Raw genomic sequence first — 115,343 nt, 5'->3', positions numbered from 1 at the left:
GTTTGCTTACAGGACGATATTGTTCCAGGTACTGGGGTGTGCGCCTTAGTCGAGGGGAGACAGATTGCGCTGTTTCGATGTCGCCAAACCAATCAATTTTATGGTATCGATAATTATGACCCAGTGGGGGGCGCAAATGTTTTGTCGCGGGGGATCATTGGTTCAATTGAAGGGGCGCCCGTAGTGGCCTCTCCACTGTATAAGCATCACTTCGATCTCAATACTGGCAGCTGTTTACAAGCACCTGAGCACAAGCTAACCACCTATTTAGTGCGGACGCAGGGGGCAGAGGTTCAGCTCTGTATAAATACGCTAGGGTAATAGATTAACCCTCTACATTTTAATAAGTTTTATTAACTTTAAAAAATGCTACGTCTCAGTAGCAGGGCGGCTTGCAGCTTTAAAAAAGCTTAGACCACCCAAAAGGAGAGTGAACATGAGTACTGATAATCGCTTTAACCTATTTTGCTTCAGCGGAAAGATGAAGATTTTACATCTGAGTTGGATGGCCTTTTTCATTACCTTTATGGTGTGGTTTAACTTTGCACCATTACTGCAATCAGTGAAAGCCTCGCTGGGGCTGACGACCGCAGAGATAAAGACGTTACTGATTCTCAATGTGGCTTTTACTATTCCGGCGCGGGTGGTGATAGGTATGTTGACTGACAGATTCGGCCCTCGCATCGTCTACTCCGCCTTATTGGCTATCTGTGCGCTGCCTTGTTTCGCCTTTGCTATGGCCGACAGTTTCATTCAAGCGGCCATCGCCCGCTTTATGTTGGGTTTCATCGGTGCAGGATTTGTGGTGGGTATTCGTTTAGTGTCTGAATGGTTTCCCCATAATGAACTGGGAACTGCCGAAGGGATTTATGGTGGTTGGGGTAACTTTGGCTCAGCCGCTGCGGCGTTTACCTTGCCGACGATAGCACTCATGTTTGGTGGGGAGGATGGCTGGCGCTATGCCATGGGGATCACCGGTTTTATGAGCCTACTGTTTGCGGTCGTGTTTTACCGAAGCGTAGAAGATACGCCTAAGGGCGCGACCTATTTTAAGCCTAAGAATATGACCGCAATGGAAGTGACATCCAAAGGTGACTTCTTCTTGTTACTCCTGATGAAGCTACCTATGTATGGGGCATTAGCGTTATTAGCATGGAAACTATCACCATCGGGTGTGGGCATGTTGAGTGCTAACAGTGTGTTGGGGATCTATGCAGGCTTGGTATTGCTCTATCTCTATGAGGTATCACAGGTGTGGAAGGTGAATAAACTCGTTTTTGATGGGCCAGTGCCTGCGATCCACCAATACAAGTTTAAGCAAGTGGCGGTATTGAACATTCTATACTTCGCGACGTTTGGTTCTGAGTTAGCTGTGGTTTCTATGTTGCCACTGTTTTTTGCTGAAACCTTTGAGCTGACCCCTGTGATGGCGGGAATGGTGGCATCGGCTTACGCCTTTATGAATTTAATGTCGCGCCCTGGTGGTGGTTGGATTTCGGACAAATTTGGGCGTAAGCCAACTTTGTTGATATTGACCGCGGGTTTAGCGGCGGGCTACTTCCTTATGGGTCAGGTCAATAGTGAATGGCCAGTGTGGGTTGCGGTTGCCGCTGCGATGGCGTGCTCCTTTTTTGTGCAATCGGGTGAGGGGGCTGTGTTCGCCACTGTACCGTTAATTAAACGCCGTATGACAGGTCAAATTGCTGGCATGACAGGGGCTTACGGTAATGTTGGGGCGGTGTGTTATTTAACCGTACTCTCGTTTGTCGATTACAGCACTTTCTTTTATGTGATTGCTGCCACTGCCGTCGTGGGCTTTGCTGCCTTGATGCTGATGGAAGAGCCTAAGGGGCAGATGGCCGAAGTGAATCAAGATGGTAGTGTTACCTTGATCGATGTGTCTAGCCGATGATGGGAGAGCCCGATGACCGCAAACGTTTATCCTCAGTTAGAGTCAAACATGGCTAAGCAGCTAAAACTTAGTTTTGGTGGCGCGTCTAGTGCTGGTGTTCGACAACATAATCAAGATGCGTTTGCGGTGCATCATAGTGATAAGGCATCGCAGTTACTGCATAAGGGCGTGATAGCTTGTGTTGCCGATGGTGTGAGTTGTAGTCAAAACGGCCAGCAAGCGAGCCAGTTATGTGTAACCCAATTTATTGAAGATTATTTGAGTACGCCTGATAGCTTGGGGGTAAAACAGGCCGCCAACCGAGTATTAAGTGCCCTTAATGCTTGGTTGCACCATTACAGCCTACAGTCTGAGCTTCGTCATAACGGCTATGTAAGCACTTTTAGTGCGCTGATTTTTAAGTCTAATAGTGTCCATCTGTTTCATGTGGGCGACAGTCGTATATACAGGCTTAGGCAAGGAAGTTTAGTGCAGTTGAGTCGAGACCATTGTCATCAGGGGTTCGGTGATAAGGGATTATTGACTCGCGCTTTAGGTATGGATAGCCATCTTGAGATCGATTATCAATGTCATGAAGTGAACCCTGGCGATCTGTATTTACTGACTACAGATGGGGTACATGATTGGTTAACGCTAGCGGAGTTACAACGAGAGCTTGGGGAAGAGGGGGAATTGACATCGCGGGCCAATAGGTTGCTCGAACAGGCACTGGCTAAAGGCTGTCAAGATAATCTCAGTAGCCTATTGTTACGGGTAGACAGTCTGCCCTATGTTGATGTGCAATCTTTGTCGCAAACCTTATCGTATAGAGTGATACCTCCCGCCATGACAGTGGGGAATCGCTTAGATCATTTTGAGGTGATAAGCGTGCTATATGGCGGGAGTCGCAGCCACGTTTATTTAGTCAAAGATCTGCACGATGACGCTCGCTATGCTCTTAAGGCACCGTCGCTGAACTACAGTGAAGATGGTGACTATCTCAGTAGCTTTATTCGTGAACAATGGGTGGGTCAAAGGGTTCAGCATCCGAGTTTAATGAAGGTCTATCCGACTCAAAGTACATTCTTATATCATCTATGTGAGTTGATCCCAGGGCAAACTCTCAGACAGTGGATGGATGACAATCCAGAGCCTCAATTGACTCAAGTAAGGCGCTTGCTGACCGAGATCATCATCGGGGTAAGGGCATTGCAGCGTATGGGAATAGTACACAGAGACTTAAAGCCTGAAAACATCATGATCACTCCCCAAGGCAAAGCAGTGCTTATCGATTATGGTGCCGCTCAAGCTCAGGGATTAGTAGAGTTATTCTCAACATCTGCCGAAGGGGGACGAAATGAACCGCCTTTAGGGGCGTTAGATTATATCGCGCCAGAATATTTGACCACTGGGGTTGCAACCCATGAGTCGGATATTTTCTCTTTGGGGGTTATAGTCTATGAGATGTTGACGACTAAGTTGCCCTATAAACAGCAGCGCGGTAGCTGGCGGGGAAATATCGCTCATTTGAATTATGTCTCGCTGTTGCATTATCGCGCCGAATTGCCATTATGGTTAGATCTTACCCTAAAACGGGCTTGCCACCCTAAGCCGAGTCAGCGATATCTCTCTATGTCGGAATTCTTAGCCGATTTTACCCGTCCCAATAAGGCTATGCTTTCCAGAGTAAAGCTGGCGCCCTTGATCGAACGTGAACCTGTGATGTTTTGGAAAGGTTTGAGTTGTCTACTCCTGCTTCTGCTGATGCTGCAAACTTGGCTGATGGTGTAGAGATCCTGCCAAGCTAGGCTGATGTTGGTATATATTACTTGGAGCTGAGGTAAAAATTACCTCATTGCGAGAGGTGTCATTAAAGCCGTGTGGGGTGGAAAGTATCAAATAATAGATTAATCAACATCTTGAGTTACTTTTTTGGGGTTGGCACGAAGCTGGCAATGACTTTAAGTTGATGTGTTATTTCATAGCTCAAGGAGGTTGTCATGTTAGGTTGGACCCTTATGTTTCTGGTCATTGCTCTTATTGCTGGTGTCCTTGGTTTTACTGGTATCGCTGGCGCCGCCGCTGGGATTGCTAAGATTATTTTCTTTGTCTTTGTTGTTCTTTTGCTCATTACGTTAGTTTCTAAAGCATTGACGGGGAAAGCGCCACGCCTCTAATATCTTAATTATGAGAGATAAATATGAAATTATTAAAGCGAATAGCAAGCACGAGTCTTATGCTATTACTTAGTACGGGTTTAATGGCTTGTTCTGATAATAAGGCTGAAAATGCCGGTGAGAAAGTCGATGAGCTACTTCAAGATACGGGAAATGCCGTTGAAGATGTCTGTGAGGATGTGAAAGAAAGCGTCGAAGCAAAAAATCCAGATTGCTAATGGGTCTGCGAGCTAGTCCAGTTAATTAAGCTAGCTTGTTCTTATTTAGAGGGCACGATGTTAACTAAGATCAACATTAAATATTACTATAGCTTTGGTGCCTTGTTGGCGCTTTTGTTGTTATTTACATTTGAGCACCTTTTACTAAAGCTTATGTTTGCCTGGGTGGCTCTGTCTCTGATTTTAGTCAGTTCGGCTTATTGGTTAAATTGTGCGGGTATTTTTAGAAAGTCCATTGACGGCACCATACCTTGGTATGTTCGTTGGGGCTTTATTCCATTTCTCTTGTCTAATCAGCTCTATAACACTTGGGCTAGAGCGAGAGATACGGTTCCAGTCATTCAGCAAATCGATAAGCAGTTGTATCTAGCCGCTCGATTATTACCCTCTGATATTCAAACCCTTAAAGATAAAAATATCTCTTCTATCTTGGATGTTACCGCCGAGTTTGATGCTTTAGACTGGTCGTTAATCGGCGAAGATGTGGATTATTTGAACATCCCTATCTTAGATCATAATGTTCCTACGCCTGAGCAGCTTAATCAGGCGATTAATTGGTTGCATCGGCAGATTAAAGCTGGAAAGGCCGTGGTCATTCATTGCGCCTTGGGCCGAGGCCGCTCAGTGCTTGTGCTAGCGGCTTATCTTGTTTGCCGCCAGAGAGATATCACCTTCTCCGAAGTCTTAGCTAATATCAGTAATATTCGTAAAACGGCAGGATTAAATTCTAGACAATTAGCCGCAGTTGAGAAGATCTATGCCGCAGGCAAAATTAGAATAAATAAAAGGGCTTATATTATTGCTAACCCTGTCTCCGGTGGTGGGAAGTGGGCCGAATACGCCCAACAGATTGAGCAGGAATTATCTGGGTATTTTGCTCTTGAGATCATGCTTACCGAAGAAGATGTGAGCGCAACGGTATTGGCGCAAAAAGCTCGAGATTCTGGGGCTGATGTTTTAATTGCGTGTGGCGGGGATGGCACCGTCAATCAGGTGGCTTGCGTGCTGGCATCTACCGACATCATATTGGGCATTATACCGCTAGGAACAACGAATGCTTTGAGTCACACCCTGTTTGGAATAAGCAGCAAGTTAATTCCCGTGCGTAAGGCATTGGATATTATTATTCAGGGAAACCTACAAACCATAGATACGGCTAAGTGTAACGACGACTTAATGTTATTGCTGGTGGGACTCGGTTTTCAGCAACAGATGATAAAAAATGCAGATCGTGAGCAGAAAAATGAGCTAGGGCAGTGGGCTTATATTGACAGCTTACATCGTGCGATCAATATGAATCAAACCTTGAATATCACCATGACACTTGATGATAACGCGGCTGTTGAGCTTACTACCCATAGTTTAGTCATCGCGAATGCTTCGCCTGTTACCAGCATGTTGGCTCAGGGGAATGGTGAGCCAGATATCACAGATGGTTTATTGGACATTACCTGGCTTGAAGAGAGCGAGCAGCCCGAGGAGCACATACTCAGCTTTGCCGAGCTGATCATGGCTGGGGTCGGATCGATAAAAATCGATACTAGAGTGCATCATATACAGGCTCAAAAAATACATTTGAGGTCTCAGACGCCAATTGAATATGCTATCGACGGGGAACTCTTCACTGCCGACAGCCTTAATATCTGTATCAAACCTAAGTCATTAACACTCTTCATGCCCCCAGTTGAAGCTTGAGGTTCATGATTTTTTCTTGGGCTCGTGTTCTCCTATCTCATCTTCATATTTTGTGAGTTTGTTATAGAGGGTCTTTACGCTAATACCTAACTGTTTAGCTGTGTCTGTTTTATTACCATTTGAGGTGTCTAATGCTTGATAAATAGCGATTTTCTCTAATTCATCTAAACGGATCCCTGTGGGGATAGCCATATCATCACTGCCTTTTGCCGAAGGTCGCTGAGCATCATGGCCAAAGTTGAAATGTTCAGGATTAATATCGTTATCCGCAAGAATATAGGCTCTTTCAACGGCGTGTTTAAGTTCACGGACATTACCAGACCAAGTTTGCTTGGCGATGAGATCGATACATTCTGGATTAAAGGTCTTACATTGGTTTTCCTTTACGTTACGATAAGCCAGAAAATGTTGTGCCAGTGCGGCTATATCCTCTCCCCTATCTCGTAAAGGTGGAACTGTGATGGGAAAATGAGCGAGTCGGAAGTATAAATCCTCACGGAAACGACCTTTGCTAATCGCATCGAAGGGATCGCGATTGGTCGCTGATAGTATACGTACATTAGATTGCTTTACATTGGAACTACCGACAGGGCGGTATTCGTTATTCTCTATGACTCTGAGAAGTTTAACTTGATGATCAATCGACATCTCTGTGATTTCATCGAGGAACAGGGTTCCTCCCTGAGCCTGTTCGAATACCCCTTGATGATCTTTGTGTGCCCCTGTAAAAGCGCCTTTCACGTGACCGAATAACTCGCTGTCTACCAACTCTGGGCTTAAGGCCCCACAGTTGATAGCGATAAAGGGTTCATATAATCGATTGCTGGCTAAGTGTATGGTATTGGCGACTAACTCTTTACCTGCACCACTTTCACCAACGATCAGCACATTGCTCTCACTGGCCGCCACCTTACGGATAGTGCGGTAAAGTTTATGCATGGCTCTCGATGAACCAACGAGTAGGCCATATTGATCTAGCCCACTATAAAAAGGAGCGGTTAACGTGAGATTTAGTGTTGATCAGGTTCTGCGCGAAATCTTCTAGGGTATCGTTTATGAGCGCCAGATCGTGGGGTTGGCGGAAATGATATCCGGCGCCTTTTGACATTAACTTATCCAAATAAGGATTAGGTTGGCCATCGGTGAAAAAAATAAATTCTCTGTCTGACATAATGGCGCTATTTACTAATTTCAAATAATCCTCATTGCTTAATTGAGGGTTTGAAATCAGTGCCACATCTACCTGTATGTTTTCTAGTTGGTTCAACCATGGTTCTGTGGTGATGCTGGGGATTTTATCAAAATGAGCTGCTCCAGATGACCGCATGAGTGCTCGTTCGGCTTTGGGGTCTGGCAGGTGATAAAAAAGTGTAGGACGGACCATGCCGATAAAACTCCCTGTATCTATGTACCCCAATGTAAGTCACGGACCTCTGCTTAGCAATGATAATAGGCCACTAATTCAGCCCAAGATCCTGAGTGATTCAAATAGCACTGATAAGTCATGGACTTATGTTTTTAAATGAGCATGGTTTATGCATGGTTTATGTTTAAGGGCAACCTAGACAAACGATAAGTTAGAACAATTAGCCCAAATAAAGTGCTTTACACTCTCATGGCGAGTATCTGAGTTGGTCGAAAAACGGGAGTTGTGATGTTAGTTGATACTTTTGGCAATGATTATTCATGCCATCGCTCCGATGCGTGGTTACTAAATGACATCATCGATCTGTGTCTGGAGGGGCAGGTGTTTTACTGTCAGGCTAAGGAAAGTGTCACCGATTACAATCTTAAACGTATCCTCTCCCGAATGGCAGCAATCCACACCCGTATGCTGACCGAGCTTGTTCCACTGTTTTGTCAAGAAAAACAGGTTCCTATCATCTGTAGCCAATCTTGCAATGATATCAAACCAACCTATGTCACTGGATACTATGCGGTAACACATCAACGAACTGCGCAAGCCATACCCGTGATCTTAGCCACGGAGTTACAGGCTTTGACACATTTTAAGCTTGCGGTTAAGCAAGCCAATAGTCTGCAGGTCGCCCGCCAGTTAGCCGAAGGTACCGCTTGGTTGCAGATAACATGTGATCAGTTGACGGTACTGAAGGCCCAGTATCAATAGAAAGCTTATGGTGAGGTTTATGTGTCAGTTTTGCTCGCCTGCAATAATTACCGATACTAAGTAAAAAGAACAGACTTGTACTCAACATAGTGGATAGCAACATGATGTTATTTAAATAACTATATGATTTTATTTTTTTTAATTTGTTGGCATAGTTTAAGCCACTACCTTAATGTGAGACACACAAAACAAGGATATTTTTATGAAAACGACAACTACAGGTCTATTAACAAGTTTAGTGTTGGCCACTGCATCATTTAGTGCTAATGCGGCACAAGATTGGCAGGGTGAGACTAAGGATGCGTGGATTGACGGTAAGGCTGAAACAACATTATTGCTAAATACTAACCTTAACTCTTTCAATATTAATACAGATGTGAAAACGGCCTGGTTACTCTGACTGGTAAGGTAGAGAGCAGTGTCGATAAAGCCTTGGCCGCTGAGTTGATCAAGAGTTTGGACGGTGTCAAAGACGTTGATAATCAATTAACTGTGATTAATAAGAAAGAAAGCTCTAGCGATATAGTAAAAACGCTTATCGATTCAAAGGTGGCGACAGTAGTGAAGACGCGTTTACTGTTCTCAACTGAAGTATCAGGTACTGATATTGATGTTGAAGTGAAATCCGGCGTTGTGACGCTTATGGGAACCGTAGCGAGTGATGCCGAGCGTCAGCTCGCATTAAAAATTGCTGAAAATACAGATGATGTGAACAAGGTCGTCGACAAGATCAAAGTTGCCGGGTAGTGATGCTGACATCTCTATTATGGAGCCGCCGCTTGGCGGTTTTCTTTCTTATGCTCATCATTATTCCAAGCCTTATCATGGCAATAAAACACTAAGGTGTTCACTGCAGATTCAACTAAGGCAAGGGTACCACTTATGATGATGCTAGCTGTCAGTCGGTAAGTGATGCTAAATGCGACACTAAAATGCAATCTCGCCAACGCGAGAGTTTTAATGATGTGTTCGGCCTCGCCTTAACTAATCATCGTTATTATTTTAAGGCGAGGGTTACAGTTCGGTGGCTTGCTTGTTAAGTAAAAAAGCCACTAGCACTCAGCGGGCTAATGGCTTATATCGATCATTAATATTGATGCTTAATGATCAGATATTAATAGTGCCAAGGAAACTTAGAAAAATCTTGGTCTCGTTTTTCTAAAAAGGCATCGCGGCCCTCAACAGCTTCATCTGTGCCATAAGCTAAGCGAGTGGCCTCACCGGCAAACAGTTGTTGACCCACTAGTCCATCATCGGGCAGGTTAAAGCCGTATTTAAGCATGCGCATGGCTGTTGGCGATTTAGAGTTGATCTCTTTGGCCCAACTCAATGCTTCGGTTTCAAGTTCAGCGTGAGGAATTGAGCGATTAACCATGCCCATATCAAACGCTTCATCGGCGCTGTAGTTAAAACCTAAAAAGAATATTTCCCGAGCGCGTTTCTGACCAACCATTTTTGCAAGGTAAGCACTGCCGTAACCTGAATCGAAACTGCCGACATCGGGATCGGTCTGCTTGAATATAGCGTGTTCCTTTGATGCTAAGGTTAAATCGCATACGACGTGCAAGCTATGACCGCCACCGACAGCCCAGCCAGGGACAACGGCGATGACGACTTTAGGCATAAAACGGATAAGACGTTGCACCTCTAATATATGTAAGCGTCCCATACGGGCAACGTCTGGTTTGCCTTGCTCATTCCCTTCATATTTATAGCCATCTTTACCGCGAATACGCTGGTCTCCACCGGCACAAAACGAATATTGTCCTTTAGCCGAGGGCCCATTTCCGGTTATTAATACACAACCGACATCAGACCATTGCCGTGCATGATCTAATGCTATATAAAGTTCATCGACGGTTTTGGGACGAAATGAATTAAGGCAATCGGGTCTATTGATGGCAATACGCACCGTGCCTTGATCTTTTGCTCTATGATAGGTGATATCTTCAAATTCAAATCCGCTGACTCGATCCCAAAGATTAGGATCGAAAATATCAGAAACGTTATCTGTCATGTTCATTACTCTATGTCTGCATTTTCAATTAAGACGAATTGGTCAAGGCTAGGCTTCTAAGTGGTATAGGTCAATCTTGGAGATGAAAACCGTGCTCAGTGCGAAGTTTTCATATTCCAAATGATGGGATTATCTCAATTTATCACAGATAAATATTTGGTTATCTTTACTCAACAGAGTAAAGCGGGTGGAATTATCACCACAATACTCATCCTTAAATTCTAATACTGTGTGTTTTGATTCTAAGATACCATCTAAAGCCGCTAGTTCTGCTTTAGTCATTCGCTTGGCTATCTCTGTTTTTAATTGAGAGATATGGTTATCGGCTTTGATGAGCTTAGTCCCTGTCATCGAGTCGAGTTTTCGCTCAATTTTGGTCATTAATGCATCTGTTTGAGCCATAGGCTCGTCGAGCTTATCTGTTTCGGTCGCGAGGTAATAGAGTAACCCTACACCTGCTCCTAAAATAATCCAGCCTCTCATTATTTATCCAACCATGGTGAACAATTTGTAATAGAAAATGTATAATAAGCCAGTTTTCATGGAATATTAAAGCTGTAAGGCTGTTAAATATGAACACAGAATCAAATAAAAAGGACTATTCGAAGGCCGAACGGATCAAAATTCACCAGCCTGATGTGAATAAGTCTGACCGCTTTAACCCCCGCAATCGTATTTATGTAAGAGCTATAGAAGGATTTTGGACTCAGATCCGTCGCCGCTTAGGCTGGATAGCAATGCTATTTTTCCTTCTTTTGCCTTGGATTCCTTGGGGAAATAGGCAGGCGGTATGGTTTAACCTCGGTGAACAGAAATTTCATATCTTTGGTTTAACTATTTGGCCACAGGATTTGACCCTACTTGCTGCGCTATTAATGATAGCTGCGTTTGGGTTGTTTTTCGTTACTACCTATCTTGGTCGTGTTTGGTGTGGTTATACCTGTCCGCAAACCGTATGGACTTTTATCTTTATTTGGTTTGAGGAAAAGTTTGAAGGTGCTCGCAACAAGCGAATCAAACTCGATCAGATGCCATGGAGTTTTAATAAATTTTGGAGAAAGGCGGCAAAGCATCTCTGCTGGTTATTGGTGTCATTATTAACCGCAATGACATTTGTCTCCTATTTCGTCCCCACAAGTGAAGTCTATATAGAAGTATTTAGTGGTAACGCCTCTGGTGGCATCTATTTTTGGGTGGCTCTATTCACAATAGCAACATACGGTAATGCTGGGTGGATGCGTGAAATAATGTGTCTTCATATGTGTCCCTATGCTCGTTTCCAATCAGCCATGTTTGATAAGAACACCTTTATCGTTGGTTATGACGCTAAGCGCGGTGAAGTTCGCGGACCGCGTTCGCGTAAAGCCGATCCTAAAGAGATGGGATTAGGCGATTGCATTGATTGTGATCTGTGTGTTCAGGTGTGTCCTACAGGAATAGATATTCGTAATGGTTTGCAATATGAGTGTATTAACTGTGGTTCATGCATCGATGCTTGTGATAACACGATGGAGCGTATGGGTTATCAAAAGGGATTAATTTCCTATACAACCGAGAATAAGCTCGAAGGTATAAAGGAAAAAGTTCTTAGACCTAAACTCGTAGGTTACGGTGCGGTACTAGCGGTAATGATTATTATCTTTGTATACGCGAGTGCCACCATTGCGCCAGTGCGGGTTGATATCATACGAGATCGAAACCAACTCTTTAGAGAAAATGATCAAGGGATGATAGAGAATACCTTTACCTTAAAGATCCTAAATAAGACTGAAGCTAAACATGAATACCAACTTAGTGTTGAAGGACTACCTAATTACACATGGTATGGGCTTCAAAAGGTCACAATTGATGGGGGTGAAGTATTAACTCTACCTATTAGTGTTGCGGTCGATCCTGTTGAGTTGTCGCGTCCAATGACTAAAGTCGATTTTAAAGTGAGGACGATAGTCGATGGTACAGAGTTAGAAGCAAGGCAAGAGTCACGTTTCTTTAGCCGATAACAAACAATATTGCTGTATATCAGTAGTAAAAGGGGCTGTTTAGCCCCTTTTTTATACGTATCGTTTGATAAATGCACTGTTAAACAGAAATGTGTCACTTTCTTTTAAAAAGCGCTTGCGCCCATCCGAGAACTCCCTATAATGCGCATCCACTGACACGGCACAGCAGGCCAACGAGTTAGCGACAAGCTAGATTGTATGGGACTTGCAGCGATGTTAGGGATTCAAAAAGCGTAAGCGATTTGAATTCGGTGATAGCGCTTTTAAGGGCTTCAAATGATGATGACTGTTTAACAAATCATCGCTTGGAAAACTTCTTAAAATTAGCACTTGACGCCAACAACGGGAAGTGTAGAATACGCATCCCTAAGCCAACGACCTAGCGTCAACGGCGGCTAAATGAACGCGTTAAAACGTCATATTAGCCACGCTCTTTAACAAGATGAAACAAGAAATCTGTGTGGACACTCACAGGTGTTGAGTTATTCGAAATTGCTTTTCTGTCTTCGGATGTAAAGCAATCAAAAATTTTACTCAATGTAAGATGAGTGTTCATAGCAATATGTACAACATGTTAGAGATTCTTCCGAGTCTTTAATGTGGAATCAGAATTCATTGAGCCGAAGCTTATGCTTCAACAAAACTTTAATTGAAGAGTTTGATCATGGCTCAGATTGAACGCTGGCGGCAGGCCTAACACATGCAAGTCGAGCGGTAACAGGAATTAGCTTGCTAATTTGCTGACGAGCGGCGGACGGGTGAGTAATGCCTAGGGAACTGCCCAGTCGAGGGGGATAACAGTTGGAAACGACTGCTAATACCGCATACGCCCTACGGGGGAAAAGAGGGGACCTTCGGGCCTTCTGCGATTGGATGTACCTAGGTGGGATTAGCTAGTTGGTGAGGTAATGGCTCACCAAGGCGACGATCCCTAGCTGTTCTGAGAGGATGATCAGCCACACTGGGACTGAGACACGGCCCAGACTCCTACGGGAGGCAGCAGTGGGGAATATTGCACAATGGGCGCAAGCCTGATGCAGCCATGCCGCGTGTGTGAAGAAGGCCTTCGGGTTGTAAAGCACTTTCAGCGAGGAGGAAAGCTTAAGCGTTAATAGCGTTTAGGTGTGACGTTACTCGCAGAAGAAGGACCGGCTAACTTCGTGCCAGCAGCCGCGGTAATACGAGGGGTCCAAGCGTTAATCGGAATTACTGGGCGTAAAGCGTACGCAGGCGGTTTGTTAAGCGAGATGTGAAAGCCCCGGGCTCAACCTGGGAACTGCATTTCGAACTGGCAGACTAGAGTCTTGTAGAGGGGGGTAGAATTTCAGGTGTAGCGGTGAAATGCGTAGAGATCTGAAGGAATACCGGTGGCGAAGGCGGCCCCCTGGACAAAGACTGACGCTCATGTACGAAAGCGTGGGGAGCAAACAGGATTAGATACCCTGGTAGTCCACGCCGTAAACGATGTCTACTCGGAATTTGGTGTCTTGAACACTGGGTTCTCAAGCTAACGCATTAAGTAGACCGCCTGGGGAGTACGGCCGCAAGGTTAAAACTCAAATGAATTGACGGGGGCCCGCACAAGCGGTGGAGCATGTGGTTTAATTCGATGCAACGCGAAGAACCTTACCTACTCTTGACATCCACAGAATTTGGTAGAGATACCTTAGTGCCTTCGGGAACTGTGAGACAGGTGCTGCATGGCTGTCGTCAGCTCGTGTTGTGAAATGTTGGGTTAAGTCCCGCAACGAGCGCAACCCTTATCCTTATTTGCCAGCACGTAATGGTGGGAACTTTAGGGAGACTGCCGGTGATAAACCGGAGGAAGGTGGGGACGACGTCAAGTCATCATGGCCCTTACGAGTAGGGCTACACACGTGCTACAATGGCAAGTACAGAGGGTTGCAAAGCCGCGAGGTGGAGCTAATCTCACAAAGCTTGTCGTAGTCCGGATTGGAGTCTGCAACTCGACTCCATGAAGTCGGAATCGCTAGTAATCGTGGATCAGAATGCCACGGTGAATACGTTCCCGGGCCTTGTACACACCGCCCGTCACACCATGGGAGTGGGCTGCACCAGAAGTAGATAGCTTAACCTTCGGGAGGGCGTTTACCACGGTGTGGTTCATGACTGGGGTGAAGTCGTAACAAGGTAGCCCTAGGGGAACCTGGGGCTGGATCACCTCCTTACCTATACGACTAACTTAATGTTTGTTGAGTGTTCACACAGATAACTTGTTCTTGTTAGAGCAGGTGGCACGTCTTAACGGCGATGCTTGTTCTTTAAAAATTTGGAAAGCTGATAGTGTTGATGTGAAAGGGACTGTAATTACTTACATTGTAGGTGGTTATGGTTTGTAGCATTGACGCGAAAATTAAAATTGAGTTCTCAAACACTTAAATCAAGTGCCGAATCATTACCTTTAATTAGGATGATGATTCATGAGTATTCTTTTGGCGAAAGTAAACACCATTAGTTACGATACAACGTCCGAGCTTACCCGCTTGGATAGGATGTGATTTGTAGACATTAGTTTATGAAACTCATTTGGGTTGTATGGTTAAGTGACTAAGCGTATACGGTGGATGCCTTGGCAGTCAGAGGCGATGAAGGACGTAGTAACTTGCGAAAAGCGTTGGCGAGCTAGTAACAAGCATTTGAGCTAACGATGTCCGAATGGGGAAACCCGGCAGCATAAGCTGTCATCATTAAGTGAATACATAGCTTAATGAGGCGAACGAGGGGAACTGAAACATCTAAGTACCCTCAGGAAAAGAAATCAACCGAGATTCCCCTAGTAGCGGCGAGCGAACGGGGATTAGCCCTTAAGCGTAGAGGGTGTTAGTGGAATGTGTTGGAAAGCACAGCGGCACAGGGTGATAGCCCCGTACATGAAAACTAACTTTACGTGAAAACGAGTAGGACGGGACACGTGACATCTTGTCTGAACATGGGGGGACCATCCTCCAAGGCTAAATACTCCTGACTGACCGATAGTGAACCAGTACCGTGAGGGAAAGGCGAAAAGAACCCCTGTGAGGGGAGTGAAATAGAACCTGAAACCGTATACGTACAAGCAGTGGGAGCGGTTCTTGAGACCGTGACTGCGTACCTTTTGTATAATGGGTCAGCGACTTACATTTTGTAGCGAGGTTAAGCGAATAGCGGAGCCGTAGGGAAACCGAGTGTTAACTGCGCGTTTAGTTGCAAGGTGTAGACCCGAAACCCGGTGATCTAGCCATGGGCAGGTTGAAGGTTGAGTAACATCAACTGGAGGACCGAACACACGTATGTTGAAAAATGCGGTGATGACTTGTGGCTGGGGGTGAAAGGCCAATCAAACCGGGAGATATCTGGTTCTCCTCGAAAGCTATTTAGGTAGCGCCTCGAGCGAATACCATTGGGGGTAGAGCACTGTTAAGGCTAGGGGGTCATCCCGACTTACCAACCCTTTGCAAACTCCGAATACCAATGAGTACTACTCGGGAGACACACGGCGGGTGCTAACGTCCGTCGTGAAAAGGGAAACAACCCAGACCATCAGCTAAGGTCCCAAAGTTATTGCTAAGTGGGAAACGATGTGGGAAGGCTTAGACAGCTAGGATGTTGGCTTAGAAGCAGCCATCATTTAAAGAAAGCGTAATAGCTCACTAGTCGAGTCGGCCTGCGCGGAAGATTTAACGGGGCTAAGCAATACACCGAAGCTATGGGTACTAGCGCTTGCGCTAGTGCGGTAGAGGAGCGTTCTGTAAGCCGTTGAAGGTGAAGGGGTAACCCACGCTGGAGGTATCAGAAGTGCGAATGCTGACATGAGTAACGATAATGGGGGTGAAAAACCCCCACGCCGAAAGACCAAGGGTTCCTGTCCAATGTTAATCAGGGCAGGGTGAGTCGACCCCTAAGGCGAGGCCGAAAGGCGTAGTCGATGGGAAACAGGTTAATATTCCTGTACTTCTGCTAACTGCGATGGAGAGACGGAGAAGGCTAGGCTAGCGCGGCGTTGGTTGTCCGCGTTTAAGGCAGTAGGTGGTGCACTTAGGCAAATCCGGGTGCACATACACTGAGAGTTGATGACGAGGTTCTACGGAACTGAAGTAGTTGATGCCATGCTTCCAGGAAAATCTTCTAAGCTTCAGGTTAGCAGGAATCGTACCCCAAACCGACACAGGTGGTTGGGTAGAGAATACCAAGGCGCTTGAGAGAACTCGGCTGAAGGAACTAGGCAAAATGGTACCGTAACTTCGGGAGAAGGTACGCTCCTGTTGGTGATGAGACTTGCTCTCTAAGCTGACGGGAGTCGCAGATACCAGGTGGCTGCAACTGTTTATCAAAAACACAGCACTGTGCAAACTCGCAAGAGGAAGTATACGGTGTGACGCCTGCCCGGTGCCGGAAGGTTAATTGATTGGGTTATCTTCGGAGAAGCTCATGATCGAAGCCCCGGTAAACGGCGGCCGTAACTATAACGGTCCTAAGGTAGCGAAATTCCTTGTCGGGTAAGTTCCGACCTGCACGAATGGCGTAATGATGGCCACGCTGTCTCCAGCCGAGACTCAGTGAAGTTGAAATTGCGGTGAAGATGCCGTATACCCGCGGCTAGACGGAAAGACCCCGTGAACCTTTACTATAGCTTGGCACTGAACATTGACCCTACATGTGTAGGATAGGTGGGAGACTTAGAAGCAGGAACGCCAGTTCTTGTGGAGTCAACCTTGAAATACCACCCTTGTAGTGTTGATGTTCTAACTCTGGCCCCTGAATCGGGGTTGAGGACAGTGCCTGGTGGGTAGTTTGACTGGGGCGGTCTCCTCCCAAAGAGTAACGGAGGAGCACGAAGGTTGGCTAAGTACGGTCGGACATCGTACGGTTAGTGCAATGGCATAAGCCAGCTTAACTGCGAGACATACACGTCGAGCAGGTACGAAAGTAGGTCATAGTGATCCGGTGGTTCTGAATGGAAGGGCCATCGCTCAACGGATAAAAGGTACTCCGGGGATAACAGGCTGATACCGCCCAAGAGTTCATATCGACGGCGGTGTTTGGCACCTCGATGTCGGCTCATCACATCCTGGGGCTGAAGTCGGTCCCAAGGGTATGGCTGTTCGCCATTTAAAGTGGTACGCGAGCTGGGTTCAGAACGTCGTGAGACAGTTCGGTCCCTATCTGCCGTGGGCGTTGGATGATTGAAGGGAGCTGCTCCTAGTACGAGAGGACCGGAGTGGACGAACCGCTGGTGTTCGGGTTGTCATGCCAATGGCATTGCCCGGTAGCTACGTTCGGAATCGATAACCGCTGAAAGCATCTAAGCGGGAAGCGAGCCCTAAGATGAGTCATCCCTAGAGCTTTAAGCTCTCTAAAGGGCCGTAGGAGACTACTACGTTGATAGGCAAGGTGTGTAAGCGTTGTGAGGCGTTGAGCTAACTTGTACTAATGACCCGTGAGGCTTAACCATACAACCCAAAAGGGTTTCTAACTAAGTGAATACTTAGCGAAAGAATACCGCACTTGATTTAGTGTGACTCAATTTTAAACAGCTTTTCAAATTTCCAATTTTGTCTGGAAACCATAGCATTGTGGCACCACCTGATCCCATCCCGAACTCAGAAGTGAAACGCAATCGCGCCGATGGTAGTGTGGGGTCTCCCCATGTGAGAGTAGGTCATTTCCAGGCGCCTAATACGAGAGAGCCCGCTACGATGTAGCGGGCTTTTTTGCATTTATACCAATTAGTAATGATGTGTGATCTAATATACGCACCAACCTTAACCCGTATTCCAATTTGAAAACTTATAGTGCCGAAGAGCTTTTAGCTTTATCTAGAGCAGAAAAAGAACCTCGTAAACGTATGCGATTACTTGCCGTCGCTCTCTTCCTCGAGGGAAATAATCGTACTGATGTCGCCTTGAGGCTCAAAGTTGCCCGCGCTAGCGTCAACGCTTGGGTAGCTAAGTATCTTGCCAACGGTATCAAAGGGTTGGATGCTAAGAAAAATAAGGGACGTGATAGCTACTTAACCTCAAGTCAAAAGCAGCAACTCAGTGCCTACATAGAGGAACAATGCTCGAGTGATTCAGGTGGAAGACTGACAGGTGATGCGATCCTAAAATATGTCAAATATCACTTTAATGTTGATTACCATCCAAACGCGATTTACAAATTACTGGAACAATTAGGTTTTAGTTGGATAACGAGTCGTTCAAAACATCCTAAGCAATCAATAGAAGTCCAAGAGGCTTTTAAAAAAGTTCCAACTGGAAACGATCCTTAACATCCCTGGTAGTGTGGCGCTTGAGCGAGTTGATATCTGGTTTCAAGATGAGGCCCGCTTCGGGCAGCAAAACACGACCACACGTTTATGGGCAAGAAAAGGCACTCGTCCTCGCGCTATACGCCAGCAACAGTTCGAATATGCGCATTTCTTTGGCGCTGTTTGTCCGCAAACAGGCGATACTGAAGCGATGATCGTTCCTTACCTAAGCAAAGACGTCATGCGTCAGCATCTATCACTGATAGCACAAAGGACAAAACCAGGTAGGCATGCCGTTGTTGTCATGGATGGTGCAGGTTGGCATACAGCAGATCTCGCAGATGAGTTTAACAACCTTAGCATCATCAAATTACCGCCATACTCCCCTGAACTAAATCCGATAGAGCAAGTATGGAGTTGGTTACGGCAGCATCATTTAGCTAATCGCAGCTTTCAAGGATACGATGATATCGTTGCAACCTGCTCTGATGCTTGGAACAACTTCATTAGCGATACGAAAAGAGTGATGTCTTTATGTCGTAGAGAGTGGGCAATAATGACTAAGTATTAAGATGGAATGGTATGACGCCTCCTATATGTCGCTGAGCCTGGATACGGTACATTTGTGTGCCTTGCACCATAGCTCGCAGCAACAGCCATCTATTTGAGGACTGAATAAGGGGCTTAAGCAACTGGGGTGGTGAGACTCTTTGTTTATCTTGCGATATAAAGAAATCTCGGTTTTTATCTCTTTTACTATTAGGTGGGCCTAAGCTTTATGAGATCTCGGATTGAGGCTGTGATCTTAATGGGTAACATGCTACGTAAATAGAGGTATAATGTTGGCTATGAACTGTCGTCTTGGATGTGGTGCCTGTTGTATTGCGCCTTCGATCACTAGCCCTATACCTGGTATGCCTAATGGTAAACCGGCTGGTGTTCGTTGTATTCAATTAGATGATAATAATCTCTGTAAAATTTTTGGTCAGCCGGAGAGGCCTGATCTATGTGGTCGCTTTGTCGCTACAGAAGATGTGTGTGGTAGCACCAATGAAGAAGCTCTTTGGCTTATCACTTCGTTAGAAGCAGCGACAAAATCTTAGAAGGTAAAATATGCAGTTAACTCGTTATACAGATTTTGGCATCCGTACTTTAATGTATTTAGCCCTATCGCCAGAAAGAGAAACACTGTTTAGAATCGCTGAAATTACAGAGGTATTTGATCTTTCGCCTAATCATGTATCGAAAATTGTTCATCATTTAGGAAAAGAGGGATATCTGCGGACTGTTCGTGGAAAGAGTGGTGGTTTTAGATTGGGCAAACCTGCTGAACAAATAAATATTGGTCAGCTAGTTCGAACCTTGGAAAACTCCTTGGCGCCTATCGATTGTACTAAGCCTTATTGCCGTTTTACACCGTCATGCCAATTGAAAGGGATGCTAGCAGAAGCGGTAGATGCATACCTTGCTGTTTTAGATCGCTACACTTTGGCTGATGTGGTAAGTAACCGTGAGCAACTAAAGGCTTTGCTACCTGATCTATCTATTCCTGTTTTGGAGATCTAACAAAGCCATTAGTTTATTGTCGATGCGTTTTACTGCCCGCTATCTTTGGGTCCTTTTGGGCTAATCGGTATGGCAGTAATTGAGATGTTTTGACTAATGTGAGGCCCTGCTGTTGTAATCGCCCCAAATTCTTTTGTAAGAAATGAATGGTTTCTGGATAGGGATGTGCTATCACAACTACCTGCCCTTCATTATTTGCCTGTTGAATGACTTGTTGAAATTGGCGCTCAAGTGCAGCTTCACTGACATCATTATCAAGAAATATTTGTCGTTTTAGCTTTGGGATGCCAAGTTTATTGGCCATCTCTCCAGCCTTTGTGTATCGAGTTGTCACGCTATCGACGAAGTAGCTATCTCGCTGTTTTAGACTTTCCATCAACCACATCATCTGTTCGCCCATCTGTGTAAGCAAGCTTCCCATGTGATTATTAACGCCTTTTACATTGGGTATGCTTTCGAGCGCGTTGGCGACTGTTTGTTTAAACTCTTGCTCATCCATTTGATTGGTTAATCCGCCAGGGCCTTGTTTCTTACCGTTTAGCGCCTGCATCGGCAGGTGTAACATGATCTCATAGCCACTGTCGTTTGCTAATTGAGCAATCTCTTTTCCTAGAGGTGTATGTGGCAATACTGATAATGTGATGGCGCTGGGCAACGACAAGACTGCCGTGTCGGTTTGACGATAGCCGATATCATCGATGATGATGGCGACTTGGGCCGCTTTTGTTGGGTTAACAATACAGATTAATGCTAGTAAAAGTAATAAGCGCACTATATTCTAATTTTAATTAAGTTTTTGTTTTTATCCATGTAATAGCCGATTTTACGAACTTATCTTGAGCTAAATTATCACGGGGCGACAGTTCGTCGATTATAGGCATACTTTGGTTATTGTTAATAGCGTCTGTTGTGATATTTATATCTGGTTCTATTCCTACTGAGTGAATATCTCTTCCTTTTGGAGTGGTGTAATGTGCAATTGTGAGTTTGATTGCATTCCCATCTATTAGCGTTGGAATGATGCTTTGCACCGTGCCTTTTCCGAAGCTCTTTTCACCAATCAATATTGCACGTTTATTTTCTTGCAACGCTGCGGCAAGTACTTCGGACGCAGAAGCGGAGCCTTTGTTGATCAACACGATAATGGGGAGTTTTGAAAACATATTTTGTGGTGATGCAAAGTAGTCGGAGTTAGCATCGAAAAAACGACCGCGTGTGGAAACTATTCGCCCTTTGGCGAGGAATAGATCGGCTATTTTGACGGCTTGGTCTAGCAATCCACCTGGATTGTTACGAAGATCGAGGATAATTCCTGTGAGTGGCTTATTTTGCCACTGGTTAAGTTGTTTTATGAGGTCTTCTGTGGAGTCGTCTTGAAAACTTGATAGCTTCACATAACCAATACCATCACTTAGTAGTTCAGTTGTCAGCGAATGTACATTGATCACTGTGGGTTTTAATGTGACATCAAAAATGGCGTCAGAATTACTTCTGCTGAGGGATAAGTTGATAGCAAGATTATGTTGGCTGTGGAACCTAATCTGTTTTAAAACGTTATCTAAGTGCTTGGCGCTCACGTTCTCATTATTAACTTTAATTATTCTGTCACCTGGTAATATACCTGCGACGGCAGCTGGTGAGTGTGGGAACGGACTGATTATAGTGACCTTGTCATCAAGCGTTGCTATCTCTATACCAAAGCCAAAGTACTCCCCACTATTGGCATTTCGTAGATCGGAAAAGGCATCTTTATCGAGAAAGTTTGAATAGGGGTCTAGCTTACTGAATATCCCTTCAATTGCAGCTTCGATTAACTCTTGTTGCGAGATTTTATCGACATAGTAGGTTTCTACAGTGCTTATTATATCGATTAATAGCGGATAGTTTGGCTTTGAGGATGATTGCTGTGCATTTTCTTGTCCGGATAAGGTTATCGACAAACCTAGGGTTAAACCAAATGCTACGCAAACGATATAACGGATGAATTTAGCCATGTACAACCCCTTATTTAAAGGGGTTGCGTTGGTTTTATCGCCTACAGTACCTCGCAGGATCGACCGCTTGCCCCTTATGCCTTACTTCAAAGTATAGGCCAGGTTCTATTTGTCCACCTGAGCGTCCGACCAGTGCGACGGTTTCACCTTTGAGCACTGCGTCACCTGCGTTTTTCAGTAATGTTTGTGCGTGGCCATATAGGCTCATGTAACCCTTGCCATGGTCTACGACCATCACCATACCGAATCCTCGAAGCCAATCGGCATAAATGACTTTACCATCGGCGATAGCATTAACTGATTGCCCTTCTGGCGCCGAAAGGATCACTCCCTTCCATTTCACTTCACCAGATCGCTTGCTGCCAAAACCTGAACGAATACGGCCTTTTGTCGGCCAGTTTAGTTTTTGTTTACTCGACAACCCCTCCATTGCAGGGTTATCTTTCATGGCATTGAGGGCTTGTTCGACGACGCGCTTTAAGCTGGCTTCTTCTATTTGCAGCTGTTCAAGTTTTGCACCGTGTGAGTTCAGAGTCCGTTGTAATTGGGCTAGGGTTTGTTGCCGTTGTGCTTGTTCTTGGGTTAGTGATTTCGCTTGTTGTTCTTGATCAAGTACCAGCTTGTTGAGTCTGTTTCTTTGCTCTTTTTGGGCAGTCTCAATGCTATTTAATTCGGTAATGGTTTGCTGTAGCTCTTTGATAGAGGCCATGCGGGCATCGTTAAGATACTGATAATAAGCGAGTAAACGCTCAATGGTTGCCGGACTCTGCTGGTTGAGTAACATCTTGGTATAATCATGATTTCCAGCCAAATAGGCACTTGCAAGCTGGTTTGCTAAGGTTTTTTGCTGGTTTTTCTTCAGTTTGTCGAGCTGCGTTTTGCGAGACTCAAGTTCAGCTAGTTTTTTATCTGTTTGATTAAGCGCAGCCTTAGTGTCATTGACTTTTTTAGCCGCTGCAGCAATCGCTTGTTCATCCTTTTTCAGTAACTTGATTAGCTTTTCATGTTGCTGACTGGTGTCTTTAAGGGTCGATTGCTGGTTACTGATCTGCTTTTGTATTGCTTCGAGTTCGGATTGGCGCTGCTTCAGATCTGAAGCCTGAGCAGTAAGGGAAAGCATGATAAAGCCAGCAAAAATGCTGGCTTTATAAAAACCGAATCGTTTAAGCAATGAATCGTTACTCGCTTAGTTTAATGATTGAACGCCCTGTCATTTCTGCAGGAACGCTTTGCTCCATCAAGGTTAACATGGTTGGCGCCAAATCACTTAATCTTCCGTTGTCGGCGATTTCGCCTTTACGACCAACATAGATTAACGGTACTAATTCACTGGTGTGAGCGGTATGAGCCTGACCTGTTTGCTCGTCAGTCATCTGCTCGGCGTTACCATGGTCAGCGGTGATTAAACATTCACCATCAACCTTAGCAAGCGCCTCTACAACTCGACCGATACAGGCATCAACGGCTTCACAGGCTTTAACTGCCGCGTCGAAGTTACCAGTATGACCAACCATATCGCCGTTAGGGTAGTTACAGATGATGACGTCATACTTAGTTGACTCAATGGCTTCGACGAGTTTGTCGGTTAATTCTGCAGAGCTCATTTCTGGTTGCAGGTCATAAGTAGCCACTTTAGGTGATTGGATAAGAATCCTATCTTCACCCTCAAATGGCTCCTCTTTGCCGCCATTAAAGAAGAATGTCACGTGAGCGTATTTCTCTGTTTCAGAGATCCGCAGCTGTGTCTTGCCTGCATTTTGCAGTACTTCACCTAAGGTATTAACCAAGTCTACCGATGGGTAAGCGATAGCAGCATTAATATCACCTGCATATTCTGTCAGCATGACAAAGTTAATCTTAGGCGTTACCGCACGCTCAAAACCATCGAAGTCAGGGTTTACAAAGCTACGAGTGATCTGACGGGCGCGATCGGCACGGAAATTCATGAAGATCAGGCTGTCGTTATCATTAAGCGTAGCGACTTGGCCTGCCGCGTCAGTGATCGCCGAACTCGCAACGAATTCATCGTTTTCGTCACGCTCGTAAGCCGCTTCAAGTGCTTCAACTGCATCAGTGTATTGATGCTGTGATTTACCTTCGGTGATCAGTTCATAGGTTTGTGAAACGCGATCCCAGCGGTTATCCCTATCCATCGCATAGTAGCGACCGATAAGTGAGGCAACGCGTCCGGTACCTAACTCTTTAAATAGCTCACTGAAGTGAGCTAAGCTAGATTTTGCACTGCGTGGTGGCGTATCGCGGCCATCGAGGAAGGCATGCAGGTACACGTTTTTAGCACCGCGCTTCACTGCCATCTTACACATAGCTTCGATGTGATCTTCATGGCTATGTACTCCACCAGGGGAAAGTAGCCCCATGATGTGTACAGCACCATTAGCCGCAATGGCTTTGTCTACGGCTTCGGTGAGTGCTGGGTTAGTATCAAACTCGCCGTCATCGATAGCCTTACCTATGCGAGTGAGCTCCTGATAAACCACACGGCCTGAGCCGATATTGATATGACCTACTTCTGAATTACCCATTTGGCCATCGGGTAAACCTACATCAAGGCCTGAGCCTGAAATAAGACTGTTTGGATATTCTTGGTTGAGTCGATCCAGTACTGGGGTGTTGGCGTGATATACCGCATTGTTGTGGGTATTTTCACGGTAACCCCAGCCATCGAGGATCAGCAGAGCCAAAGGGCGTTTGCGTGTCGTCATGGTGGTACCTTTAAGTTTAATAGAAAGATTAGAATCTGAAATTGGTTAAATATTACTACGGACCACCTAGATCAAAAAGCGATTTACATAGATAGCGGTCATCGATTCGGTCACAAATTGGAATTTCGGGCTAACGATAGAGGTCAAGCTTCACCAACAACTTGCTGCAATATGCCGCGACGATAGGGTATACTCTCTGCCCTGACAGTATCTCAAGCTACAGAAGTAGGCCGTAAATAATGCAAGAATATATCGAATTTTTAAAAGCCAACCCAATGCTTAGCCTTGCTTGGATTGGTTTACTTGTCGCTCTTTTAGTGAGTGTATTTAAGTCGAGTATCTCAAAAGTCAAAACCGTGGATCATCAACAAGCGACGTTGTTAATTAACAAGCAAGACGCCAAAGTTGTTGATGTTCGCTCAAAAGAAGAGTTTAAAAAAGGGCATATTGTTGACGCGCTTAACATTCCGTTATCAGAAATTAAAAATAATCAGACATCTGCCCTTGAAAACTTTAAAGCGAGTCCCATTATAATGGTATGCAATGCTGGAATGACGTCGGCGCAGGCAGCTCAGTTGATGGTTAAGGCGGGTTTTGAATCTGTTCACAATCTCAAGGGTGGGATGAGCGAATGGCAACAAAGTAATTTACCTGTTGCTAAGAATAAGCGATAAACCCCACGCAATGTTTGCTTTTAATAAGCAACTTTGATTAGAGTGTCATCTCTTTAAAAAATGACTTAAGGAGCTACCTGGTAGTTCTTTAGGAAAAACTAAAGCTGGGATGGTGGCTGAGGTCTTGTTTAGGACTCGAGTAACAAAAGCCCTAAAGATTATTCCTCTATTTTGGGGAATCAAACAAAATTGATTAGGTAGGATATTATGGCTGAAGTAGCAAACAACGAACAACAGGGTCCACAGTTCAACATTCAACGTGTTTATACTAAAGACATCTCTTTCGAAACACCAAACAGCCCAGCTGTGTTCCAAAAAGAGTGGAACCCAGAAGTTAAGCTAGATCTAGATACTCGTAGCGCTAAATTGGCTGACGACGTATTTGAAGTTGTGCTTTCTCTTACTGTTACAGCTAAAAACGGTGAAGAAACTGCATTCCTATGTGAAGTTCAACAAGCTGGTATCTTCGCTATCAGCGGTCTAACTGAGCAGCAACTTGCTCACTCTTTAGGTGCATATTGCCCTAACGTGCTTTTCCCATATGCTCGTGAAGCCGTTGGTAGCTTAGTTGCTCGTGGTACTTTCCCACAGCTAAACCTAGCACCAGTTAATTTTGACGCGCTATTTGCACAGTATGTTCAACAGCGCCAAGCTGCCGCTGAAGCAGCACCAGAAACTGCTGAAGAAGCGAACGCTTAATTACGCATGAACAACACTGCCGATATCACGGTACTGGGGGCGGGCTCTTATGGCACCGCCCTTGCTATTTCTTTAGCCAGTAACGGTCATAAAACATTGCTTTGGGGCCACGAGCCTGAACATATCGAAAACCTCAAGCGGGATCGATGTAACCAAGCATTTTTGCCCGGTATTGCACTACCTGACTTACTTATTCCTGAAGCTGATTTGGCAACCGCATTAGCCGCATCTAACAATGTGTTAGTTGTCGTGCCAAGCCATGTTTTTGGACTTGTTCTCGAGCAAGCTAAGCCATTGCTCCGCAAAGATGCTCGTATTGTTTGGGCAACTAAAGGGTTAGAACCTGAAACCGGGCGTTTACTACAAGAGGTAGCACGCGAAGTTTTAGGTGACCAATACCCTCTGGCGGTTCTGTCTGGGCCTACTTTTGCTAAAGAACTCGCTGCGGGTATGCCAACAGCTATTTCGGTAGCGGGTACCGATGAGACTTTTACCAAAGAATTAGTCGAGTTACTTCACAGTCCTAGTCGTTTACGTGTCTATGCAAATGATGATTTTACTGGCTTACAGCTTGGTGGTGCGGTTAAAAATGTTATCGCTATTAGCGCTGGTATGTCTGATGGTATTGGTTTTGGGTCCAATGCGCGTACCGCATTGATCACTCGTGGACTGGTTGAGTTAACTCGTCTTGGTGAGGCTATCGGAGCACAAGCCTCAACCTTTATGGGGATGGCAGGTCTTGGCGACTTGGTACTGACTTGTACCGATAACCAATCTCGAAACCGTCGCTTTGGTTTAGCGTTAGGTCAAGGTAAAGATGTTGATACTGCTCAAGCTGAAATTGGTCAGGTGGTCGAAGGCTACCGTAATACCAAAGAGGTTTATACCTTAGCTAAGCGTTTAGGTGTTGAAATGCCTATCACAGAGCAAGTTTATCGCGTGCTATATCAAGGTGGAAACCCCCATGACGCCGCTAAAGCACTGTTAGCTAGAGAGAAAAAGTCAGAGACTTCCGATAGCGACTCATAGCTTGATCGGTTTATGTGAATCATAAAAAGGGTGCTAAAATAGCGCCCTTTTTGTATGTAAGAAGAAGGCGATTTCAGTGGAACATCATGACGTGATCATTATCGGAGCCGGCGCAGCGGGTCTAATGTGTGCAGCAACCGCAGGATATCGAGGTCGTGATGTGTTGGTGTTAGATAACGCTAAGCAAGCAGGGCGTAAAATCCTTATCAGCGGTGGTGGGCGATGTAACTTTACCAATCAAAAAGTAGAGCCCAGTAATTTTATCTGCCGTAATCCTCATTTTGTTAAATCGGCGCTCGCGCGCTACTCCTCTCTCGACTTTATCGAGTTGGTCGAGCGCCATGGCATTGAATATCATCAGCGTGATCACGGCCAGTTGTTTTGCAATGACTCAGCCAAAGAGATAGTCACCATGCTACTGACAGAATGTGAGTGGGCTGGCGCTAAAATTCAGCTCAGAACGGAAATCACCTCTGTCGCTAAGGATGATTCCGGCTTATTTGTATTGGAAACATCTAAAGGACAATACCGTTGCCAATCTTTGGTTGTGGCTACAGGTGGCTTATCTATGCCCAAATTGGGTGCGACACCGTTTGGCTATCAACTCGCCGAACAATTTGGGTTAAGTCTATTACCTACCTACGCCGGTCTGGTGCCTTTTACTTGGCATAGTGAACAAAAACAAAAGTTTGAGTCATTATCAGGTATTGCCGTTCCCAGTACGATTACGGCGAAAGATGGTACCCAATTCAGCGAAGCCTTACTGTTTACACATAGAGGTCTCTCTGGCCCCGCAGTTCTGCAAATCTCTAACTATTGGCAAGCGGGTGAGACTATTTCGATAAACCTATTACCCAATATGGACGCAGAACAAGCACTAGCACAGGCGCTCGAGCAGCATCCTAAACAAAGTTTACGTAATACCTTAAGCCAGTGGCTGCCAAAGCGCTTAGTCGAAGTGTTATTCGAGGAGTCTTTACTTAACATGGCGCTAAATCAATTGGTGCATGCTCAGCTAGATCAAATAGTGAAGGATCTTCATCACTGGCAGTTATTGATGAATGGTACTGAAGGTTATCGCACCGCAGAAGTGACGTTAGGTGGCGTCGATACTGATGAATTATCGTCTAAAGATATGCAAAGCAAGAAGGTGCCAGGGTTGTTTTTTGCGGGTGAAGTAATGGATGTCAGCGGTTGGCTCGGTGGATTCAATTTCCAGTGGGCTTGGGCATCTGGCGTAGCTGTGGGGCAGGCGGTTTAGTGTTTTGGCACAATAAAGTTTGTACATAAGAAATAAAGTTTGTACACAAGGCGATATTGGAGCAATAAAGTTTGTACACTAAGCTATAATTCACTTAACCAAATACTATGGAGTGAATTAACTTGGGACGGTTTAGGAAGCTAGTTACGCTGAAAGATTATCAGCGAGCACTGAAGAATAAGTTTGGCTTAGGTGAAGCTGATGATTACACGCCTTGGTTGCGTGTACAAGATGTTAATTCTGCAGGAAATAGCGGTAAGATTGATGGACTTAAATCTAACCGAGTTCACCACACATTATCAGAGCAAGAATCATGCTTTTTCTATTTAGCAGAATTTTGTGATCTGGTAAGCCCCTAGAACAATAGACACTTCATAGAGTTATAATGAACCAAAAATATGAGGTGTTACATGCGCGGAAAACGTTATCCTGATGAGTTCAAAATTGAAGCCGTCAAACAAGTCACTGAACGTGGTTATAAAATCGCTGATGTGGCAGAAAGGTTAGGTATCACAACTAAAAGCTTGCATAACTGGATTAACAAGTTCGATAAACCAGAGAAGCAACACATCACCATTGATAATCAGCAAGACGAAATTCGTAAACTGAAAGCAGAGCTTCGGCGAGTCACGGAAGAGCGAAATATACTAAAGGAGGCCGCCGTGTACTTTGCAAGCGAGTCAAAGAAAAGTACACGTTCATAAAGTCTCGACTCGACCAATATCCCATAGCCGTACTGTGCCGAGTGCTCAATGTTCATCGTAGTGGTTTTTATGCTTGGCTAAAGCAGCCCTGTAGTAAGCGTACCATTGAAGATAAGCGACTTCTGGGCAAAATTAAGCAATTTTGGCTAGAGAGCGGTTGTGTCTACGGTTATCGAAACCTGACTTTAGATTTAAAAGACGATGGCGAAAGCGTCGGGAAAAATCGTGTTTATCGAATAATGAAGGAAGCCCAAATAAAGGCCATTCGAGGTTACAAACGCAATCCAAGCTTTGGAGGTGGGAATATTAGCCACACGGCACCAAATACGTTAAATCGTGGCTTTGATGTCGCAGAACCCAACAAGGTTTGGGTGACCGACTTTACCTATATCCGTACGCATGAGGGCTGGCTATATTTAACAGTTGTTATTGACCTTTTTTCTCGTCAAGTCGTGGGTTGGACGATGAAGAATACACCTAAAGCTGACTTGGTAATTGATGCACTATTAATGGCCATTTGGCGACGTTCACCGAAATGTAAGGTTTTGATACATTCTGACCAAGGAGTGCAATATACCTGTTCTGATTGGCGTAGCTTCTTAAAAGAGCACAATTTAGAAGCCAGTATGAGTCGACGAGGAAACTGTCATGATAATGCTGTCGCGGAAAGCTTTTTCTCGTTGCTGAAGAAAGATAGAGTTAAGAGAAAAATCTATAAAAACAGAGATGAAGCTCGCTCAGAAATATTTAACTATATCGAATATTTCTATAATCCTGTGCGTCGTCATGGTAGTAATAATGGACTGTCTCCTGTGCAGTTCGAAAAACAGTACTTTGAGAAACAGTTAAGTGTCTAAGAAATTAGGGGCTTACCACTGGTTATAGCGGAAAATAAGTAAACATTCTTTTTTCGAACAACTATTCACACTCTAAATGATAAAGTTTTAGCTTACGATATAGAGTCGCTGTACTTATTTTTAATAGCTTTGCCGCGGCAGTTTTATTATGACCTACGTTATGAAGCACTGCTGCAATATGAGATCGCTCCACATCTTCTAGACTCCCCATCTTGCTATTCTCTTGCGCATGCTCAGCACTCTTTTGAATCGCAGTAGGTAAATCGGCAGGAGTGATTTGTGATTCTTTACCTAATACCACCGCATGCTCTATAGCATTAACAAGCTCCCTGACATTACCTGGCCAAGAATAATTAAGTAATAGATCTACCGTTTCAATACTAAGGCCTACAATTTCTCGGCCAAATAAATGACTAAAATGAGCCAGATAATGCCGACAAATAGGTAGAATGTCCTCAGTTCGATGACGCAAAGGGGGAAGGTTAATTTCAATAATGTTCAAGCGATAATAAAGATCTTGCCGAAACTTTCCCTTTTTAACAGCTTCGATAAGATCGACGTTTGTCGCAGATATGATGCGTAAATCTACAGGGCACGTTTTTGTGTCACCTATTCTTCTGACCTCCCTCTCTTGAATAACCCGTAGCAGTTTCACCTGGGTTGTTAGAGGTAATTCTCCTACTTCATCAAGAAAAAGAGTGCCTCCATTTGCACTTTCTATCAAGCCAACCTTATCGACATCTGCGCCAGTAAAGGCGCCTTTAACGTAACCGAATAGCTCGCCCTCGATAACAGAATCAGTTAAAGCACCACAGTTAATCGCAACAAAAGGCTGTTCTTTTCGGGGCGATAAATTATGAATGTAGCGCACCAAAACTTCCTTCCCAGAGCCACTTTCACCAGAAACAAGCACAGATGTCGCCACTGAACTCACACGCTGCGCAAGTCCTATAACCTCTAACATCAAATCACTTGAAGATATCGGTTGCTCACCCACTCGAGTATAAGTGCAGGGACTTTCAAATCGAGGGATTAAACCAGGAAAGTCATTAGTGGCTCCACTTGTGTTTGCATCAACATCTTTACCACTAATTCCGCGAAAATATGACAGGTAGGAAGAGAATTCTTCACTCCACTCCTCTACGTAGCGACCGATAAAATGACAATATGGATGCCCTTGTGCCTGACACTCATGTTCAATAAAATACACCGTTCTTCCTTGAACATAAGAGACAAAGCCACTGGCTACCCCTGACTTTTCCCAACACGCTTCTTCAACAGAAACCCCACGAAACCGTAACTGCAATTCAGCTTCAAAAGTCCCTACAAAATGACAGTCAACCAAAGGTTTACCATTTAGCCCATCGGTTCTAACTGAGCTTATTATTTCCCCGTACCCTAACATTGCACTGATACGAGGGCCTAGGCGTCCTTCTTTTGCTTCAGACCACGCTTCTGGGCAGTGTTGTTTTAGTTGTTTGGCCAGTAACCAACCTCTAGCAAAACCAGTCCGAGTTAAAATAGCCCGAGCGGTATCGCTACCTAAACTATCGATTAATTCTGAGCGATAAACTCCATGTGACAGCTGATCTGAAAATTGTACTCGCATCCCCAGAAAGGACATCATCCCCCCTTTGGGTTTAAACGCTAGTAGTTCTCTGAGATCGAGCTGAGAGGTATTCATAAAAGCTATGTTTCTCACAATGAGATAATTACAATATATAAGATAATTGTAACATTCTGTTGATTTTAAAGATGGGAAACGCTTCACATAACAGCTTTTGCTACATCAGCATAGAGAAAGCATAAACTTTATAGCAAAAACAATTTCTTAGGTGGTGTTGTGGGTCAGGTGCTTTAAAAAATAAACATATAAAAAAAGACACCTAGGTGTCTTTTTTATGTGTAGAGCTCATTATTGCAAAGTTGATATAGCCAATTAATCATTCAATTAAAGCATAACGTATGTTTAGACCTTGTAGAAAAACATCAATATGTTCTTCCTCTTGCAGGGATTAGGTCATAACGCCAAGATTAATCAAATGAGTTAACCATTAACTCAAATGTTTAAAAGGCCATATCAACAATACAAAACTTCGTTTAGTTAGAAGCTATAACGTATGTAACTTTGGAAGCGTGTCATATCACCTTCTCTGCCATCCATGACTTCAACATCGCCCATAGTGACACCCACCGCGTATTGTAAATCTTTGGTGAGGTTCCAATAGAGGTTAGTGTGCCAAGAGAAAGCTTCTTTATTGGCTCTACCAGTAAGAACGCCATTCTCAAAGCCTTCATCATCTTGCTCAGAATAACCCGCTCCGATTGTCCAATCGATCTTCTTCGTTAGCGCAAAAGAGAAACCGCCTGTGATACTCTTGAATTTCAAAGTGTCGATTTGACCGTTCATATCGAGGCCTGCGCCAGCATTAAATCCTAGCGCAGCGTAACGTCCAATACCATCACCATACATCACGCCAAGTACAGCCTTATGACCATCACCAAACTTCGCGCTACCACTGGCAGCTAATGCGTAACCAAATGCAGATTGCCCATCGATTTCAAAGCGACGCAGTAATACTCTAGGTGCAAATGTCACAGTTTGGTTTGCGTAAAAGTATTTTACGACCATATCTGGCACTTTATCTTGAGTTTCAGAACCACAATCGGTCAAATGAGCAACAGGGCCTGCAGAACACATACCTAAAGTTGGATTTTCTAAGCTGACAGAAATGTTATGTCCTGGACGAAAATCATGTTGGTATTTTACTTGTGCTTGACGAACGAAACTATTTCCTGGATCAGAGCCGAAATCCATTGGTGGTAGTGAGCTGGCAAAGTCCATGAAGTTTGTCCATGTTTGACCAGCTAGCATGGTATTTTTACCATTTTGTAGTTTCATGTAAGCATGACGAATGCGGAATCCATGGCTGTTAGACCAAGTTGGACTATCTGAGTCGATATCTGCAAAGAAGTCACCTTCAATGTGAGAAGACAAAGTACCGTATTCTGTTTCTGTGCTTGTTTTAACAAATAAGCGACTTTCTCTCGCAGTCATATCGAGATCAGTACTATCCGCATATTTACTGCCATCAAGAGGCGTACCGTAAGCATTATAAAGATCACCGTTATATGGTGCGTTAATCGTACCATCTGTGTCATACGTCAACATAAGTTTAGCGTAGCCGCCAATGGACACTTTGGTTCCCTCAACATCAAAATCAAAAGCGCTAGCATTATTTGCCGCAAATAGCATTGGTAAAGCGCAAACGCAGGCAATTTTTGTCATGTGAGTTTTTAACTTGTTCATCATCTTATCCTTTAAGCCCTACTTTTAATGTAGGAAGAGTTATTATTCAAAAAAATCAATGCTTTATTTATTTTAAGGAACGATAAAGTCGAAACGTAAGTGGCAGCTACCACAGTAGTTTTGTGATTTCTCATGAACGTTGTGGCATGAAGCACAATCTAACTCAGTATCAAAGTGACGGTTTTTGTGTGGGTTAGTCGGTAGAACGTTTTTAGTTTTTTTCGCTAACTTTGTCGTGTTGTGGCACTGAACACACTTGTTCATTGTCACAGCCTCACGAACTTCAGCTTTACCGTGACAGCTAGCGCATTTGATGCCAGCTTTAGCATGTGTTTCGTCAAGTAAAGGACTGCTTTTGGCTGCTAGCGCATTACCTGCGAAGACGCTTAGCACAAGAGATAGTACGATGGTTAACTTCTTCATTGTCTTATTTCCATTATTAAATTCGTTTTATTGAATGCCTGCTTGGGCTGGCACCCAGCATTGATGACCTTATGGCCTACAATTTCGCAACGTATTTACCTGCCAGGTAACCGAAGGTGTAGCAACGACCTAGTGATAGACCGTATACAGTAAGTGGGTAATCAACCCCACCGTAGAATCCACCGCCCATGTTACCGACGATGAATAGGCCGCCGATTGGCTTGCCATCTGCGTCAAGTGCTTGGTGATTTGCATCAACCAGTACACCAGAAGTGATAGCTGAAATACGCATGCGACGGTGAATACCGTAGAAAGGTGCTTTCAGTACAGGAGCCATTTTGCTTGGCGCTTTACCGAAGTCGTCATCTTTACCTGCTTTGCATAGCTCGTTGTAACGCTTAACGTTTTTAACGAAAGTCTTAGGATCACAACCTAGTTTCTCTGCCAGCTCTTCCAGAGTGTCAGCGACAAAAGTATTCACTTGAGATGGGTAAACGCCTTTCTTCTCGCCTTTGACTTCTGGCATGTAGTTCTTTAACTGTTCAGGCGTGTAAGCGCGTCCTGGCCAGCCTTTTGACTGTTCCATGTAGTTAGAGTCGAAGATTTGGTTGTAGCGACCTTGGTTAACTTCATCACGTAGGTAGTTGTTCATTAATGACATTTCTACCTGTTCGTTAACGAAGCGCTCACCTTTACCGTTAACCGCAAGGAATGGCATATCACACATTGCTGCTGGACCTGCGTCGAAGTCGTGAAGCATCTTAGTGTGACCAGCAGGCTCGATAACACCGCCAGCCCAGTACGCCATAGCGAAACCGTCACCAGTACGATCCATTTGCTTGCGTTCGAAGTTCTTTAAGTCAGGGATAAAGAAGTCACACATCGCTTTGTTGTTTTGGTAGTCACCAGCTGAAAGGATCACGCCTTTTTTCGCCATGAACTTGTGGTACTTACCATCACGGTTTTTCGCGATAACACCGATAACTTTGCCAGTTTCATCTTGGATCAACTGTTGAGCTGGGGTGTTGAAGAAGAACTTAACACCGGCTTTTTCAGCGGTTTTCGCTAGAGAACGCATAGCGTCACCAGCGGTGTATGGCTTAGGCCCGAAAAATGAAGTGACGAAGTTTAGTGGGTACTCTGTAATACCGTGGATGCCATGTTGTGCTTTCGTACCTTGGTCAACGCCTTTGGCACCGCCTTTGTTAGCACGGTCAAGTACCCAAGATACCGCTTCACCTGAGTTATAAGCCCAGCTTCTGATCAATTCTGGGTGGCTACGGTGAGCATTATCCGCCATTAAGCGGTGAACTAGCGCTTCAATACCCGCTTTATCACTCTTTTTAACGTCAATACCAGAGCCGGTGTTACCTTGAGAAACCACGATAGCTTGTTTTTGCAGTACAGCAACGCTAGCACCATTTTCTCTGGCCGACAGTGCAGCAGGAACACCTGAAGCACCCGCACCAACGACAACTACATCGAAGGTTTGTGTTGAAGCGATTTCTGCATCAGAAATAGGCTTAGGCTTAGGCATAAACTCTAAAGAGGCGTTACCAATGTGAGCGTACTCTTGAGCAGAAGCAGGGGCAGCGCTAGCAGAACCTGTCAAACCCGCAAGGGCTAAACCACCAGTACCCATAGCGGCACGGGTTAAAAAGCTTCTTCGAGAGATACCATTTTTAAGAACATTACTTGTATACGGATCTAACTCTTTAATTTCTTTACTCATTATTATTACTCCTATTTGCACACACAATGATAAGGAGGGTTAACAGCACTTGAAAATTTAGCGGTATGAGAGCTCGATACTTAGCTTTAACTAACAGCTCTAAATTTCGTTTATCCCAGACACTGACCTTTAGTTACCTGTGATCAATGTCATTATTTTCAAGCGGAGTAACCCATAACCTTTATCATGAGCAACTTGCTCATTTGATTTGCCTAAGTGCAGGAGGTATGCCAAAAGTGGTACAAAATATAAGGTATTGTTTATAAAAGGTATTGATGTTTGTGGTTGTTTGTTGCGTTGTTTAAAAATGAGAATTAGTGTTTCAACTCGAAACAGGTGGGTAACCTCAATACAATGCATGGATCACATTTTGCGTGTGTATGTCGGCTAAAGGTAATTGGGAGGGTGATTAGTTAACAAATGTATAGGAGTTAAGCCTATTTGGTGAATTTAGTGGTTTAGTACGACCAAGCTATTGCTAATTGCTGAACGGAGATTGATGAAATTGGGGTGACTTGGCTTGTCTTCAAAGAGACGGTAAAACAGGATCGCTTGCCTGGTCTGCTTATGCCATTGCAACTGTATTGCCATAGCGGTTGGCATTAGGCGTTTTTTGCTCCCTTATTAAGATGTTCAATCTACAGATATAGATCATGAGTTTTCAGGATGAAAACATCCTATCTGCTACACTGTTAATAATAAGCCCTATCCATTTGAATCATCACATCTAAGCTGTTGGTGTTTGCTAGGGGAAAGCATGGAAGAACCTGCCGTTGTACTGGTTGTGGATGATGTAAAAACTAACCTACTCATCATGACGAAGTGCCTTAAAGACCAATACCAAGTTTGGACTGCTGACAATGGTGAGTCTTGTCTTTCTGCTGCCAAGCGAAGGCCAGATCTGATATTGCTGAACGTCGTTATGCAGAATATGGATGGTTATCAAGTCTGCCGCCAACTCAAGGCTGACACGCAAACTACAGATATTCCAGTTATTTTTGTTATAGATAAAGATCTTGGTGATGAGCATAAAGGCTTAGAGCTTGGTGCCGTTGATTACATCACCAAACCACTTCATCCCGCGATTGTGCAGGCTAGGGTGTCGACTCATATTCAGCTGAAGCAACATCGCGACAAACTCAAGTTTATGGCGCTGCACGATCAACTTACAGGACTTTATAATCGTCATTTTTTCGCAGAAAGAGCCTTGCAGAGCTTATCTAGCATGATGCGTCACGATACCGAATTGTCGATGGTGATGCTCGATCTTGATGGTTTTAAAAAACTTAATGATTTCAATGGGCATCATGTTGGGGATCTCGTTTTACAAGCTGTTGCCAAGTTATTGCAAGACAGTTTTCGTAAAGAAGATTTAGTGGCGCGAATGGGAGGCGAAGAGTTTGTTATCCTGATGGAGCTCGGATTAGAAGAGGCCTGTGATAAGGTCGAGCAGGTTCGGAGCAAATTGCAGCAGTTAAAACCCATAGGGATTGAGGTTACTGCAAGTTTTGGATTAGTCGGTGTCAGCGTTGATAATGCTGAGTTTTCTCATCTATTGGTGTTAGCCGATGAGGCCGTTTATAAGGCGAAAGCTGATGGGCGTAACTGTATTGTCTGTTATCAAGGTGGCAATTATGTCACGTTAGATAACTCGTGATACAAGCAATAGGGAGGTAGCATGCTTAGGGCATTTTTAGGGATAACAATAGCTTTTTTTCTTATTGCCTGCGATCAGATAAAGGCACCAAGCAAGGTCTCAATAGCACTGAACCCTTGGCCTGGTAACGTATTACTGTATCTGGCAGATAAGAAACAGTTCTTCTCTCAAGTTGGGATCAATGTTGAACTCGTTAGAGTGTCTACTTTGGCCGATGTTCAGCGTGCGTATCTGGCTGGAGAAGTCGATGGTTTTGCGAGTACCTTGGTCGAGGTGGTGCAGGTCGGTGTCGTTGGCGGAACACCCAGTAAAGTTGTGTTGATTGCTGACTATTCCCATGGCAGCGATGTCATCATTAGTGCTTCTCAAATCAATAGCGTCAAGGAACTCAAAGGAAAGACTGTTGGCTGCGAAGTGAGTTCTTTAGGCACTTATATTTTAGGGAAAGCGCTTGCCGAACATCAAATGACCTTGGCGGACATCAATATTGTTAATATCGAGCAAGAGTCGGCAGGCGAGGCTTTAGCGTTGCGTAAAGTTGTCGCTGTAGTCACCTATCCCCCTTATTCAATAGCGTTACAATCTACGGGGGATTATAGGCAAATATTTACCACTAAAGAGATCCCTGAAGATATTTTAGATGTCCTTTCTATCTCTGAAAAAGTGTTGCAACAACAACCCCTGTTCGTCGATAAACTGAGGCAAGCTTGGAAGCTAGCCTTTGATTATTTGCAGCAACACCCACAAGAGGCGATAGCGATGATGGCTGCGCAGGAAGGGTTAACGGTGGCGGAATATACCAAGGCTTTAGATGGCTTAAATCTGTTGAGCATAGAACAGCAGCGTCAGCTATTTCAACAACCGAAAAAGCTACAGCAGATGGGGGCAGAGGTGTGCGAGACCTTGGTAAAAATGGGGGCGATAGAATCAAATTGCCTACATGCCAGTTCGCTGTTTTATTTAGATCCTTAATTCATTGTGGTTTTTGCTGTTAACTTGAGCCGTTGCTCTTACTATTTTGCGCCTCATATCTTCAAAATATGCTATTTTAGACATCATTTTATCTCTGTTGTTGAAGGAAAAGTTGAATGGCTAAGGCAAAAATAGGCATTGTGACCGTTAGTGATCGTGCTAGTGCGGGTGTGTATGAAGATATCTCAGGCAAGGCTATTATTGATGTGCTAAACCAATACCTTACTTCCGAGTGGGAACCTATCTATGAGGTTATCCCTGATGAACAAGATATGATTGAGGCGACGTTAATCAAGATGGCCGATGAACAAGGTTGTTGCTTGATCGTGACAACAGGTGGTACTGGACCCGCTAAGCGAGACGTTACGCCGGAAGCTACAGAGGCTGTATGCGACCGTATGATGCCAGGCTTTGGTGAGTTGATGCGTTCCGAATCATTAAAGTTTGTCCCTACGGCTATCTTGTCTCGTCAAACCGCGGGATTACGCGCAGATAGTTTGATTGTTAATCTGCCTGGTAAGCCTAAGTCAATTAGAGAGTGTCTCGACGCTGTGTTCCCTGCGATTCCTTACTGTATCGATTTAATGGAAGGTCCTTTCTTAGAGTGTGATGAGTCGGTTATTAAGCCATTTAGACCGAAAGCGAAATAGTCTTACGCTCTGATCTCGTTATTTTTGAGCAATAAAAAGGCTCTGCTTAAGCTGAGCCTTTTTTATTGGCTATCGGTAGCGCTTTACTCGTTGCAAACAACAAGGTCTTGCATGTTCCCGACATACTAAAGACATTCCTTTCCATCTCTGGAGGGAATGTCTTTAATGCACGACGATATGGATATTGAAGGTCGGGTAATGCACGGAGCAGTTACCCAGGATGTTAGAGCCGAGGAGCAATTAAGACCTTGCCTCATCAGCGCTAACCTTTAGTGCTAAATCGTCGCTGAGCGATCACATCTTTATACTCATTGGTATTATTTCAACTTCTGGTTGGTGTAAACCTTTGTTTGCCAAATGAGGCGGATTTAGGATCACAGCCCGAAGACGATTTTTTCACTTTTCAGCGAGCGTTCCATCCCAAATGCTAGGGCGACAGCAATCGCTATGGTGGTCGTACTCGAGAGTACCAATTGCATTAGCGGGATCTCTTTACCTTTAATGAATGCGATCAATGCTTGCATCTGGCCCGATACCGGTAACCATTGCAGGGTATCTGGCGCGATGTTGTAGCTGGCCGCCATCGATAGCATCATAGGCACGACTAATACTATTGTCAGATAGGATTGGGCCTCTTTAAATGATTTAGCCATAAAAGATACAAACAGCTGTAACGACGCTGCCATTAGCGCTATTGGGAGGCCGATAATAAGCATTAGACCAATAAAGTCTGCGGTGATATTGACGCTGAACCCAAGCTCTTGCCAAGGGACAAAACCATAGGCGATTTTTGAGATCGCTAAGGTCAATATTAGCCCTAGCATCGCAAAGATGGTGACCGCGACGACCTTGGCGATAACAATGTCACGAGTCGAAACTGGGTGGCTTAACAATAGCGCAAGTGAATTACGTTCCCGTTCGCCAGCACTGGTATCGATAGCGAGATTCATGCCGGAAATAAACACTGCATAGACCATCATAAAGATCGCCACACCGAGGATCATCCCGCCCTTCGAGTCAGAGGTGGCTTGATCTTCAACCTTTACCTTTAACGGCTGCACGACCTTAGGGTCGATTCCGCGAGCGATGAGGCGTAGGCTCCCCATTTCGGCACTATAGCGTTGGAGACTTTTCTCTAAACGTCGAATCGATGATTGCAGCTTTTCATTCGAGTTATCAGCGATTAAGATTATTTCCGCAGGATGACTTTTAGCCATATTGGCGGCGTAGTCTTTGCTGATGATCAACTCTATCTCTTTACGTTCGGCTTCATCTCCTTGGCTTATCTCGTTACTTGCTAGAAACTTAACTAGATCGGGGGCTCGCTCACCGTGAGTGATAGTAATGTTGAGTGCTTCTGGGCTAGTAATTTGGCCTATCAATAATAGAAACATGCCGCACATCATCAGTGGCGCGCCTATTGCGTAATAAAGTCCTGCCATTACCGAGCGCTTATCGCGGGCGGCATCGATGAGCTCTTTACGGACCATGGCTATAATGGTGTTGATCATGCTGCTATTCCCTCATCTGTGCCGATAAGCTCAATAAAGGCATCTTCTAATGATGCCTTGCCCGTTTGCTGACAAAGTTCGTCTGGGCTGCCAATGGCGACCACTTTTCCTTCAGCCATCACAATGACGCGATCACACAACGCCGCCACTTCTTGCATCACGTGGCTAGAAAACAACACACAATGCCCTGCGGCCTTTAGATCTTTTAATAGTTCACGTAGTACACGCGTACTCATGACATCGAGTCCCCGTGTTGGCTCGTCGAGAATAATGTTGGTCGGCTCATGCACTATCGCTTGTGCTAACGCCGTTTTCATTCGTTGCCCTTGAGAGAAGCCTTTGCACCTTCTATCGGCAATATCATTCATGTGCAATTTGCCTAACACGCTCGCTGCCGCTGCTTTAGCGTCATTGCGGCTTAAGCCATTCAGTTCGGCAAAGTAGCTAATATATTCTCTTGGTGTGAGCCTTTCGTACAGGCCAAAGGGATCGGGAAATAGCCCTAACTGTTGCTTGGCTGCCACGGGATCTTTGGCGACATCAATACCGTCTATTTCGGCAATACCATTATCGGGTTTGAGTAAGCCAAATATGGTACGTAAACAAGTGGTTTTACCTGCACCATTTGGGCCCAGTAGACCTGTGATCTGACCATCTAACGCTTCGAAGCTGAGGTCGTTGAGCGCTTGTACTTCACCGATTTTTTTCGAAAGATGGGATACTTTAATCATGGCTCGCTCCTTGGGCGTCAGTGTCCTTGATAGCGGTATTATCGCTAACGATGAGCTCTACGGTATTGGCGTTGAGATAAAAATTACGGCTCACATCCTTGCTAAGACATTCATCAGATAGCGTCTCGACGCTGCCAGTGCTTACCAGTTGTGCCACCAAATCATTAGCACAAGATTGGTAGGCAACACCATGAGTCGCATAGGGGGCGATAAAGTGTTTCGCATTGGTGAGTTTTTCCATTGCCATTTCGCCCCAGCTTGGTGGTGTGGCTGGATCGATTTGGCCAGATAACACGAGTGTCGGAATATCGCTGTTGATGGCCGCAGAGAAGTCATCATCAACAGCTGGTATGTTCCATATCGGGCAGGTTTTATCGAATCCATCGAGCATCTCTTTGGCAAAATAACTCTGTTGCGCTCGTTGGCGTGCATCTTCGCCAAAGCGCTGCCAATCTTCACCACATACAACTGACGCATGCATGCCAGCGGCAATTCCAGTGCTATTTACCGTCAGCGCGTACAGACCCATAACAGATTGATAGTTACCTTGTGCCGCTTGGTGAATCGCATGGGGAAGTAGGGCTCTGACGTTGGCCGAATACAATGCCATGCGTATGGCACCCATAAACTTAGCCCGAGTCATGGTCAGTTGTGTTAGCTCGTTAGTGAGCGGATCGCGGGTTTGACTGATAATAGGCTCTTGTTCCAGCAAAGTGTTGACTTGGCTGAGTTCTTGTTCGAGCTTGTTAAATTGGTGATGGCATAGCTCGTTATTACTGCAGTCATCTAACAGTAGGCTAATGGCTCTGTCTATCGCATCACCAATATGCAGCACACTTTGCTGCATCGGTACCACGCCATCTAAGGTTACTGTAGTCAGTACTTGTGGGTAGTGACGCATGTATAGTTGCGCCATACGTGTGCCGTATGAAATACCGTAGATATGGAGTTTTTCGTAACCTAAGTGGGTTCTCACTGCTTCGAAATCTTTTAGTGCGGTTTCACTGCCATATTGGGTCACGTCGGCATCTATTTCGTTGAAGCACTTTTGGGTTTCTGCGGTGATATCAAGATCATTTTCATTAAGGGCGAGCGCCCCTTCAAACCCGTCACCCAAACATTGCAGTAGGTTTGATTGACCCGTTCCACGTTGATCTATTAGTAAAATATCTCTTTGCTGACGAACTTTAGTAAAAATATGGTCAAAACTCGCGGCGTTTTCTATGGCCGATTGGCCCGGGCCGCCAGCGATGGCGAGCAAGGCTTCTTTGTTAAAGCTAGGCTTTATTGCTGGCAGCACCACATAGTGCACTTGAATTTGTTTGCCGTTTGGATCGTTATAGTTTTCTGGCACGCGGACAAATCCGCAGCGTAAGCGATCAGATAGACCATCGACATAACAGGAGTCGTCAGCCGATGAACCCTCGTTTGCCCATGTGGGCAAGGCAAAGAGCAATAAAGCCGCTACGATAGGCAATAGTGTATATGTTGCCAGCCTTAATCTGTTATATCGCCCTGGATTGCTGCGAGTTTGAATGACCTTTCCTTGAAGCATGATACCGATTCCTTAGTTGAAATTTACTGTATCTATGTTAATTTAGCACTGTATAGGTGTATCAATGTATTAATACAGTGGCCAAAGGCTAATGCTAGAATTACTTAATGTCAACCCCAGTAGTGGTGATCCAATTTACAGACAACTGAGCGAGCAAATTGTTCGTTTAATTGTCGGCGGTCAGCTACAACCTCAACAAGTGTTGCCTTCGGTAAGGCAAATCGCAGAGCATCTGACAGTTAATCCTATGACTGTTTCACGAGCGATCCAGCAACTGGTGGAACAAGGATGGTTAGAGCGTCGTCGAGGTCAGGCGACTCGGGTTGCTGAGCGAGAAACATCTGAAAATACCTCTCGCACCGAATTGATCGCTACGGAGGCTAAAGACTTGATTGCGCAAGCAAAGCAGTTGGGTGTCAGTTTAGATGAACTCCAAGCGATTATCGCCGCAGTTTGGAACCAATAGCAAGATAGGATAGCAGCAGATGGATAATAGCATACAGTCGATCTTAGCCTTTAAGCAGATCAGTAAACGGTTTGAAGATCATCTCGCCATAGACAATTTAACCCTGGCGTTGGCACCAGGAATGGTGGTGGGGTTACTCGGTCAAAATGGGGCAGGTAAGTCGACCTTGATGCGCTGTGCATTGGGAATTGTTGAGGTCAGCCAAGGTTGTGTAGAGGTATTGGGCCATTCGACGAAAAATATCAGCTCTGCCCAAAAAGAGCAGATTGGTTACGTACCGCAACAGCCCTTTGGATATGAAGGTTTTAGTGTTGAAAAGGCGTTAGAGTTACATCGCAGCTTTTATCCTAATTGGGATATGGCATTAGAGCGCGACTGGTTAGCGCGTTTTGAACTCGATGGTAGTAAGCAGGTTCAGCGTTTATCGGTAGGTCAAAGACAATCTCTGGCTTTGATCATGGCGATGGCTTATCGACCCAAACTGCTCATTTTAGACGAACCTGTGGCCAGTTTAGATCCGATTGTAAGGCGAGCGTTTATGGCTGATCTATTTGACTTAGCATTAGATTCTGGCTCTGCCGTGCTGTTTTCATCGCATATCACTTCGGACTTAGAGCGGGTTGCGAGTCATTTGGCGTTAATGAAGCGGGGCAAACTTATCCTGTTTAAAGAGATCGACAAGTTGCGTGAAGAGGTACAGCTAGTCACTCTCAAAGAAGGGGCTGATTTACCCGAGGGGCTTGTCGTATTAAGCCGTCAGCAAGACAAATTGCTGGTGGATAACTACCATGCTGATTTCGTTAGCCATTTTTCTTCAGTTACGCCCGTTAATTTAGAGCAACTGTTTATGGAGCTACATCGATGAGAACGCCCAATGCATTACGCGGCATGGTGCGTTTTTGGCTTTTTGATCTGGGGAGCGCGAGTTTTTTAGGGACGGCTCTGTTGGCGCTGATCATGATGTTAGCGCTAATTACTGGCTCGAAACAGGCCGCGATACCGATAGCCCTGGGCATGATTCAGATCTCGATTTCTGCCGCCATAGCTTGGCAATTTAACCGATTAGCCGCGACCGAGTGGGCCAGTTTAGTGCCCAACTATAGTAATAATATTGCGCTGCAATCCTTAATGCTTGGAGCTATAGCAACCAGCATCTCTTTGGCTGCTTGCCTATTGTTGGAGCTTGAAGGTGGCCTTGATCAGGTGATGCTGGCAACCCTAGCGGGCGTTGGCTTTATCTACTATTGCCGCCGTCATATTAATGGTTTCTATCTGTCGTTTTTCCTGTTTTTACTCTTGCCATTTATTGCTGAAATCACTGATTTTTTGCCTGATTGGGTTATTGGTTTAGTGCCCTTTTTGACTGTGATTTTGGCTTATCTGACTTGGCGAGAGATAAGGGGGTTGCGTTGGCATAGCGATGCACGAACCGTGTATCTAAATGGGCTTGAGATGGGCTGGTTTTGGTTACCGAGTTTAGGTTCATCTAGATTGATGTCTTATTTCGATAAGCTTCTGCATCCGGTGAACTTTTTTCTTGGTCCCATGTTGTCGACGATCCTGATCGCAATGCCTGTATTGGCGTTACTCGTGACTATCAGCAACTCTTTTTCTGGCATGGAATTTCCTGTGCTGTTTGTTGTGAGTCAGTTTTGCGCTGTGACTTGTACCATGGTGCATTGGAGCCGAATTCAGCGTTGGCGGTCCGTTGAAACACTTTACATTTTGCCTGGCTTTGATGGTAAGCAGGGGCTAATTGAGGCGTTTGCGAATGCGCAGTACCGATTATTGGCGCTGATCACCTTAATTATGGCGGTATTAGCGGCACTGGTATGTTGGCTTAATCCAGAATTTACCATCGTATTGTGGAGCCACATAGTGCTGAGTACTTTTTGTGCTTGTTGTATGTTGTTAGGTTTTGGCTGCGCGGCGAAAGGGGCTATGCACATTACCTTGAGCATGCTGGTGGTCGTGTTTCATTCTGCTTGGTTATCGAGTTCTTTAGTGGCTTTACGCGATGGAGAGCAAATAATTTCTTGGTTAGTGGTAGACATCGGACTAGTTGCTATTTCAGTGCTAACACTCTGGTGGGGAAAGAAAAAACTTTGGAATGGTGATCTTTGTTGAGCGCTCAAATAATATAATTTTGTGCTGTAACTAACATTGTTGGAGCAAAAGCTCTTATTTTTTGTGCGAGGTTAAAGTAAAATACACAAAACAGGTACAAGTGTACGCTAAAAGGGTCAAGAAATATGTCGCTCGAGCAATATCATCCAATACGTCTGATTCAGGAGCAGAGTCAAAAACTAGGCGAAGCCATTGCGCTTGAAGGATACGGTATGCCTGCACCTTGGAATAAGGTTAGTTGGGAGGCATTTGACCAGATCAGTGGCGATATTGCTAAGGCGCTTATTGGTTTCGATTTAGCGGTGCAGGACACAGTTGTTATCTTGTCACAAAACTGCCCCCAGTGGACCTGCGCTGATGTCGGTGCGCTTAAGGCCAAAGCCGTTGTAGTTCCAGTGTACCCAACTAGCACAATCGAGCAGGCGCGCTATATTGTCGATGATGCAGGAGCTAAGCTGATTTTTGTCGGTGACACTACGCAATACAAGATGGCCTGTGAACTTGCCGATTTATGCCCTTCCTTAACGCGCATAGTGGTATTCGATCGTGAAGTGAAACTTGTGGACAATAAGCTACATTGCCACTTTGATTCATTGTTGAAGCTTTCACACCCAGCAAGGATCACCGATGAACTTGAGCAGCGTTTACAGCAAACCTCTCTCGATGATCTGTTAACGCTTATCTACACCTCTGGCACCACTGGAGACCCTAAGGGAGTGATGCTAGATTGTCGAAACATCGCATCAATGGTTCGTCAGCACGATACCGTGTTGCCCTTTACTCAAGGGGACGTTTCGCTGGCTTTCTTACCTCTGAGTCACGTGTTTGAGCGTGGCTGGAGTTTCTACGTGTTATGCCGTGGTGGGCACAATGTGTATTTGCAAGATCCTATGGCAGTAAAAGAAGCCATTGTCGATATTAAGCCACACACCTTGTGCGTAGTGCCGCGTTTTCTGGAGAAAGTGTATAGCGCAGTACAAGACAAGGTTGCTAAGGCACCATCGACAAGACAGAAGTTATTTGCGTGGGCAATGGCTGTGGGTGAGCGTCAGTTCGAGGTAAACCAAGGCAATGCTCAAGGCTCTGCATGGTTAAGTTTGCAGTACAAACTGGCACATAAGTTAGTGTTTAGTAAGTTGCAGCAAGTACTGGGTGGACGGTTAAAGTTTATGCCTTGTGGCGGCGCTGCATTAGATCAAAATGTGGCTAGCTTTTTCCACGCCATCGATGTGCCTGTGCTGTGTGGTTACGGTATGACCGAAACGACGGCAACGGTTACCTGTAACACCCTTAACAATCGTGTTGCGGGCTCAAACGGGAAAATTTTACCTGAAGTAGAGATTAAACTAGGTAACGACAACGAGATCTTAGTTCGCGGTAATACGGTTATGCGAGGTTATTACAATCGCCCGCAGGAAACCCTAGAAGCATTCGAAGATGGATGGCTAAAAACCGGTGATGCTGGACAGTTTGATGCCCACGGTAATCTGTTTATCACAGATCGCATTAAAGAGTTGATGAAAACCTCTAATGGTAAATATATCGCTCCGCAGCGTGTTGAGGGTAAAGTGGGTTGTTGTCCATTTATCGAGCAAGTCGCGATTATTGCCGATGCCAAGAACTATGTTACCGCGTTGATCGTACCTGCATATGAATCGTTAGAAGCATGGGCAAAAGATAAAGGTCTGCGTTATGAGTCACCAATGGAGTTGCTACGTCATACCTATGTGGTTGAACATTTTGAGCAGCGCCTTAAGACTTTGCAAGCAGAGCTCGCGGGCTTTGAGAAGATTAAAAAGTTTACTTTGCTACCGGAGGCTTTCTCTATGGAAGCGGGGTTAATAACGCCAACCATGAAGCTGCGCCGTAAGATGATTTATCATAAATATGCCAGTGAAATTAATGCTATGTACGGTAAGTAAGCCGATTTCAGGTTCAGTAAAATAGAAAAAAGGGTGCTGCGGCATCCTTTTTTATGGCTTAAAGCCAACCTTAAAGTCGATATTGCATCATCAACCGTTCTCCGTTACCGTCTGCTGCACAATCAAAAATAAAATTGCATATTTACTGAGGGCTTCCCTGTGTCAGAGACCTTTTTTACCCTAACTCTTCAACCGCGATTTAACGAGACGGATGGTCTAGGCCATATCAATAATACCGTGATTCCAGTTTGGTTTGAGGCCGGTCGTGAGCCCATTTTTGAGATATTTAACCCCGGCCTTGAGATAGCAAGGTGGAACCTAATTGTTGCGGGGTTTACTATCGCCTATGCGTTACCAACCCATTACGGTAAACCTGTTGAATTGAAATCTTGGATAAGTCGGGTGGGCAATAGCAGCTTTGAAATCACTCAACAATGTTGGCAAGGTGGCAAAAAAACTGCCGAGGCGCAGACAACACTGGTGCATTACGATTACAGTGAAGAGAAGAGCCAAGCTATACCTGAACATATTAAGCTGACGCTACAAAAACTGACTGGCGAGTAGTCTGAATGCTGCTTATGTAACCTAGGTTCAGGTTACATAAGCTTAAATAAATTTCTGCACGTACCAGCAGCTTGCGGTTATTTGATATTGTTGCTCCTTCGCCCAGCGTAATCCGTGTGCGACTAAACGCTCTGCTAGCCCCTTACCGCGTAAGGTTTCGGGGACATAAGTTCGTGAAAAATCAATTTGGTCGTCTTGTAGATGATATTCTAACACCGCTTGTTCACCTTCAATCTCGATAACAAACTGCTGCTGTTTTGCGTGATGTGCAATGGCTATTTCAGTCATAAGGTTCTAACCGTTTGATTTTGTATTGCCTCTGTTATAGCAGCTTTTAGTTGTCGTTTTCTATGGCTATATTCGTGCTGGCCTTGAACTGATCGAGCCGATATGGCGGAAATAGATTATGATTGTTGTCACTCTATTCATTGGGTCAGTATTGGTTTTGACAAGTAGATCTAACAATTTTCGGTTATCTCGTTACCTTACCAGATTTGCCATTGTGCTCTGTTGCTGTGGGGTGGGCTCCAGTGCACATGCTGTCGATGAGGACTTGCGCAATGGGATTGAAGCGAAAGTAAAAGGTGATATTGCCAGTGCCATTGTATTAACCGATGCGAACCTTATTTCCTTGGGGATTGTCGATTTTAATCCCAACTCTTTTATCGACTTGAGTGAGATAGGCGATATTAATGTTGGCGACGAAGAGAGCTTGCGTCGGCGCAGCCAACTAAAAAGTTACACCATTCCTTGGACAAGCGATGAGGTAAAGCTATCACCACAATGGACGAGATCCTTCGGTGTACGGTTTTCCTATGTGAGCGCCACTGACAGCATCGATGGAATTGACGATAAATCACTTCAAAGTCCACTAGAGGATACTAGCTATCTTCTGGCTGCACAGTATCGTTGGAAATATAAGATCAATAACAACTGGGATCTGGCTTTGGGTCTGGGTGGTCAGTTTTTGTGGCTTGAAAATACCTTAAAGTATCGTGATCCCCTTTTAGAGGAGCTGAGTGGCCTCATCGACAACGCCTTAGTTAATACGAGCTATGGTGCACTTATGTTTGACCCTAATGCAGAGTTAACCTACGCCAGTGAGTGGTATGGGCATAATTGGGAGTTTATTAGTTCACTACGCTACGCTGTTGGACGAACCCTGCTTACCGATGATGGTACTCAGGTGGTTTCACCACAAGTGGGGCGTTTTAGTAATGCCTTTGTGTTTCATTACCAGTTGCCAAATGCGTGGGATAACCGCAATGAAATGAGGTTGCTTGTCAAACGAGTTGATCTTACTGGTGATGTGGTCGATCCAATGGGGACTCATTACTATTATGAGCTGGGTGCGGGTTGGATAATTGAAACGCCATCCTTGTCTTCATGGTTAGATAATATCGGCGTGGGCATTACGCTTAATATCAATAGTGGCCTTAGCGGTGGTGGCGTAGTGCTATTGCTAAATGAAGATATTTGATTTGTTCTTTACCGCCACCATGTTTGTCGACTAGGGCTAGCTAACTTGATGCTCGCGCAACACGGCTAACAGTTCAGGGGTTAACTTGGCCTTAGTTTTGGTATTGAAATTAAACATGACAGCCACCGATGAGCCAACCGTGGTTACTGCTTGCTGTTGCTCACTAAAGATTTGATAGTGCATGGTAAAGCGATCGCTTTGAATATCACTAACGCTCACGCCAACATGCAGGGTATCGGGGAAGGTAACGGGTCTTTTATAGCGAGCACTATTATCGCTGATCACTGGGCCTAGACCAGATTTGTACATCTTATCGAGAGGGAAAAAACGGTTAAAAAAGTCGATGCGTGCCGTTTCAAAATAACGAAAATAAACCACATTGTTGACGTGCTGTAGGGCGTCCATTTCTCCCCAAGCAACTGGGATAGAAGTATGAATTGGGTATTGTTGGGTAAATTTTTCCACAGGGCTAACTTCCTTTTGCTCTTTCAAATTTAAACGCTTGTTTGATTGAGCATAACAGTATGCTTAATAAGCAACAAGCGCAATTGAAGGATCAAAAAAGGCATCATAAGATGCCTTTTGGATGAGGACTAAATTTACTGCTAGATCTCTAATTGCTCAAAACTAGTGATCTGCTTAAAATCGCCAGTTCGTTGTGTCGTTTCACGCACCATTTGTAGGGTGCGTAGCCCTGCTTCATCGGCCGCTTTTAGCTCTTCAATGACATCAGAGATAAATAGCACTTGTTTAGGTGCCAAGCTGATGGTGTTGATGATATTTCTGTATGCTTGCTTGAACAACTTATTACCTGTACGGGTATCGAAATGGCCATCAAAGTATTGGGTTAAGTCGCCACCATCGCTGTGACTAAACAGTAATTTTTGCGCATCAACTGACCCAGAAGAGAAGCTATAAAGACGTACGTTATGCGCCTTAAAACCCTTTACGGCTTCGATGAAGTCAGGGAAGATGTGGCCCTTAAATTCACCTTTAGCGTAGCCCTGTTTCCAGATTAGGCCTTGTAGGGTTTTAAGCGGTGTGGCTTTGCGATCTTCAGCTATCCATTGCTGGAGGATTTCGACAACACGATCGAGCGAAGCGTCAGGTTCTAATGCGATATCTCTTACATCACAGATGCAATTGTCGACTAATACATTACTCTGATTTTCATTGAGAAAGTCAGCAAGGGCCTTAGCCGAATAAGGAAAAAGGGTGTCCTGAATAAAGTTAAGATCGGTTGTTGTACCTGCTGTATCTACAACTATGGCTCGAATACCCATAATGTTGGCTTACTCCACAATGCATTACTAAAAATGATAGCTTAAATTACACTCCAGATCCTAAGCTGTATTGGCTCTGTTGGCTAGTTTAATTAGCAATCAATGTGTATTGAATCGGTAAAAAATGACGGAGTATCGTCTCATTAAACTTATGAGAGCAAGGCTTGTTGGCTTTATCTTGGATTTGGCAAGCATTTGACGATTGTGTGATGAGTTAGTTTTAGCTATTTTAGATAAAAATGAATAACAAGGGTTACGCTGACTCATTTAATTAGATTTCAGGGAATTGAATAAGATGACAAAATCGTTTGCTGCTCCGCTATTACTATTTGTTTTTGCGCTCTGTTCTGCGGTCGTCTCAGCGGCAGAAAGTGGGCCTTTTCAACGGATAGAGGTGTTAGATGTTAAGTCTGCTTTTAGCCGTGAGCCTATGGCTTTTACCATCACTTTGCCGCCTAGTTATCGTGAGAATAAAGATAAACGCTATGCGGTGTTGTTTGACTTTCATCCCCGTAGTCGCGCTTACCTCGATGGTATGCATGATTGGATGAGCCATAATGGCGATTGGCCTTGGCTCGAAACCATTATTGTCACTGCGCCAGATGGTAATAAAGCATTGGGTCAGCTAAAAACGTTAGCGATTGAGGAGCAAGGCAACACTCAGCTACTCGATTTTATGCAGCAGTTATTGTTGCCTGCTATCGATGCTAAATATCGTACTAATGGTTTTCGTATCATGAATGGCTTTACCGGTAATGCTGGTTTAGTGCTGTATACCTTATTAAACCGCCCCGAGTTATTTAATGCCTATTTTGCCGCCAGCCCCGTACTGAGTGGTGATTTTGCCTACGTGGTAAAAGAAGCGCCGAAGAAGCTGGCGGCAATGTCAGGTAAACCTCGATTTTTGCTGATGAGCACCAGCGATAGCGATTTTGAACAAAGACAGTTAGCCGATTTCGCCTTGCTCGAACAGGTAATAGAGGCTAATCCTAATACAACCCTCAATTATAAGATTAAGCGCTTCGATGGTAGTTACTATATGACCCAGCCAATCTTAGCGACGGCGTATGGTATCGAGTGGCTGTTCGATGATTATCATCGAGTGTTAAAACCGGATTCAGAGGTTTCAAAGCAAGGTGCCGATGCCATCATTGCTCACTATCAGTTTTTGTCTAAGCAGAAGTATGGTTTCAAGGTGCCGTCTACGGATTCTCTTATCGCCTTAGCTGATGCCGAATTTGCGATTGATTCAGTTAGAGGTCTGTCTGTATATCAAGCTGCCGTTGCGGCTAATCCCGATTCCCATACAGCTCATGATGCCTTGGCGGGGGCTTACGGAAAGATGAAGCAGTTTGATAAGGCGATAGAGTATGAAAAGCTAGCGCTTAAGCATACTAATCATCCTTTTTGGACGCAAAAATATTCAGACCGCCTAGCGACCTTTGAAGCGGAAAAGTAATGTGATTAAAGTGATGCAAACATAAAGTCGTGGTCGTCATAACGTATTTTTGATGACCATATTTTATGGCTGCTTTGGTCATGGGGCTCGGTTTTCGCCCTGTTTTGGTGCGTTTTATGGAATATCTTGGCAACCTCCAAGGTTGAGTTACATGAAACCATTGATTTTGACCTTTGGCGACGTCGATTGGCTCTGTTTTAGATTCGTAGTTAAGCCCTACCGCAAGGCCTTTAGCTCAGTTTTAAACGGCATTTTTATGTCATCAATGATTAGCCGATAGTGGTTGGCGTCATAGTTGCAGTATTTCTTCCAGTTATCGAATTGGGAGCAGACTATACTATGGCCGCGATGAGCTATTTGAGCGTGATTGAGCGATATCATGAACATGAACAACTGGTAAAAGAGTTATTGGAGTCGATTCTAGTGGGGATTAGTGATCCTGTGATGCTATCCGATCCCGGTATCCGAGTGCGGGCGATGGCTGAGATGGCAAATAGCTACCCCTTTATCGAACTGCTTTATGTACTCGATGGTAGCGGAATGCAGATAAGCGACAATGTGGCGATTATCAATCGTGTGGTGCAGGCTGTCCCTGTAGGCAGGAATCTTAACCGCAGTCACAGACCCTATTTTTCCAAGACCCAGCAGGTCGAGTCACTCAAAATTACTCACCCCTATTTATCGAACGCCAGCGGCAAGCTGTGTTTGTCGGCTTCCTATCGTATTGGTGATGATGACAAACAAGGCTATATCGTGGTCGATGTTAATCTTACCCAATTGATCGAGTTTATGATGGGGGATAGTGCTCGCCGTAAAGCGACGCCGTTGTTTAAAGGGGTATATAGTGCTCTGGTGCTTGGGCTGTTTATCATGGTGATGGTGTTAATTAGCATGGCTGCAGTCGATATTGTTGAGCTGCTCTCTCAAGGAGTCGTGCCCAGCGGTTCGATAAAACCCTTCGGGATCATTATCTTTATCACCTTAGCGTTAGCGGTATTCGACTTGGGTAAAACCATCCTCGAAGAGGAGGTGTTGATGCATAAAGATATCTTTCGTCATAGCTCGACACGGCGCACCATTACTCGCTTTATCTCAACCATCTTAATTGCTATCTCAATTGAGGCTCTACTGACCATGTTTAAGGCGTCTCTGGGAGAGATGAAATATGTGCAGCCAGCGATCTTAATGATGTTTGCGGTAGTGGGCTTGCTGGTGGGATTAGGGATTTATGTTTATCTCGGAGCCAAAGCCGAACTGTTATTAAAACAAGCAAATGGAAAGTCGTGATATTCCATCATTCATTCGTTTTGAGTTAGTGTAAAGATGTGATCGCTTTCTTGAGCTGATTAGTATTATTCTTCGGGAGTTTACTCGCGTGAGGCGCTGGTCGATTTTTTGTTAAAAGGCTTAATTTGTAAAGAGCGAGTCGAGGTTAGGTAGACCAAAGAGAAAACGGTGCGCCAACAGGCTTCCTCTATTTACAGCAAGGCTGAGGTCGATGGTCGCCACAATTTCTGCGCTTGGTTTATGGAAGATTTTATTCATGAGCACAAGGATGAATTTGCAGCGATCAGCGCACCCAATGAGGAGGTTTTACCGTTGATATGACTCAGTCGTAAACTGGTGCAGCCAGAATCATCACTATCGATATTTGGGAGTGGCGATGAACTCAATTGAATTAGCGTCTAAAATTACTTGTCCTTTGTGTGGTACCAGTAAGTGGGAGGTTATGCCAACCGATGCCTGCCAATTTTTTTATGAATGTACTGGGTGCCATCAGATCCTCAAGCCACTTGTCGGTGACTGCTGTGTATTTTGCTCCTATGGCACAGTCAAGTGCCCGCCCATTCAACAAGGTAGTGCTTGTTGTAAAGTTAAAGCCACTAAGTAATAAGCAACTTTTTTGAGGTTGGGCGATTGATTTTTGCCAATGAGTCTTATAATTTTGATGCTCTACTTTACTCTTTCCTATGGAGGGGAAGCCATGCAACAATCCGTAATTAAGTCGTCAAATGCCACCATTCAAAATGGCGTCGCACGCGCAGATGGTAAGTTTTGGGTCACTGAAAGTGATATCCATTTTGAGCCTTACAACACTGAGTTTGGCTTAGGTCCCTATAAACTCGATAGACAATCGGTATCTAAAATCGAGAAATGCGTCGCGACGGGTGGCGGCTTTATTCCCGTCACCACAGATGCGATTAAAATCACCCTGTCAGATGACCACTCCTATAAATTTATTTTGGCATTTGCCGATGAATGGCTTCAGCTACTGCGCCCCTAGTTAGCGATTAGCAGGATTATTGGACATTGAACATCCACGTTGGGTACTGTATTCGGTATACGAATGTGGTGATTATATGTCCGGTGGTATGCCTTTTATCACGCTGAAATTTATCACTTTTCCATATTTTTAGCCCTAGGTGTTTTTATCATCTAAGTTAAATCGAAGAGATGGATGACGAGGTGTTGATACGGCTGAGACCCACGAAAACATGGATGTTTTCGTGGAGCGTATAGGGACATATTTACCGCGTGTCGAGGCGGTATCTGCACATGAGGTCGTTCTTTCACATCCATGTGATCACGACATTTGTATGTCCCTATACTGCAGCTGCGGCAGCAGGCAATAAGATAACTAATAGGCCATGGTTATCTAACCCTAAAACAAGTATCAACTCTCTTTCGGCTAAGCTAAGGTTATTGATGCACTAATCGGCCTTTCTTCACCACATCCTTACACACATTAACACCATAACTGTAGGCGAGCGCCGCAGGGGTGGTGACATCCCAATGACAGAAGTCGGCTTGCATGCCTGCGCGTAGTACGCCGACACTCTCTTCAATACCCAGCGCCTTGGCGGCGTTACGGGTCATACCGGCTAAGGCTTCTTCTGGCGTTAAACGGAACAGGGTGCAACCCATGTTGAGCATCAATAGGCTCGAACACAGCGGTGATGATCCGGGGTTGTAATCGCTGGCGATCACCATAGGCACTTGGTATTGGCGTAATAAATCGATGGGCGGCATCTGGGTTTCGCGCAGGAAGTAGTACGCGCCTGGGAGCAGGGTGGCACAGGTACCGCTTTCACTGAGGGCCTTTACGCCCGCTTCGTCTAAGTATTCGATATGATCCACCGATTTAGCGCCCAGTTTGGCGGCCATAGCCGAGCCGCCTAAGTTAGATAGCTGCTCAGCATGAAGCTTAATATCAAGCCCTGCTGCTTTGGCTGCGCTTAATACGCGCTCGGTTTGCGCTAGGCTAAAGGCGATATTTTCGCAAAACACATCGACGGCATCGGCAAGGTTTTCAGCTATCACCGCCGGTAGCATCTCGTCGATAACGAGATCCACATAAGCATCGCTATCGTTTTTATATTCTGGTGGAATCGCATGGGCGCCTAAAAATGTAGTTTTTACATCCACATGATGATGCTTGCCAAGCTCTCGGGCGACTCTCAGTAGCTTTAGCTCGGTGTCGGTATCTAGGCCGTATCCCGATTTTATCTCGACCGTGGTTACCCCCTCTTTGGCGAGGGCATTGAGGCGTTGACGGCCTAGCTCAAATAGTTCCGCTTCAGATGCTTCGCGGCAGGCTTTTACCGTCGAGATGATACCGCCGCCAGCCCGTGCAATCTCTTCGTAGCTGGCGCCTTGCAGACGTAGTTCAAACTCGTTGGCGCGATTGCCCGCAAACACTAAATGAGTGTGGGCATCGATGATCCCTGGAGTCAGCCAACCGCCTTTGCCCCTGTAAACTGGCGTTGACAATACGTCGAATTCAGGCAGCTCACAGCGGGGACCTAACCAAGCTATTTTGCCCTCTTTTACTGCGAGAGCGGCATCGGTGATTGCACCGTAAGGCGCTGAAATTTCTGGATCCATTGTCGCAATGTTGACGTCAATCCAAACTTGATCCCAAGACATAGTTTTCCCCTCAAGCTGCAACGCCGGTTGGTCGCGACAATAAATTTGTGTGAGCTAGCTTGTGTTTACTTGTATATACAAGCTAGGATTATAGCGGTAATTTTCACCATTTGAAAAGTGATATCGGTGTTACTTGATGCGCAATCATGGCGTTGAGAACAGATTATGAGCGTTAAGGAGCTTAGATGGCTACGCCCAAGTTTGCCGAAATTAAACAGTTTATTTTGACTAAGGTTGAGTCGGGTGAGTGGCAACAACATAGCCGCGTGCCGTCTGAAAATCAGTTAGCCGAGCTGTTTGAGTGTAGTCGCATGACGGCCAGACGGGCACTGACTGAGCTGAGTGAATCGGGTGTGCTTGAGCGCTCTCAAGGGTTAGGCACTTTTGTAGCGGGACTCAAATCGCAATCTTCTATGATGGCGATTCGCAATATTGCCGATGAGATTAAAGATCGAGGCCATGGCTACAGTGTTAAGCAGCTTGAGCTCACTCAAATAGCGGCGTTGGCACCTATCGCGATTGCGTTGGGGCTCGAAGAGGGGAGCCCTGTCTTTTATTCCGTGTTGGTTCATTGCGAACAGGGCTTGCCATTACAGTTGGAGGAGCGTTTCGTTAATCCACAATTAGTGCCCCATTATCTTGAGCAAGATTATGCCTTGCAAACGCCCCATGAATACCTGTCATTTGTGGCGCCATTGACCGAAGCGCGTCATATCATCGAGGCGGTCGTGCCTAATGATGCCCAGCAACATGCGTTGCAAATTGAAGGCGGTGAGCCCTGTTTACAGATATTGCGCCGCACCTGGTCACGTCAAGGTGTGGTGAGCTTTGCGCGTTTGATTCACCCGGGTAGCCGTTTCCGTTTGGGTGGTCATTTGACCTTTAATCGCTAAATCAGCTCACCAGATTTCAAGGGATTACCTGTGTCCCATAAGCCCGAGAGGTAACAGGCTAAAGCAAAAATAACGATAAAAATTAAGTTAAGTCGATGAGATAAAAACAGATTGAGGTAAGTTAAAAATGGATAAGAATTTGGATAAAAGACACGATCCTAGTCGTCGCATTATCGCGCCACACGGCAGCACATTAAGCTGTAAGAGTTGGCTTACCGAAGCGCCGATGCGTATGTTGATGAACAATCTTCATCCCGATGTGGCCGAGCGTCCAGAGGACCTCGTGGTTTATGGTGGTATTGGCCGAGCGGCGCGTGATTGGCAGTGCTATGACAAGATCATCGAGGTGCTACAGCGCCTAGAAGATGACGAAACCTTGTTGGTACAGTCTGGTAAGCCTGTGGGCGTATTCAAGACCCATAATAATGCACCACGAGTGATCATTGCTAACTCAAACTTAGTGCCACACTGGGCTAATTGGGAACACTTTAACGAATTAGATAAGAAAGGGTTGGCCATGTATGGCCAGATGACTGCGGGTTCTTGGATCTATATTGGCTCCCAAGGCATAGTTCAGGGTACCTATGAAACCTTCGTCGCCATGGCGAAGCAGCATTTTGGTGGCGAGTCGAAGGGCAAGTGGATCTTAACGGGCGGGCTTGGAGGCATGGGTGGAGCGCAACCTTTGGCTGGTACCATGGCGGGTTATTCTGTGTTGGCTTGTGAGGTCGATGAGACGCGTATCGATTTCCGTCTACGTACCCGCTATGTGGATAAAAAGGCCACTAACCTAGATGAAGCCTTAGCGATGATCGATGAAGCTAACAAAGCTGGCACTCCAGTGTCCGTAGGCTTACTGGCTAATGCCGCTGATGTGTTTGCCGAGCTGGTCGAGCGCGGAATTACCCCTGATGTGGTGACGGATCAAACCTCTGCTCATGATCCGCTCAACGGTTATCTGCCACAAGGCTGGACGCTAGAGTACGCTGCCCAGATGCGCCAAAAAGATGAAGCTGCGGTCGTTAAGGCGGCCAAACAATCGATGGCGGTGCAGGTTAAGGCGATGCTAGCGCTGCAAGCGGCAGGCGCAGCGACGACCGATTACGGTAATAATATTCGTCAGATGGCGTTCGAAGAGGGGGTTGAAAATGCATTCGACTTCCCCGGTTTCGTGCCCGCCTATGTGCGTCCGCTGTTTTGTGAAGGTATTGGTCCATTCCGCTGGGCGGCATTGTCTGGCGATCCTGAAGATATCTATAAGACAGACGCTAAGGTTAAAGAGCTTATTCCTGATAACCCTCAGCTACATAACTGGCTGGATATGGCGCGTGAACGTATTGCGTTCCAAGGTTTACCAGCGCGTATCTGTTGGGTGGGGCTAAAAGATCGTGCACGTTTAGCGTTGGCATTCAACGAGATGGTTAAAAATGGTAAGTTGTCGGCGCCAATAGTGATTGGTCGCGATCACCTAGATTCAGGCTCTGTTGCCAGCCCTAACCGAGAAACCGAATCTATGCTTGATGGCAGCGATGCGGTATCGGATTGGCCATTGATGAATGCACTATTAAATACTGCTAGTGGCGCTACGTGGGTCTCCTTGCATCACGGTGGTGGTGTAGGCATGGGCTTTAGTCAGCACTCGGGTGTGGTGATTGTGGCCGATGGTAGCGATGATGCCGCCGTGCGTTTAGGTCGAGTGCTTTGGAATGACCCTGCAACAGGGGTGATGCGTCACGCCGATGCGGGTTACGAGCTTGCTAAGCAGTGCGCTGCAGAGCAGGGCTTAGATCTGCCGATGCTCGCTACACAGAATAAATAATAACAATAATAAATAGAGGCAAGAATTCATGAGTCATTTAGTGTTAAAACCTGGCACCCTTAGCCTAGAACAGCTGCGCGGAATTAGCCGCAACAAAGTTAGCCTTGAGCTATGTCCGAGTGCGATTGCCGATATCAATACCAGTGCTGGGCTAGTACAAAAAGTATTAGATGAAGGCCGCACAGTATACGGTATCAATACCGGTTTTGGGCTATTGGCCAACACAAAAATTGGTACTCAAGATCTGCAATTGCTGCAGCGCTCTATTGTGCTGTCTCACGCTGCGGGTACTGGCCAGTATATGCAAGATGCGACCGTGCGCTTGATGATGGTGCTGAAAATTAACTCGTTAAGCCGTGGTTTTTCGGGTATCCGCCTTGAGGTGATCAACTTCCTTATCGCTTTGGTTAATGCCGAAGTCTACCCTTGCGTGCCAGAGAAAGGCTCGGTGGGAGCATCAGGTGATTTAGCGCCGCTGTCACACATGTGTTTGCCGCTGCTTGGCGAAGGTGAGGTGAGCTACCGTGGTGAGCTGATTTCAGCGGCTGAAGGATTAGAGATCGCAGGTCTTAAACCCATTGAGCTAGCGGCGAAAGAAGGTTTAGCGCTACTTAACGGTACTCAGGCATCGACCGCATTAGCGCTGGAAGGACTGTTTAACGCAGAAGATCTATTTGCCGCTAGCTCGGTAATTGGTGCCATGAGTGTCGAAGCGGCAATGGGCAGTCGTAGTCCGTTCGATCCTCGTATTCATGCGGCGCGTGGCCAAAAAGGCCAAATTGATTCGGCGGCGATTTTCCGTCATCTATTAGGTGAAGAGTCGGAGATCAGCTTAGATCATGTTAACTGTGATAAGGTGCAAGACCCTTACTCACTGCGTTGCCAGCCGCAGGTATTGGGGGCATGTTTAACCCAGATCCGACATGCTGCCGACGTGCTTGCTGTTGAGGCTAATGGCGTGACCGATAACCCATTAGTGTTCCAAGATACTGGCGATATCATCTCGGGTGGGAATTTTCACGCTGAACCTGTGGCAATGGCTGCCGATAACTTGGCGATAGCGATTGCCGAGCTTGGCTCGATTGCCGAGCGTCGTATCGCGTTGTTGATTGATTCGAATCTGTCTAAGTTGCCACCCTTCTTAGTTGAGAATGGCGGCGTAAACTCTGGCTTTATGATTGCTCAGGTGACTGCGGCGGCGTTGGCATCAGAGAACAAGACTTATGCGCACCCAGCATCGGTTGATAGTTTACCGACATCGGCTAACCAGGAAGATCACGTGTCGATGGCCACGTTTGCTGCCCGTCGTCTACGTGATATGTCAGAGAACACCCGTGGTGTGCTGGCGATTGAGTTACTCGCTGCAGCGCAGGGGCTTGATTTCAGAGCGCCATTGCAACCCAGTGTTGCGGTAGCGACAGCGAAAGCTGAGCTGCGTGAATTAGTCACTTACTACGATAAGGATCGTTTCTTCGGTCCTGATATCGAGGCGGCGACGGATCTGCTGATGACGGCAAGCTTCAATGCTTACTTGCCCGCAGGCACTATGCCGAGCTTATAGTAGTATTGGTTTATTTGCATTTAAAAGGGCTTAATGGCCCTTTTTTACTGGATTGATTTTAGTTGGAAGCCTGCCAATACCTCTTACACTCTTTGAACTCCTGCATTTGTGAAGGCCTGAATTTGTGATAATAGGTAGTTATTATCGGTGGAGGGCATCATATGTGCGAAAGGCCATATGGTGGCAGTAAAGATGTCCGATACCATGATGTGATTTTTAAGCCTCGTATCTACAACAAGCCCACTATCAAGAGTGGGCTTGTTGTAGATAAGTGTTATCGTGAACTCATATCGATGATTTTGAGAGTCATTAGCTGTTTGTTCCATTGAGTTTTATCTATGCCTTTAATCCAGAAGGTTTCGCTGTTGCGTGTCTGTCCACGGCGAAGATAGGTTTCTGGCATTCTAAAAATGGCTTGCCATACATTTAGGGTTTCTTTCTTAATGAGTGTCCCGGAGTCGGCGAAGAAACCGATTTCAAGTTCAATTTCTACGTAGTTTTCTGAGCTGGAACTTGCTAGTTCGAAGTTAAGCCCAAGACGGCCATCATTGTCCCATTGGCTATTGATAAAACTGACTTTGACGCCACCTTTGGCTGTTGATTTTAATAGTGAGGATTGTGCCATCGCGCTATTGGTCAGCGTGCCGGCAACCTCTGCTTCGGTGGCGATCACTGTAACTGGTTCGGCTATTGCTGTGGTTGATTGAGTGGTAGCTGTTGTGGGCGTAGCACTTTGAGTCTTTGCCGCGGCCTCTGTGGGCGTTGTCTCTAGAAACACATATTCCCAGGTGAAATCATCGTTCAGTTTGACGGTCGCCCCGTTCTTTAGAGTGACTATGGTCATCTGTTCTGGAGTGCTCTCTTCTGCATAGGAAGGAACGGCGAAGAGGATCAGCGCTGCGATAGCACAGCTTTGTAGTGTTTTATACATTGATGTTAACCAATTAAAGAGGCCTGTTTAAGCTCTTTAGCATAGACAAACTGAATTGAAATTAACACTAGCTAGTTCAAGCTCTATCGATTCTTACATCGTATATCCTAGGCTTAATACTGCAGAATCGGTGGCAGAGTTGTAACCTGCACCAAGGGTAAAATGTTTGCCTAAAATGTATCGCAGTCCGATATCGGCTCCCCAGGTCGTGTCTTTATCCGTTTCCCAGCGAGGTTTACCATCCACGATACGTGGCGAGAAGCTATTGGTATAAGCATATTCGTTGCTATATGCGCTAGCTCCACCGTAGAGGCTAAGATTTGCAGTAAGACTATAGCTTAACCCAAAGCGCCATAGTATCTCTTGTGTATAGGCCTCAGCTGGACCTTCTATCTCTATATCCTCCTTCTTGCTTTGAGCGTAACCTATGTAATAACCCCAGTTGGAATAATTACTGTCGTAATGACTCGGTGCTAGGGTGATACCATAGAGATCATTTTCTGCTGCAATGTAATCGAGAGTAATGCTAGTTCGTGGCTTCGACTTGAGTTCATCTTCAAGATCGGCCGCCAGCAGGTTGCAACTGAACAAGACTAGAAAACAGCTCAATAGGTTTTTAAACATAGCGCTCTCAATTGGATTGGTTAGCAATGGATTGTTGTGAATCTTTATATTACAGTCAACTAATCGAGCTGAAATAGCTTTTAAAATAAGTAGTTGTGCTGCTTTTGTTTGTTAAAGTGGCAGTGGTTGTTAATATGGCTTTACATGATTGAGCGGTTTTAGATAGGGAGATAAAATTTTGGATCAAGAATTACGTGCCCAGGTGTCGCTGTGGCTGGCACACTTTGGCATCAATAGCCCTGCAGATGGTGTCTCGACAGGGATTATGGTTGTTGCCTGTCTATTGATCGCGTTCATTGGCTACGTGGTGGTAAAGCGTGGCGTTGTTAGCACGATGAACATTGTTATCCTGCGCTCTAGAGTGAGTTGGGATGATATTTTCATGCAACATCGCGTTCTCGAAAATTTCGCTAAACTTGTTCCCGCATTGATCCTCAATATCCTATTGCCACTGGCTTTGGTGTCACATCCGCTGGTCAGTAGCCTTGCTGATCGCTTACTCGATGTCACTATCGTGGTGCTATTTGTGCGTGCGGTATACAGTGCGCTTGATGCAGCGAATCAGGTTGCCGATGTCAATCTGATTAGTCGGCGTTTACCCATTAAGAGCTTCGTGCAGTTGTTAAAGCTGTTTATGTTCTTTGTGGCGATTATTATCTCAATCTCGGTACTAGCGGAACAATCTCCGGTGTACTTCTTGAGTGGCTTAGGTGTCGCAACGGGTTTAGTGATGTTGGTGTTTAAAGACACCATATTAGGTTTTGTCGCTGGCATTCAGCTTGCGGCCAATCGCATGGTGAGTCCAGGTGATTGGATTCAGATGGACAAGTATGGTGCCGATGGTTCTGTAGAAGAGGTCTCTTTAACTACGGTTAAGGTGCAAAACTGGGACAAGACGATCACCATGATCCCCGCTTATGCCTTGGTTTCTGATGCCTTTAAAAACTGGCGCGGCATGTCTGATAGTGGCGGAAGACGCATTAAACGAGCGGTTAATATCGATATCGACTCGATAGCCTTTTTGACCAATGAGCAGTTACAACGCCTAGGTAAGATTAATCTGCTGAAGGAGTATTTAGCGCGTAAGCAGGCCGAGATCGCCGAGTTTAATGCCAATGTTCAAGATGGTGATATGCCAGTGAATAGCCGTAATCTAACCAATGTGGGGACGTTTAGGGCCTACTTGTTGGAATATATGCGCAAGCATCCGAAAGTGCATCAAGAGATGACCCTATTAGTGCGTCAATTAGCGCCGACGACTGAAGGGTTGCCGATAGAGATCTATATTTTCACCAATGACACCAGATGGGCATTTTATGAAGATATTCAGGCAGATATATTTGATCATATCTATGCCATTTTGCCGCAATTTAACCTGCGAGCGTTCCAGGCGCCAACAGGGGCAGATATTCGTAGTTTAAAGGGATAAGGCTGCTTAGACGTTAAAATGAAAGTGACTTGATACAAGGGCTTGAGGCTAGCACGCTGGGGAATATTGCCCACGCCCTATTCCCTAGTGACTAAGATAGCCGCAAGGGTAAGAAATACCGCGCCGCTAGTTCTGTCGAACCAATGCAGGCGATTACTCGACTTGAGTTTAGGGGCTAACACGTTTGCCATGCTGGCATACATCATCACAAAACTGAAATCGACCACCGCCCAGCTGAGTGCCAATATTGCCAGCTGTGGGGCTTGTGGTGCGCCTATATCAATAAATTGTGGGAACAGCGCACCGAAAAATAGCAGGTCTTTTGGATTGCTGATCCCAACGAGAAAAGCTTCTTTAAACATCTGCTTTGGCGAGCCTTTTCCTTTGATGTGTTGCAGATCTAGCCCTTGGGCGCTCGCCTTGGTTAATATGAGTTTTATGCCGAGAAATAGCAGATAGGCAGCGCCGCAATACTTTAGTAAGTTAAAGCCATATTCGGTTGCGCTGAGCAGCGCACCTAGCCCAGCGGCAGAGGCAAACATCAACAACAGGGCAGAGCTAACACTACCTAGTGCGGTTGCTAAGCTGCGGGTCTTGCCGAAATGGATACCATGGCTCATTGAAAGTACCGCCATGGTGCCTGGCGATACCGCTATCAGTAAGATCGCAAATAGATAGAGTAACCAGGTATCAAAACTCATCGGTATAAATTGCATGCAAAATGTAGGATTGGCGCACTATAACGAGTGCCACAGTGTTTGGCAAACCTTGATACAGGTTATTTTTGCGCCGTATAATCAGGGATTGTTTTAGGGTGACGACCCTTAATCGTACGGTAAAAGCTCAGAATCGTGTCCATATCCTTTTCTATGTCGCCAGTTGTCGTTAATGCCTGTGGGATCACCACTTTTTTATTGGCGAAGTCCAGTGCAACAGTGACAATTGGAACTTGAGCTGCGGTCGCTATGTGGTAAAAGCCTGTCTTCCAACGTTTAACCGGGCTACGGGTGCCTTCTGGTGCGAGAGCTAATTTAAAGTGAGGGTCACGCTTAAACAATTGGGCAACGGCATCGACCAGGTTGTTATTTTTACGGCGATCAACCGGCGTACCACCTACCGCTTTAAAGAACCATCCCCATGGCGCGATGAAGAGTTGGTGTTTGCCCAGAAAATGGATCTCATGTCCGAGAGCTCCGCGAGCGAGCACGCCTAAAATGAAGTCCCAGTTGCTGGTGTGTGGTCCAACGATGGCGATATATTGAGGTTCGGTAGGTAAAGCGCCATCAATTTTCCAGCCTGCTAATTTTAAAATGGTTTTACAAAAGCTTTTAAACATAGGCGTAACTCTTTTATTTAAGCCAGTTTTTATTTAAACCATAATGTCTTAGAGTAATTTATATTATTATATACTACACGCTAAATTCTCCCCACGGAGTCGATGATGTTTAAAAATGGATGGTTATTGCTACTGATGTTGTTGGTTTTCCCCGCTTCAGCAGTACCAACAGATGAGATAGCGAAAGTCATAGAGGCTCAGGAATCGGCCTGGAATCGGGGTGATCTCGATGCTTACATGCAGGGATATTGGAATAGCGAGAAAGTCCGTTTTGCATCGGGTAAGAAGTTTCGCTATGGCTGGACCGAGACTTTAGCCGCGTATAAGAAAAATTACCCAGATAAAGCCACTTTAGGCCAGCTCAAATTCACCATTAATGAGACTAAGATGCTTAGCAACTATGCAGCGTTGGTCGTGGGGCGTTGGCAATTAGTTCGAGCTAAAGACAACCCTAATGGTATATTTACCCTGTTGATCGAGAAAATTGATGACAAATGGGTGATCACTCATGATCACACATCTGATTAGGTCGTGGCTATTTTGAAACTCTGCCGACCTAAGTTACGCCCCTTCCCGTCGTAGCGCACCTCAACAAATTCGATATTACCTTGATGGTCTTGAATGATGATCGAAGTTGAGCGTGTGCCATATTCTGGATGTTTGATGTAGATAGATGAAAGTTGTCTTTCCCACTCAAGTGCAATTCCTGTCTGAGGCAGTTCAGCATCCTCCGCCTGACTTTGATCTGTCATGATTGCGAGTAAAGCGTCGATATCAATGACATTCGCGTTCGCCAGTTGTTTCTCTAGCGCCAGTGTACCTTTAGCCATTTTAGGCCAGATATCATCTAAAGCGCCATTGCTAATAGCATGAAATCCAGGCGTTAGTCGCTGCACGTTACTATTGAGACTGTGGTAACAATAGAGTTCGTTTCTTTTTCCAAATAACAGGTTGAATGGATTGTAGAAGTGACCTTGCTTTCTAAGCCAGTTGGCTGTCATGGTGCTAGGCTCTTCTAATGCTTTGAGTACCAGCTCGCCACGACTGCGTTTATCTGACTGTTGTCGTTCTGGAGCGCGAATATTGGTTAGCGCTGCGATCTGCCCATCTCTGTTAACGCCCAACCAAGAACCGCCCGCTTGAAGATCTTTACCTGCTAACAAGTGGTTGTCTGGTGGCCAGAAATGAGCGGGTTCTGTTGGACGAACATGAAACTCATCACGGTTTGCACAGATGATCACAGGATATTCAGGGAAGATGTCTAAGGCAACAAACAGAATACACATAAGCGGATCCGACAAAAGGCTAATCAACTTAACTTAGCCTCGGTGATCGATAAAAGCTATCTCAATTTTTATAGGGGCAGCGGATCTTTTATCCTTGTGTTTTCCACCGTTTAATTTGAACGACAGAGTGAGACAGTTAAATAGGCCCTAATGATGCTCTTTACTCGAGTGACCATGATGATGTTGGTCGCTGTTTGAGTGATGCTCATGTTTATGCTCATGGGCGTGATCATGTTGATGCGACTTAGGCTTCCATAACATGATCCGCGCCATAAATTGGCGCGGCCCAAGTCTAAGTAAGCTTGCTGCAAACAGGAGCGCGATGATAGCTAAAGCGCTAGTATTGATACTCTGAGGTAACTCGATGATAGTACTCCACTGAGGGATCAGCCAGTGGGTGCCCAGTAAACAGAGTGCTATGACGCTACCAAGCAACAATCTCTGCGTCCAATTCATCAATTTTAGCTGAGCGAGGTTAAACACCGGTGCAGCCAGTAGTGTCACCATCACGGCTTCAATACTCCAGCCACTATAGGCAAGCGATAGTGCTAAGACTGCGCCGCCAAGATTACAAAAACGCATAGGCAGAAACAGGATTAACAACACACCCACCTGAACCATAGCGCTTTCAAGTGGTACAGATGGATGGCCAATTAGATTCGCTAAAATCAGGCTGAGAATGATCCAGGGGGCGCTTCTATCGACCAGATGAGCAAAGCCGAATCGCCATGCCGATATAGGTAAACCTTTGTGTGGATCGGTGAGTTGCACCTTGGTAAGGGTTAATAGCATGCCAATGAGCACTAGGCTGATGAGTTGGATCATTGCCAAGCTTGGGCCGAGTAACAAAAGGGTGATCACGAGAGCTTCTGGTCCAGCAAGACGCTGTAGCCAGCGGTGGCCTAATTGTGGGTGTTGCGGCGATAAACCAAATTGATATCTTATGGTCGCAATAAAGTAGGCAAGTAGGAGTACTGGCGCCAATGTCAGTAGCCAATCGATTAGTTGTTCTGTGCTATGGGTATGATCATGGTGCTCATGACCACCAGAATCCATCATCAATAAAACAAACAATAAGATGATACCTAGAATACTGCCGATGCCGGCTTGATATTCATATTTACCCTGTTTATCGCTGATGTTATGACCGTGGGGTTGATGAAGTACCACGTGTAAAATCGACCCCGTAACAAAGGCTTGAAGATAAACGGTTTTATCTAGGCTTAAATGCGCTAAAAGCTGTTCACCAGCGAAATAGCCCACGCCTGTAAGCATCATCATGCCGACCAACACAATAGTCGCCCAGCGACCACCCACTTGAGGTTTTAATAGCCACCAAATGGCTAAGCCAACAGGCAATCGGTGAAGTATCACGCCTAAGGCTAATAAGGCTGAATTACCATCTTGCTGAGCCAATATCATAGCGCCACCATCGGTGATGGTATGCAAGAGTAATCCGGTAATACCGAGGGTGAGGGTCAGATTGTGGGTCACTTCTGAGTAGCGATGAAATAGACGCTCACTGAGGGTGGGGCCCCATAAGCCGATGATCACAAATATAATCGCGAGGAATCCCCCGTGCTCTAATAGCTCAGGAAGGATATGAATAAGCACTAAACCACCCAGCGAGACAAAGATGAATCCATCTAAGCCTTTTTGCAGACCCGTTCCCGTTGTAAAAAAACGGTAGAAAAGCGGACCTAGCAGGAGTGCGATACAGCTGGCAATTAGATAGTACATATAAATGTTAACAAGGGAGCCTAGAAAGCCAGCTAGTATATCAGTGTTATCTCTACCAATCGAATAATTAGCATAGGATACGACTTAATTTACATGGATCGGCTAGCGTGAGCGTAGGCTGTCTATTTTTTACGCTTGTTTTGAAAGTGGATTCTTTACTCAAAACGATTAAATCATGCTTTGAGTATTACTCAAAGCTATGGACTTAACTTGTGATGATCAACAAAACGAGAGTCTAAACAGCGCAAATCTTAGCAAGTTTGTATTGATTTTGCGCTAGCGTAGATTTTGTTGGGTTATTTACTGATTAATATTGAAAATACGTTATACAATATGGGTTCAATTTTTGATGAATATTAAGTTATGGACATTTTTTCTGCTGCGGTAATGTTGTTTTTGATTATGGATCCTCTAGGAAACCTCCCCATATTCGCTTCGATACTTCGTCATATTGAACCTAAGAAGAGACGTAGAGTATTGATTAGGGAGTTAATATTCGCGTTGATCATCATGCTACTATTTTTGTTCGCTGGTGAAGCCATCTTAAGTTTCTTAAACCTCAGATCTGAGTCGGTTAGTATTGCGGGTGGCATTATTCTGTTTTTAATCGCGATTCGAATGATTTTCCCACAGCCTGGTGGCGTCGTTGGACTGGCCGCCGGTGAAGAGCCCTTTATTGTTCCCATGGCAATCCCTTTGATGGCAGGTCCTTCGGTACTCGCGGCGCTGATCTTGTTAGCCCATACCGATAGTAGTCGTATGGCCGATTGGACTATCGCTTTAGTCGCCGCATGGGGCGCCAGTGCGATTATTTTACTCTTCTACAAACTCTTTACTAAGCTGCTGGGAGAGAAAGGATTAACTGCGGTTGAGCGGCTTATGGGCATGGTGCTGGTGATGATCTCGGTACAGATGTTCCTCGATGGCGTTGCGAGTTACATTGCGCACACCGGGTAGGTGAACTGATAGGTATTAAAATTACGAGTGCTTGAAGGTATTGGGATTTTGTATAAAACTCTCAAGCCCTCAAGCTTCGGATTTTTACTTACTAGCATTTAATCGACAATTTTGAGATTGCTGACTTATTTTCTATTTTAGCGAGATACTTGGAATTTTGGTTTAGATAAAAATATTGCTTGTAACTTATTTTATAGTGCAAAATACTGTTAATGTTTTGTGTCAGACTTTGGGTGTTGTTGCGTTTAAACTGGGTTTTACGCTAATACCTGCCGCTCGCTAATCCTAGGCTTAGGTCATTGAGGCTTGCGTATTGATTGCAAGAAACTTCCTCCTTATTTCAAAGTTCTGACTAGAATTATTATTAGCATTGCATATGTCTACGATCTTGTATCGATCGTCATTACAGCTGCAATAGACAGGCACGAGGATGTTGGCTGTATGAAAAATCAATATTACCTAGGGGCATTGACGGCGCTGAGTTTGTCGTTGATGTTAGCGAGCCCCCTGACCATTGCAGCGCCTTTGGATATTAGCTCTCTGGCTCCCTCCGCGGATGCGAGCGTTATTAATGAAGAGCGCATTCTTTACTGGATGATTAAGCGCGGCGAGTTGGCTGCAGATGCAAGTGATGGGCAAAAGCGTGTCGCGTTAGCTGCTTATACTCAAAGAGCGACAGGCTTTCAAACTAAGGGATTGTTGATCCAACAGTCGCTGGAAAAACAGCAGCGCCAACGCCTCAAACAGTCCAAAGTGGCTCGCTCCATGAGTTTTGCATCGCCTCAAGCCGATGCCGATATCAATAAGACGGTAAAAGTGCTGGGTATATTGATCGACTTCCCCGATTTGCCCCATAACAATAATCGCTTAAGCGCAAGCGATACTGACATGTATTATCCCAGCTATCCCACCAGTCATTACAATAACCTGATGTTCTCCAGCACAGGTTTTACCGGTCCTCAAGGACAAAACTTGATGACAGGGTATCAATACTATCAAGCCGAATCTGGCGGCAGTTTCTTTTTCACTGGCAGCGTAAAAGGCTGGTACACAGCAAGCCAAAATGCGGCTTACTATGGCGCAAATGATCCAGATAACAACAATGATGACACAGCGGTCCCAGAGTTAGTTAAAGAGGCTGTGACCCAAGCGTTGGCTAACATGACCAGCGAAGAGATCGCGAGTTACGATGTTGAAGATCCTTATGATTTCGATGGCGACGGCAACCTCGATGAGCCAGACGGCGATATCGACCACGTAATGCTGTTTCATTCGAGTATTGGTGAAGAAGCGGGCGGTGGTGTGCTGGGTGATGACGCTATCTGGTCACACCGATTCTTTGTCTATGAGAATAGTCCTGGTTACACCATTCCTGGCACGAGTAAGAAAGTCTTTGGTTATACCATCCAGCCTATTGATGCCGCTGCTGGCGTTGTGGTGCATGAGTTTGGACATGATTTAGGTTTACCCGATGAATATGACACCTCCTATAATGGTGATGGCTCGCCAGTGGGATCTTGGTCAATCATGTCGGGTGGGAGTTGGACTGGGACGATAGCGGGCACCCAGCCTGTGGGTTTTAGTCCTTATGCGCGCTCTTACCTGCAAAACAAGTACAAAGGTAAGTGGTTAACGGAAGAGGTGCTGAGTTTAAATGATATTCCAGTCGGTGGGCGTGATGTTGCCCTCGTTGAGGCGGTCAACAATACTCAAGTCAACCAGATTGCGGTTAAGCTTCCCCCGACTGATATTGCCTTTAAACCCCCTTATGCAGGCAGTTATCAATATTATTCAGGTCAGGGAGATATGATTAGTACTGCGGCGGCATTTTCTATCGCTCTACCCGTAAGTGCGGTATTGACGCTGAAGATGAAGGCACATTGGAATATTGAACAGGATTATGATTATGCCCAAGTGATGGTCGATGGAGTAGCTATTGCAGGCAACCATACTAAGCCAAGTAACACCATTAATAGCGCAAAGAATATCATTACGGGCAAGTCATCTGATATTGCCGGTGCCGAAGGGGCTGACAGTTGGGTTGATTTAATCTTTGATCTCTCAGGTTATGCTGGATCTAACCGTCAAATCAGTATCGTCTATTTTACTGACCAAGCCGTTGGTGACTATGGCTTAGTCGTTGATGAGATTAAACTGCTCGATGGTACGAACGAAATTTATAGCGATGGCGCAGAAACAGAAGGCAAGATGACGCTTACTGGCGGTTTTGCGCGAATAGATAACAATCGTCCAGGTAAGGACCGTCGTTATTTAGTGCAGTTGCGTAGCTACAATGGCGTAGATGCCGGACTCGCCAGCCACTCTTATGAGCCTGGTGTGTTGCTCTGGTTAGAAGATTTCAATGAAGCCGACAATAATTCCAGTGAGCACCCTGGTTCAGGCCTGATTGGTGTTGTCGATGCGGACCAGAATTTGATAAGTAGTTATGGCAGCGCCATTCAGATCCGTGATGCTACCTTTAGCATGTTTAATCAGTCGACCTACTTCAACGACAATCACCTGACAGCAAATAACTTGTTTGATGACAGTCAAGATTACAGTGCTCCACTGCAACCTCAATCGGGCATCATCTTGCCTGCGTTAGGGCTGACCATGGAAGTGGTTGCACAAAACAATGATTCAAGCACTGCAACGGTTCGTTTCAAGTATCGCGGTGAACCTGTTCCGCCAGAACCCGCTCCAGATCCAGTCACCGTCAGCATTAGCGCGCAGCAAACCTTGGCAAGCGTTAGCTTTAGTGCAAATGTTACTGGCGGTTATGGTGATTACAGCTACGCTTGGGAGTTTGGTGTGCCTGATGCGACGAGTACGCTCGTTAATCCTACCTATGTGTATAGCGAATCTAATGAGTATACCGTGTCGTTGACCGTTACCGATGGTCTGGGCGCTAGGGCTACAGAGCTTCTCTTTATCTATGTCGAAGTGCCGCCGACAGCTAGCTTTAGTTTTGTGACGAGCGATCTAAGAGTGACCTTTAGCGATTCGACATCTGCAGGTGTTGGTGAGCTTAGTTACCAATGGACGTTTGGCGATGGTTCCAGCAGTAGTGAGCCTTCACCAGTGCATACCTATAGCCAAGCAGGAAGCTATACAGTGACACTGACCGTAACCGATGCTAAAGGCTATACTTCAGTGGCAAATGAAACACTCGTGGTGACGACAGCCGTAGTGGTACCACCCGTTGTCGAGCCGCCCGCAGTGGAGATAGAAAAGAGTTCAGGCGGTGGTAGCCTTGGTTGGCTAAGTTTGTCGGCTTTGTTTTTATTAGCGTTGCGTCGTCGAGCTTAGTCTCAATAGAAAAACGCCTCTAAAGTGAGGCGTTTTTATTCGTTAGATAAGATTCTTGCTCTCAATCTGTTGTTGCGCAGTAGGTAAAAATATCTCGCTGACAATAAGTTGTTGCTCTTGATGGCTGAAGTAGCGGCGACGTCCCCATAATGCCTGTTCAGTCGGTTGATTTAACGACGAGATCAGCGCCGCTAAGCTAGTGCATGGAGTAAACTCTCCTATCTCAATTTTACCAGGGGTGAACTCTCCGGTGGTAAATAACAGTTCTCCTAGTGGACGAGTACCTAAGGCTAAAAAATTGGATTCGACGATAGCTAACATAGTGCTAGGCACTATAGTTCGAGCAAAAACCCAGGGTACACCGTCAAGACAAAGCAGCACTTCTCTTATCCAAACTTGAGATTGATTTGGTAATTCGCTATCAAACGGGTTAAGAATATCTTCGCCTAAGACTTTTACTTCAAATTGACTACAGTGAGATTTGAGTTTTTGAGTTAAACTACCTGAAGCTAAAAGCCAATCTTTTATTGGTGAAGTGGGTAATTGGGGAATTTGGTCCGGTGAATACCATTGAATTGATTCACCATAGGGGAAGCTTAACCTAGTCACACTCATGAATTTCTCGGTACAATACTCACAAACGCCAGCATTTTAACATGTTGAGCAGAATATGTCGGTAATTAAAGTGCTTAGAAATATTGCCGTTAAATGAGTAGGCAACGAGCTTAGTCTAATGATCAATAAGCTTAGATAACAATAATGGAGTATTCACTAGATATGAAAAAGTTCGCGCTGCTGTTGTTTCTCTTTGTCACCAGCCTCTCTAGCGTTGCGGCATTTGCCGAAGGGGAAGAGACTGTCGATACGTATGCCTACTATGGTTTTGAGCCCGATATTGTGACCAACTATATCTCAAACCGTAAAAAATTGGGTTACGTTAAGATCAGCGTTGAGCTGATGGTGAAAGCGCCCGAAGATCTTATTGTGTTAGAGCATCATGATCCCCTGTTACGAGCCGCTATTATCGAAATTCTCGGTTCGCAAACCGAAGACAAGGTGAAGTCGCTTACGGGTAAAGAGGAAATACGCCGTGAATGTTATGACACGCTTAATCGTCTGTTAGAGCGGGAGATCGGTAAACCTTTGGTCGTTAATTTGCTTTTTACTAAATATTTATACGACTAGAGTTAGATTAATTCGCCTTCGTAGTCGCGCAATGTTTTTTTCGCGCGCCTACGCCAGCAATGGTAATTGTTAAATGAACCAGCCTCGCGCAGCTCGTCGATCTTCCGGCAAAATTAAACCTGCAAATTCTCAAGTTGAACCTAGGTCACCTAAAGGTTTTCACCCCAGAAATTTACATCGAGACGGTTATGATTTTATGGCGTTGATTGAGCACACTCCATATCTTAAAGGTTTTGTTAGGCCAAACCCTTATGGCAACCTTTCTATTGATTTTTCCGATCCCGTGGCGGTAAAAACATTGAATCTAGCATTGCTGCGCCTACATTATCACATCGAATTCTGGGATATTCCCCAAGGTTTTCTGTGTCCACCGATCCCTGGCCGAGTAGACTACTTACATTATATTGCCGATTTACTTTCCGATGATGCAGCGAGTAACAGCGCGACAAAACGCGCGGTTAAACCCCCTAAAGGGCAAAAGATTAAGGTGCTTGATATCGGAACGGGAGCCAACGGAATTTATCCTATTCTCGGGGTGCAGAGTTATGGCTGGCATTTTGTTGCTAGCGATATCGATTCTTGCTCAGTATCCAATGTGCAACATATCATTGACCAAAACTCCTGTTTACAGGGAAAGGTGGAGCTGAGATTACAGTCTACTCAGCAGGCTATTTTTAACGGCATGATCAAACAGGGGGAGCGCTTCGATGTAACTATGTGTAATCCGCCTTTTCATGCCTCTCTTGCCGAGGCAACCGCGGGTAGCGAGCGTAAATTGAAAAATTTAGCCTCAAATCGCCTCGCTAAAGGTCACGACAAGGTAAGTGTTAAATCGACTGACAAACTTAATTTTGGTGGCCAAAAAGCTGAGCTGTGGTGCGATGGCGGCGAGTTGCGATTCTTGCTCGATATGATTAAGGAAAGCCATGAATTTTCGAGTCAATGCTTGTGGTTTACCAGCTTAGTATCTAAAAAAGAGAACCTAAAACCTTGTTATCGAGCACTCGAACAGCTAGGCGCTGTTACCGTGAAGACCATCGATATGGCTCAAGGTAACAAGTTGACTCGAGTGCTGGCTTGGAGTTTTCTTGAACCTCGCCAGCGTGAGTTATGGCATCAATATCGCTGCTGAGTTGAAAGCGGTTAATATTTCCAAAAATTGGGATGAAAGAGTACCGCCACCGTCAAGATCTCGAGTCGCCCCAGCAGCATGCCTATCGCGAGTGACCATTTTGCCACATCGGGCAATGATGAGAAATTTCCCGCTGGGCCGATCACAGGTCCAAGTCCGGGACCCACATTGGTCACAGCCGTGACAGCGCCCGAAAAACTGGTGGTCGGATCTAGCCCCGTCATCACTAGAATGACCGATAAGATAACGATCACCGACATAAAGAGTAGAATGAAGGTCACTAATGAGCGAACAATATCCTCGCTGATAGATCGGCCATTATATCGCTCTTTAAAGATACCGTTTGGATGAAACTGCTGCTTGAGCTGTTCACGCATGATGGCTATCGCGATTTGGAAGCGGAAAATCTTAATACCACCAGAGGTTGAACCTGAGCAGCTGCCAGCAAACATCAGAAAGAGGAAGGCGACATTTGCTAACGCGCCCCACGCCGTATAATCCGTTAGTCCATAACCTGTAGTGGTGACGACCGAGACCACATTGAAACTGGCTAGGCGAAGCGCATCGGCAGCTGTCATGTCGTGTCCTTGCCACAGCCAAAAAGCCAAACTACAAGAGACACATACAAGGAAGAGTAGGTAACCTTTCACTTGTGCATCGTTCCAGATCTGGACTGAACGTTGTGACAATGAGTGAACAAACATTAATAGCGGTAAACCACCCGCAGCCATAAAGAACACGCCCACCCAATGTGCCGATTTCGAAAATGCCGCCATTGAGCTGTCAGAGGTCGAGTAGCCTCCGGTCGATAGGGTTGTCATCGAATGGTTAATCGCTTGGAACCAGGTCATTCCTGCCGCGTGGTAAGCAAGACCGCAGGCAACGGTAAGGCCGATGTAGACCCAGAATAGTTGCTTAGCCATATTCTGGGTTCTCGGTACGGCCTTATCGCTCCAATCGGAGGATTCGGTTCTAAATAGTCGCATCCCACCAACGTTAAGAAAAGGTAAGATAGCTACCGCCATGACGATAAAACCGATCCCACCAAGCCATTGCAGTAATGATCGCCAGATAAGAATACTGTGATCCATGGTGTCTAGCCCTGAGAGCACAGTTGACCCTGTGGTTGTTATACCAGACATGGTTTCGAAAAAGGCATCGGTATAGTTAATACCGTGATAGAGCGTAAATGGCATTGCGGCAAACAGGCTGACGATAAACCAAGTCAGACTAGTGAGTAAAAACATATCACGGATATTTAGGCGTAAGTTATCGCTATGGCCTTGATGCATACAGGCACTGGCACATGTCCCAGTAGCAAGAGAGGCTATCATAAAGGCGCCGACTGTCTCTTCGCCATAGATTAAGGCAAAGAGCAGCGGAATAAACATAAAGGCGGTTAGTGTCGATAAAAACACGCCTAATATGAACAGTAATGGCCGAATATTTAGCATTGCTAGCTCAGTCTACGAGTGTTTTTATTCGCTTAAAAGAAGAAGGCACTGGGTTGGAACAGCTTTTCAACTTCGCCAATAAACTTCTTATTAACGAGGAAGAGGATAACGTGATCGCCTTGCTCTATCACGGTTTTATCGTGTGCCATTAACACCTCTTCATCTCGGACTATCGCACCGATAGTGGTGCCTGGTGGTAATTTGATTTCACTGATCTGCTTACCAACAACTTTAGAGGTACTTGGATCACCGTGAGCGATAGCTTCGATCGCCTCGGCAGCCCCACGCCTAAGAGAGTAAACGTTACAGATGTCGCCTTGACGAATATGAGTTAGCAGCGCCGAAATTGTGGCTTGCTGTGGTGATATTGCAATATCGATATTCGCTTCTTGGACGATATCGACATAAGCCTCTCGTTGAATTAATACCATCACTTTCTTTGCACCCATGCGCTTAGCTAAGAGTGCCGCCATGATGTTGGCTTCGTCATCATTGGTGACAGCGATAAACACGTCGGTTTGATCTATATGTTCTTCTAGTAGTAATTCTTGATCCGATGCATCACCGCAGAATACCGTGGTGTTCTCTAACTTTTCAGATAATGCCTCTGCGCGCTCTTGATTATGCTCAATAAGCTTCACCGCATGATTTCTTTGTAACTGCTTAGCTAGCCCTAAACCAATATTACCCCCGCCAGCGATCATGATATTGCGATAGGTGTTATCGAGCTTTTGCATCTCACTCATCACGGCACGCACATGGCGGCTATCGGCGACGAAAAATACTTCATCATCTGCCTCGATAATGGTGGTGCCTCTTGGCATGATCGGCCGACCTTGCCTAAAAATAGCGGCCACGCGAGTATCGATATTGGGCATGTGCTCACGCAATGCAGCCAACGCGTTACCGACCAGTGGACCCCCATAATAGGCTCGCACGGCTACAAGGCTCAAACGTCCTTCGGCGAACTCAAGCACCTGTAAGGCGCCAGGATACTCGACCAAACGGCGAATGTAGGCGGTGACGAGCTGCTCTGGTGCGATCAGTTCATCGATGATAAAACCACCACGCGGGCGGTTCTCACTATTTTTAGTTTCGCTGTCGATAAATAGCTTGTCTCTCAGCGCTAAGTATTGCTCCGACCGAATACGGGCAATTTTTGTCGGAGTACCGAACAGGGAGTAGGCAATTTGACAAGCGGCCATGTTGCACTCATCACTATTAGTAACTGCAATTAACATATCGGCATCTTCGGCACCAGCATCTTTGAGAACGCCGGGGTGTGCACCGTGTCCGAGTACGACACGTAAGTCGTACTTGTCTTGCAACGATCTTAATCTATCTCTGTCGTTATCGACGATAGTGATATCGTTGTTTTCACCCACCAAGTTTTCGGCTAATGTGCCACCTACTTGACCAGCACCTAATATGATAATTTTCATGGTCTAACGTTATCCCTTAACCAGGCGAGCGTAATAAAACCCATCCATATTGTCTTGGCCTGGCGTAATTTGCCAGCCTATGTCATCGCTTTTGGATTGTTGAGCGATGGGGACGAGTGTAGCGTCTTGGGTTCTCGCCAAAAATGCACTTATCTGTTCGGCATTCTCTTGCGGTAAAATCGAGCAAGTTGCATAGAGCAGTGTGCCACCAGGTTTTAGCCACTGCCAGCAATGATCTAAAATTTGTGACTGTAGCGACGCAAGCTCCTCAATATCGGCTTGTTTGCGCAACCACTTGATATCGGGATGGCGACGTATAACGCCCGTTGCCGAACAAGGAGCATCGAGTAAGATGCGATCGAATTTATCCCCTTGCCACCATGAATCGATATTAGCTGCATCACCGTGAATCACTTTAGCTTGAAGGGATAAACGGTCAAGGTTTTGCTGTACGCGCTCAAGACGCTTGGCATCGAAATCGACAGCGACTAAGTCGATACTCTTCTCAGTCTCTAATAGGTGACAGGTTTTGCCGCCAGGAGCGGCACAAGCATCGAGGACGAGTTCATTTGCCTGTGGTGCTAGTAGCATTGCTGCCCATTGTGCTGCACCATCTTGAACCGATACAGCGCCTTCACCGAACCCAGGTAATAGCGTCACATCTTTAGGGCTATCGAGTAAAATAGCGTTTTCGCTACATCCTGTTGTCGCCGCTATCTCCTGTTCATCAAGCAAGGCTAGATATTGCTCACGAGTTTGTGACCGTTGATTGTTACGCAGCCACATAGGTGGACGCTGGTGGCTCTGTTCAATCACTTGTTGCCAATTGTCTGGGTAAGCGTCCTTTAATCTTTTGACTAACCAAGCTGGCGTATTAAAGGTTAAGGTGTCGTTATCTGTTGGCAACGGAGCCTGATTGCGCTGTAAATTTCGTAGTACACCGTTGACGACTTTAACTAATCCATCGAATTTTAGTTGTCGGCATGCTTCTGCAGTTTCAGATATCGCCGCGTGGGCAGGAATTCGAGTAAAGTACAGTTGGTAACAGCCAACGAGCAGTAGTTGATGAACAATACGCTGCTTACCTTTCATCGGTTTACTCATGCAGTCGCTGATGAGTTTGTCTAACTGAGGAAGGTAGCGCATCACGCCATAACAGAGTTCAGCTAATAACGCCTTATCTTTGCCACTGGATAAGTTTTGCTGTTGTTCAGGCAGTGCCACAGAGAGTGACACACCTTTTTCCAATACCTGAAACACCACTTTCGCGGCTAAGCCTCGTAAATTCATTCGGCATTGGCCTCTGAGTCTTGCGTTGCATTTTGAAGTTGCGTGCCTGGTGTGAACCAGTCACCGCGCGAGTTAAGAATGTCGGCTACAGGCATCGCTTTTTTGCCTGGTAGCTGCATGGTCTCTAAAACTAACACACCTTCCCCTGTTGCAATCGCTAAGCCTTGTTTATCGGCGGTAATAATAGTGCCAGGGATGTCATCGCTCGCTTTCTGGCTGACACTGGCTTGCCATACCTTGATGGTCGCATCCATGTGGTCAAAGTGACTGGCTGGCCAAGGGTTAAATGCGCGGATTTCTCGCCAAAGCTGCACGGCTGGCTTGCTCCAGTCTAATAATGCTTCCTCTTTACTGAGCTTTTCTGCGTAGTTAGCGAGGGCTTCATCTTGTGGTTCGGCCTTGAGTGTACCATCGGCTATGCCTGTTAATGCATCGATAAGTGCGGTTGGACCTTGCTGTGCCAGCTTTTCATAAAGCGTGGCAGAGGTGTCGCTGTCTTCAATAGGCAGATGAGTTTTTAGCAGCATATCGCCAGTGTCTAGGCCGATATCCATCTGCATGATCGTTACGCCCGTCGCAGTGTCACCTGCCCAAAGGGCACGTTGAATCGGCGCCGCGCCGCGCCAGCGAGGCAGAATCGAGCCATGAACATTGATGCAGCCCAGCTTTGGTGTATCGAGTACCACTTGTGGCAAAATTAATCCGTAGGCGACAACTACCATGATGTCGGCATTTAGCGATGCTAATTCCGCTTGCGCCTCTTCATTGCGTAAACTGCTAGGCTGATATACGGGTATTTGGTGTGCTACGGCTAACGCTTTCACTGGGCTGGCTTGAAGTTTTTTGCCGCGGCCCGCTGGTCTGTCTGGCTGAGAGTAGACGCCGATTACATTGTGCTCAGATTCTATCAAGGCTTGTAGGTGACGGGCGGCAAAGTCTGGCGTGCCCGCAAAAATGATATTAAGTGGTTTCAAGTGCAACTTATCCTTGCTTGGCTTCGAGGCGGGCAGCTTTTTCTAGCTTCTGCTTAATGCGTTGTCTCTTTAGTGGTGATAGATAGTCGACAAACAGTTTACCCTTGAGGTGGTCAAGTTCATGTTGCAGGCAGATAGCAAATAATCCATCGGCCTCTAAAGTGAACTCGTTACCGTTGCGATCGAGTGCTTTTATGGTGACAAATTCGGCTCGGTCAACTTTAGCGTAGACATTAGGCACCGATAAACAGCCCTCTTCGTTGCAAAAATCACCACTTTTTTCAGTGATTTCTAAGTTAATAAAAACTTTTGGGCGTTCTACATCATCTTGCAAGTCCATCACGATCAATTGATGGTGATAATCAACTTGAGTTGCGGCTAGACCAATCCCCTTCTCTTCATACATTGTTTCGAACATATTATCGATTTGTGTTTGAAGCTCAGCGGTAAATTCTGTAATAGGCTTAGCAATGGTGCGTAAGCGCTCATCTGGGAAACGTAGTACTTTTAGTAAACTCATACATAAACTCTTAACAAGTCTGTCAAATTTGAGCCAGTTGGTTATACTGACCTAAGCTAATAGATTAATTTTAATCCTTAGTGGCAATCAATAACAGCAAAAGCTCGATATTAAGGGCAAACAGCATGGATACCCCCATGAAACGACTAATTTTACTCGGTTTAATGATATTAAGTTGTTCGTTCGTTTTCGCAGATACTCTGACATTGAAGTCTGGGCATCCCGATTCTTATGTTGTAAAGAAAGGGGATACCCTTTGGGATATTTCTGCTTATTTCCTTAAGGATCCTTGGCGTTGGCCCAAGCTCTGGGGAGCGAATCCTCAAATTGCCAACCCTCATCTTATTTATCCCGGTGATAGGCTGACCTTAGTGTTTATTGATGGCGAACCTAGATTGGTGGTTAAGCCTCATATTCGTAAAAGTCCAGAGGGCAGAATATTGCCTAAGGGCGGAGCCATTCCTGCAATCGATTTGGCTTTGATCCAACCCTATTTGGTGCAGAATAGAGTTGTTGATGCCGCGTGGTTTGCTGAGCAACCTATGGTCATGGGTGGAGAGAGCGACTCAAAATACCATGTTATGGATAATATTATCTATATCCAAGGAGAACTGACCGTCGGTGATAAATTTGGTGTTTATGCCGCAGGTCGCCAGTTTACCGATAAAGACTCTGGTGAAGACTTAGGTCAAGAAGTGATCTTAACGGCCAGTGGCCGCGTTGTCGAATCTGGCCCTGTTTCTAAGATTCATTTGCTTAGTAACATGAAAGAGACCAAGGCAGGCTATCGAGTTTTACCTATCGATGATGATGCATTGATGTCGGCGTATTTTATGCCCGCAGCGGCGACAACCTCTGCTTCGGTATTAGCTTCAGAGCGTAATATCCGGGCCATGGGCAAATTAGATGTCGTTTATTTAGATCGTGGTACTAATGATGGCGTTGAGCCTGGTCATGTCTTTTCAATATTTAGAGATGGTACTGAAATCGTAATTGATGGTAACGGACAACCAGTAAAGCCTGATGACCGTAGCGCTTACGAAGATATGCTATCGGCGATATCTTCTGATAATGCAGTGAAGATGCCAGATATCTATCATGGTAAATTGATGGTGTTTAAGGTGTTTGACAAGGTTAGCCTTGGGTTGATTTTAATTAATGAAAAGCCCGTCAGAGTTCAAGATAAGCTGCTTCAGCCTGACACATTGCTACAAGGTGAATAAATAGATAACAAACTGGTCGATTGGCTAGTTGTTTGTGCGGTATCTGGGCTAGGACCCGCTCGGATTAAACAATTATTAAATTACATGGATGTAGAGGAGCTGAGGCAAAGGCTCGAGCATGAACATCATGCATTACCTTTGCCTGAGCAGCTACTCAAAGCTAGTTACATCCCTGACTTTTCTCGTGTGGAAGCCGCTCTCAGTTGGCTTGATAGCGGCGAGCAGCATCATATCATCACTCAGAGTGATCCTCTTTACCCTAGCCTGTTGTTGCAAATAACCGATCCACCTCCCTTGTTGTTTATCAAAGGCGATCCCAATGCACTGCTCCGCCCAACGGTCGCTATCGTCGGTAGTCGCGCGGCATCTCAAACGGGTTTGGCTGCTGGTTATCAATTAGCGCGAGAGTTGGCCGGATGTGAAATAACGGTATGCAGTGGTATGGCTGCTGGTATTGATGGTGCTGCGCATCAGGCTGCTATCGATGTTAACGGGGTCACTATTGCAGTGCTGGGGACTGGAATAGAGGTCGTATATCCCAAAAGGCATGGTAAACTTTATCAAGATATTCAAACATCGGGCTGTGTGGCGAGTGAGTTTTGGCCTGACACTAAACCTTATTCGGGTAATTTCCCCAAGCGTAATCGTATTATTAGCGGGCTATCACTGGGCGTGCTAGTGGTGGAAGCAGCGAGAAAAAGTGGCTCACTGATCACTGCTAGATTGGCTTTAGAGCAGGGACGAGAGGTGTTTGCGGTACCGGGTAACATTCTTGCAGGAGATCATCAAGGTTGTCATGATTTGTTACGAGATGGCGCAAAACTTGTGGAGTCTGCTGCCGATATAATAGAAGAGCTTGCACCTTTATCGAGTTTTCACCTTGAAGAGTTGCACAAGCGTCACCATATAGGGGGGGAGTTAGCTTCTGATTTGCCATTTGCCTCACTGTTAGCTAGTGTAGGTTATGAGGCCACACCAATAGATGTTGTGGTCGAGCATAGTGGAAAAACGATAGAGCTAGTACTAGAGCAAATGCTTGAACTTGAACTACAAGGTTGGGTTTCAGCAGTACCCGGTGGTTATATAAGACTTAAGAGGAGCTAGCCATGTTTGATATCCTCATGTATCTATTTGAAAACTATGTTCACAGTGAGGTTGATTTATTAGTTGATGAAGATGAGTTGACTAAAGAATTAACACGAGCAGGTTTTCACCAATCAGCGATTCTCAAGGCATTGACTTGGTTAGAGCATCTTGCAACATTACAGGAGAGCGACCAGCCTTACCTGTGTAATCATGCTCAGCACTCGTTTCGTATTTATACCGAAAAAGAGATGGATAAGCTTGATGTAGAGTGTCGTGGTTTTCTACTGTTTTTAGAGCAGATCAAGGTTCTCAGTGTTGAGACTCGCGAGATGGTCATTGATCGAGTCATGGAATTAGATGAAACATCATTGGTGTTAGAAGATCTAAAGTGGGTGATTTTAATGGTGTTATTTAATTCACCTGGAAATGAATCAGCCTACGAGCAAATGGAAGATCTTGTATTTGAGCAACCTGATGGGCGGCTTCATTCATAATAAGGAATTTTTAAAAAGGAGGCGTTAGCTTCCTTTTTTAGTTTTAGGCTCCAATTGTGATAGATAAATATGTGCCTAGTTTAGATTGATTCGATTTCCAAGTGGTACTCGAGCTTGGTAAAATGTACAAAGATTCAGCCAATGAGATAATCATGTCAAAAATTGATCAACAACTGTTTACCTCTCACGAACATGCTTTAGAGAAAGAGTATGAACTCTGCCCTAAATGCGGTTGTGAGTTGTCGATAAAAAACAGTAAGCATGGGGGGTTTGTTGGCTGTAATAATTATCCTTCTTGTGATTATACTCGACCTTTGGTGCATCATGAGTCGATTGAGAGTCAAGTGATTGAGGGCTCAGAATGTCCTGAGTGTGGTGCAGAGTTAGCGGTGAAATCTGGCCGTTTTGGCATTTTTATTGGTTGTACCCGTTACCCAGATTGCACTCATATTGAAAAACATGATCATGACGATAAACAGGAACAGATTGCTTGTCCGAGCTGTAAAAAAGGCGTCATTGAACATAGAACTAGTCGTTTTGGTAAAACCTTCTATGCCTGTAGCGCTTACCCTAAATGCAAATTTTTAGTCAATTATCCTCCAGTTGCAGAAACCTGTCCCGATTGTGGTTTTGGTATTCTCGTCGAGCGTAAAGGCGCGGCTGGTATGCGTGTTGAGTGCCCTAAAAAGCAATGTAAATATAAGCGTCCTTTATAGTCCTTATCTATACAGCGTTGTCAGTATTAGCCATCTCTGTATAATCTCGATCCATTGAAAATGATAATGCGTCTAAATAAGTTTGATGAGAAGGTTAGGCTAAATGTTGCAGCAAGATCCCCATGCGGTAGTTGATGTTGTTTTACAAGGCGGTGTAATCGCGTACCCAACTGAAGCTGTGTATGGCTTAGGTTGCGATCCTGATAATGACAGCGCCATCGAAAAGTTGCTGGAATTAAAACAGAGGCCCTGGCAAAAAGGGTTAATCTTAGTCGCTAGCGATTTTTCACAGCTTAAGCCCTATATTGATGAGTCACAGCTTAGTGCTGAGCGTTTGCAACGGGCATTCGACAAATGGCCAGGCCCCTTTACCTTTATCATGCCCATCAAACCAAACTTATCTCCGTTACTCTGCGGTCAATTTAATTCATTGGCAGTAAGGGTTTCTAATCACCCAGATGTACAGGCCTTATGCCAAGCGCTGGGTAAGCCCATAGTTTCCACCAGTGCTAACTTAACGGGTCAAGAGCCAGCGATGACGGCAGCCGAGGTTATTTTGCAGTTTGATGGCAAAATCGATGCGCTTGTTACAGGTGAGTTAGGCTCCGAGCTAAAGCCTTCGACGATAATCGATGCCATTAGTGGCAAGATATTAAGATAGAACCGCTTTTACGTTGAATCAGATAAAACAATAACAAGGACTAAATATGAGTAAGCCAACTACCAGCGAGGTCAAAGCATTCCTACTCGGTCTGCAGCAGCAGATATGTGACGGTTTAGAGCGCCTCGATGGTAAGGCTGAGTTTATAGCTGACTCTTGGACGCGAGAAGAGGGTGGTGGCGGAACCAGTCGAGTGATGACCGATGGGCAAGTATTTGAACAGGCTGGGGTTAATTTTTCCCATGTGACAGGAGCTGCCATGCCTGCATCGGCCACAGCGCATCGTCCTGAGTTGGCGGGCCGTAGCTTCGAGGCGATGGGTGTGTCATTGGTTATTCACCCTAAAAACCCTTACATTCCAACCACGCACGCTAATGTTCGTTTCTTTATTGCCGAAAAAGAGGGCGCTGACCCTGTATGGTGGTTTGGTGGTGGGTTCGACCTCACTCCTTATTATCCGTTTGAAGAGGATGTCATTGGTTGGCACCAAAGTGCCAAAGAGTTATGTGAACCTTTCGGTGAGGACGTTTATCCTAAATACAAGAAATGGTGCGATGACTACTTCTTCTTGCCACATCGCAACGAAACCCGCGGTGTTGGTGGCTTGTTCTTTGATGATCTCAATGAGCAAGGCTTCGATACTAGCTTTGCCTTTATGCAGTCGGTAGGTAATGGTTTTTTAAAAGCTTATGCGCCGATTGTTGAACGCCGCAAAGACACCGAATATGGTGAGCGCGAGCGTAACTTCCAGCTTTATCGCCGTGGACGCTATGTCGAGTTTAATTTAGTGTATGACCGAGGCACCTTATTTGGTCTGCAAACCGGTGGACGTACAGAATCAATTTTAATGTCGATGCCGCCACTGGTGCGCTGGCAATACGCTTACACCCCTGAAGAGGGTAGTCCAGAGGCGCTGCTCTATAGCGATTATCTCGCGCCAAAAGATTGGTTAGGCATTGAGTAAAACAGTACAAGCGTCAAAAAGGAGCTAAATAAGCTCCTTTTTTGTGGGTGATAGCATCATCTTTATCGATTACGCATATTATCGGCGAGTGTAGATATGGCTTGGTAAATAGCTTCTCGATGCTGTGGCAGCTTAATCTCTAGCTCAATAGCGCGTTTCATACATAACAACCATTGATCGCGCATCTTGCTATCGATAGCAAAAGACATATGTCTTGCCCTCAGCGCTGGATGTCCATATTTTTGCTCAAACAGCGGTGGACCACCTAGCCAGCCACTTAAAAATTCAAACAGTTTCTGCTCCGATTCAGCCATAGGTGAACGATGCATAGCTAGCAGCGCCTGAGTCTCAGGATTGCTCTGCATCTGCAGGTAAAACTGTTTTGCTAATGCCGCAATGACTTTTTCGCCACCGATACGGTCATAAGCATTCGACTGCTGTGGATCTCGCTGTTGCTTTTTAGATATTAACTTTGTTAACCACTTCATTGCCAAAACTGCTATTACCTCAGAGTTGTTATATGTAGCGCACACTAGCTTATCGGCTTAAAGCAATCAACTAGCACCTTTATCTCATCGATAGCAGCTTATTATAAGTGGCACTCGTTTTTGGCTTTGATTCACAGATAAAGCATGGGTAGACTGATGCCATCGTCAAAAACACAGAGTCAATCGATGACAGACAAATATGCCGTATTGGGTAATCCAATCGGTCACAGCAAATCGCCCGTTATTCATCAAGCCTTTGCCGCTGCCACAGGGCAAGCATTAAGTTATGAAGCGATACTCGCTCCAATCGATGGCTTTAAGTCTTGTTTACGGCAATTTATTGCTGATGGCGGCAAGGGGGCCAATGTCACCGTGCCTTTTAAGGAGCAAGCATTTGCCCTGTGCGATGAACTCAGCGAAGAAGCTAAGCTGGCAGGCGCGGTGAATACCTTAAGCGTATTAAAAGATGGTAAGTTACGAGGCGATAATACCGATGGTATCGGACTCGTGGCCGATCTTCAGCGTCATTTGGGCAAGCTTAATGGCAAAAAAGTATTATTAGTCGGGGCTGGTGGTGCGGCGAGGGGATCGATCCTTCCTTTGCTTAATAGTGGCATCGACTCGATAGTTATCCATAACCGTACCCACGACAAAGCTGTCGCCTTAGCCAAGCTATTTTCTCCCTTTGGTGATATTAAGGCTAAGGGACTTGGCGAGCTAGATCAGCCTTTTGATCTGGTGATCAACTCAACATCATCGAGTCTAACCGGTGAAGCGCCTGCATTACCAAGCTCGGTGATAGGCACTAATACAGCTTGCTACGACATGATGTATGCTAAACAACTTACCGCTTTTAATCGGTGGGCGCGCGAGCAAGGTGCCAAGCAAGTCATTGATGGTCTCGGGATGCTTGTTGGGCAAGCGGCCAAGAGCTTTGCTTTGTGGCGTGGCGTCGAGCCTGATGTCGCTCCAGTGCTTGCCAGTTTGCGCCAGCAATTAAGCTAGAGCGCTAAGATCAGTAAAAGTTATTATTCAGTAAAGGATAGAACATGAACCAAAGCGTTATATTTGGCGATGGTTGTCAATGGGATACAGAGCGGAATAGCGTTCATTTTGTCGCGCAGCAACAAGGGATGACAATCCATTGTTACATTAATTTAGCGGCACTGCTGGCATTATCAGGTTTAGAAGAGGCCCAGCCTCAGCAGGCCATCGCCCTGTTTGAGCGATTTCGATTCGATATAGAAGATAAGGCACAAGAGCTCATCGACCAGGAAGCCGTCGATGAGCAAGGCTGTTTAGTGATTAATTCAATTTAAGTCGGTAAGTTCTGTAGCGCTTCTTCTATATACTCATTCTTTAAGCGTACATAGTTGTCGGCCGATTGAGGCAAGAAGTTCAATTCGTCTTGGGTTAAGGCTCTGATCTTTTTCGCAGGGCTTCCCACATAAAGGTGTCCTTGCTCAAGCGTCTTACCTGGAGGAACCAAAGAGCCAGCTCCTAAGATCACATCACTTTCAATAATCGCTCCATCTAAAATAATCGCTCCCATGCCGATAAGAATACGATCTCCCAACTGACAACCATGCAACATGGCTTTATGGCCAATAGTGACATCGTCGCCAATGATCAACGGATGCCCTTGCGGGCGGGCGGTTGATTTACGGGTAACATGTAATACTGTTCCGTCCTGCACATTAGAGCGTTTACCAATTCTTATTTGGTTCACATCGCCACGAGCTGCCACTAAAGGCCAAACACTAGCATCGGTATCTAAAAAAATGTCGCCAACCAATACACAAGCTTGGTCGATATAGACACTGTTATCAAACTGCGGGCTGATACCCTTATAAGATCGTAAACAATTTGCCATTGGGTAGTCCTTAAAACGGCTAAAATAGCGAGAATCTAGCAGTATAATGGGTAAAAAGTAGCTAGTCAGGCTAAAAAGCATTCAAACAGTGCAAAAGTAATAGTTTTCGTTAAAAAAGCGCTTGCGCCTAATCGAGAACTCCCTATAATGCGCCCCACTGACACGGCAAACAGCGTCGTTAAGCGACATGAATGCAGTGAATTAGATGTTGAGTTTAAAGTGAACAAGTTGAAAAACTTATCAAAAATTACTTGACGCCAACAACGGGAAGTGTAGAATACGCATCCCTAAGCCAACGACCTAGCGTCAACGGCGGCTAAATGAACGCATTAAAACGTCATGTTAGCTACGCTCTTTAACAAGATGAAACAAGAAATCTGTGTGGACACTCACAGGTGTTGAGTTATTCGAAATTGCTTTTCTGTCTTCGGATGTAAAGCAATCAAAAATTTTACTCAATGTAAGATGAGTGTTCATAGCAATATGTACAACATGTTAGAGATTCTTCCGAGTCTTTAATGTGGAATCAGAATTCATTGAGCCGAAGCTTTTAGCTTCAACAAAACTTTAATTGAAGAGTTTGATCATGGCTCAGATTGAACGCTGGCGGCAGGCCTAACACATGCAAGTCGAGCGGTAACAGGAATTAGCTTGCTAATTTGCTGACGAGCGGCGGACGGGTGAGTAATGCCTAGGGAACTGCCCAGTCGAGGGGGATAACAGTTGGAAACGACTGCTAATACCGCATACGCCCTACGGGGGAAAAGAGGGGACCTTCGGGCCTTCTGCGATTGGATGTACCTAGGTGGGATTAGCTAGTTGGTGAGGTAATGGCTCACCAAGGCGACGATCCCTAGCTGTTCTGAGAGGATGATCAGCCACACTGGGACTGAGACACGGCCCAGACTCCTACGGGAGGCAGCAGTGGGGAATATTGCACAATGGGCGCAAGCCTGATGCAGCCATGCCGCGTGTGTGAAGAAGGCCTTCGGGTTGTAAAGCACTTTCAGCGAGGAGGAAAGCTTAAGCGTTAATAGCGTTTAGGTGTGACGTTACTCGCAGAAGAAGGACCGGCTAACTTCGTGCCAGCAGCCGCGGTAATACGAGGGGTCCAAGCGTTAATCGGAATTACTGGGCGTAAAGCGTACGCAGGCGGTTTGTTAAGCGAGATGTGAAAGCCCCGGGCTCAACCTGGGAACTGCATTTCGAACTGGCAGACTAGAGTCTTGTAGAGGGGGGTAGAATTTCAGGTGTAGCGGTGAAATGCGTAGAGATCTGAAGGAATACCGGTGGCGAAGGCGGCCCCCTGGACAAAGACTGACGCTCATGTACGAAAGCGTGGGGAGCAAACAGGATTAGATACCCTGGTAGTCCACGCCGTAAACGATGTCTACTCGGAATTTGGTGTCTTGAACACTGGGTTCTCAAGCTAACGCATTAAGTAGACCGCCTGGGGAGTACGGCCGCAAGGTTAAAACTCAAATGAATTGACGGGGGCCCGCACAAGCGGTGGAGCATGTGGTTTAATTCGATGCAACGCGAAGAACCTTACCTACTCTTGACATCCACAGAATTTGGTAGAGATACCTTAGTGCCTTCGGGAACTGTGAGACAGGTGCTGCATGGCTGTCGTCAGCTCGTGTTGTGAAATGTTGGGTTAAGTCCCGCAACGAGCGCAACCCTTATCCTTATTTGCCAGCACGTAATGGTGGGAACTTTAGGGAGACTGCCGGTGATAAACCGGAGGAAGGTGGGGACGACGTCAAGTCATCATGGCCCTTACGAGTAGGGCTACACACGTGCTACAATGGCAAGTACAGAGGGTTGCAAAGCCGCGAGGTGGAGCTAATCTCACAAAGCTTGTCGTAGTCCGGATTGGAGTCTGCAACTCGACTCCATGAAGTCGGAATCGCTAGTAATCGTGGATCAGAATGCCACGGTGAATACGTTCCCGGGCCTTGTACACACCGCCCGTCACACCATGGGAGTGGGCTGCACCAGAAGTAGATAGCTTAACCTTCGGGAGGGCGTTTACCACGGTGTGGTTCATGACTGGGGTGAAGTCGTAACAAGGTAGCCCTAGGGGAACCTGGGGCTGGATCACCTCCTTACCTATACGACTAACTTAATGTTTGTTGAGTGTTCACACAGATAACTTGTTCTTGTTAGAGCAGGTGGCACGTCTTAACGGCGATGCTTGTTCTTTAAAAATTTGGAAAGCTGATAGTGTTGATGTGAAAGGGACTGTAATTACTTACATTGTAGGTGGTTATGGTTTGTAGCATTGACGCGAAAATTAAAATTGAGTTCTCAAACACTTAAATCAAGTGCCGAATCATTACCTTTAATTAGGATGATGATTCATGAGTATTCTTTTGGCGAAAGTAAACACCATTAGTTACGATACAACGTCCGAGCTTACCCGCTTGGATAGGATGTGATTTGTAGACATTAGTTTATGAAACTCATTTGGGTTGTATGGTTAAGTGACTAAGCGTATACGGTGGATGCCTTGGCAGTCAGAGGCGATGAAGGACGTAGTAACTTGCGAAAAGCGTTGGCGAGCTAGTAACAAGCATTTGAGCTAACGATGTCCGAATGGGGAAACCCGGCAGCATAAGCTGTCATCATTAAGTGAATACATAGCTTAATGAGGCGAACGAGGGGAACTGAAACATCTAAGTACCCTCAGGAAAAGAAATCAACCGAGATTCCCCTAGTAGCGGCGAGCGAACGGGGATTAGCCCTTAAGCGTAGAGGGTGTTAGTGGAATGTGTTGGAAAGCACAGCGGCACAGGGTGATAGCCCCGTACATGAAAACTAACTTTACGTGAAAACGAGTAGGACGGGACACGTGACATCTTGTCTGAACATGGGGGGACCATCCTCCAAGGCTAAATACTCCTGACTGACCGATAGTGAACCAGTACCGTGAGGGAAAGGCGAAAAGAACCCCTGTGAGGGGAGTGAAATAGAACCTGAAACCGTATACGTACAAGCAGTGGGAGCGGTTCTTGAGACCGTGACTGCGTACCTTTTGTATAATGGGTCAGCGACTTACATTTTGTAGCGAGGTTAAGCGAATAGCGGAGCCGTAGGGAAACCGAGTGTTAACTGCGCGTTTAGTTGCAAGGTGTAGACCCGAAACCCGGTGATCTAGCCATGGGCAGGTTGAAGGTTGAGTAACATCAACTGGAGGACCGAACACACGTATGTTGAAAAATGCGGTGATGACTTGTGGCTGGGGGTGAAAGGCCAATCAAACCGGGAGATATCTGGTTCTCCTCGAAAGCTATTTAGGTAGCGCCTCGAGCGAATACCATTGGGGGTAGAGCACTGTTAAGGCTAGGGGGTCATCCCGACTTACCAACCCTTTGCAAACTCCGAATACCAATGAGTACTACTCGGGAGACACACGGCGGGTGCTAACGTCCGTCGTGAAAAGGGAAACAACCCAGACCATCAGCTAAGGTCCCAAAGTTATTGCTAAGTGGGAAACGATGTGGGAAGGCTTAGACAGCTAGGATGTTGGCTTAGAAGCAGCCATCATTTAAAGAAAGCGTAATAGCTCACTAGTCGAGTCGGCCTGCGCGGAAGATTTAACGGGGCTAAGCAATACACCGAAGCTATGGGTACTAGCGCTTGCGCTAGTGCGGTAGAGGAGCGTTCTGTAAGCCGTTGAAGGTGAAGGGGTAACCCACGCTGGAGGTATCAGAAGTGCGAATGCTGACATGAGTAACGATAATGGGGGTGAAAAACCCCCACGCCGAAAGACCAAGGGTTCCTGTCCAATGTTAATCAGGGCAGGGTGAGTCGACCCCTAAGGCGAGGCCGAAAGGCGTAGTCGATGGGAAACAGGTTAATATTCCTGTACTTCTGCTAACTGCGATGGAGAGACGGAGAAGGCTAGGCTAGCGCGGCGTTGGTTGTCCGCGTTTAAGGCAGTAGGTGGTGCACTTAGGCAAATCCGGGTGCACATACACTGAGAGTTGATGACGAGGTTCTACGGAACTGAAGTAGTTGATGCCATGCTTCCAGGAAAATCTTCTAAGCTTCAGGTTAGCAGGAATCGTACCCCAAACCGACACAGGTGGTTGGGTAGAGAATACCAAGGCGCTTGAGAGAACTCGGCTGAAGGAACTAGGCAAAATGGTACCGTAACTTCGGGAGAAGGTACGCTCCTGTTGGTGATGAGACTTGCTCTCTAAGCTGACGGGAGTCGCAGATACCAGGTGGCTGCAACTGTTTATCAAAAACACAGCACTGTGCAAACTCGCAAGAGGAAGTATACGGTGTGACGCCTGCCCGGTGCCGGAAGGTTAATTGATTGGGTTATCTTCGGAGAAGCTCATGATCGAAGCCCCGGTAAACGGCGGCCGTAACTATAACGGTCCTAAGGTAGCGAAATTCCTTGTCGGGTAAGTTCCGACCTGCACGAATGGCGTAATGATGGCCACGCTGTCTCCAGCCGAGACTCAGTGAAGTTGAAATTGCGGTGAAGATGCCGTATACCCGCGGCTAGACGGAAAGACCCCGTGAACCTTTACTATAGCTTGGCACTGAACATTGACCCTACATGTGTAGGATAGGTGGGAGACTTAGAAGCAGGAACGCCAGTTCTTGTGGAGTCAACCTTGAAATACCACCCTTGTAGTGTTGATGTTCTAACTCTGGCCCCTGAATCGGGGTTGAGGACAGTGCCTGGTGGGTAGTTTGACTGGGGCGGTCTCCTCCCAAAGAGTAACGGAGGAGCACGAAGGTTGGCTAAGTACGGTCGGACATCGTACGGTTAGTGCAATGGCATAAGCCAGCTTAACTGCGAGACATACACGTCGAGCAGGTACGAAAGTAGGTCATAGTGATCCGGTGGTTCTGAATGGAAGGGCCATCGCTCAACGGATAAAAGGTACTCCGGGGATAACAGGCTGATACCGCCCAAGAGTTCATATCGACGGCGGTGTTTGGCACCTCGATGTCGGCTCATCACATCCTGGGGCTGAAGTCGGTCCCAAGGGTATGGCTGTTCGCCATTTAAAGTGGTACGCGAGCTGGGTTCAGAACGTCGTGAGACAGTTCGGTCCCTATCTGCCGTGGGCGTTGGATGATTGAAGGGAGCTGCTCCTAGTACGAGAGGACCGGAGTGGACGAACCGCTGGTGTTCGGGTTGTCATGCCAATGGCATTGCCCGGTAGCTACGTTCGGAATCGATAACCGCTGAAAGCATCTAAGCGGGAAGCGAGCCCTAAGATGAGTCATCCCTAGGACTTTAAGTCCTCTAAAGGGCCGTAGGAGACTACTACGTTGATAGGCAAGGTGTGTAAGCGTTGTGAGGCGTTGAGCTAACTTGTACTAATGACCCGTGAGGCTTAACCATACAACCCAAAAGGGTTTCTAACTAAGTGAATACTTAGCGAAAGAATACCGCGCTTGATTTAGTGTGATTCAATTTTAAACAGCTTTTCAAATTTCCAATTTTGTCTGGAAACCATAGCATTGTGGCACCACCTGATCCCATCCCGAACTCAGAAGTGAAACGCAATCGCGCCGATGGTAGTGTGGGGTCTCCCCATGTGAGAGTAGGTCATTTCCAGGCGCCTAATTTAGTATCCCGCGTAAGCGTTTTACTAAAGGAGCGGTAGTTCAGTTGGTTAGAATACCGGCCTGTCACGCCGGGGGTCGCGGGTTCGAGTCCCGTCCGCTCCGCCAACATTACGATAAGCCCTAGCAGAAATGCTAGGGCTTTTTCGTATTTGTTTTTCAGAGTAATGATAGCGACAGTGCGAGGTGATGTACGTCATTGCTAAAGGAGTATTAGTAATGATGTGTGATCTAATATGCGCACCAACCTTAACCCGTATTCCAAATTGAAAACTTATAGTGCCGAAGAGCTTTTAGCTTTATCTAGAGCAGAAAAAGAACCTCGTAAACGTATGCGATTACTTGCCGTCGCTCTCTTCCTCGAGGGAAATAATCGTACTGATGTCGCCTTGAGGCTCAAAGTTGCCCGCGCTAGCGTCAACGCTTGGGTAGCTAAGTATCTTGCCAACGGTATCAAAGGGTTGGATGCTAAGAAAAATAAGGGACGTGATAGCTACTTAACCTCAAGTCAAAAGCAGCAACTCAGTGCCTACATAGAGGAACAATGCTCGAGTGATTCAGGTGGAAGACTGACAGGTGATGCGATCCTAAAATATGTCAAATATCACTTTAATGTTGATTACCATCCAAACGCGATTTACAAATTACTGGAACAATTAGGTTTTAGTTGGATAACGAGTCGTTCAAAACATCCTAAGCAATCAATAGAAGTCCAAGAGGCTTTTAAAAAAGTTCCAACTGGAAACGATCCTTAACATCCCTGGTAGTGTGGCGCTTGAGCGAGTTGATATCTGGTTTCAAGATGAGGCCCGCTTCGGGCAGCAAAACACGACCACACGTTTATGGGCAAGAAAAGGCACTCGTCCTCGCGCTATACGCCAGCAACAGTTCGAATATGCGCATTTCTTTGGCGCTGTTTGTCCGCAAACAGGCGATACTGAAGCGATGATCGTTCCTTACCTAAGCAAAGACGTCATGCGTCAGCATCTATCACTGATAGCACAAAGGACAAAACCAGGTAGGCATGCCGTTGTTGTCATGGATGGTGCAGGTTGGCATACAGCAGATCTCGCAGATGAGTTTAACAACCTTAGCATCATCAAATTACCGCCATACTCCCCTGAACTAAATCCGATAGAGCAAGTATGGAGTTGGTTACGGCAGTATCATTTAGCTAATCGCAGCTTTCAAGGATACGATGATATCGTTGCAGCCTGCTCTGATGCTTGGAACAACTTCATTAGCGATACGAAAAGAGTGATGTCTTTATGTCGTAGAGAGTGGGCAATAATGACTAAGTATTAAGATGGAATGGTATAAGTATTAAGATGGAATGGTATTAGTTGGACCAACAACGCTCCCGACATTGTTTGACATTCACTTCATCCCTAGAAGCTATATACTAATTGATATTAGTTGTTGCGCCATTATTACGAGCTAAACTGCTTTTTAAACTCATTTTTGTGTAGAATGCAAAGGTATGTTGTTTGGTAGAGTGTTTCAATTAGGTACATTCGCTTTTGCAAAAATTCTTTGTGCGTCCCTCACTGCTTTTATTTACACCTTTAGTGTGTATTGTTTTGTTCGTCTTTTTTTTAACGGTTTCATATTTTGTCGAATGTAATCAACATCGTATAGATGTTTATAGTGGTAAGATTGATTCGGTTTCCCAACAGCTTATTCGAATGAATCATTTGGTGACTTTGTCGTCGGAATCACAGGACTTTTCTCGCGTTGAGGAGGAGATATCGCTGTCGAGCAGTGATATCTGGATGGCTGTTTATACCTTAATTGATCGTCAAGGCTATATACGTTTCGCTAATCATGCGGTATGGCGTGACAGTTCGGCAAGTTTAGTTATTGATGGTTATCTTAAGGATTATCATCAAGAAGCGGTAGACAGTAATACTCCTCTGATTAAGTTCAATGAGCAGAGGCAGTCTATACAAGCATATTTCCCTATTTCCCCTACGGTATCTTCCTTATCGGTTGAAAGGCCAGAACTTATTTATTTGGAGTACGATGTATCTCCTGCACTAATGGCGTCAGATAAAAATGTGCTTCTTAGCGTAATCCGAATCGGACTTATTGCCTTGGGAGTTATGTTGGTTCTTTTGGCGTTTATTTATCGATATGTACTGCGTCCATTAAAGCAAATTAGCCTGCAGTCTAGTGTAGTCAATGGCGAAGAAGCCTCTGTCAGTAATGTCTATTCGCCATTCATAGAGCTCGAGTCACTCGCTCGTAATTTGTCCTATTTTAAGGATAAGTACTTGAGCAGTGCCCAGCAGTTAAAGGATAGCGACCAACGTTGGTTATTTGCTGTAGAAGTTTCTCGCTACGGCATTTGGGATTGGAATATCTTGGATGACTCTGTTTTTCTTTCAGATAGATGGAAAGATATGTTGGGCTATAAGTCCTATGAGCTGTCTGGCAGCCGATTAACTTGGCAGAGTAGATTACATCCAGATGATAAGAATAGTACGCTAGAAACGCTGAGTGGCTACTTGTCAGGAAAAACAGAAGAGTTTGAGAGTGTACACAGATTACGCCATAAGCAGGGGCACTATATTTGGGTGTTAGATCGTGGCATGACTGTCGAGTGGGATGCTCAAGGGCATCCTCTTAGGATGATTGGTACTTTATCTGATGTAACTGATGATATTAGAAATCAGAAGGCAGCATCTCACCAAGTTAAGCATGATCTTCTTACTGATTTGGCAAATAGACGCGCAGTGACGGATGAACTTTATGATTTAGAGCACGAGTCAGATAGTTGCGCGGCATTGTTTATGATTGATTTAGACAATTTTACAGTAGTAAATGATGTGCTTGGTCATCACGGTGGCGATCGGTTATTGATTCAAATCGCCGCAAGGTTATCTAGCTATTTTTCAGTTAACTCGTTAATTGCCCGCTTTGCAGCTGATGAGTTTGTTATTTTAGTAAAACGGTTACCGAGAGAGCCTGTACTTGCTCAACGTAGAGCGCAAGCTTTAGCGAGCCAGGTGCGACAACTCATAGCGCGAAGTTTCAATATTAGCGATCACACTTTTAATTTGTCTGCTAGCGTGGGGATTGCGATTGTTGATCATTCAGAGCAATTGTTACCTGAACAGCACCTAAAGCGAGTTAGTTTAGCTTTGGCACAAGTTAAGGAGAACGGTCGTGATGGGGTCGTTGTGTATAGTCGAGAAATGGACATTAAGGCAGAGCGAAACCTGTTGATTAGAACAGAGCTAGTCCATGCCATAGACCGGGATCAATTGTCATTGGTTTATCAGCCAATTGTGAATAATGATGGCTGCATTGTCTCAGTAGAGGCTTTATTGCGTTGGAAACACCCGCAACACGGTTCTATCTCCCCTGCGGAGTTTATTCCCATTGCTGAAGGCAGTGATTTTATTAATGAGATTGGTCGTTGGGTGTTATTGGAGGTGTGCCGCTTTATTCGGTTGTTAGAGAAGCAGAGCATCGACCCGCCGATGATCTCTATAAATGTCAGTGCGCGTCAGTTTAACCAGCATGAGTTTTCAAAAAATTTGCTTTCTGTGCTACAAGAACAAAAAGTCCTGGCGAATCACATTGAGTTAGAGCTTACGGAATATGCGCTGCTGACTGATATCGATCAGGTTAGGCAGTCTATGAATGTATTGCGTGAAGCGGGCGTCAGTATAGCGCTTGACGATTTTGGTACCGGGTATAGTTCGCTGAGTTATTTACAAGGCTTGCCACTAAATCGATTAAAACTTGATGCCAGCTTTATTAGAGATATGGGTAATGGGGAAGCATCTGGAGCGATTGTAAAGTCCATGATAGATATGGCTCATAGCCTAAATTTACAATTTGTTGCCGAAGGCGTTGAGATTCTATCACAGTATGACCAATTGGCCGCTTATCAGTGCGATCTATATCAAGGGTATCTATTTCACCGGCCGATGACGGCAGATAAGCTTAAGGCGCTTATTCGTGCCAAGGCTGAGATATCATCTTCAGCTATGTAAATTTAAAAACTGACTTAACAGCGATAGTGCATGATTTCTTGGGGTATCTTTTTCCATAAAGATTTCATGGCGTGCTGATGCTATTTTTGTTATCACACAATGCTCACTGGCCGCGTTATTTTGACAATCATTGTCAACAATGGAGTCTTCTTCGGCCTGTAAGATTAAGATAGGTATCAATGACTCTCTGGCTGCAATAACTGCTCGTTCGCTGGCATCAATCGCTTCTATCAACCATCGGTAGGTAGGCGAGCCCAATTGTAACTGTGGTAACTCTTGGTAGATTTGACGATAGTTGTGATAACGAGATTCGCTATGAGTTAGCTCATTATGTTTAAAGGCCTCGGGAGCGTAATCTTTGCCACCAATGACGTAATTGGGGTGAGATAGCGAACCATTGTCTAATTGCTTGGCAAGCCAACGAATAAAGTGTTTGTACAGGGGTAATACAATGCCATACATAGGTGCAGAAAACACAGCGGCCTTAAAGGTTGATGGTGATTTTTTAATATATAGTGTACCTATGGTCCCGCCCATAGAGTGACCAACTAAGAATAATGATTCATGGCCTGCAGGGGTCACAATCTCATCAATAAAAAACTCGAAATCATTTATGTAATCATCAAAACTATTGATGTGTCCTTGATGTGGATTACTTGATAGCCGGCTAGAAAGCCCTTGGCCACGATGGTCGAGTGCATAGATGCTATATCCGAGTTGGTAGAGGTCGAAGATGAGTTCTTTATACTTTAAGTAAGCCTCGATTCTACCATTGCTGATCACTATGGCTTTGCTTGATTGGTGATGTTTAACATAGCAATAGGCGAGGGAAACATTGTCCTGTGTTGTTAAGGTTTCCTCTGTAACATGGTTCCAAAAACGATCGACTTGTTCTGTATTACAATTCTCTTCAGAAGAAAAAAGTAACGGTTTAATAGCTGTACTCTGGTCGTTAATGGCTGTAGACATTGATTTAGCAGGGCAGTGATTTGATAGCGGTCAGTGTAACATGGTTCCGTAAGTAACCACGAGTGATGAGTCAGTTTTGGACTCATCACTCATATTTGCCTCTAAGGTTAACTGTTATGACTTGTTATTTTGTAACTTGATAAAGTCGTCAATCTGCTGTTCAAGCAACTCCATAGGTACCGAACCATTGGCTAGAATCGCGTCGTGGAATGCGCGAATATCAAATTGCTCACCTAAAGCTAACTCCGCTTTTTTCCGCAGACGCTTAATGGTCAACTCGCCAATTTTGTATGATAGAGCTTGGCCTGGCCAAGAGATGTAACGATCGATCTCAGTCGTCACGTTATGCATTGATAAAGCAGTGTTACTCGCCATGAAATCTAGCGCTTGTTGACGAGACCAGCCTTTTGCATGCATCCCAGTATCGACGACGAGTCTTGCTGCACGCCACATCTCATAGGTTAATCGTCCGAAGTTACTATAGGGATCTTGATAGAACCCCGCTTCTAAGCCTAAAAATTCGGAATAGAGCCCCCAACCTTCACCAAAAGCAGAAATATAACTGTAGCGACGGAAGTTGGGTAGAGAGGTTAATTCCTGATTGAGCGAAATCTGTAGGTGATGGCCTGGTACCGCTTCGTGTAGCGTTAGCGCTTCCATTTCATACAACGGGCGCTTGTCTAAGGCATAAGTGTTTACCCAATAGTATCCAGGCTCATCTGCTCGATTAGAACCTGAGTATCTGCCTGTCGTGTATTTAGGTGCGATCTCTGTGGGGACTGGCTGGATCCCATAGGGCATTCTGGGTAGTTTGCCAAAATACTTTGGAAGAATGGCATCTGCCTTTTTGGCAATATATGCAGCTTCTTTTAGTAACTCTTCAGCTGTTTTTGGATAAAATTGAGGGTCAGTACGCAAGAAATTAAGAAAGGCTGCAAAATCCCCCTTAAAGCCCACTTGATTGATGATTGTCTGCATCTCTTCGCGGATTCGCTTAACCTCTTTAAGCCCGAGTTCATGCACTTGTTCGGCTGTCATATTGAGAGTGGTGTAATAACGCACCCTGTTTTCATAAAATTCCCGACCATCGGGAAGATCGGATGCAGCAATGGTGTTGCGAGCGCCAGGAATATACTCTTTAGTCATGAAATCAAAGTAAGCTTGGTAAGTCGGTAGCACTGTGTCGCTAACTAACTGTTTGCCTTGTTCTGTGAACTGTTGTTTTTGTTCATCACTGAAATGTTTTGGGTAGTGAGTGAAGGGTTTAAAGTAACCACTTTTTTCTACAGGAACGATGAAGGCACTAATACTATTTTCGAAACCATTTAGGGTCACTTTAGCTGGTGTAATACCCGATTTTAGTCCCTGCCTTAACCAGTAGGTTTGTTGGGCGAAGTATTGAGGTAGAGCCGTTAGCTTGGCAATATAGTTTTGATAATCTTGTTCTGTATTGAATCGACCTTTAGCAATCGATGCGATATAAGCATGAAATCCGCTTTCTGCTGAAATCGGCAGATAATGATCTTTATAACGATAGAGGTCGACGCTGTTTTGTAGCTGATATTGCAAGATCTGAGCATTAATCTTGTCTTCCTTTGCAAGCGAGCTTTTATCTATCAGCTTAAGATTATCCAGTAGCGCTTGTTGTTTACTATTTATCATCGCTAGCGCCTCTGGTGACATATCGGCTAGCTTTCCAGCTGCGCTCATATCCCCCTGAGAATAGGCTAAATCTGGACTAGACTCTAATCTTAGTTGCCATGCTTTATCAATCAAAGATGCCAGTTGCGAGTTAGTTGCTGTTGGTGAAGACGTTTTGTCGTTCTTCGCCATTGTAGTAGGCGTTACCGATGGATTGAGTTGGCATGCGCTGAGGCTTAATACGAGTAGGCAAGGTATAAAGCGTTTGTGCATCAGAGTGTCCTTACGTTTTAGTTATTATTTGTATGTGAAGATATTATGCATTATTCGCTTTAGCAGCGTCATTATAAATACCGCATAACTTCGTTAGTTGTTGTGATTAATATAAAGCTTAAAAGCTGAACATAAGTCATGCATATCATTAAAAAATGCATGTTATAGTGACAACAACTTCAGACCAAATAACAACAATATTGGCTGAGGGGTTCACAAAGGGGTTAAATATGATTGATACGTCCATACCGTTGGTGGATCTTCATCGTCATCTTGATGGTAACGTCAGGGTTAAGACGATTTGGGAATTAGGCCATCAACATAATATTGCGTTGCCGTCCGATACGTTGGAAGGTCTAGCGCCTTTTGTTCAAATCCAAGGTAAAGAGTCCAGTCTCGTTGCATTTTTAAAGAAACTAGATTGGATGGTTGCCGTGTTAGCCGATCTCGATGCTGTTAAACGTGTTGCTTATGAAAATGTTGCTGATGCGGCATTATCTGGGCTTGATTATGCCGAGCTGCGCTTTAGTCCATATTATATGGCAATGAACCATAAGTTACCGCTTGAAGCTGTTGTTGAAGCTGTAATTGATGGCGTTAAGGCGGGTGTCAAAGAGCATGATGTTAAAATCAATTTGATAGGCATTATGTCACGCTCATTCGGGCAAGATGCTTGTATGCAAGAGGTCGATGCACTGCTTGCACATAAACAGCATCTGGTGGCCATGGATCTTGCTGGTGATGAAATAGGCTTTCCTGGCGCCTTATTTAATGACCATTTCAAAAAAGTACGAGACGCAAGTTTAGCGATTACCGCTCATGCTGGTGAAGCCGCTGGCGCAGAAAGTATGTGGCAGGCGATTCAAGAGCTAGGTGCAACTCGTATTGGTCATGGTGTCAATGCAGTACATGATCCAAAGCTAATGGAATACTTAGCTAAGCATAAGATTGGTATTGAATCTTGCCCAACCAGTAATTTGCATACGTCTACTGTTGCTAATTATCAAGAACATCCACTGCGTACCTTTATGGATGCTGGGGTGTTAATTGGACTCAATACCGATGATCCTGGTGTCAGTGCGATTGATATCGAGCATGAGTATCGGGTAGTGAAGGCTGAGATGGGGCTTACCGATGCTGAGTTAGCTATATTGCAGCGCAATGGCGTCGAAATGGCATTCTTGTCAGATAGCGAACGTAAAGCGCTATATGCGTCAAAAACCTAGTTTGTAGATAGTCGATTGTCATATTCAGTCCTATATGTGTACACACATTTCAGGACAGAGCTAATAAAAAAGCCGATGAATTATCATCGGCTTTTTTTATGGCTTAGTTTGGCCTCAAAACAGGCTAAACCTATCTGTAATCAGCGTTGCCATTAGATCACGCGAGAGAACTGTTGCTGACGCGCCTTATCACGGTAATAAACGTCAAAACAGATACAGATATTACGGATTAATAGGCGGCCGGTATCACTAACGGTGATCTTTCTATCGGTAATATCAACCAGTTTATCGTCGATGAATGTTTGCAGTAGTTTGAGGTCTTCTGCAAAATATTCTTCAAAATTGATACCCAGTTGTTGTTCAATCGAGGCCATATCTAGGTCGAAATGACAGATAAGCTGCTTAATGACGACGCGACGAATCTCATCGTCACGGTTTAGCTTACAACCTTTCCAAAGTGCGTGGCCTGATGCATCGACAGATTCATAGTAAGGACGAATATCTTTTTGATTCTGCGCGTAGCAATCACCAATCTGACTAATCGATGAAACGCCTAGACCTAGTAGATCGCACTCTTCTTGAGTTGTATAACCTTGGAAGTTGCGGTGCAGACGTCCTTCATTTTGTAATATCGATAGCTCGTCATCAGGCTTAGCAAAGTGATCCATACCGATATATTGGTAGCCTGCGCCAGTTAAGGTTTCGATAGTTTGGTGCAACATCTCCAGCTTTTGTTGTGGAGAAGCGAGATCTTCATCTTTAATCTTACGCTGTGCGGCAAAGCGAGCTGGCAAGTGAGCATAGTTAAAAACGGATAGGCGGTCCGGATCGAGATCTAAAACTCGTTGCATGGTTTCTGCAAAGGTTTCTGGTGTCTGATGTGGTAGACCGTAAATTAAATCAATGTTGGTCGAGACAAATCCCATCTCTTTGGCTTTTGCCATAAGGTCGAAAATAAACTGTTCATCTTGCTCGCGGTTTACCGCAATCTGAACTTTTTTATTAAAGTCCTGCACACCAATAGAGATACGATTAAAGCCCGCCTCTTTGAGCGTATCAAGCATAGATAGCTCGATTTCACGCGGGTCGACTTCAATTGAGTATTCGCCTTCATCGGCAATATTGAAGTGCTCGCGAAGGAGTGCGGATAGTCTCAGGATCTGTTCAGGGCTTAGGAAGGTCGGTGTACCGCCACCCCAATGGATCTGTGTGACTAAATAATTTTTAAATAGCGGTGCACGTTTTACAATTTCTGCAGCTAGATATTCAATGTACTGATCGGCTTTATGCGAATGACGGGTGATCACCTTATTACAGCCGCAGTAGTAGCAAAGCTTGGCACAAAACGGAATGTGTAAGTACAGCGAGAGCTTATCGCTTTTACTATTTTTTATAGAAGTAAGTAGATCGTCTTCGGTGAAAGAGTCGTCAAATTCTAAAGCGGTCGGATAAGAAGTGTAACGGGGACCGCTATAATTATACTTTTCGATCATTGACTGATCCCAACTAATTTGGGTGGGCTGCTTCAAGGCGTGTCCTCCGAAGGTGGTAAATTAGCAACTAGCGAAGTATGCAATGTTCTTGAGTGAATAACATTGATCCAGGTTGCAAATTAGCATTGCAATTTATGTTAGCGAGTGAATATCCTTGAATTTAGTTCTAATGTCTGTGGTGTAAGTAAAATTTTGTGCGCAGACTCACGCTCAGTGTTAGCTGCGTTGCTGTATCTAGTTGTTAGAATGCGCGATGAGCTTTGCTTCACCGATCCATTAATCGAATTCAATTTTTATTTGGCAATTATTGCGTTGGGCTCTATATATCACTTGGTATTAACTAGTATAAGCTGAGTAATCTTCTACAATTTTCTGAGCTTCGAGATTGATCTCGACCTCTAACGCTGCTTCGGATTTCATTCTGAGCAAATCTAACTTCATGCGTTGCTGTTTCTCCAATGTTTTTCGCTGTTCCATAATCGGGTGTGTTTTTATCACCTCAAAATGTTGAAACAGTGATGGATAGCGCGGTACTACTTGCTCTGTTTGACCGAGGATCTCGAACAATTTGCCGATGCGCATCACTCCTTCAGATAGCTCGCATCTCTCCTCTAGCATCGCTGCTGCAATATAATGAATATTGCCGAGCAATTCATGTTCTCGCGCTTGTGTTGCTACTTGCTGGGCAGCTTGTTGGGCTTTTAACTGTTGGGTTTGTTGTTTTAACTTTATCAGTAAGCTGGCAGCGTAGGCTGCGAGTCCCAAAATAACTAAGGCTCCGATAATAATGAGATAGGTTGTCATAATGCGATCCTGATAATGATAGGTAATACTGGTTGGTATAAAGGCTCAATATAGAAATGGCACCGAATTGGGTGCCATTATATGTGAGTAGCGTTAACTCTAATCTCGATTTTGATAGTCTTTAAGCAGATCTGCACCAGATTCGAATTTATCCAGCAGGTCGTCATCAGAGCTTACTGTGGTTTTCATCACGTGCTCTAAGTCATCTTCTTCGGAGATGCCAAGACGTTCCATCAAGCGCTCGATTTCAGTCAGCTGCTTCTCTAACCAAGTTTGATCTGCGGTATTGAGTGTTTTGCCTTCTTCCAGCATATCGAGTAGTGAGTTTAGACGTGGATCATCTTCCAATTTAAGCAGCTTCTGTTCGTCACTCATTTTCGGTGCTTTAGGCTTACTCTCTACTGGCTTCGCTTTCGGAAGATCGAGTGCTACAGGCTTTTTGCTTCCGTGACGAGGATCTTTCGCTTTTGCCGTTCCAGCTTGAGCCTGTTGGATCTGCTTTTCGTTGTGACGACTGCCCGCTTTGTTACCCGCATTTTGCTTTTTACCTGCGACGACTCGCTCTTCTTTCTTTGTTCTTGGTTGTCGTTTAGGCGCATTCTCATTGATTTTGCGCGTTTTTTTACGGGACATAGCAATAATCTCAACTACAAAAATATCGTGAACTTATCTTACATCTGATTAGATAAGTGAACTTGGGTCGCGTGTTATATCAGATTTTGATGGTTTTTGCACCAAAATGAGATCGTTTGACGCGAATAATAGCGTAAAGTGAGCTTGTTTTGCTAGAAATTGAAACGTGGCTCGCTGATAAAAACTCACATGGGTCAAATTATTTTTATGGTGCCATTTCGCGAAGCCATTTAACTCAGTAATGAGCTGAGTATTAATTGCTATCCATCCTCCAGGTTTTAAGAGTGAGCAGAGTAAATGCCATTCTCGACTAGGGAAGCGAAAATGTTCAAATACTTTGTAACAACAGATGAAATCATATTGCTGCCTTAGCAATTGATGATCGGGCGCGAAAAAAGGGTCATATTGATGCAGTTGATGTCCCTTGTTTATAAGGACATCTACGACAGAATCAGCGACAACTCTCCCGAAATTGAGTCCAACTAAATGCTGCTTACTTAGTTGTTCAAGTTGAGTCACTAAACTTAAGATCAGCTGCTGCATGGGTTTGTGTTTATTGTTTGCCGTTTGGTACTTTTTTAGTTCTGCATCGGGCGGCAGATGCGAACTCGCATCTGCAAATAATAGCATGCAGGTTTTACAACGGTGGATAGCGCGTTTTCTATCTTGGTAAAAAGGAGTGGTTTTATCGCTGCTACACAAGGGGCATCTGCGCATGAATGACAAATAACTCTCTAAGGTTGTTTGGTTAGTCTACATCTTGCAATAAAAAAAGGCGACAGTGTGACTGTCGCCTTCCAAAAAGTACCAAAAGTACTCAATTCTGATTCCAAGTTTCCTTACTTGCTAAGCGACTTTCCCGGTCGGATTCCATCTTATTTTTTAGTCAGCTATCCATGCATGGTTTTTTAGTTTTCGGTCTTCCAGACGCTTTTTTATTCCCTGTCGCCTTCCTGACCACAGCTTCCGTAGATGGTCTCAATGACACATCACTATCCACATCGTCATCTATGACGCCAAATAAACCATCCTTGTCGTTTTTACTTATTGGTTCAGCAATAATCAGCGTTTAACTGTTCTCTGAACTGTAAGGAGAGTGCTATGTAGCGCATTGGCCTTCCAAACCAATATCCTTACCAAATAGTTTATGACCAGACTTCAAATATGAAGTACTACTCTTATTATTTTTAGTGAGTGGTCCAAGTATTATTGTTTTTATGAGTTAGCTTTATTCTTATATCTTAAATGAGTTTTTAATACCGAAATCTGTTTAATATTATTAGATAAACTTTGTATAAACAGTTGGGTTCACCTCGGTACGGGCACAATTAAACCTAAATATGTGATCTATGTCAAGCAACCATTTTTTACAGCTTACGTAAGCGTAAACTTAGGCGGCTATAAAAGGGTGATAAAAACCACCCTTTTATTACAAGCTAAGAAATTACTTAATGCTTGAAATATATTTAGATAATGCTTCGATATCTTCGCTCGTTAGCTTTTTAGCAACATCTTGCATCATGCCATTTAAGTCGTTGTTACGAGTTGTATCGTGAAACTTATTAAGCTGTATTTTGATGTAATTTGCATGTTGTCCGGCAATCGCTGGAAAGCCTGCAGCTTCAGAACCTTTACCATTTGGACCGTGACAAGCAATACATGCCGTGATGCCGCGTACCATATCACCACCTTTGTACAACTGTTCACCGTGGGCTGGTACATCTTTTACTTCACTTACTGTTTGCGTTTGTGAAGAGAAATAAGCGGCCAAGTCGTCGATATCTTGATCGCTCAATCCTGCAGCCATTGGGCTCATCATTGGATCATTCCGACCTTCTTTACCGCCAGTATGTGCGGCTTGACGTAAATCGTGCAGTTGCTTATTCAAGTAAGATTCTTGCTGTCCAGCAAGCTTTGGGTACATGTCTATCATGCTGTTACCATCAACACCGTGACAGGCAGAACAAAGCATAGATTTATTTTTTCCCGCTTCAGCATCACCAGCAGCGATAGCTGGAGTTGATAATGTGGCTAAAATTGATAGCGCAATAGCTAACTTTTTCATGGCGTTCCAACTTTTAGTTAAATTTTTTGTCCTGAGCTTACGAGAGTGACCTGCAAGCGTGATAAAATATGATTTATGTGATCGGAGTAATATTTTACACGAAATTGTGCAAATGTAAGCAACTCTTCGATATTTAAACTAAAGAATGAACAAATTTTGGAGTGGGTAGTGACTGATTCTCGTATCGATTTTCGGCAAGCTAAGTTTTTAATCAGTGCACCTGATATAGCACATCTTAATGAGCACTTGCCTGGTGACGTTGGGGTGGAGATTGCTTTCGCTGGGCGATCGAATGCTGGTAAGTCTAGTGCATTAAACCAGCTCACAGAGCAAAAGAGCTTGGCGCGTACCAGTAAAACTCCAGGGCGAACTCAATTAATTAACGTATTCGCGCTAGATGAGAATCGGCGCTTAGTCGATTTGCCTGGTTACGGTTTTGCTCAGGTGCCGCTAGCATTGAAGAAAAAGTGGCAGCAAGCATTAGGTCAGTACCTCCAAGAGCGAGAATGTTTAAGTGGCTTAGTGGTCTTAATGGATATTCGTCATCCGTTAAAAGATCTCGATATGCAGATGATTGAGTGGGCTGTCGATAGCCAGATTCCAGTGCTAGCCTTATTAACGAAGTGTGATAAGTTGGCTCAAAGTGCGCGTATGAAAATGGTTAATGAAGTTCGTAAAGCGCTTGCTGATTTCGGTGATGCAGTTAAGGTTGAACCGTTTTCTTCGCTAAAAGGTACCGGGAAACCTAAGGTTTTGGGTATTTTGAACGAATGGTGTCATCCTGACTGGTTGGTTGAAGCATTGGCTGAGGCTGATGAAGACTAAAATTGGCGTTGTAATATCGAGACAATAACCAAACGCTTCCTTTGTGAAGCGTTTTTTTGGGTCGGAAGGGAGCGTCGTAATGAGTTTGTTGATGAGTAAAAAACGGCAAAAAAAACCGACGGTATTAACCATCGGTGAATCAATTAGCTCTTTTGGAGAGAAGCTAAATTCAACAAGACTCAAGTTCCATCGACAAGCGATGGCTCTTAATAGTGATAGCATATCGCGAATTAGCATTAAGTTAAAGTATTTGCTCTAAAATAAAGTTTGGACGAAAAAAAGCCCCAGCAAACGAGTTGCTGGGGCGCCATAATTTGGCTGTTCACTTTAAAGTGAAATAAAAAGGTCTGAAAGATAGAACATCTTAACCTCTGTACCCTACGCAGAGAATGATAATGCATTGGTCGTAATATGGGAAACTGTTTTTCATTAAAGGGGGCAATAATGTGAGCGACATCTAAAAATTTGTTCACTTAATCAACATGTTTTTGAGTGATAACTTTCATTTTTGATCTAATAAATAACTTTCTAGCTATTTATTGGCACAAAAGTGAAAACTAATTACTTTTTCGATGGTTGACTCATCCATTTGGCGTAAAGTTGATGGATGGAACGCCGATAATAGTGAAAACCAGCGTTTAGCATACAGAACATCATTGCTGTCATTGCTGTCATTGCTGCAATAAAAAGCCTCACACGAGGTGAGGCTAAATAGATTATTGGGCGTATTACTTATGCAATGTCACTGGAATTAATGTGCTTGTTCCCAATTGTCGCCAATTCCCGCTTCCGCAAGCAGTTCGACGTCAAGATTGGCGGCTTTTGCCATGAGTTCACACACTTTGTTCTTTAGGGTTTCAGCTTTATCGCTATCGACTTCAAAGACCAATTCATCATGTACCTGCATGATCATGGTTATCTCTCCATCGGTGTTATTGGCAATCCAATTAGCGACATCGATCATCGCCTTTTTAATGATATCTGCAGCCGTACCTTGCATCGGAGCATTAATTGCTGCGCGTTCAGCGGCCTGGCGGCGCATCGCATTTCTGTCTTTAATTGCTGGTAGATATAGTCTACGGCCAAATAGTGTTGATACATAACCCTGCTCAGCTGCAGCCGCACGTGTATCTTCCATGTATTCAAGTACGCCCGGATAGCGCTTGAAATAGATATCGATATATTTTTGTGCTTCTGCTCGAGGAATGTCGAGTTGGCGGGCTAATCCAAATGCTGACATACCATAAATAAGGCCGAAGTTAACCGCTTTAGCGCGGCGGCGCTGCTCGGTGCTCACCTCGTTAAAGTCGACATCGAAGACTTCTGCGGCGGTAGCACGATGGATATCTTTGCCTTCGGCAAATGCGCTTAATAGCCCCTTGTCTTGAGACAAATGGGCCATAATGCGTAATTCAATTTGAGAGTAATCGGCAGCGAGAATTTTCCGTCCTTCATTTGCAATAAATGCATGACGAATACGACGCCCCTCTTCGGTACGAATTGGGATGTTTTGCAGGTTTGGTTCGCTCGATGATAGTCGTCCCGTCGCCGCGTTTGCTTGATGATAACTGGTGTGTACTCTGCCTGTATTAGCATCTACCATTAGAGGCAGTTTGTCAGTGTAGGTGCTCTTTAATTTCGATAAGCTTCTATGTTCTAACAAGATCTTGGGTAGCGGATAATCAAGTGCGAGTTCGACTAATACTTCTTCGGCTGTAGATGGCGCACCTTTTGGGGTCTTCTTAATGACGGGATAACCCAGTTTTTCAAAAAACAGGGTTTGAAGCTGCTTCGTTGAACTGAGATTAAATTTCTCTCCAGCGATCTCGTAGGCTTTGTTTTCAAGTTCATCTATTTTCCGCGCCAGCTGTTCGCTTTGTTGGCCAAGTAGCATGCCATCGATTAATACGCCTTGACGTTCAATCTGGGACAGTATGGTAAGCAGCGGTAGTTCAATCTCGCTAAACACCTTGGCCAGATCGTCGGCTTTCTCCAATCTTGGCCATAGATGTTGATGTAACCTTAAGGTGATATCGGCATCTTCTGCAGCGTAAGGGGCTGCTGTTTCTAATGGTATTTGATTAAAAGTCAGCTGTTTAGCGCCTTTTCCCGCGATCTCCTCGAAGCTGATATTCTTGTGACCTAAGTATTTAAGCGCTAAGTCATCCATATTGTGCTTTGAAGCCACAGAGTTGAAGACATAGGATTCGAGCATAGTGTCAAACGCAACCCCACGAAGGGTGATGCCAACATTAGCTAAGATACTCATATCATACTTTAAGTTTTGGCCCACTTTTTTAATGTTAGCATCTTCAAGTAGTGGTTTGAGCTTGGCTAACACTAGCGCCATATCTAGTTGTTCTGGAGCGTCAGGGTAATCATGGCCTAAAGGCAGATAGGCTGCTTTACCTGGTTCAACTGCAAACGAGAGCCCGACAAGCTTGGCTTGCATGTAGTTTAAGCTGGTTGTTTCTGTATCGAGTGCGAATAAATCAGCGTTAGAAAGAGTGTTAATCCATTCGTCTAGTGCTTGCCAGCTTAAAATAGTGCTGTATTCAGTGTCGATATTTTGCGGAATTGGCGCGCTATCTTCTTCATCGGAATCGGTTGAGGTGATGCTGTTGGCGCCTTTGCCATCGAGTACTTCCGCTAGCCAGCGTTTGAACTCCATCTCGCCGTAACATTTGATTAGTTCATCTTGGTCCGCTGGCGCAATGGTAAGCTGGTGCCAATCTTGCTCAAGCTCAACGTCAAGTTTAATGGTAGCAAGTTCATAAGAGAGTTTTAGCATCTCCCCATGTTCGGCTATTTTCGCCGGCATAGTTTTAGAGCCTCTAAAGCCAAGCTCTGGTAATTTGTCTGGATTTGCTAAAATTTGTGCGATACCGCCAAGTCCTTGGAGCATAGCTAACGCCGTTTTTTCTCCTACGCCAGGTAACCCTGGTATGTTATCGGCTTTATCACCTTGCAGTGCGAGTAGGTCGATGATCAATTCTGGGCCAACGCCAAATTTGTCGGTTACTTCATCTGGACCGAGTATGGTATTGGTCATAGTATTGATGAGAGTGATATTGTCATCAACTAGTTGGGCCATATCTTTGTCGCCAGTGCTGATTAGTACTGAGCGGCCTTCTTTACTTGCTTGAGTTGCAATGGTGCCTATCACATCGTCGGCTTCAACGCCTGAGATACACACTAAAGGTAAGCCAAGGGCTCTAATGATACGGTGTAATGGTTCTATTTGAGCACGTAGATCATCTGGCATCGCAGGACGATGAGCTTTGTATTCTGAATACATGTCGTTTCTAAATGTCTTACCCTTTGCATCGAAGACAACGGCCATCTGAGTGGGCTTATATTGTTTTAGCAAACTACGTAGCATATTAATTACACCATAAACTGCACCAGTAGCTTCGCCTTTTGAATTAGTCAGATGAGGTGGTGCATAGTAAGCGCGGTAAAGATATGAAGAACCATCCACAAGTATCAGAGGGTTGTTGGCTATATTCGGCATAATTTTAATTCATTTATCGGAGTTCGATGATGGCGCTAGCATGCCACATCAAGAGGATTTCGGCCACGCAAAATTACTCACTAGGCTGTGGATAAGTCTGTGAGCTAAAATTTTTTCAAAATGTTGGTATCACGACAACGATTAAATACAGTGATTCAAGTTATTGATTTTTATGTTTTTAATTTTTTTTGTGAACTAGGTATTACTTCCAGGTAAAACTTCCTAATTTGTGGACTTTTTATTTTGAATCCATTTTTTCAACTCTTACTTGGCGAATCAGAACTGCCTTGATAAAGTCGATGAACTAACTTAGCACGAAAAACAAACAGATCAAGCGGTTTGTTGTTGCTTTGTTAAAATCATTGGATCTATAAAAGGAGTTTTTAATGAAAAAAATAGCTGTTTTGTTGAGTGGCTCAGGGGTCTTCGATGGAAGCGAACTCCATGAAGCGGTGCTGACCTTGCTGTGTTTAACGCAAGCGGGTGCGAGCTATCAATGCTTTGCCCCAGATATTGAGCAGATGCATGTAGTTAATCACTTAACTGGTGAAGTGAATGTCGATGATAAGCGTAATGTATTAGTAGAGTCTGCAAGGATCGCTCGTGGTGAGATAAAGGCAACGACAGATCTAGAGATCGAAGTGTTTGATGCCTTAGTTATCCCAGGCGGATTTGGTGCTGCCAAGAACTTATGTAATTTTGCGGTGAATGGTAGCGATTGCGATGTGGCCCCTGAAGTTGAAACATTCATCAACGAGTTTATCGAAGCTAAAAAACCTGTTGGTTTCATCTGTATCTCGCCAGTCATGATACCTAAATTATATAAGACAGGTGCTCTGGGGACTATTGGCCATGACAGCGAAACGGCCCATGCATTTAATGTAATGGGTGGTAAGCATGTCGATGCCAATGTTGAGCAAATTGTTGTCGATGAGGCCAATAAACTGGTAAGTACACCTGCTTATATGCTCGCTGAAAATATCGCTCAGGCTCACATTGGCATTGAAAAGCTGGTAAAAAAAGTATTAGAACTTGCCGCTTAACCCTAGAGCTTTGCAAACGGCCTAGGCAGATGCCTAGGTGCGTTTTTTACTGTCGATAAACCCTTGGGTTACACCGACTAAAAGCCCACCAATATGAGCACCGTTAGCGATAGAGAGTCCAAACATATCGGTAAAGCCAAAGACCAGCCAAAGTAACATGAAACCTATATAGGCTGGTGGCAGTCCAATACCTGATTCAGGACGTTTTATACCCATGACCCAAGTGTATCCAACTACGGCATAAACCACTCCTGAGAGTCCACCAAAATTGGGTCCCGCGAGATAATATTGAATTATATTGGGCAAGGTTCCAGCGACTAAGAGTAAGATCAATAACGGCCTTATTCCCAATCGGTTCTCTATTTTGCCACCTAGATACCACCACCAGAGCAAGTTGAAGATAATATGCATGGCTGAAAAGTGGATTAGGCTTGGGGTAAATACTCGCCAAAATTGCTCAAAACCGCTGTTAGGCACAGCGCCAAAAAAAGATAGATGTTCAAACAGGGTGTTGGCAAAGCCAATATTGAAGCCTAAAAAGATGACGCTGCAAATGGCGATGATCGCTAAGGTTAACGGGCCTGCACCAGAGATAAATTGGGTAAATAGTTGTAGACTCGGCGCTCCGTAATCGAATTTAGTGCCTGCACTGCCATTATCCCAAGATGCCTTCAGGTATTTCTCATCATAGGGATTTTGAATGAACTGTTCATATTCGGTTTTGGCTGTCGAGTAGTCTGTTTCCTGCATTACCGAAATAACAACACCTTGCTCAGTAGGAGTGAGCTGGCAATAGATGCCTTGACCCTTAAGGTAGTCGATTAACGCCTGAGCAGCTCGAGCATTAGGTAAGTGACCAATTTCCAGCATTTAGCACTCCTCGTAGAGGTTAGTTGGCATCGCGCCAAGCTTGAAAGCCTCCATCTAGGCTATAGACGTCATCAAAACCTTGTTCATTTAGGTATTGTGCGGCATTTTGACTGCTGATGCCATGGTAGCAAACCACCACCAATGGTTTATCCATATCGGCATCGCCAATGAAGGCGGCAAGATTTTCGTTCGTTAAGTTAGTCGAATGAGGAATGTGTCCCGCTTCGAAACTAGCTGTATCACGAATATCGACAACTTGCAGTTGGCTATTTTCTTGCTGCAGATGGATGAGTTGATTAACACTAAGGTGTTGAAAGGCTGACATAGTAAATCCGTAAAAATAGAGACTTTAAGGGAGTGTGCAATATGAAGCTGCAGCTGTACAGCTTCATATTGCTATCTAGTATCCGATTAATCCCAGCTTAGGATCACCTTACCTGATTGGCCTGAGCGCATAGCGTCAAAACCTGCTTGGAAATCATCGACTTTAAAGTGGTGAGTGATAATAGGAGAGATATCAAGGCCAGATTGAATAAGGCTTGCCATCTTGTACCAAGTTTCAAACATCTCACGGCCATAGATACCTTTGATGATTAATCCTTTAAAGATCACCTTGCTCCAGTCAATCGCCATTTCACCGTCAGGGATCCCTAGCATTGCAACTTTACCACCATGGTTCATGGTATCTAACATTGAATGGAATGCCGCAGGGACACCAGACATTTCAAGACCAACATCGAATCCTTCTGTCATCCCTAAATCTTGCATGACATCTTCAAGTTTTTCTTTGGCGACATTGACGGCTCGAGTGGCGCCCATTTTCTTCGCAAGTTCTAGGCGGTATTCGTTTACATCCGTTATCACTACGTGACGCGCGCCGACATGTCGGCATACTGCTGCCGCCATTATACCGATGGGACCCGCTCCCGTGATCAGCACATCTTCACCAACAAGATCAAATGATAGGGCGGTATGCACCGCGTTACCAAATGGGTCGAAGATAGACGCTAAGTCGTCAGAGATGTCATCAGGGATCTTAAAGGCGTTAAATGCAGGGATCACCAGATATTCGGCGAATGCACCTTCACGATTAACCCCAACACCTGAGGTGTTACGGCAAAGATGGGTGCGGCCTGCTCGGCAATTACGGCAGTGTCCACAGGTAATATGGCCTTCACCAGAAACACGATCGCCAATGGCAAAGCCACGGACCTCTTGGCCTATTTCAACGACTTCACCTACATATTCATGGCCAACAACCATAGGAACGGGAATGGTATTTTGCGACCACTCATCCCAGTTATAGATATGGACATCGGTACCGCAGATAGCCGTTTTACGAATTTTGATTAACAGATCGTTATGGCCAACTTCAGGTTTTGGCGCATCAACCATCCAGATGCCTTCTTCAGGCTTTAATTTACTTAACGCTTTCATCATTGAGTCCTAAATTATGCCCATCTCTTTAGCGATACGGGTAAAGGCATCGATAGCACGATCTAACTGCTCGCGGGTGTGGGCGGCAGACATTTGAGTACGAATACGGGCCTGACCTTTTGGTACTACAGGGAAAGAGAAGCCAATAACATAGATATTCTCTTCGAGTAGACGATTGGCAAAATCACCAGCGAGCTTAGCATCACCAATCATCACAGGGATGATTGCATGATCCGCACCGCCTAGGGTAAAGCCTGCTTCGGTCATTTTTTCACGGAAGTAACGGCTGTTTTCCCAAACGGCTTCACGCAGTGCTTGGCCAGATTTGAGCATCTCAAGTACATGGATTGATGCTGTTACGATTGATGGCGCTAATGAATTAGAAAACAGATAAGGACGAGAGCGTTGACGCAACCAGTCAATCACCTCTTTCTTAGCAGAAGTAAATCCACCCGATGCACCGCCTAACGCCTTACCTAAAGTACCGGTAATGATGTCGACTCTATCCATCACGTCACAGTATTCGTGGGTACCGCGGCCATTTTGACCGATAAAGCCCACAGCATGTGAATCATCAACCATGACGAGTGCACCGTACTTGTCAGCAAGGTCGCACACGCCTTTAAGATTCGCGATAACGCCGTCCATTGAAAACACGCCGTCCGTGGCGATAAGGATATGACGTGCGCCAGCCTCTTTCGCCGCTTTGAGTTGGGTTTCTAAATCGGCCATATCGTTGTTGGCATAGCGGAAACGCTTAGCTTTACATAGACGAACACCATCGATGATTGAGGCGTGGTTTAGTGCATCTGAGATGATGGCATCTTCTGCGCCTAGCAGCGTTTCGAAAAGCCCAGCGTTAGCGTCAAAGCAAGAGGAGTACAGAATAGTATCTTCCATCCCTAAAAATTCACTCAGGCTGGCTTCAAGTTGCTTGTGAATATCTTGGGTGCCGCAAATAAAACGCACCGATGCCATGCCAAATCCATGGTCACTTAGCCCTTGCTGCGCTGCAGAGATGAGTTCAGGGTGGTTGGCGAGGCCAAGATAGTTGTTAGCACAGAAGTTCATTACTTCGGTACCGTTGACTTCAATTTCGGTTTGCTGAGGAGAGGCAATAACGCGCTCACTTTTATATAAGCCTTCCGCTTTTACTTCAGCAAGCTGCTGATTAATTTGATCGTAGAATGAGGTTGTTGCCACCTGTTATCTCCTTCTTTCATTTGATTTTATTTTTATCATTTATATTTCATCGACCGTACTGACTTAAATAAAGGGCAATGGGCAAAATGTATAAGTTAGGGATTTTTTTAGTTCGCATTACTGCTTACAGGATCTTAGAGTTCACCAAGTGACGGAATAACCAAAAAGTGAGTGTAGTCCAATTTCACTCTCATTTTCTGCTACATCTATAAGCGTTAACCGCTATCTAGGTACTGCTTGCATCGCTTGCTCTAAGCTATAGGTTGGGCGAATTCTACCCTTAAACAAGTCTAGTGCGACAATCTTTTTTTTAGCTATTAACTAAGATAGTGCTAGTGCTACTTTCGCATAACAAAAAATAATGTGAAATATCACAAAAAGCGTTCCTAAAAGATTGTGGGTATTCAACGATGTTTCATTGTGTATTGACGAGTAGGGTAAAAAACAAAGGGTCCATTTGGACCCTTTGGTTAGTCTTCTTGTTCATTTTTAGCGAGCGCTTGGTAATGTTGCTCCAGACGTAAAAATGTAGGCCTTGAGCTTTCTGTCGCATAGGCCTTAAAAATCATTAGGACTCTAAGTAAGCCCTCATATAGCGAGGTTTTAGTAATTTTTGTTGTGGCAGAATGTGTTAAACGGTTGCTAATCCAAAAGCAGGCCACCATACGAATGGTATCGGCGAGCGGCGTTATTTCATTATCATCAATCA

The 115,343-nt window shown here is 45.1% G+C and carries 97 protein-coding genes, 1 tRNA gene, 6 rRNA genes and 3 pseudogenes (2 of these 107 cut by a window edge); 61 read left to right on the top strand and 46 right to left on the bottom strand.

Annotated elements, in window-relative coordinates; genetic code table 11:
• The 6 genes from nirD to K0I62_RS18960 all read left to right on the top strand — a co-directional run.
• Nucleotides 1–321 carry the 3' portion of a nitrite reductase small subunit NirD gene (gene nirD, locus K0I62_RS18985; RefSeq protein ID WP_258405051.1) on the top strand. Its footprint begins 42 nt before the window's first position, so the window shows 321 of its 363 coding nt (coding positions 43–363); its start codon lies beyond the left edge, outside the window; its stop codon occupies nucleotides 319–321.
• Between the two features lie 115 nt (nucleotides 322–436).
• Nucleotides 437–1,912 (top strand): NarK family nitrate/nitrite MFS transporter, encoded by a 1,476-nt coding sequence (locus K0I62_RS18980; RefSeq protein WP_220069553.1) that lies wholly within the window; start codon nucleotides 437–439, stop codon nucleotides 1,910–1,912.
• A 12-nt stretch (nucleotides 1,913–1,924) separates the two neighbouring features.
• The gene (locus tag K0I62_RS18975) at nucleotides 1,925–3,682 is read left to right on the top strand and encodes a bifunctional protein-serine/threonine kinase/phosphatase (protein WP_220069552.1); all 1,758 of its coding nucleotides are present in this window, start codon (nucleotides 1,925–1,927) and stop codon (nucleotides 3,680–3,682) included.
• 209 nt (nucleotides 3,683–3,891) lie between these two features.
• Complete coding sequence (locus K0I62_RS18970; RefSeq protein WP_220069551.1) at nucleotides 3,892–4,068, top strand: DUF1328 domain-containing protein; 177 nt, start codon at nucleotides 3,892–3,894, stop codon at nucleotides 4,066–4,068.
• Nucleotides 4,069–4,091: 23 nt separating this feature from the next.
• On the top strand, nucleotides 4,092–4,286 hold the full coding sequence (locus tag K0I62_RS18965) for a hypothetical protein (RefSeq protein ID WP_220069550.1): 195 nt from the start codon (nucleotides 4,092–4,094) through the stop codon (nucleotides 4,284–4,286).
• Nucleotides 4,287–4,343: 57 nt separating this feature from the next.
• Nucleotides 4,344–5,981, top strand: a complete 1,638-nt coding sequence (locus tag K0I62_RS18960) for a diacylglycerol kinase family protein (RefSeq protein WP_220069549.1) — start codon at nucleotides 4,344–4,346, stop codon at nucleotides 5,979–5,981.
• A 3-nt stretch (nucleotides 5,982–5,984) separates the two neighbouring features.
• Here the strand turns inward: K0I62_RS18960 and K0I62_RS18955 are convergent.
• A pseudogene (locus tag K0I62_RS18955) lies at nucleotides 5,985–7,365 on the bottom strand (sigma-54 interaction domain-containing protein).
• Between the two features lie 270 nt (nucleotides 7,366–7,635).
• Here K0I62_RS18955 and K0I62_RS18950 point away from each other — a divergent pair.
• Together K0I62_RS18950 and K0I62_RS18945 are read left to right on the top strand one after the other, a co-directional pair.
• Nucleotides 7,636–8,109 carry a PA2169 family four-helix-bundle protein gene (locus K0I62_RS18950; protein WP_220069548.1) on the top strand — a complete coding sequence of 158 codons (474 nt, stop codon included), beginning with the start codon at nucleotides 7,636–7,638 and terminating at the stop codon, nucleotides 8,107–8,109.
• Nucleotides 8,110–8,311: 202 nt separating this feature from the next.
• Nucleotides 8,312–8,856, top strand: a pseudogene (locus K0I62_RS18945) (BON domain-containing protein).
• Nucleotides 8,857–8,873: 17 nt separating this feature from the next.
• Here the strand turns inward: K0I62_RS18945 and K0I62_RS18940 are convergent.
• The 3 genes from K0I62_RS18940 to K0I62_RS18930 all read right to left on the bottom strand — a co-directional run bounded on the left by K0I62_RS18940 (nucleotide 8,874) and on the right by K0I62_RS18930 (nucleotide 10,609).
• Nucleotides 8,874–9,074, bottom strand: a complete 201-nt coding sequence (locus K0I62_RS18940) for a DUF2061 domain-containing protein (protein WP_220071466.1) — start codon at nucleotides 9,072–9,074, stop codon at nucleotides 8,874–8,876.
• Nucleotides 9,075–9,223: 149 nt separating this feature from the next.
• Nucleotides 9,224–10,126: a 1,4-dihydroxy-2-naphthoyl-CoA synthase gene (locus tag K0I62_RS18935; RefSeq protein WP_220069547.1), complete on the bottom strand. Its 903-nt coding sequence runs from the start codon at nucleotides 10,124–10,126 to the stop codon at nucleotides 9,224–9,226.
• Between the two features lie 129 nt (nucleotides 10,127–10,255).
• Nucleotides 10,256–10,609, bottom strand: coding sequence for a hypothetical protein (locus K0I62_RS18930; protein ID WP_220069546.1), 354 nt, complete (start codon nucleotides 10,607–10,609; stop codon nucleotides 10,256–10,258).
• 89 nt (nucleotides 10,610–10,698) lie between these two features.
• Here K0I62_RS18930 and ccoG point away from each other — a divergent pair, with 89 nt between their 5' ends.
• The 7 genes from ccoG to K0I62_RS18895 all read left to right on the top strand — a co-directional run bounded on the left by ccoG (nucleotide 10,699) and on the right by K0I62_RS18895 (nucleotide 19,939).
• Nucleotides 10,699–12,126: a cytochrome c oxidase accessory protein CcoG gene (gene ccoG, locus K0I62_RS18925; RefSeq protein ID WP_220069545.1), complete on the top strand. Its 1,428-nt coding sequence runs from the start codon at nucleotides 10,699–10,701 to the stop codon at nucleotides 12,124–12,126.
• A gap of 646 nt (nucleotides 12,127–12,772) precedes the next feature.
• Nucleotides 12,773–14,315: ribosomal RNA gene (locus K0I62_RS18920) — 16S ribosomal RNA — on the top strand.
• 369 nt (nucleotides 14,316–14,684) lie between these two features.
• Nucleotides 14,685–17,578 (top strand): 23S ribosomal RNA (locus K0I62_RS18915).
• A gap of 103 nt (nucleotides 17,579–17,681) precedes the next feature.
• Nucleotides 17,682–17,797: ribosomal RNA gene (rrf, locus tag K0I62_RS18910) — 5S ribosomal RNA — on the top strand.
• Together the 16S, 23S and 5S rRNA genes form the textbook arrangement of a ribosomal RNA operon.
• A 174-nt stretch (nucleotides 17,798–17,971) precedes the next feature.
• Nucleotides 17,972–18,944 (top strand): IS630 family transposase gene (locus K0I62_RS18905; RefSeq protein ID WP_220071465.1). Its coding sequence is split into 2 segments (ribosomal slippage): nucleotides 17,972–18,364 and nucleotides 18,366–18,944, totalling 972 coding nucleotides; the frame shifts between segments, so codons are not numbered across the junction.
• 277 nt (nucleotides 18,945–19,221) lie between these two features.
• On the top strand, nucleotides 19,222–19,476 hold the full coding sequence (locus tag K0I62_RS18900) for a YkgJ family cysteine cluster protein (protein ID WP_220071464.1): 255 nt from the start codon (nucleotides 19,222–19,224) through the stop codon (nucleotides 19,474–19,476).
• A 10-nt stretch (nucleotides 19,477–19,486) separates the two neighbouring features.
• On the top strand, nucleotides 19,487–19,939 hold the full coding sequence (locus K0I62_RS18895) for an Rrf2 family transcriptional regulator (RefSeq protein ID WP_220069544.1): 453 nt from the start codon (nucleotides 19,487–19,489) through the stop codon (nucleotides 19,937–19,939).
• Between the two features lie 13 nt (nucleotides 19,940–19,952).
• Here the strand turns inward: K0I62_RS18895 and K0I62_RS18890 are convergent, their stop codons facing one another.
• The 4 genes from K0I62_RS18890 to gpmM are packed head-to-tail and all read right to left on the bottom strand — an operon-like array spanning nucleotide 19,953 to nucleotide 24,656.
• A complete protein-coding gene (locus tag K0I62_RS18890) occupies nucleotides 19,953–20,711 on the bottom strand; it encodes a divergent polysaccharide deacetylase family protein (protein ID WP_220069543.1) in 759 nt (252 codons plus the stop codon).
• Between the two features lie 16 nt (nucleotides 20,712–20,727).
• The gene (locus tag K0I62_RS18885) at nucleotides 20,728–21,933 is read right to left on the bottom strand and encodes a S41 family peptidase (RefSeq protein ID WP_220069542.1); all 1,206 of its coding nucleotides are present in this window, start codon (nucleotides 21,931–21,933) and stop codon (nucleotides 20,728–20,730) included.
• Nucleotides 21,934–21,967: 34 nt separating this feature from the next.
• Complete coding sequence (locus tag K0I62_RS18880; protein ID WP_220071463.1) at nucleotides 21,968–23,053, bottom strand: murein hydrolase activator EnvC family protein; 1,086 nt, start codon at nucleotides 23,051–23,053, stop codon at nucleotides 21,968–21,970.
• Between the two features lie 58 nt (nucleotides 23,054–23,111).
• On the bottom strand, nucleotides 23,112–24,656 hold the full coding sequence (gpmM, locus tag K0I62_RS18875) for a 2,3-bisphosphoglycerate-independent phosphoglycerate mutase (RefSeq protein ID WP_220069541.1): 1,545 nt from the start codon (nucleotides 24,654–24,656) through the stop codon (nucleotides 23,112–23,114).
• A gap of 239 nt (nucleotides 24,657–24,895) precedes the next feature.
• Between gpmM and K0I62_RS18870 the strand changes: the two genes are divergently transcribed.
• The 6 genes from K0I62_RS18870 (at nucleotide 24,896) to K0I62_RS18845 (ending at nucleotide 29,880) form a co-directional block, all read left to right on the top strand.
• Entirely contained in the window at nucleotides 24,896–25,330 is a 435-nt protein-coding gene (locus K0I62_RS18870; RefSeq protein WP_220069540.1) for a rhodanese-like domain-containing protein, read from the top strand.
• Nucleotides 25,331–25,537: 207 nt separating this feature from the next.
• Entirely contained in the window at nucleotides 25,538–26,029 is a 492-nt protein-coding gene (secB, locus tag K0I62_RS18865; RefSeq protein ID WP_220069539.1) for a protein-export chaperone SecB, read from the top strand.
• A gap of 6 nt (nucleotides 26,030–26,035) precedes the next feature.
• Nucleotides 26,036–27,058, top strand: a complete 1,023-nt coding sequence (gene gpsA / locus K0I62_RS18860) for an NAD(P)H-dependent glycerol-3-phosphate dehydrogenase (protein WP_220069538.1) — start codon at nucleotides 26,036–26,038, stop codon at nucleotides 27,056–27,058.
• Between the two features lie 76 nt (nucleotides 27,059–27,134).
• The gene (locus K0I62_RS18855) at nucleotides 27,135–28,319 is read left to right on the top strand and encodes a BaiN/RdsA family NAD(P)/FAD-dependent oxidoreductase (protein WP_220069537.1); all 1,185 of its coding nucleotides are present in this window, start codon (nucleotides 27,135–27,137) and stop codon (nucleotides 28,317–28,319) included.
• A 122-nt stretch (nucleotides 28,320–28,441) separates the two neighbouring features.
• On the top strand, nucleotides 28,442–28,678 hold the full coding sequence (locus tag K0I62_RS18850; RefSeq protein WP_258405050.1) for a transposase: 237 nt from the start codon (nucleotides 28,442–28,444) through the stop codon (nucleotides 28,676–28,678).
• A 51-nt stretch (nucleotides 28,679–28,729) separates the two neighbouring features.
• A protein-coding gene (locus K0I62_RS18845) for an IS3 family transposase (RefSeq protein ID WP_220068250.1) occupies nucleotides 28,730–29,880 on the top strand; the annotation gives its coding sequence in 2 pieces (ribosomal slippage) (nucleotides 28,730–28,967 and nucleotides 28,967–29,880; 1,152 coding nt in all).
• Nucleotides 29,881–29,941: 61 nt separating this feature from the next.
• On the opposite strand, the gene K0I62_RS18840 is transcribed toward K0I62_RS18845, so the two are convergent.
• From K0I62_RS18840 to K0I62_RS18825, 4 genes are all read right to left on the bottom strand, one after another.
• Nucleotides 29,942–31,564, bottom strand: a complete 1,623-nt coding sequence (locus K0I62_RS18840) for a sigma-54-dependent Fis family transcriptional regulator (protein WP_220069536.1) — start codon at nucleotides 31,562–31,564, stop codon at nucleotides 29,942–29,944.
• A gap of 420 nt (nucleotides 31,565–31,984) precedes the next feature.
• Nucleotides 31,985–33,190, bottom strand: coding sequence for a DcaP family trimeric outer membrane transporter (locus K0I62_RS18835; RefSeq protein WP_220069535.1), 1,206 nt, complete (start codon nucleotides 33,188–33,190; stop codon nucleotides 31,985–31,987).
• Between the two features lie 72 nt (nucleotides 33,191–33,262).
• Nucleotides 33,263–33,613, bottom strand: a complete 351-nt coding sequence (locus K0I62_RS18830) for a cytochrome c3 family protein (RefSeq protein ID WP_220069534.1) — start codon at nucleotides 33,611–33,613, stop codon at nucleotides 33,263–33,265.
• A gap of 76 nt (nucleotides 33,614–33,689) precedes the next feature.
• Nucleotides 33,690–35,345 carry an FAD-dependent oxidoreductase gene (locus tag K0I62_RS18825; protein ID WP_220069533.1) on the bottom strand — a complete coding sequence of 552 codons (1,656 nt, stop codon included), beginning with the start codon at nucleotides 35,343–35,345 and terminating at the stop codon, nucleotides 33,690–33,692.
• A 757-nt stretch (nucleotides 35,346–36,102) separates the two neighbouring features.
• Here K0I62_RS18825 and K0I62_RS18820 point away from each other — a divergent pair.
• From K0I62_RS18820 to mog, 3 genes are all read left to right on the top strand, one after another.
• Nucleotides 36,103–37,002 carry a GGDEF domain-containing response regulator gene (locus K0I62_RS18820; protein ID WP_220069532.1) on the top strand — a complete coding sequence of 300 codons (900 nt, stop codon included), beginning with the start codon at nucleotides 36,103–36,105 and terminating at the stop codon, nucleotides 37,000–37,002.
• Between the two features lie 21 nt (nucleotides 37,003–37,023).
• Nucleotides 37,024–37,974 carry an ABC transporter substrate-binding protein gene (locus K0I62_RS18815; protein WP_220069531.1) on the top strand — a complete coding sequence of 317 codons (951 nt, stop codon included), beginning with the start codon at nucleotides 37,024–37,026 and terminating at the stop codon, nucleotides 37,972–37,974.
• Between the two features lie 116 nt (nucleotides 37,975–38,090).
• Nucleotides 38,091–38,624 carry a molybdopterin adenylyltransferase gene (gene mog, locus K0I62_RS18810; protein ID WP_220069530.1) on the top strand — a complete coding sequence of 178 codons (534 nt, stop codon included), beginning with the start codon at nucleotides 38,091–38,093 and terminating at the stop codon, nucleotides 38,622–38,624.
• A 374-nt stretch (nucleotides 38,625–38,998) separates the two neighbouring features.
• On the opposite strand, the gene K0I62_RS18805 is transcribed toward mog, so the two are convergent.
• From K0I62_RS18805 to K0I62_RS18795, 3 genes are read right to left on the bottom strand one after another with little or no spacing between them, the layout of a single operon-like run.
• Nucleotides 38,999–40,132 carry an ABC transporter permease gene (locus tag K0I62_RS18805; protein WP_220071462.1) on the bottom strand — a complete coding sequence of 378 codons (1,134 nt, stop codon included), beginning with the start codon at nucleotides 40,130–40,132 and terminating at the stop codon, nucleotides 38,999–39,001.
• Nucleotides 40,132–40,866 carry an ABC transporter ATP-binding protein gene (locus K0I62_RS18800; protein WP_220069529.1) on the bottom strand — a complete coding sequence of 245 codons (735 nt, stop codon included), beginning with the start codon at nucleotides 40,864–40,866 and terminating at the stop codon, nucleotides 40,132–40,134. The genes K0I62_RS18805 and K0I62_RS18800 overlap by 1 nt, the downstream gene beginning before the upstream one ends.
• Entirely contained in the window at nucleotides 40,859–42,421 is a 1,563-nt protein-coding gene (locus K0I62_RS18795; RefSeq protein WP_220069528.1) for an alpha/beta hydrolase, read from the bottom strand. Before K0I62_RS18795 ends, K0I62_RS18800 begins: the two co-directional genes overlap by 8 nt.
• A 91-nt stretch (nucleotides 42,422–42,512) precedes the next feature.
• On the opposite strand from K0I62_RS18795, the gene K0I62_RS18790 reads away from it, so the two are divergent.
• From K0I62_RS18790 to K0I62_RS18770, 5 genes are all read left to right on the top strand, one after another.
• A complete protein-coding gene (locus tag K0I62_RS18790; protein WP_220069527.1) occupies nucleotides 42,513–42,887 on the top strand; it encodes a GntR family transcriptional regulator in 375 nt (124 codons plus the stop codon).
• A gap of 19 nt (nucleotides 42,888–42,906) precedes the next feature.
• On the top strand, nucleotides 42,907–43,752 hold the full coding sequence (locus K0I62_RS18785; protein WP_220069526.1) for an ABC transporter ATP-binding protein: 846 nt from the start codon (nucleotides 42,907–42,909) through the stop codon (nucleotides 43,750–43,752).
• Nucleotides 43,749–45,014 carry a hypothetical protein gene (locus K0I62_RS18780; RefSeq protein ID WP_220069525.1) on the top strand — a complete coding sequence of 422 codons (1,266 nt, stop codon included), beginning with the start codon at nucleotides 43,749–43,751 and terminating at the stop codon, nucleotides 45,012–45,014. The genes K0I62_RS18785 and K0I62_RS18780 overlap by 4 nt, the downstream gene beginning before the upstream one ends.
• 125 nt (nucleotides 45,015–45,139) lie before the next feature.
• Nucleotides 45,140–46,936 (top strand): AMP-dependent synthetase/ligase, encoded by a 1,797-nt coding sequence (locus tag K0I62_RS18775; protein ID WP_220069524.1) that lies wholly within the window; start codon nucleotides 45,140–45,142, stop codon nucleotides 46,934–46,936.
• A 159-nt stretch (nucleotides 46,937–47,095) separates the two neighbouring features.
• Nucleotides 47,096–47,500 carry an acyl-CoA thioesterase gene (locus K0I62_RS18770; protein ID WP_220069523.1) on the top strand — a complete coding sequence of 135 codons (405 nt, stop codon included), beginning with the start codon at nucleotides 47,096–47,098 and terminating at the stop codon, nucleotides 47,498–47,500.
• Between the two features lie 42 nt (nucleotides 47,501–47,542).
• Here the strand turns inward: K0I62_RS18770 and K0I62_RS18765 are convergent, their stop codons facing one another.
• A complete protein-coding gene (locus tag K0I62_RS18765) occupies nucleotides 47,543–47,788 on the bottom strand; it encodes a GNAT family N-acetyltransferase (protein WP_220069522.1) in 246 nt (81 codons plus the stop codon).
• 232 nt (nucleotides 47,789–48,020) lie between these two features.
• On the opposite strand from K0I62_RS18765, the gene K0I62_RS18760 reads away from it, so the two are divergent.
• On the top strand, nucleotides 48,021–48,980 hold the full coding sequence (locus tag K0I62_RS18760; protein ID WP_491573761.1) for a Solitary outer membrane autotransporter beta-barrel domain: 960 nt from the start codon (nucleotides 48,021–48,023) through the stop codon (nucleotides 48,978–48,980).
• Between the two features lie 36 nt (nucleotides 48,981–49,016).
• Here K0I62_RS18760 and K0I62_RS18755 read toward each other — a convergent pair whose 3' ends face one another.
• The gene (locus K0I62_RS18755; protein ID WP_220069520.1) at nucleotides 49,017–49,445 is read right to left on the bottom strand and encodes an acyl-CoA thioesterase; all 429 of its coding nucleotides are present in this window, start codon (nucleotides 49,443–49,445) and stop codon (nucleotides 49,017–49,019) included.
• A 140-nt stretch (nucleotides 49,446–49,585) separates the two neighbouring features.
• Nucleotides 49,586–50,263 carry an acireductone synthase gene (gene mtnC, locus K0I62_RS18750; RefSeq protein WP_220069519.1) on the bottom strand — a complete coding sequence of 226 codons (678 nt, stop codon included), beginning with the start codon at nucleotides 50,261–50,263 and terminating at the stop codon, nucleotides 49,586–49,588.
• Between the two features lie 295 nt (nucleotides 50,264–50,558).
• Between mtnC and K0I62_RS18745 the strand changes: the two genes are divergently transcribed.
• The 5 genes and pseudogenes from K0I62_RS18745 (at nucleotide 50,559) to K0I62_RS18730 (ending at nucleotide 54,006) form a co-directional block, all read left to right on the top strand.
• Nucleotides 50,559–51,722 carry an alpha/beta hydrolase-fold protein gene (locus K0I62_RS18745; RefSeq protein WP_220069518.1) on the top strand — a complete coding sequence of 388 codons (1,164 nt, stop codon included), beginning with the start codon at nucleotides 50,559–50,561 and terminating at the stop codon, nucleotides 51,720–51,722.
• A 339-nt stretch (nucleotides 51,723–52,061) separates the two neighbouring features.
• Nucleotides 52,062–53,009 carry a PDC sensor domain-containing protein gene (locus K0I62_RS18740; protein ID WP_220069517.1) on the top strand — a complete coding sequence of 316 codons (948 nt, stop codon included), beginning with the start codon at nucleotides 52,062–52,064 and terminating at the stop codon, nucleotides 53,007–53,009.
• A gap of 105 nt (nucleotides 53,010–53,114) precedes the next feature.
• Nucleotides 53,115–53,330, top strand: a pseudogene (locus K0I62_RS18735) (hypothetical protein); the annotation flags it as partial.
• Between the two features lie 55 nt (nucleotides 53,331–53,385).
• Entirely contained in the window at nucleotides 53,386–53,613 is a 228-nt protein-coding gene (locus K0I62_RS19315; RefSeq protein ID WP_258405049.1) for a GDCCVxC domain-containing (seleno)protein, read from the top strand.
• Nucleotides 53,614–53,706: 93 nt separating this feature from the next.
• Nucleotides 53,707–54,006, top strand: a complete 300-nt coding sequence (locus tag K0I62_RS18730) for a hypothetical protein (RefSeq protein ID WP_220069516.1) — start codon at nucleotides 53,707–53,709, stop codon at nucleotides 54,004–54,006.
• 416 nt (nucleotides 54,007–54,422) lie between these two features.
• On the opposite strand, the gene hutI is transcribed toward K0I62_RS18730, so the two are convergent.
• On the bottom strand, nucleotides 54,423–55,649 hold the full coding sequence (gene hutI / locus K0I62_RS18725; protein ID WP_220069515.1) for an imidazolonepropionase: 1,227 nt from the start codon (nucleotides 55,647–55,649) through the stop codon (nucleotides 54,423–54,425).
• 185 nt (nucleotides 55,650–55,834) lie between these two features.
• Between hutI and hutC the strand changes: the two genes are divergently transcribed.
• The 3 genes from hutC (at nucleotide 55,835) to hutH (ending at nucleotide 59,922) form a co-directional block, all read left to right on the top strand.
• The gene (hutC, locus tag K0I62_RS18720; protein WP_220069514.1) at nucleotides 55,835–56,542 is read left to right on the top strand and encodes a histidine utilization transcriptional repressor HutC; all 708 of its coding nucleotides are present in this window, start codon (nucleotides 55,835–55,837) and stop codon (nucleotides 56,540–56,542) included.
• A 139-nt stretch (nucleotides 56,543–56,681) separates the two neighbouring features.
• The gene (hutU, locus tag K0I62_RS18715) at nucleotides 56,682–58,361 is read left to right on the top strand and encodes a urocanate hydratase (RefSeq protein WP_220071461.1); all 1,680 of its coding nucleotides are present in this window, start codon (nucleotides 56,682–56,684) and stop codon (nucleotides 58,359–58,361) included.
• A 28-nt stretch (nucleotides 58,362–58,389) separates the two neighbouring features.
• The gene (gene hutH, locus K0I62_RS18710) at nucleotides 58,390–59,922 is read left to right on the top strand and encodes a histidine ammonia-lyase (protein WP_220069513.1); all 1,533 of its coding nucleotides are present in this window, start codon (nucleotides 58,390–58,392) and stop codon (nucleotides 59,920–59,922) included.
• Between the two features lie 274 nt (nucleotides 59,923–60,196).
• Here hutH and K0I62_RS18705 read toward each other — a convergent pair whose 3' ends face one another.
• Both K0I62_RS18705 and K0I62_RS18700 read right to left on the bottom strand, forming a co-directional pair.
• On the bottom strand, nucleotides 60,197–60,853 hold the full coding sequence (locus tag K0I62_RS18705) for a DUF3157 family protein (protein WP_220069512.1): 657 nt from the start codon (nucleotides 60,851–60,853) through the stop codon (nucleotides 60,197–60,199).
• A gap of 93 nt (nucleotides 60,854–60,946) precedes the next feature.
• Entirely contained in the window at nucleotides 60,947–61,477 is a 531-nt protein-coding gene (locus tag K0I62_RS18700; protein ID WP_220069511.1) for a porin family protein, read from the bottom strand.
• Between the two features lie 178 nt (nucleotides 61,478–61,655).
• Between K0I62_RS18700 and K0I62_RS18695 the strand changes: the two genes are divergently transcribed.
• A complete protein-coding gene (locus tag K0I62_RS18695; RefSeq protein ID WP_220069510.1) occupies nucleotides 61,656–62,906 on the top strand; it encodes a mechanosensitive ion channel family protein in 1,251 nt (416 codons plus the stop codon).
• Nucleotides 62,907–62,983: 77 nt separating this feature from the next.
• Here K0I62_RS18695 and K0I62_RS18690 read toward each other — a convergent pair whose 3' ends face one another.
• Both K0I62_RS18690 and K0I62_RS18685 read right to left on the bottom strand, forming a co-directional pair.
• Entirely contained in the window at nucleotides 62,984–63,607 is a 624-nt protein-coding gene (locus K0I62_RS18690; RefSeq protein ID WP_220069509.1) for a LysE family translocator, read from the bottom strand.
• 77 nt (nucleotides 63,608–63,684) lie between these two features.
• Nucleotides 63,685–64,242 carry a lysophospholipid acyltransferase family protein gene (locus tag K0I62_RS18685; protein ID WP_220069508.1) on the bottom strand — a complete coding sequence of 186 codons (558 nt, stop codon included), beginning with the start codon at nucleotides 64,240–64,242 and terminating at the stop codon, nucleotides 63,685–63,687.
• 105 nt (nucleotides 64,243–64,347) lie between these two features.
• On the opposite strand from K0I62_RS18685, the gene K0I62_RS18680 reads away from it, so the two are divergent.
• Nucleotides 64,348–64,770: a YybH family protein gene (locus tag K0I62_RS18680; RefSeq protein ID WP_220071460.1), complete on the top strand. Its 423-nt coding sequence runs from the start codon at nucleotides 64,348–64,350 to the stop codon at nucleotides 64,768–64,770.
• Here K0I62_RS18680 and K0I62_RS18675 read toward each other — a convergent pair.
• Both K0I62_RS18675 and K0I62_RS18670 read right to left on the bottom strand, forming a co-directional pair.
• Nucleotides 64,767–65,528 (bottom strand): NRDE family protein, encoded by a 762-nt coding sequence (locus K0I62_RS18675; RefSeq protein WP_220069507.1) that lies wholly within the window; start codon nucleotides 65,526–65,528, stop codon nucleotides 64,767–64,769. The genes K0I62_RS18680 and K0I62_RS18675 overlap by 4 nt on opposite strands.
• A 147-nt stretch (nucleotides 65,529–65,675) precedes the next feature.
• Nucleotides 65,676–67,268, bottom strand: a complete 1,593-nt coding sequence (locus K0I62_RS18670) for a metal transporter (protein WP_220069506.1) — start codon at nucleotides 67,266–67,268, stop codon at nucleotides 65,676–65,678.
• Between the two features lie 363 nt (nucleotides 67,269–67,631).
• Here K0I62_RS18670 and K0I62_RS18665 point away from each other — a divergent pair, with 363 nt between their 5' ends.
• Both K0I62_RS18665 and K0I62_RS18660 read left to right on the top strand, forming a co-directional pair.
• Nucleotides 67,632–68,225: a YhgN family NAAT transporter gene (locus K0I62_RS18665; RefSeq protein WP_220069505.1), complete on the top strand. Its 594-nt coding sequence runs from the start codon at nucleotides 67,632–67,634 to the stop codon at nucleotides 68,223–68,225.
• A gap of 441 nt (nucleotides 68,226–68,666) precedes the next feature.
• Nucleotides 68,667–71,534 (top strand): immune inhibitor A domain-containing protein, encoded by a 2,868-nt coding sequence (locus tag K0I62_RS18660; protein WP_220069504.1) that lies wholly within the window; start codon nucleotides 68,667–68,669, stop codon nucleotides 71,532–71,534.
• Nucleotides 71,535–71,576: 42 nt separating this feature from the next.
• On the opposite strand, the gene K0I62_RS18655 is transcribed toward K0I62_RS18660, so the two are convergent.
• On the bottom strand, nucleotides 71,577–72,149 hold the full coding sequence (locus K0I62_RS18655; protein ID WP_220069503.1) for a chorismate--pyruvate lyase family protein: 573 nt from the start codon (nucleotides 72,147–72,149) through the stop codon (nucleotides 71,577–71,579).
• A gap of 162 nt (nucleotides 72,150–72,311) precedes the next feature.
• Between K0I62_RS18655 and K0I62_RS18650 the strand changes: the two genes are divergently transcribed.
• Both K0I62_RS18650 and rlmF read left to right on the top strand, forming a co-directional pair.
• A complete protein-coding gene (locus K0I62_RS18650) occupies nucleotides 72,312–72,719 on the top strand; it encodes a flagellar basal body-associated protein FliL (protein WP_220069502.1) in 408 nt (135 codons plus the stop codon).
• 73 nt (nucleotides 72,720–72,792) lie between these two features.
• Nucleotides 72,793–73,851 carry a 23S rRNA (adenine(1618)-N(6))-methyltransferase RlmF gene (rlmF, locus tag K0I62_RS18645; RefSeq protein ID WP_220069501.1) on the top strand — a complete coding sequence of 353 codons (1,059 nt, stop codon included), beginning with the start codon at nucleotides 72,793–72,795 and terminating at the stop codon, nucleotides 73,849–73,851.
• Nucleotides 73,852–73,862: 11 nt separating this feature from the next.
• On the opposite strand, the gene K0I62_RS18640 is transcribed toward rlmF, so the two are convergent.
• The 5 genes from K0I62_RS18640 to def are packed head-to-tail and all read right to left on the bottom strand — an operon-like array spanning nucleotide 73,863 to nucleotide 79,531.
• Nucleotides 73,863–75,305 (bottom strand): TrkH family potassium uptake protein, encoded by a 1,443-nt coding sequence (locus K0I62_RS18640; protein ID WP_220069500.1) that lies wholly within the window; start codon nucleotides 75,303–75,305, stop codon nucleotides 73,863–73,865.
• Between the two features lie 32 nt (nucleotides 75,306–75,337).
• A complete protein-coding gene (gene trkA, locus K0I62_RS18635; protein WP_220069499.1) occupies nucleotides 75,338–76,747 on the bottom strand; it encodes a Trk system potassium transporter TrkA in 1,410 nt (469 codons plus the stop codon).
• A 9-nt stretch (nucleotides 76,748–76,756) separates the two neighbouring features.
• Nucleotides 76,757–78,037, bottom strand: a complete 1,281-nt coding sequence (gene rsmB / locus K0I62_RS18630; protein WP_220069498.1) for a 16S rRNA (cytosine(967)-C(5))-methyltransferase RsmB — start codon at nucleotides 78,035–78,037, stop codon at nucleotides 76,757–76,759.
• Nucleotides 78,034–79,011: a methionyl-tRNA formyltransferase gene (gene fmt, locus K0I62_RS18625; RefSeq protein ID WP_220069497.1), complete on the bottom strand. Its 978-nt coding sequence runs from the start codon at nucleotides 79,009–79,011 to the stop codon at nucleotides 78,034–78,036. Before fmt ends, rsmB begins: the two co-directional genes overlap by 4 nt.
• Nucleotides 79,012–79,018: 7 nt before the next feature.
• Nucleotides 79,019–79,531, bottom strand: a complete 513-nt coding sequence (gene def, locus K0I62_RS18620) for a peptide deformylase (RefSeq protein ID WP_220069496.1) — start codon at nucleotides 79,529–79,531, stop codon at nucleotides 79,019–79,021.
• A gap of 125 nt (nucleotides 79,532–79,656) precedes the next feature.
• Between def and K0I62_RS18615 the strand changes: the two genes are divergently transcribed.
• From K0I62_RS18615 to hemF, 6 genes are all read left to right on the top strand, one after another.
• Complete coding sequence (locus tag K0I62_RS18615) at nucleotides 79,657–80,754, top strand: LysM peptidoglycan-binding domain-containing protein (protein ID WP_220069495.1); 1,098 nt, start codon at nucleotides 79,657–79,659, stop codon at nucleotides 80,752–80,754.
• Nucleotides 80,755–80,838: 84 nt separating this feature from the next.
• On the top strand, nucleotides 80,839–81,858 hold the full coding sequence (gene dprA / locus K0I62_RS18610; RefSeq protein WP_220069494.1) for a DNA-processing protein DprA: 1,020 nt from the start codon (nucleotides 80,839–80,841) through the stop codon (nucleotides 81,856–81,858).
• A gap of 2 nt (nucleotides 81,859–81,860) precedes the next feature.
• A complete protein-coding gene (locus K0I62_RS18605) occupies nucleotides 81,861–82,334 on the top strand; it encodes a DUF494 family protein (protein ID WP_220069493.1) in 474 nt (157 codons plus the stop codon).
• Between the two features lie 152 nt (nucleotides 82,335–82,486).
• On the top strand, nucleotides 82,487–83,050 hold the full coding sequence (locus K0I62_RS18600; RefSeq protein WP_220069492.1) for a DNA topoisomerase family protein: 564 nt from the start codon (nucleotides 82,487–82,489) through the stop codon (nucleotides 83,048–83,050).
• 103 nt (nucleotides 83,051–83,153) lie between these two features.
• Nucleotides 83,154–83,711 (top strand): L-threonylcarbamoyladenylate synthase type 1 TsaC, encoded by a 558-nt coding sequence (gene tsaC / locus K0I62_RS18595; protein WP_220069491.1) that lies wholly within the window; start codon nucleotides 83,154–83,156, stop codon nucleotides 83,709–83,711.
• A gap of 46 nt (nucleotides 83,712–83,757) precedes the next feature.
• Nucleotides 83,758–84,675 carry an oxygen-dependent coproporphyrinogen oxidase gene (gene hemF / locus K0I62_RS18590; protein WP_220069490.1) on the top strand — a complete coding sequence of 306 codons (918 nt, stop codon included), beginning with the start codon at nucleotides 83,758–83,760 and terminating at the stop codon, nucleotides 84,673–84,675.
• 62 nt (nucleotides 84,676–84,737) lie between these two features.
• Here hemF and K0I62_RS18585 read toward each other — a convergent pair whose 3' ends face one another.
• Nucleotides 84,738–85,163, bottom strand: a complete 426-nt coding sequence (locus K0I62_RS18585) for a group II truncated hemoglobin (RefSeq protein ID WP_220069489.1) — start codon at nucleotides 85,161–85,163, stop codon at nucleotides 84,738–84,740.
• 186 nt (nucleotides 85,164–85,349) lie between these two features.
• Here K0I62_RS18585 and aroE point away from each other — a divergent pair, with 186 nt between their 5' ends.
• Both aroE and K0I62_RS18575 read left to right on the top strand, forming a co-directional pair.
• Nucleotides 85,350–86,168: a shikimate dehydrogenase gene (gene aroE, locus K0I62_RS18580; protein WP_220071459.1), complete on the top strand. Its 819-nt coding sequence runs from the start codon at nucleotides 85,350–85,352 to the stop codon at nucleotides 86,166–86,168.
• Between the two features lie 44 nt (nucleotides 86,169–86,212).
• Nucleotides 86,213–86,482 (top strand): DUF1488 family protein, encoded by a 270-nt coding sequence (locus K0I62_RS18575; protein WP_220069488.1) that lies wholly within the window; start codon nucleotides 86,213–86,215, stop codon nucleotides 86,480–86,482.
• On the opposite strand, the gene K0I62_RS18570 is transcribed toward K0I62_RS18575, so the two are convergent.
• The gene (locus K0I62_RS18570) at nucleotides 86,479–87,036 is read right to left on the bottom strand and encodes a gamma carbonic anhydrase family protein (protein ID WP_220069487.1); all 558 of its coding nucleotides are present in this window, start codon (nucleotides 87,034–87,036) and stop codon (nucleotides 86,479–86,481) included. The genes K0I62_RS18575 and K0I62_RS18570 overlap by 4 nt on opposite strands.
• Nucleotides 87,037–87,604: 568 nt before the next feature.
• Here K0I62_RS18570 and K0I62_RS18565 point away from each other — a divergent pair.
• The 6 genes from K0I62_RS18565 (at nucleotide 87,605) to K0I62_RS18540 (ending at nucleotide 96,638) form a co-directional block, all read left to right on the top strand.
• Nucleotides 87,605–89,147 (top strand): 16S ribosomal RNA (locus K0I62_RS18565).
• A 369-nt stretch (nucleotides 89,148–89,516) separates the two neighbouring features.
• A 23S ribosomal RNA gene (locus K0I62_RS18560) occupies nucleotides 89,517–92,410 on the top strand.
• Nucleotides 92,411–92,513: 103 nt separating this feature from the next.
• A 5S ribosomal RNA gene (gene rrf, locus K0I62_RS18555) occupies nucleotides 92,514–92,629 on the top strand.
• Nucleotides 92,630–92,665: 36 nt separating this feature from the next.
• Nucleotides 92,666–92,742, top strand: a tRNA-Asp gene (locus K0I62_RS18550).
• Between the two features lie 128 nt (nucleotides 92,743–92,870).
• A protein-coding gene (locus tag K0I62_RS18545; protein WP_220069486.1) for an IS630 family transposase occupies nucleotides 92,871–93,939 on the top strand; the annotation gives its coding sequence in 2 pieces (ribosomal slippage) (nucleotides 92,871–93,367 and nucleotides 93,366–93,939; 1,071 coding nt in all).
• A 392-nt stretch (nucleotides 93,940–94,331) separates the two neighbouring features.
• Nucleotides 94,332–96,638, top strand: a complete 2,307-nt coding sequence (locus K0I62_RS18540) for a putative bifunctional diguanylate cyclase/phosphodiesterase (protein WP_258405047.1) — start codon at nucleotides 94,332–94,334, stop codon at nucleotides 96,636–96,638.
• Here the strand turns inward: K0I62_RS18540 and K0I62_RS18535 are convergent.
• Entirely contained in the window at nucleotides 96,627–97,607 is a 981-nt protein-coding gene (locus tag K0I62_RS18535; RefSeq protein ID WP_220069484.1) for an alpha/beta fold hydrolase, read from the bottom strand. The two genes, K0I62_RS18540 and K0I62_RS18535, sit on opposite strands and share 12 nt — an antisense overlap.
• Nucleotides 97,608–97,721: 114 nt before the next feature.
• The gene (locus K0I62_RS18530; RefSeq protein WP_220069483.1) at nucleotides 97,722–99,521 is read right to left on the bottom strand and encodes a DUF885 domain-containing protein; all 1,800 of its coding nucleotides are present in this window, start codon (nucleotides 99,519–99,521) and stop codon (nucleotides 97,722–97,724) included.
• 230 nt (nucleotides 99,522–99,751) lie between these two features.
• Between K0I62_RS18530 and add the strand changes: the two genes are divergently transcribed.
• Entirely contained in the window at nucleotides 99,752–100,747 is a 996-nt protein-coding gene (add, locus tag K0I62_RS18525) for an adenosine deaminase (RefSeq protein ID WP_220069482.1), read from the top strand.
• Nucleotides 100,748–100,899: 152 nt separating this feature from the next.
• Here add and hemN read toward each other — a convergent pair whose 3' ends face one another.
• The 5 genes from hemN to K0I62_RS18500 form a co-directional block, all read right to left on the bottom strand.
• Nucleotides 100,900–102,276: an oxygen-independent coproporphyrinogen III oxidase gene (gene hemN, locus K0I62_RS18520; protein ID WP_258405046.1), complete on the bottom strand. Its 1,377-nt coding sequence runs from the start codon at nucleotides 102,274–102,276 to the stop codon at nucleotides 100,900–100,902.
• Nucleotides 102,277–102,576: 300 nt separating this feature from the next.
• Nucleotides 102,577–103,044 carry a DUF2489 domain-containing protein gene (locus tag K0I62_RS18515; protein WP_220069480.1) on the bottom strand — a complete coding sequence of 156 codons (468 nt, stop codon included), beginning with the start codon at nucleotides 103,042–103,044 and terminating at the stop codon, nucleotides 102,577–102,579.
• A gap of 99 nt (nucleotides 103,045–103,143) precedes the next feature.
• Nucleotides 103,144–103,677, bottom strand: coding sequence for a Der GTPase-activating protein YihI (yihI, locus tag K0I62_RS18510; RefSeq protein WP_220069479.1), 534 nt, complete (start codon nucleotides 103,675–103,677; stop codon nucleotides 103,144–103,146).
• A 48-nt stretch (nucleotides 103,678–103,725) separates the two neighbouring features.
• Nucleotides 103,726–104,394 (bottom strand): methyltransferase domain-containing protein, encoded by a 669-nt coding sequence (locus K0I62_RS18505; RefSeq protein WP_220069478.1) that lies wholly within the window; start codon nucleotides 104,392–104,394, stop codon nucleotides 103,726–103,728.
• 727 nt (nucleotides 104,395–105,121) lie between these two features.
• Nucleotides 105,122–105,742, bottom strand: a complete 621-nt coding sequence (locus K0I62_RS18500; protein ID WP_220069477.1) for a c-type cytochrome — start codon at nucleotides 105,740–105,742, stop codon at nucleotides 105,122–105,124.
• 168 nt (nucleotides 105,743–105,910) lie between these two features.
• Between K0I62_RS18500 and yihA the strand changes: the two genes are divergently transcribed.
• A complete protein-coding gene (yihA, locus tag K0I62_RS18495; RefSeq protein ID WP_220069476.1) occupies nucleotides 105,911–106,567 on the top strand; it encodes a ribosome biogenesis GTP-binding protein YihA/YsxC in 657 nt (218 codons plus the stop codon).
• A gap of 751 nt (nucleotides 106,568–107,318) precedes the next feature.
• Here the strand turns inward: yihA and polA are convergent.
• Entirely contained in the window at nucleotides 107,319–110,081 is a 2,763-nt protein-coding gene (gene polA / locus K0I62_RS18490; protein WP_220069475.1) for a DNA polymerase I, read from the bottom strand.
• A 386-nt stretch (nucleotides 110,082–110,467) separates the two neighbouring features.
• On the opposite strand from polA, the gene elbB reads away from it, so the two are divergent.
• Nucleotides 110,468–111,124, top strand: a complete 657-nt coding sequence (elbB, locus tag K0I62_RS18485) for an isoprenoid biosynthesis glyoxalase ElbB (protein WP_220069474.1) — start codon at nucleotides 110,468–110,470, stop codon at nucleotides 111,122–111,124.
• A 33-nt stretch (nucleotides 111,125–111,157) separates the two neighbouring features.
• Here the strand turns inward: elbB and glpG are convergent, their stop codons facing one another.
• The 5 genes from glpG to K0I62_RS18460 form a co-directional block, all read right to left on the bottom strand.
• On the bottom strand, nucleotides 111,158–111,994 hold the full coding sequence (gene glpG / locus K0I62_RS18480; protein ID WP_220069473.1) for a rhomboid family intramembrane serine protease GlpG: 837 nt from the start codon (nucleotides 111,992–111,994) through the stop codon (nucleotides 111,158–111,160).
• Between the two features lie 19 nt (nucleotides 111,995–112,013).
• Complete coding sequence (gene glpE / locus K0I62_RS18475) at nucleotides 112,014–112,319, bottom strand: thiosulfate sulfurtransferase GlpE (RefSeq protein ID WP_220062454.1); 306 nt, start codon at nucleotides 112,317–112,319, stop codon at nucleotides 112,014–112,016.
• Between the two features lie 86 nt (nucleotides 112,320–112,405).
• Complete coding sequence (gene tdh, locus K0I62_RS18470) at nucleotides 112,406–113,431, bottom strand: L-threonine 3-dehydrogenase (RefSeq protein ID WP_220071458.1); 1,026 nt, start codon at nucleotides 113,429–113,431, stop codon at nucleotides 112,406–112,408.
• Nucleotides 113,432–113,440: 9 nt separating this feature from the next.
• On the bottom strand, nucleotides 113,441–114,634 hold the full coding sequence (locus K0I62_RS18465) for a glycine C-acetyltransferase (protein ID WP_220069472.1): 1,194 nt from the start codon (nucleotides 114,632–114,634) through the stop codon (nucleotides 113,441–113,443).
• A gap of 470 nt (nucleotides 114,635–115,104) precedes the next feature.
• A protein-coding gene (locus K0I62_RS18460; RefSeq protein WP_220069471.1) for a TetR/AcrR family transcriptional regulator crosses the window boundary here: on the bottom strand, nucleotides 115,105–115,343 show its 3' end. It continues 412 nt past the right edge of the window; the window shows 239 of its 651 coding nt (coding positions 413–651); the start codon falls outside the window, past its right edge; the stop codon is at nucleotides 115,105–115,107.

The organism is Shewanella psychrotolerans, from assembly GCF_019457595.1.
GTDB lineage: Bacteria > Pseudomonadota > Gammaproteobacteria > Enterobacterales > Shewanellaceae > Shewanella > Shewanella psychrotolerans.
The sequence above is the reverse complement of the archived record's forward strand: the minus strand, read 5'-3'. Positions and strand labels throughout refer to the sequence as shown.

What these genes read in the sequence shown, in the direction of transcription:
- elbB (WP_220069474.1), top strand. Translation starts at nt 110,468, where the DNA reads ATGAAAAAAATAGCTGTTTTGTTGAGTGGCTCAGGGGTCTTCGATGGA.
- K0I62_RS18670 (WP_220069506.1), bottom strand. Translation starts at nt 67,268, where the DNA reads ATGTACTATCTAATTGCCAGCTGTATCGCACTCCTGCTAGGTCCGCTT.
- hemF (WP_220069490.1), top strand. Translation starts at nt 83,758, where the DNA reads ATGAGTAAGCCAACTACCAGCGAGGTCAAAGCATTCCTACTCGGTCTG.
- K0I62_RS18885 (WP_220069542.1), bottom strand. Translation starts at nt 21,933, where the DNA reads ATGGCTAAATTCATCCGTTATATCGTTTGCGTAGCATTTGGTTTAACC.
- K0I62_RS18680 (WP_220071460.1), top strand. Translation starts at nt 64,348, where the DNA reads ATGTTTAAAAATGGATGGTTATTGCTACTGATGTTGTTGGTTTTCCCC.
- K0I62_RS18535 (WP_220069484.1), bottom strand. Translation starts at nt 97,607, where the DNA reads ATGTCTACAGCCATTAACGACCAGAGTACAGCTATTAAACCGTTACTT.
- K0I62_RS18930 (WP_220069546.1), bottom strand. Translation starts at nt 10,609, where the DNA reads ATGAGAGGCTGGATTATTTTAGGAGCAGGTGTAGGGTTACTCTATTAC.
- K0I62_RS18820 (WP_220069532.1), top strand. Translation starts at nt 36,103, where the DNA reads ATGGAAGAACCTGCCGTTGTACTGGTTGTGGATGATGTAAAAACTAAC.
- yihI (WP_220069479.1), bottom strand. Translation starts at nt 103,677, where the DNA reads ATGTCCCGTAAAAAAACGCGCAAAATCAATGAGAATGCGCCTAAACGA.
- K0I62_RS18530 (WP_220069483.1), bottom strand. Translation starts at nt 99,521, where the DNA reads ATGCACAAACGCTTTATACCTTGCCTACTCGTATTAAGCCTCAGCGCA.
- K0I62_RS18775 (WP_220069524.1), top strand. Translation starts at nt 45,140, where the DNA reads ATGTCGCTCGAGCAATATCATCCAATACGTCTGATTCAGGAGCAGAGT.
- K0I62_RS18505 (WP_220069478.1), bottom strand. Translation starts at nt 104,394, where the DNA reads ATGCGCAGATGCCCCTTGTGTAGCAGCGATAAAACCACTCCTTTTTAC.
- secB (WP_220069539.1), top strand. Translation starts at nt 25,538, where the DNA reads ATGGCTGAAGTAGCAAACAACGAACAACAGGGTCCACAGTTCAACATT.
- K0I62_RS18980 (WP_220069553.1), top strand. Translation starts at nt 437, where the DNA reads ATGAGTACTGATAATCGCTTTAACCTATTTTGCTTCAGCGGAAAGATG.
- add (WP_220069482.1), top strand. Translation starts at nt 99,752, where the DNA reads ATGATTGATACGTCCATACCGTTGGTGGATCTTCATCGTCATCTTGAT.
- ccoG (WP_220069545.1), top strand. Translation starts at nt 10,699, where the DNA reads ATGAACACAGAATCAAATAAAAAGGACTATTCGAAGGCCGAACGGATC.
- dprA (WP_220069494.1), top strand. Translation starts at nt 80,839, where the DNA reads ATGGATGTAGAGGAGCTGAGGCAAAGGCTCGAGCATGAACATCATGCA.
- K0I62_RS18815 (WP_220069531.1), top strand. Translation starts at nt 37,024, where the DNA reads ATGCTTAGGGCATTTTTAGGGATAACAATAGCTTTTTTTCTTATTGCC.
- K0I62_RS18585 (WP_220069489.1), bottom strand. Translation starts at nt 85,163, where the DNA reads ATGAAGTGGTTAACAAAGTTAATATCTAAAAAGCAACAGCGAGATCCA.
- mog (WP_220069530.1), top strand. Translation starts at nt 38,091, where the DNA reads ATGGCTAAGGCAAAAATAGGCATTGTGACCGTTAGTGATCGTGCTAGT.
- K0I62_RS18895 (WP_220069544.1), top strand. Translation starts at nt 19,487, where the DNA reads ATGCAGTTAACTCGTTATACAGATTTTGGCATCCGTACTTTAATGTAT.
- tdh (WP_220071458.1), bottom strand. Translation starts at nt 113,431, where the DNA reads ATGAAAGCGTTAAGTAAATTAAAGCCTGAAGAAGGCATCTGGATGGTT.
- hutC (WP_220069514.1), top strand. Translation starts at nt 55,835, where the DNA reads ATGGCTACGCCCAAGTTTGCCGAAATTAAACAGTTTATTTTGACTAAG.
- K0I62_RS18900 (WP_220071464.1), top strand. Translation starts at nt 19,222, where the DNA reads ATGAACTGTCGTCTTGGATGTGGTGCCTGTTGTATTGCGCCTTCGATC.
- K0I62_RS18700 (WP_220069511.1), bottom strand. Translation starts at nt 61,477, where the DNA reads ATGTTTAAAAACCTATTGAGCTGTTTTCTAGTCTTGTTCAGTTGCAAC.
- K0I62_RS18660 (WP_220069504.1), top strand. Translation starts at nt 68,667, where the DNA reads ATGAAAAATCAATATTACCTAGGGGCATTGACGGCGCTGAGTTTGTCG.
- K0I62_RS18515 (WP_220069480.1), bottom strand. Translation starts at nt 103,044, where the DNA reads ATGACAACCTATCTCATTATTATCGGAGCCTTAGTTATTTTGGGACTC.
- K0I62_RS18870 (WP_220069540.1), top strand. Translation starts at nt 24,896, where the DNA reads ATGCAAGAATATATCGAATTTTTAAAAGCCAACCCAATGCTTAGCCTT.
- hutI (WP_220069515.1), bottom strand. Translation starts at nt 55,649, where the DNA reads ATGTCTTGGGATCAAGTTTGGATTGACGTCAACATTGCGACAATGGAT.
- K0I62_RS18655 (WP_220069503.1), bottom strand. Translation starts at nt 72,149, where the DNA reads ATGAGTGTGACTAGGTTAAGCTTCCCCTATGGTGAATCAATTCAATGG.
- tsaC (WP_220069491.1), top strand. Translation starts at nt 83,154, where the DNA reads ATGTTGCAGCAAGATCCCCATGCGGTAGTTGATGTTGTTTTACAAGGC.
- K0I62_RS18640 (WP_220069500.1), bottom strand. Translation starts at nt 75,305, where the DNA reads ATGCTAAATATTCGGCCATTACTGTTCATATTAGGCGTGTTTTTATCG.
- glpE (WP_220062454.1), bottom strand. Translation starts at nt 112,319, where the DNA reads ATGTCAGCCTTTCAACACCTTAGTGTTAATCAACTCATCCATCTGCAG.
- K0I62_RS18790 (WP_220069527.1), top strand. Translation starts at nt 42,513, where the DNA reads ATGCTAGAATTACTTAATGTCAACCCCAGTAGTGGTGATCCAATTTAC.
- trkA (WP_220069499.1), bottom strand. Translation starts at nt 76,747, where the DNA reads ATGAAAATTATCATATTAGGTGCTGGTCAAGTAGGTGGCACATTAGCC.
- K0I62_RS18960 (WP_220069549.1), top strand. Translation starts at nt 4,344, where the DNA reads ATGTTAACTAAGATCAACATTAAATATTACTATAGCTTTGGTGCCTTG.
- K0I62_RS18675 (WP_220069507.1), bottom strand. Translation starts at nt 65,528, where the DNA reads ATGTGTATTCTGTTTGTTGCCTTAGACATCTTCCCTGAATATCCTGTG.
- K0I62_RS18665 (WP_220069505.1), top strand. Translation starts at nt 67,632, where the DNA reads ATGGACATTTTTTCTGCTGCGGTAATGTTGTTTTTGATTATGGATCCT.
- K0I62_RS18835 (WP_220069535.1), bottom strand. Translation starts at nt 33,190, where the DNA reads ATGAACAAGTTAAAAACTCACATGACAAAAATTGCCTGCGTTTGCGCT.
- glpG (WP_220069473.1), bottom strand. Translation starts at nt 111,994, where the DNA reads ATGCTGGAAATTGGTCACTTACCTAATGCTCGAGCTGCTCAGGCGTTA.
- K0I62_RS18730 (WP_220069516.1), top strand. Translation starts at nt 53,707, where the DNA reads ATGCAACAATCCGTAATTAAGTCGTCAAATGCCACCATTCAAAATGGC.
- K0I62_RS18745 (WP_220069518.1), top strand. Translation starts at nt 50,559, where the DNA reads ATGACAAAATCGTTTGCTGCTCCGCTATTACTATTTGTTTTTGCGCTC.
- K0I62_RS18880 (WP_220071463.1), bottom strand. Translation starts at nt 23,053, where the DNA reads ATGCTTTCCCTTACTGCTCAGGCTTCAGATCTGAAGCAGCGCCAATCC.
- gpsA (WP_220069538.1), top strand. Translation starts at nt 26,036, where the DNA reads ATGAACAACACTGCCGATATCACGGTACTGGGGGCGGGCTCTTATGGC.
- aroE (WP_220071459.1), top strand. Translation starts at nt 85,350, where the DNA reads ATGACAGACAAATATGCCGTATTGGGTAATCCAATCGGTCACAGCAAA.
- K0I62_RS18575 (WP_220069488.1), top strand. Translation starts at nt 86,213, where the DNA reads ATGAACCAAAGCGTTATATTTGGCGATGGTTGTCAATGGGATACAGAG.
- K0I62_RS18570 (WP_220069487.1), bottom strand. Translation starts at nt 87,036, where the DNA reads ATGGCAAATTGTTTACGATCTTATAAGGGTATCAGCCCGCAGTTTGAT.
- K0I62_RS18965 (WP_220069550.1), top strand. Translation starts at nt 4,092, where the DNA reads ATGAAATTATTAAAGCGAATAGCAAGCACGAGTCTTATGCTATTACTT.
- K0I62_RS18690 (WP_220069509.1), bottom strand. Translation starts at nt 63,607, where the DNA reads ATGAGTTTTGATACCTGGTTACTCTATCTATTTGCGATCTTACTGATA.
- K0I62_RS18650 (WP_220069502.1), top strand. Translation starts at nt 72,312, where the DNA reads ATGAAAAAGTTCGCGCTGCTGTTGTTTCTCTTTGTCACCAGCCTCTCT.
- K0I62_RS18970 (WP_220069551.1), top strand. Translation starts at nt 3,892, where the DNA reads ATGTTAGGTTGGACCCTTATGTTTCTGGTCATTGCTCTTATTGCTGGT.
- rsmB (WP_220069498.1), bottom strand. Translation starts at nt 78,037, where the DNA reads ATGAATTTACGAGGCTTAGCCGCGAAAGTGGTGTTTCAGGTATTGGAA.
- K0I62_RS18740 (WP_220069517.1), top strand. Translation starts at nt 52,062, where the DNA reads ATGGCCGCGATGAGCTATTTGAGCGTGATTGAGCGATATCATGAACAT.
- K0I62_RS18705 (WP_220069512.1), bottom strand. Translation starts at nt 60,853, where the DNA reads ATGTATAAAACACTACAAAGCTGTGCTATCGCAGCGCTGATCCTCTTC.
- K0I62_RS19315 (WP_258405049.1), top strand. Translation starts at nt 53,386, where the DNA reads ATGAACTCAATTGAATTAGCGTCTAAAATTACTTGTCCTTTGTGTGGT.
- hutH (WP_220069513.1), top strand. Translation starts at nt 58,390, where the DNA reads ATGAGTCATTTAGTGTTAAAACCTGGCACCCTTAGCCTAGAACAGCTG.
- gpmM (WP_220069541.1), bottom strand. Translation starts at nt 24,656, where the DNA reads ATGACGACACGCAAACGCCCTTTGGCTCTGCTGATCCTCGATGGCTGG.
- K0I62_RS18935 (WP_220069547.1), bottom strand. Translation starts at nt 10,126, where the DNA reads ATGACAGATAACGTTTCTGATATTTTCGATCCTAATCTTTGGGATCGA.
- K0I62_RS18685 (WP_220069508.1), bottom strand. Translation starts at nt 64,242, where the DNA reads ATGTTTAAAAGCTTTTGTAAAACCATTTTAAAATTAGCAGGCTGGAAA.
- K0I62_RS18780 (WP_220069525.1), top strand. Translation starts at nt 43,749, where the DNA reads ATGAGAACGCCCAATGCATTACGCGGCATGGTGCGTTTTTGGCTTTTT.
- K0I62_RS18605 (WP_220069493.1), top strand. Translation starts at nt 81,861, where the DNA reads ATGTTTGATATCCTCATGTATCTATTTGAAAACTATGTTCACAGTGAG.
- K0I62_RS18785 (WP_220069526.1), top strand. Translation starts at nt 42,907, where the DNA reads ATGGATAATAGCATACAGTCGATCTTAGCCTTTAAGCAGATCAGTAAA.
- K0I62_RS18615 (WP_220069495.1), top strand. Translation starts at nt 79,657, where the DNA reads ATGGATACCCCCATGAAACGACTAATTTTACTCGGTTTAATGATATTA.
- K0I62_RS18830 (WP_220069534.1), bottom strand. Translation starts at nt 33,613, where the DNA reads ATGAAGAAGTTAACCATCGTACTATCTCTTGTGCTAAGCGTCTTCGCA.
- K0I62_RS18950 (WP_220069548.1), top strand. Translation starts at nt 7,636, where the DNA reads ATGTTAGTTGATACTTTTGGCAATGATTATTCATGCCATCGCTCCGAT.
- K0I62_RS18500 (WP_220069477.1), bottom strand. Translation starts at nt 105,742, where the DNA reads ATGAAAAAGTTAGCTATTGCGCTATCAATTTTAGCCACATTATCAACT.
- mtnC (WP_220069519.1), bottom strand. Translation starts at nt 50,263, where the DNA reads ATGGGTATTCGAGCCATAGTTGTAGATACAGCAGGTACAACAACCGAT.
- rlmF (WP_220069501.1), top strand. Translation starts at nt 72,793, where the DNA reads ATGAACCAGCCTCGCGCAGCTCGTCGATCTTCCGGCAAAATTAAACCT.
- K0I62_RS18975 (WP_220069552.1), top strand. Translation starts at nt 1,925, where the DNA reads ATGACCGCAAACGTTTATCCTCAGTTAGAGTCAAACATGGCTAAGCAG.
- K0I62_RS18840 (WP_220069536.1), bottom strand. Translation starts at nt 31,564, where the DNA reads ATGAATACCTCTCAGCTCGATCTCAGAGAACTACTAGCGTTTAAACCC.
- K0I62_RS18800 (WP_220069529.1), bottom strand. Translation starts at nt 40,866, where the DNA reads ATGATTAAAGTATCCCATCTTTCGAAAAAAATCGGTGAAGTACAAGCG.
- K0I62_RS18600 (WP_220069492.1), top strand. Translation starts at nt 82,487, where the DNA reads ATGTCAAAAATTGATCAACAACTGTTTACCTCTCACGAACATGCTTTA.
- K0I62_RS18795 (WP_220069528.1), bottom strand. Translation starts at nt 42,421, where the DNA reads ATGCTTCAAGGAAAGGTCATTCAAACTCGCAGCAATCCAGGGCGATAT.
- polA (WP_220069475.1), bottom strand. Translation starts at nt 110,081, where the DNA reads ATGCCGAATATAGCCAACAACCCTCTGATACTTGTGGATGGTTCTTCA.
- K0I62_RS18765 (WP_220069522.1), bottom strand. Translation starts at nt 47,788, where the DNA reads ATGACTGAAATAGCCATTGCACATCACGCAAAACAGCAGCAGTTTGTT.
- def (WP_220069496.1), bottom strand. Translation starts at nt 79,531, where the DNA reads ATGAGTTTACTAAAAGTACTACGTTTCCCAGATGAGCGCTTACGCACC.
- K0I62_RS18825 (WP_220069533.1), bottom strand. Translation starts at nt 35,345, where the DNA reads ATGAGTAAAGAAATTAAAGAGTTAGATCCGTATACAAGTAATGTTCTT.